This is a genomic window from Pseudofrankia asymbiotica (genome assembly GCF_001983105.1).
Lineage (GTDB): Bacteria > Actinomycetota > Actinomycetes > Frankiales > Frankiaceae > Pseudofrankia > Pseudofrankia asymbiotica.
Window position 1 is genome coordinate 1 of record NZ_MOMC01000015.1, and the last position, 115343, is coordinate 115343.

The following is a 115343-nucleotide window of genomic DNA, read 5'->3' on the forward strand; positions in this document are numbered from 1 at the left end:
CTCGCCGACTTCGCGATCGTCCAGTCCTACCTGTCCACCGCCAGCAAATGGGGCCTCGACACCCTCGACGCCCTCACCCGGCTCTTCACCACCGGCCCCTGGCTACCACCAGCGGCACAACCCGTCTGATGACCAGCACAATCAGCTACGACGCCAGCTGAACAGCTACGGGCGATCAGCTCCCAGCGGGCGTCGGACAGGTCACTGGGGTAGGGCTTGCGGGGGCTGCTCATGTCAGATGCTCCTACCTGCCCGGTGGGCCCTCAACCGCAGGAGCGGACACCGGTCTCCCGGCCGGGAGGGAGTTTCCGGGCCATCGCCGAACCAGACGGGCACCGAGCCGCATATCCACGCTCGATGGATGCTGTGATCGCAGTTTCGGGACGCACAGACATGCCCCTACAGGGCGAAAGGCACAAAAGTCGTCGGCATCAAAGGTGACTTATCGTCACCAAGACTACGTAAACATCCAGTCAGGGGTCGTTCTGCGCAGGTATGGGCTGTCGTGTTCCCAGCCCGCTTCGTCTTCGTCGCCGGCCTGTGCCGGGAACGTGGGCAGGTCCACCGGTCGACCGCTGGATGGGTGCTCGACGAGGGGAGCGAAGTCGTTGATGACCTCGCGGACGTCGGGATCGTCAACGTCGGCGGCCCAGGTCAGCAGCAGGCCCAGCAGCGTCGGCTGGTCGAGATCGGCGAGCAGCTGCGCTCCATACCGATAGCTCGCCCAGTCAGGCTGCGCCGCGCTCTTGAACTGGTGGGACAGCGCGGGCCATAACGCCACTGTCAGCCAGCCCGGGTCGACCCGGCGCGGACCGCGAGGACGAGATCCAGGTTGACGGGCGTCTCGGTCCCGGTCTGGAACACCTGCTCCACCAGCGCCATTGTCAGCTCGACCGGCGCCTCCACCAGTGCCCGCAGCGCGGTCCGTCGCCCCCGGGCGTCCGCCAGCGCATCACRGAGCTGCTCCGAAGCGCCTGCCGCGAACATCCGCATCCGTACGGTGATGTAACGGGACTCGGCCTCGACCAGTTCCTCCCACAGCTCCACATACCGATCATGCCTCGGCACCCACCAACCCAACAGCGACAGTCCTTGTTCCTAGGCCGGMCGCGACCGGATCCTCGACAGGAACAGCACGGATGGATCCCACCGAATCCGTCCGCTAGCATCGCCGTACTCAATCCGACATGCCCTATATTGGGCTGGTTGGCTGGTTCCGGCGGGGGGAGCGCAGACGGCTGTGACCGTTGGTTCGGCGCCAGACGGCACCGTGCCTTCCGGCCCGGGAACGGGCCTCCCAGCCGATCATCTGGACGCCGCGCCGCCAGTCCCTGAACCCGGGCTGGCGGGCGAGCACGACCATCGGACCGGCTCCGCTCCCTCGGGGATCGCCGTCGCCGCGCCACCAGAGGACGACGTCGCCCGCTCTGCGGGCCTCGCCTCCGCCAACGTCAGCCCCTCCGCGGGCCTCGCCGCGGCCCTTTCCGGCCTGGTCGCCCCGGCGGCTCCCGCCGGCGGCCCCGCCGTCTCTCCGGAAGCCGCTTTCTGGCCCCCTCCCAGCGGCGCGCCCTACGGTTCCCCGGCCGCCGCCGTATCCTGGTCCGTCCCGAGCGGCCCGACGGGCGCTATGCCGTGGGCTGTTCCGAGCGGCCCGACGGGCGCTATGCCGTGGGCTGTTCCGAGCGGCCCGACGGGCGCTATGCCGTGGGCTGTTCCGAGCGGCCCGACGGGCGCTATGCCGTGGGCTGTTCCGAGCGGCCCGACGGGCCCCAGCCCCGCGCCGGTGCCTGTGGCCGGCGCCGGGCCGTGGGGCGGCCCGGCGCCGGCCGGCTACAGGCCCGTTGGGGGCGGGGTCGGACGGAGGCGCCGCCGGACCTGGCTGATCCCGGCGGTCCTCGCCACCGTCGTGGTCCTCGTGGCCGCCGGGACGACGGCGTTCATCGTCGGCGACTCGGAGGACTCGTCGGCCGGCCCGCCCGCCGACGCGGCTGGAACCGCCCCCACCGCGCTGCCCGTCTTCCCGTCGCCTACCGGCCTCCGACCGCCCGTCTCCGGGCCCTCCTATGCCGGTGAGGCCGTCGAGATCCTGGACTTCGCGCCCGAGAACCTGGCGGTGAGCAGGGACGGGACGCTGTATGTGTCCAGTAACGATGCCACCGGGGCCACGATCTACGAGATCGGTCGGGACGGCGAAGTCGTCAACCTCGACGTCGGCTATCCGCGCTACGGCGGCCGTCCGGTCATCGGGCAGGTCGACTTCGCCTACACCGGTAACCCTGACTACCCCGAGCTCTACTACCCCGACAGCCACGAGTACCGCATCAATCAAATCGTCTCCAGCGGCGTCGCCACAGTGGCCGGGACCGGTGCCAAGGGATTTTCCGGTGACGGCGGCCCCGCCACCGAGGCGCAGATCGGCTCGGTCGAGGACCTCGCGGTGCTCGCCGATGGCACGATCTACCTCGCGGACTACGAGAACGAGCGCATCCGCAAGGTGACGCCCGACGGCGTCATCTCCACGGTGATCCACGTGCCCGGCGGCGGCCTGAGCACCGTCGAGGTCGGTCCTGACGGCGCCGTCTACTTCACCGATCTCATCAACTGCACGGTCGACCGCCTCGACGCGGGCGGCGGATTCACCATCGTCGCCGGTGGCCGGTGCGACGAGACCGCCGATGGCCGGATGGGTGAGGGCGGCCCGGCGTCGCAGGCGGGCCTGCTCCAGCCCGTCCTCGAGATGGGGCCTGACGGGACGATGTACGTCCTCAGCCCCACCAGAGGAACCGTCCGCCGGATCGGGCCGGACGGGATCATCACGACCGTCGCGGGCACCGGCCAGCCGGGCTCCGGGGGTGACGGTGGCCCGGCGGTGGCCGCGCCCTTGTCGTGGCCCAACGCGGTGGTCGTCGACGCGAGCGGAGCGCTTTACATCGTCGAGATCACGACCCATCGCGTCCGGCGGATCAGCCCCGACGGGATCATCACCACCATCGCCGTCAGAGCGCCGTGAGCCGCCGCGTCCGACCGGCGGGCACGACCGCCCCGATATGCCGTCGCGGGCAGGTGGCCGCGGCGGTATATCGCCCAAGGTCCCGGCTGGCGCGTCAGCAGGCCGAGGCCAGATACCGCGCCATGCCCGCCTGCCGATCAGGGCGTCGACCAGGACTCCGATAGGGATGTGGTGATCAGATGAATCCTCATCGGAAATTTATCGAAGTAGCCCCTCGCTGCGAGGGGTACTTCCTGGATCGATTTTCGCTAGAGCGCATTGACGAAACCGATGCCCTGGAGATGGGGTTTCTCTGGGGGCCCGAGAAGCCAGATATGAAGATTTCATTTCGTGACGTCTACTTCTGCTCGCTTGAGCGGCATCCGGGTTCTGGGCGCCACTAGACCAGGTGACGGCGACGCTGGTGGAGCCGAGCGATTCTCCTTGGCCTGAAGGGCTATCTCTTGATCTGGTCCGATCCTCGTCATTGCCGTCATTGCCGTCATTGGTCTGGTTTCGGGCGGGGGGGGGGGCTGCAAATCAGCGTAGTTGCCGCGATTGCATCTGTATCACTCGAGATCGTATAAATGGTTTGGAAGCTTGAAGTTGGTCCTGTCGCCGGAGTCGTAGGCCGGGAGCGCCGCGCGGGATATGGGGCCGCGCCTCCAGGTTCAAGGAGCGCCCCGCGGGCGGCGCAGTTGCATCGGCTGGGTCGGGATCGGGGGCCGGTCGACGAGTCGAGTTTGATCGAGTGATTCGACGCCGTGGCGGTCCACCGGTCTGGCGCCGTTCAGCCAGCCCACCACCGCGACCAACTCGGAGCTGCAGATCGATGTCAAGGCAGTTGGGATTGACTACGACACCCACCTGATCGCTGCCCAGGCGCGCTGGTACGACCCGACGAGTGGGACGTTCCTGTCCTTCGACGCCTTTCCCTGCCCTAGCACTACAGTCCCGGTGATCTTGGTGCTGTGGTCGGCGGTGCGAGTGGCGTGTGGCTCCGCTGGCCGGTCTCGTCGCCGTGGCGCTGGCGTGCGCTGGGCTGGTGGATTCGTGGGTCTGGACCGCTGGCTGCCACGGCTTGGGCTGTCTGCTCGGCGGCCGGGATCCTGGTGCCCGTTCTCGGACGAGACCGTCCACGCGCCAGGGCCGGGCTGACCAGGGGCGACCGGCGTTCGGCACGGTGATAGTGAGGTGGGSCGCGCACGGGGCCGGAAAATCAGGAGATCGGTTCTGCAGGTGCCGGTATTGTCGTGTTCAGTCGGTGTCGTCAAGTCGCCGGCGTACTCGGTCTGGCGCTTTCGCGTCTGCGTCTGGCTCGTCCCGTGTCGGATCCCATTGTGGAGGTCGTGTTTGCTGCCTGCTGTGACGATTACGCCCGTGYAGTTGCCGGAGGTGTTGTTACGGGTGGCGACGGTGCGGCCGGTGCATGTCTGGGGTGCGCCCGGGATTGGGAAGTCGAGTCTGGTGGAGGAGTTCGCCGCCGCGGTCGGGATGGACTGTGTGACGCTGCTGGGTACGCAGCTGGCGCCGGAGGATCTGATCGGTGTGCCGCGGATCGTGACCCGGGCGGATGGTACGGACCGGTCGCGGTTCGCCCCGCCGGAGATGATCGCCCGCGACAGTGCCTATGTGCTGTTCCTCGACGAGCTCAACGGGTCGAGCACCGAGGTGCAGAAGGCGTTCTACTCTCTGGTCCTCAACCGGCGTCTCGGGGGCTACGAGCTGCCTGCCGGGTCGGTGGTGATCGCGGCGGGGAACCGGGCGACCGACCAGGCGATCGTGCGCCCGATGAGTTCGGCGCTGGCGAACCGGTTCGTGCACGTCCACCTGCGGGCCTCCGCGTCGGACTGGCTGCGCTGGGCGGCCGGCGCCGGCATCCATCCGCACGTGGTCGATTATGTGCGTAACCGGCCGGATCATCTGTGGGTCGCGCCGCCGAAGACCGAGCAGCCGTTCTCCACCCCGCGCTCGTGGCACGCCCTGTCCGATGTGCTGCACGCCTGGGGGTCGCAGATCAGCTACGAACAGGTCGGCATGCTCGCCCATGGCTGTGTGTCGGCCGAGCACGCGGCAGGCTTCCAGGCGTTTGTCCGGATCCGGGAGCATGCCTACGACCTGGAGGCGATCCTTGCCGGCGAGCTGCGCTGGCCGTCTGGCCCCGGCGACGGCGATCTGCTGCATTTCCTGGCGATGAGTCTGCGCGCCCGGCTTATCAAGGAGCTGCCCGCCAGCCGGGTCGGCGCCCCGCCGAGCGCGGTGCGTCTCGCGGTGCGGGCGAAGGCGCTGCTTGTGGAGCTTGCCGAGATCTCCGCCGAAATCGCCCAGCTGGTGCTCGCTGGGGACGCCGACGGCAATCCGGTGCTGCCTGGCTGGTTTCTTACCGAGACGGTTCGTGACCTGCCGCGACTGGTCGCGGCCCGGGCCTTGTGATGGCCCGTGGCGCGGGCCGCCGCGCCGCGGCGGGGGCGGTGACGGGCCGGGACCGGCTGGCCGCGGCCGCCCTCGAGGAGGGGTGGCGCCGCGTCACGCGGCATCCGCTGTTCAGGCCGCTGGCGGTCTCCTCGCCCAGCCGCGCGGATGCCGGGGTGGTGCCGGCGGACGGTTGGGCGGTGGTCTGGTCGAACGGGCAGATCGACGCTCATCCAAGCCGGCTCGCCGACCCGGACGAGTGGGCGTGGGTGTTCGCGCACCTGCTGCTGCATCTGGGCCTCGGCCATGCCGACCCGGCGACGACCGGGGGCAGCTCGACGACCGGGGGTGGCTCGCTGGATGTGGCGCATCTGGCCGCCTGCGACGTCGCGGTCAACCGGTTCCTGGCCACGCTGCGTCTGGGCCGGCGCCCGGCCGGCGTCGAGGGCGCCCCCGCGCCTGGTGACTACCCGTCGGCCGACGAGGCTGCCCTCGCCCGGGAGTGGCGCCGTGCCGGTGTTCCTGAGCGGTGGCGCGGTGAGGGCGTCGCCGGAGGGCAGCCCGACCTGCGCCGGGCGCCACCCGGGCCGGCCTGGTACACCCAGCCTGATTTCGCCCACCGGTTCGCTGCCGGACTGACCGCGGCGGTCGGCGCGGCGATCGACGTCGCCGGCGGGCTGCGGACCAGCCTCGACGCCGACGCCGGCGCGCTGCACCCGTGGGAGGCTGCGCGCCGCTGGTTCGTCTCGTCCTACCCGCTGCTGGGTGCGGTGTTCTCCGCCCTCACTCTGGTCGCCGACGCCGAGCTGGCCTCCGGTTGGGACATCGCCATCGCCGCGGTCTCGGTTGAGGCCGGCGAGGTCTACGTCAACCCGCTCGCCCGGCTGACCGGCGCCGAATGGCGCTTCGTCCTCGCCCACGAGGCGCTGCATGCCGCGCTCGCGCACCCGGCCCGGCTCGGCGGCCGTGACCCCTACCTGTGGAATCTTGCCTGTGACTTCGTCATCAACGGCTGGCTGGTCCAGATGGCCGTCGGTGAACTACCCGACGGCAGCCTTTATGACCCGAAGTTCGCCGGGCACAGCGCGGAGGCGGTCTACGACCGGATCGCCCTCGAAGCCCGCCGCTACCGCAAGCTCGCCACCCTGCGCGGCCACGCCCGCCGCACCTCCAGCGGCATCACCACCACCGCGGCCACAGCCGGCAGACGCGCGGCCGGCCGGGGTGGGCCGATCCGGCCGGCCACGGCCGGCAGCGGCGAGCACGGTATCGGCCAGGACGTGGGCGGTGACCTGGTCGGCCCGGCACCCGGCCGGCCCACGCCGGCGGACAGGGCAATCGACCTCGACGAGCTACTTCGCCGCAGTCTGACCTCCGGCCTCGCCGCCCACCAAGCCGCCGCCCGCGGAACGGTGCCGGCCGGGCTGGTCGCGGAGATCCGCGCGCTCGCGCACCCGCCGATCGGCTGGGACGTGGCGCTGGCCCGCTGGTTCGACGAACACTTCCCCGCCCTCGAGGCGACCCGCTCCTACGCCCGCCCGTCACGCCGCCAGGCCAGCACCCCCGACATCCCTCGCCCCGGACACCGCCACGCGGACGAACTCGTCGTGCGCCGCACCTTCGGCGTCGTGCTCGACACGTCCGGATCGATGAACGCCGAGCTGCTCGGCAAGGCACTCGGCGCCATCGCCTCCTACGCTGCGGCCCGCGACGTCCCCGCCGCCCGCGTCATGTTCTGCGACGCCGCCCCCTACGACGCCGGCTACCTCGCCCCCGACGACATCGCCGGGCGCGTCAAGGTCCGCGGCCGCGGCGGCACCCGCCTCCAGCCCGGCCTCGACGCCCTCGACCGAGCCCTCGACTTCCCCGCCGACGCACCCGTCCTGGTCATCACCGACGGCGGGTGCGACGTGCTACGGATCCGCCGTTCCCACGCCTACCTCATCCCCACCGGCGCACACCTGCCCTTCACCCCACGCGGCCCGGTCTTCCGTATCCGCTAGAGATCTTCAAACCACGATGCCGGCTTGGGAGGTCGAGGACGTGGAGGCGCCTCCTGTCCTGGCAGCGTTCGGCTCAACGGGCCGGATCGGACCCCTCTATCCCGGCGCCCGGCTGCGAGAGGTCGCTGCCGCCTACGGCATGCCGTGGGACATCGGGCGGGTCCACAGACGCCACCGGTGGCCGCACCTGTACTCCTACGGCGATGTCGAGTTCGTCGCGTGCCGCTGCCGGATCATCACCGCCCTGACGGTCCAGATCTGGCGAGAGACCGTGGCACTGTCGGTATCCGCCCAGCCCRCGCAGAGCATCACCCTGCCACCGCGGCCGACGCTCGCCCAGGTAGCCGGCGCACTGGCCGCGGCGGACTGCCAGTGGCAACGGCTCGAATCGTGTGGGGGACAGCATGTGTTGCGCACTGTTCCGCAACGGGTCGACTTCACTTTCGTCACCGACGAAGGAACTGAACCAGTACTCCACGCGGCAAGCACCTGGTCCCACAACCACGACTGCATCCCGGCCACAGTCCTCACCGCGGCCTACCCCGACGACTTCCCAGCCGAGCACATTCACGACCCCACGAATGAAGAGTCACGGAGAGTTACTGTCGTTCGGTCAGGGTGGACCGGTTGGCGCTGCGGCGTCAACAGCCGCAGGGGTTGTTGCGGTCCACCTCTGACGTCTGGTGTCGGTGCGTGACGGCTCGTGCTTGCGCTTCCRCATCCATTTCACACCCAATGTGATCTTGCTGCTAACTGCCGAAAGGCACTGGAGACAGCAACGTCCGGCGACCGCGTCCCGTTACCTGTCGGGCGAGCCGTACCGGAACACCTGCCCTACCAGTGCTCTGTAGCCGGGCGTACCGTCCGATCTTGTCGGTAAACGGTCGTCTGTCGACACCAGCTGGCGACCACCACAGAAACCCCTCGTCGAGGGTCGGCAATCCGCGTCGAAATTCAATGTCGACAAATGTCTTGATCGGCTATTGTCGACGCCRTATTGATCAGCCATGTGGGTCTCGATGGCGGACCGGAACCCCGACCGCTCGTTCCGGGATACCTCAACCCACGCCAAGATCCCCTTAGTCGGGGCGACGTCCCCACGCCGAGATAATCGGTGCGAGGGTGAGATCGAGCTCGCCAGCGCCGACGGCCGCGACGTGCGCGTCGATCTCGGCTTCATCCGTCAGCCGGGCGGCGACCAGCTCGGCGCGGACCTGCCGCATCGTCGCGATCTCCAAGCGGTCGCAGACCGCCCCGCCGACCGGGAAACTGCCCGCCGCCGCGACGTCGACCAAGCCGGCCTCGCGCAACGTCCGAGGCAGCGTACGGCCGTAGCGCAGATCGGCGCCGCGGCGTGTCATCAACTCCCGGAAGGCGCGCCGCAGCCGGTTGGCTCGCCGCTGCGCCGGACCGCTTTCGTCGAGGCACACCAACGGCTGCAGCTCGGTGTCCGCATCCTCCACCACAAGCCAGCCGCCGGGCCGCAGCGCCGCCACCATCGTTGCCAGCGCTCGAGCGCGGTCGGGCACATGGACGAGGACGAGCCGGGCGTGCACCAGGTCAAACGTCCCCGGCGGCGGATCCGCGCCGATGTCGTGCCGGCGTACCTCGTAGATCCCATGCGGGTCCAGCCACACCGGATTGATGTCCGTCGCCAGTACGTATCCGGTCGGTCCGACGGCCGCGGCGAGCGCCTCGGGGATGCTGCGACCTCCGGCCCCCACCTCCCAGCAGCGCCATCCCGGCCCCACCCCCAGGCGGTCGAAGTGCCCGCGCGTCACGCCGTCGAACAGCTCGGCCAGCGCGACGAACCGCTCGCCCGCCTCGGCCTGCGCGTTGTCGAGGAGGTAGCGGTGATCAGGGGCAGACCCCAGCACGCCCGGCGACGAGGCCCCGCCAGGCGAGCCGGCAGCCCCCGCGGGCGGACTCGCGGTGCTCGCCGGACCGGGTTCGGGGTCAAAACCGCGAGCCCGCGGCGAGGAGTTCACGGCCACATCCTCACCTCCTACCGCGCCGCAGGTACCGCGACTGCCGTCGTAGGTGGGATCGGGATCTGGCGCTGATCTTCTTTGTGAACATGAACGCAGGAGGTGAGCGGGTCACGGTCCGTGAGATCAGGCCCGGCCCGCCCGACGTGCACGCGGCCAGCCTGACACTCGATAACGCCCGAGGCTACTCGGAAGCCGAGTCCCTCGCGCACGGGCTCGTGGCGGCCATCCGTGCGCCGTGCACCCTGGCGGACCACGGACATCGCATCGGCGCCAGCGTGGGGCTGGTCCTCGTCAGTCGGGACCGCGGCCCGGATGCCGCCGAAGCCCTGCAACGCGAAGCCGATGTCGCGGACAGTCCCCACGCCTCCGTGACCAGGACGGCATCCGGACCGGGCGAACCGCGTCCCCGCGCCCTCGGCGGACGGTCGCGATCGACGCCGCGTATGCCAGGAACGCCACTTTTATCACACAGAGTCTCCGAGACCGGGATCAATGCTCACAGTGAGTACACCAGCCCGCAGAGTCGTTACCAGAACGATCGGGGACCTTTATCGGTAAGAAACACGAGGTTCCCAACCTGACCTGAGAAGAACTTCTCAGATTGGGAGCTCGGATGAAGCTGGGGGCAACGCGTCGCCGCCGGATGGCCGGCGCGCTACTGGGCGCGATCGGCATGATCGGTGTGATCGCGGGTTGCGGGAGCTCGTCCGGATCGACGACCTCGTCGAGCGCCGGTTCGGGCACGGTCAAGGTCAACATCTTCGAGGTCGCGCAAGCCGACGTCGTCACCACCCTGGAGACGGCGTTCAAGAAGGAGCTCACGGCCAAGCTGGCCGGACGGACGGTCAGCTACAGCGTCAGCAACGCGAACGGCGATCCGTCCCTGATCCAGAGCATCGCCCGCAACCTTTCCCGGTCCAGTTCCTCGCTGATCGCGGTGATCGGCACTCCGGCCGTCATCGCCATGGCGCAGCAGGACAAGACGCATCCGATCATCGCGCTGGCGATGGGGGATCCGGTTGGCGGCAAGGTGGCCGACAGCCTGGACCACCCCGGACGCAATGTCACGGGCACGATCGACTTCGTCGACCCCGCCGAGCTCCTCGGCGAGCTGGCCAAGGTCACCCCGGCGCCCAAGCGGATCGGGACGATCYACGATCCGTCGAACGAGAACAGCCAGGTCTGGGTCGCGCAGCTGCGGACGGCGATCAAGGCGCGGCCCGGTCTCGCACTGGTCGAGGCGACCGTGGCGAGCGCCGGTGACGTGCAGAGCGCCGCCCGCTCCCTGGTCGGCCGGACCGACACGATCCTCGTGGGGCCTGACGCGGCAGTGGCGTCGGGAGTCGCGGCGGTCGGCGCGGTCGCCCTGTCGAACAAGATCCCGCTGTACCTGACGTCGGGAGACGCGACCACAAGCGGGGTGCTGGCCACGCTGGGGCCGAGTTACGCGGACCTGGGTTCGCAGGGCGCCGACGTCGCCGTGAAGGTCCTCGACGGTGCCCAGCCGGCGGCTACCCCGTTCGGCCGGCCGGGTGGGCTCGAGTGGGACGTCAACCGTTCGACGCTCGGCGCGCTCGGGGTCACCGTGCCGTCCGCGGCGATGGGTTAGCCATGCGATTCCTCGTCACCGACACCCTGATCGCCGGTCTGCCGCTGCTGCCGGTCGTCATGGGCATCTACCTCGTCGTCCGCATCCGGCAGGACTTCGACCTCACCGTCGACGGCAGCTTCACTTTGGGCGGCGCGATCACCGCCGTGCTGCTCAATCACGGACTGGGCGTGCCGCTGGCGATGCTCGTGGCCGTGGCCGGGGCCGCCGTCGCGGGGCTCGTCACGACCGGGCTGCACCTGGCGTTTCGCATCCCGGTCATTCTGGCCGGGCTGGTCATGAGCATCGGCATGACGACGCTGAACCTGCGCGTGCTGGGACGGCCGTCGATCAGCCTGGACAGCGGTCGGACCCTGTTCGGTGGGCTGATCGGCCTGGCTCCGGAGGTTCAGGACTGGTTGACGATCGCGATCCTCGCCGCGTTCGCCGCCGTGTTCCTCGCCGTCGTCGGTTACCTGCTGCTCACCGAGGTCGGCCTGGCGTTGCGGGCCACCGGGGTCAATCCCCGGATGGCCCGGGCTCAGGGCGTCGACGACCGGCGTTCGCTGGCGCTGTGCCTGGCACTGGCCAACTCCAGCGCCGGATTGTCGGGCGCGCTGACCGTGCAGTCCCAGGGCTTCTCCGATTCGTCGACCGGCACGGGCACGCTGCTGGCGGGTGTCGGCGCGGTGATGCTCGGTGAGCTGATCGCCCGGCCGGGCGGGGCGTCCCGGGTCGGCCGGGTGATCGCCGCCGTGGTCGCCGGCACGTTGCTGTACCGGTTGATCCTGGTCGGCGCGCTGCGGGCCGGGTTGCAGGCGACCGACCTGTCCGGCATCACCGCGCTCACCCTGGTCGCGGCGGTCGCGCTCAACCGTTACCTGCCCGAGATCGGCCGAGCGCTGGGCCGGGTCGGCGCGGGCGGCCGTTTCGGCAGCCGGGCGGTGGCGCTGGACGGCCCGAGGACCGCCGCCGTGGCGAGTGGCCGGTCGGTGGCCGACGACGGTCCGACTGTCCCCCCTGCCCGCCAGCCCGCCGCCGCCGGGCGGGCCGCGGCCTCGGCGACGATGAAGGAGGCGGGCTGATGCTGCGGCTGGACGGTGTGCGCCTGGTGCACGGCGCGGGCACCCCGACGGAGGTCGTCGCGCTCGACCACGTCGACCTGGAGATCCCGGCTGGTCAGTTCGTCACCGTCGTCGGCAGCAACGGCGCCGGCAAGAGCAGCCTGGTCAACGTGGTGGCCGGGGTCTACCGGCCGACCCGGGGGCGGGTGCTGCTCGGCGGCCGGGACGTGACGCGGCTGGCGGTCCACGCCCGCGCCGGCGCGGTGGCCCGCGTCTTCGACGACCCGCTCGCGGGCACCGCGCCCGATCTCTCCCTGGCCGACAACCTCGCTCTCGCCGCCGCCCGCGGCCGCCGGCGGCGGCTGTCGCCCGCGGTCACCCCAGGCCGGCGCGCCGGCATGCGCGAGGACCTCGCCGTGCTCGGCCTGGGCCTGGAACACCGCCTCGCCGACCCGGTGACGCTGCTGTCCGCGGGGCAGCGGCAGAGCGTGACGATGTTGATGGCCGGCCTGCGGAAACCCAAGCTCCTGCTGCTCGATGAGCACCTCGCGGCGCTGGACCCCAGGACCCGGGCGCGGGTCCTCGACCTCACCCTCCAGATGCACGAACGACTGGGCTGCGCCTCGATGATGATCACGCACAGCATGCGCCACGCGATCGAGGTCGGCGACCGGCTGCTGGTGATGTCGCGCGGCCGGGTCATCTACGACGTGGCCGGGCCCGCGAAGACGGCGCTGACGCCGTCTGACCTGGTCGACATCGTGTCCGGGCTCGGGGACGCACCGTCGGACCGGCAGCTGCTCGCGGGGTGACCGGGCCGACCGACAGACATCGAGCCTTACCGAAGCGGCGGCCGGGACGCAGGCCGTCCGCTCGGCGACGTCCTGATCGCCCGGCACGGCCGCCGATCAGACAGGAGTGGAGTGGAGTGGAGTGACACGTGACAGCCACTGACGCCTCGACCCAGGCCGAGGTCCCGCCGGCGCGGCCCACCCGGCCGCCGGACGCGACGGCCCCGACCGGGACCGACCCGAGCCCGTTCGTCTCCTTCACCTCGGCCGACCGGTTCGCCACGGTCGGGGAGATCTACGAGGAGGCCCGTCGCGCGCTGCCCCCGCAGGTGTGGGACTTCCTCGACGGTGGTTCGGGCGGCGAGCAGACGCTACGGGCGAACCTGTCGTCCTTCGAGCGGTGGTCGGTGCTGCCACGGCTGATGACCGGGGCCGGCGAGCCGGACCTGGCCTGCACCTTCCTCGGCATCGAGCTGTCGATGCCAGTGCTCACCAGCCCGTTCGGCGCCGACCGGCTGATGCACCGGGACGGCCAGCTCGCCGTCGCCCGGGCGAACGCCAAGGCCGGCGTGGCCTCGATCGTGCCGGAGGCCGGGTCGTACTCCTGGGAGGAGGTGGCGACGGCGGCGCCGGGCGCCGCGCGGATGGCCCAGCTGCACCCGATGGGCAACCTGGCGAACTTCGCCGCGATGCTGCGCCGCGCCGCCGCCGCGGGCTTCAGCGCGCTCTGCCTGACCCTGGACTGCCCAACGGCCGGTTGGCGTGAGCGCAACATGCGCAACCGGTTCGACGTGGACGTCGACGTGGTCAGCGGCAACTACCCGCACGCCGGTCCGGCCGACCTGGCCGACACCCTCGGCCAGCTGTTCGTCCGCCGGGAGCCGATCTGGACCTGGGACGAGCTGGCCGCGCGGATGGCGGACTCGCCGCTGCCCTGGATGGCCAAGGGCATCCTCACCGGCGCCGACGCCGAGGCGGCCGTGCGGGCCGGAGCCGCCGCGGTACTGGTCAGCAACCACGGCGGGCGTCAGCTCGACACGGTGCCCGCGGCCCTCGACCAGCTGCCGGAGGTCGTCGCGGCGGTCGGCGGTCGGGTGCCCATCGCGCTGGACTCGGGGATCCGCCGCGGGAGCGACGTCGTCAAGGCACTGGCGCTCGGCGCCGACGTCGTCGTCCTCGGCCGAGCCGCGGCGATGGCGCTCGCGGCCGGCGGCGAGGAAGGCGTCGGCCGGCTGCACGAACTGCTACGCGAGGAGATCTCGACGACCATCAAGCTTCTCGGAGCGAGCGGCGTCGACGAGCTGACCGACACGATGATCAGACCGTCGGCGGTGTCGCGATGGTGATCGGCGCGAGGACCGGATCCGTCGATCGGCCACGCTCGACCAGGACGACCGTGCCGCTGCCGCCCGGGCTGGCCGGCCTGGCCCCGATCAGCGCCGCGGTGCGGGTCGGTGACCTGGTCGTGCTCTCGGGCTGCGTCGCCCTGGACCCGGCGACCGGCCGGCCTCGCGGCAGCACGACGGTGAGCCAGGCGCGCGACATCTTCGGCCAGATCGCCGAGGTCCTGGGCCTGGCGGGCGGCCGCCTCGCCGACGTGGTGCGCTGCGTGTGCTACCTGACCGAGGCCGCCGCCGCGCCGGAGCTCGACGTCGCGTTCCGCGAGGCCTTCCCGGTCGACCCACCGGCCCGGACGACCGTGGTCTGCGGGCTGGTGCGGCCCGGCCTGCTGGTGGAGATCGAGGCGACGGCCGTGCTCGGCTGAGTGCCGGGGCGGCCGGGTAGCCGAGTGCTACTCGGCCGCCCCGGCGGGCCGGCCGAGGGCGCGCAGCACGCTGCCGGTCAGCTCGGCCGCGATGCGCGCGGACGGCCAACCCAGGCTGTCGTGCAGGTCGACGACCACCCGTTCGTCGAACACGGTGACCCAGATGAGCACCCCGTACTCGGCGGGCCCGGGCGGAATGAAACCGGCCTCGGTCAGCGCGGTCAGCAGCGGCGCGAGCGCCCCGAAGAGCCGGCCGATCACCGGGTCGTCCGCGCGCAGCCGCTGCAGGAAACCGCGGGAGGACCGTACGTGTACGACAGCCGGCCCCCAGCTCACGGCCTCGCGGACCCACAGCTCGCACACGGCGACGAAACGGCGCAGCACATCCGGCGCGGCCGGCACCGCCTCCATGTGGCCGACCAGGGTCTCCACGAGCTGCGTGTAATAGGCGTCAAGGGCCGCGTCCACGTCCGGGAAATGCCGATAGGCAGTGGCGGTCGACACACCGGCCTCGGCCGCGAGATCCACGAGACTGAACCGGCCGCCCTGTTTCGCGAGCAATCGCTCGGCCGCATCCAGAAGATCCCGCCGGCTCGCCAGGTAATCCCGCCTGATCCGGCGGCTGCCCGGTTCCTCGCCGCGGATCGAACCGCTCGCCGTAGGCGTGTGAACCACCCTTTCCATCGCCCAGCCTCGCCGAAACGAGGCAGAAATATGCACTAAGTGTAACATGCCGATATGGAACGTTAACATTTCTTCGCTTGACACCCGACGGTGGTCGTCCGCACCATAAATGAAAAGACATTCTCAGTTCGTTGGTCTGATTCTCGTTCGGCCAACGCCGAACCGCGGGCCGCAATAGCGGGCCGCGGTGAACGCTCTGTGGTCGTGCTCGTATTAGCGACGGCCCACCGCTGGTAATCCCCATTCCCCCACCGGCTCCCAGCGAAGGAATTGCTATGTGCGCCTCCCTTTCGCCACAGCCCGCTCCCTCGGCGGCCCCCGCCGCGCCGCCGCCCGCGACCATCGGCCCGGTGGCCGACCTCTTCTCCTCCTACGTGGCCGCCAGCGCGATCTCAGCCGCCGTCGAGCTCGGCCTGTTCGACACGCTCGCCGACGGCGGCACCTGTCGGGCGGACGACCTGCGCCGTGGCGGCGAGCCGGTGTCGCCCTGGGTCGCGCGCGCCCTGCTCAACGCGCTGGCCTGGGCCGGCATCGTCGAGCTGCACACCTCGGACCCAGCCCTGCTGGTCCGGCCCGGTCCGCGCTTCGCCGACGCGTACGAGCTGCGCGGCTACTTCTACTGGCTGGTGCGCGGCAACGGCGAGGTGTTCACCTACGCGGCCGACCTGGCGCCCGACCGGGACGAGGTCACCTACCACCGCGACATGCGCGCGGTGGCCCTCAGCTCCCGGCTCATGGGCAACGGCGAGGTCGAGCCTCTGTTCGACCGCGTCCTGGCCGGCCTCGAGTTCACCCGGGTCGCCGACCTGGGCTGCGGCTCGGGTGGGCGCCTGGTCCGGATCATGAAGCGGAATCCMGGGGTGACCGGGGTGGGCATCGACCTCGCCCCGGCCTCGGTCGAACTGGCGGGGCAGGTCATCGCGGCCGAGGGCCTGGCCGACCGGCTCAGCGTGCGCCAGGGCGACGTCCACCGGCTCACCCCCGCCGACGACCTGTCCGACGTCGACGTCGTCACCTGCGTGTTCATGGGCCACGACTTCTGGCCGCGCGAGTCGTGCGTGCGGGTGCTGACCAACCTGCGGATCGCCTTCCCGAACCTTCGGACGATGCTGCTCTGCGATGTCGTCCGGTCCGAGGACACGCCCGGGCCGGACACGCCCATCTTCCGGCTCGGCTTCGAGGCCGCGCACGCGCTCATGCACACCTACCTGCCGACCGAGGCCGAGTGGGGCGAAGCGTTCGCCGAGGCCGGCTGGACGCCGCGCGCGGCCCACCACACCACCGCCCCGCCCGGCGGCGTCCTGTTCGAGCTGGTCCCGGTCGCGCCGGCACGCGCCGCCTCCGCGGACGTCGCGCGGGCCGCCACCGAGACTCTGTCGGCCGCGCGGTGACCACCATCAGCCGGCCGGCCAGGACGGTCCCGGACGCGGACGCCCTCGCCGAGCTGGCCGCCGGGCTCGCGGGCGTGGTGTCGACCCGGCCGGCCGACCTCGACACCCACGGCCGCGACGAGAACCATCTGGACAGCGTCCCGCCGCGAGCGGTGGTGTTCGCCGAGACCCGTGACGACGTCGTCACCACCATGCGGTGGGCCGGCCGCCACAACGCGGCCCTCATCCCGTTCGGCGCCGGCACGAGCGCCGAGGGCCATGTGGTGCCGCTCGGCGGCGAGGTGAGCCTGGACGTCTCCCGGATGAACCGGCTCGTCGCACTGTGCCCGGAGGACTTCCGCGCGGTCGTGCAGCCGGGCCTGACCAGGAACGGGCTCAACACCCGGGCGAGGGAGTTCGGGCTGACGTTTCCGGTCGACCCGGGCGCGGACGCGAGCCTCGGCGGGATGGCGGCGACCAACGCCAGCGGCACGACCACGATCCGTTACGGTGGCATGCGGGCCAACACCCTGGCCCTGGAGGTCGTGCTGGCCAGCGGTGACGTGCTGCGGCTGGGCCGGCCGGTCCGCAAGTCGAGCAGCGGCTACGACCTGCGCGACCTGTTCATCGGCTCGGCGGGCACCTTGGGCGTCATCACCGAGCTCACCGTCGCGCTGCACCCCGTACCCGAGGAGATCGCGGTGCTGCGGGCGTTCTTCCCCGACGTCGCCGCCGCGGTCGCCGGCGCCTTCGCGGCGGTCGGGACCGGGCTGCCCATCGCCCGCCTCGAGCTGCTCGACGAGATCACCGCCGGCCTGCTCGCCCAGGACGTGCCCGGCCTGGTCCCGGACGCCCCTGCCCTGTTCGTCGAGTTGCACAGCTCCACCGCGGCCGGCCTCGCCACCGAGCTGGACATCGCCCACCGAGCCCTGCTCGAGGCCGGCGCGAGCACGGTGGGCACGGCGACCGCGCAGGCGGAGCGGGAGGCCATCTGGGAAGCACGCCACCGCTTGTTCTGGTCGATCCGCCGGGCCTTCCCCGGCCGGCGATACCTGATCACTGACACGGCTGTGCCGCTGTCGGCGATCGTCGAGCACGCGCAGGTGATCAGCGAACTGCGCGCCGATCTCGGGCTGGACGTGGTCACCACCGGCCACGTCGGCGACGGCAACATCCACACCGTCGTCGCGGTCGCCGAGGGCCAGGACGCCCCGGCCGCGCTGTTCTCGGACGAGTTGGTCCGCCACGCGCTGCGCGTCGGCGGCACCTGCACCGGCGAGCACGGCATCGGCGTGAGCAAGCGCCAGTACCTGGCCGCCGAGCACGGCGACGCGGCCCTGTGGATGGCCCGCGTCAAGGGCCTGTTCGACCCGGGCAACGTGCTCAATCCAGGGAAGGTCGTCGGGCCCGACCTGCTGTCGGACGCGCTGGCGGCCCGCTAGTCGCTCGAAGGCTTCACCCACCAGCCGGGGCCGCTCCCGGCGGCACCGACGGCGTCGACCCGTCCCGCGTGGAGACCTCCAGGAGTCGGCCGTGACCACCACACTCGAACCCGCCCCAGCCGCGTCCGTCGGCTACCTCGGACCGGCGGGTACCTTCACCCACCGCACCGTGCTGGCCGATCCGGCCCTGGCCGCGCTGCGGCACGTCCCCTGCGCCGACCCCGACGAGCTCATGGCACGGCTCAGCGACGGGTCGGTCACCTATGGTGTGCTGGCCTGGGAGAACTCGGTCGCCGGCCTGGTCGGGCCGACGGCCGACCTGCTCGCCGGCCTGGGCACCGGAAAGGCCGTGGACCCGTCCGAACGAAGCCAGGTCCGCCTGCACCGCGACGTCGTCATCCCGGTCCGGTTCCAGCTCGTCGGCCGGCCCGGTGCCAGGCCGGAGGCGCTGCGCACGGTCCGCTCACATCCGCACGCGCTCGACCAGTGCCGTGCCTGGCTGGCTGAGCACGCCCCGCGGTCCAGCCTGGTCCCGGCCCCGTCCACGACGGCCGCGCTCGAGTTCGCCCTGGGCGACCCGACCGGCCGAACCGCCGCGGTCACGCCAAAGGCGGGCCTCGCCGCCCCGCGGCTCAGCGTTCTGGCCGACGACATAGGGGAGACCGCCACAGCGGAGACCCGGTTCGTCGTCCTCGGCCGCGACGAGCCGGCCCGCACCGGACGCGAGCGGACGGTCATCGCCTGCTTCCAGCAGCGCGACCGGCCCGGATCGCTGATGACCGTCCTCGAACCGTTCGCCCGCGCCGGCATCGACCTGCTCCGGATCGAATCCCGGCCGACCCGCGACGGGCTGGGCCGCTCCTACTTCCTCATCGAGTGGCGCGGCCATCCCGACGACCCGCCGCCGCGGGCCGTGCTGCGCGAGCTGGCCGAGCGCGCCGTCCGGGTCCGCGTGCTCGGCACCTTCGACGAGCCCAACCCCAGTCGCCCCACGCCCAGCCGGCCCAGGAAGGCCGGGTGACCAAGGTGGACGCGCCCCGGGCCCATTGGGACCGCTGCGCCTGGGGCGTGCTGCTGATCATCAGCCGCGCTGGTCCGCGGGCACTGCCAGGCCGGCCCGGCCGAGACCGGCAGTCACGAACGACGACGAAGGAGACCCGCCATGCGCTTGACGACCGGCCGAACCTGCTCTCGGGACGTGCCGCGGTGACCGCCGGCGAGCTCGACGCGCGACCGCACCCGACACCGATCCGGTCCCGGCTGACCGGCCTCGACCTGCTCGGCCCCGAGGCCCCGGACATCTCCATGATCGACTCGGTAACTGAGGGTCGCGAGATCATCGACGAGCTCGACGACGTGATCCGCGACGTGATCGTGCTGCGGCGTCGGGTGGCCTGGCGGATACAGAAGCTGCGGATGACCGCCGGCGGAGGGCGGATCGAGATGAGCCGCGAGTACGAGGTCACCCGCAGATTCCTGGACGCGCTCGGCCCAGCCGGCAGCGAGGTCGCGGTGGCGTTGCTTCTGTTGTGCCGAGGACCGGCCCCGTCGGTCGACGTCCGTCCGTCCACCGAACATGACTAGGAGCGACGGTGATCAGATGGCTTGCCACCCGGTCGCACCGTCCGTGCCGCGCTCGCCGCTGGGACGGACGGGATGGACGCGACACCGGGGAGATCGCGCCGGCCCGAACGGTGCCGCGCCGGCCATGGTGGGTTAGCCGGTGAGCCTGCGGACGCCCAGCACAGCGGCGGCGACCGCCGCGGGCGGGAACGCCGGCGCCGACCAGCCCGTGGCTGGACGCTGGAGCCGCCGGGACTGGTCGGTGCTGCTCATCACCTGCGTCGGGCTGTTCGTCACCCAGCTGGATCTGACCGTCGTCAACGTGGCGGTCGGCGCGATCGGTCGCCGGCTGCACGCGTCCACCCGCGCGGTGACCTGGGTGGTCGACGGGTATTTCGTGACGTTCGCCGCGTTCATGATCGGTTTTGGCGACGTCGGCGACCTGTTCGGGCGCAGGCGGGTCTTCCTGGCCGGGCTGGCCGGCTTCGCGGCCGCGTCGACCGGTTGCGCGGTCGCGCCCGGAGTCGGCTGGCTGATCCTGTTCCGCACCTTGCAGGGCGTCGCCGGCGCTGCCATCCTCGTCTCTTCGCTCGCCATCCTCACCGATGCCTTCGACGGGACCGACCGCACCCGCGCGATCGGCGTGTGGTCGGCCGTGGCCGGCATCGCCCTGGTCGTCGGCCCACTCGTCGGTGGTCTGGTCGTGGACGGACTGGGGTGGCGGTGGATCTTCTGGATCAACGTGCCGATCTCGTTCGTGAGCATCGCGGCCGGGCACAGGGTGCTGCGCGAGTCGCGCCGCGGCGGCCACGACCGCCAACTCGACCGCGGCGGCCAGATCCTCGCCGTTCTCATGCTGGGCGCCCTGGCCTGGGGGCTGTCCGAGACAGCCGCGGAGCCTGGGTCGGTCATCGGATGGCTGGCGCTCGGCGCCTCGGTCCTGCTCGCGGCGGGATTCGTCGCGGTGGAGCGCCGGTGCGCGACGCCACTCGTGCCACTGTCGGTGTTCCGTTCGCGAACCTTCCGGGGCGCCAACCTCGCCTCGCTGCTGGTCAACTTCGCGACTCTCGGTCTGCTTTACCTGCTCAGCCTCGATTTCGAGCATGTGGACGGCCGGTCAGCCACCGCTACGGGCGTCCGCATCGCTCCGCTGTTCGCTGCCTACGCCGCCGTCAGCATGCTCGCCGGGCGGATCGCCGACCGGTTCGGCCAGCGTGTCCCGGGGACGCTTGGCGGCTTGGCCGCCGGTGCGGGTGTCGCGCTCGTCGCAGCCGAGCGGGCGTCGGGAGCCGCTGCCGGCGCCGGTCTGGTGCTCGCGGGCGTGGGCATCGGGCTGGCGCTGCCGGCGGTGGTTTCGACCGCGGTCACGGCCGTCCCGGGAGCGCGGGCCGGCCTAGGGTCCGGGCTGAACAACACCGCCCGCCAGATCGGCGGAACCCTCGGCATCGCGCTGCTCGGCGGAGTAGTCGCGGGCGCCGGAAGTGAGCGGGCGGGTATCGGCCGAGCGCTCATCGCCGTCGCGGCCGCCTATACCGTCGCGGCCGCCCTCGCGGCTTCGACCCTGCGGCGCCCGACCCCCGTTCGGGGCGGCCCCGCGCACATCCCGAGCCCCGGTGGTAGCGACGGTCATCACGGAAGGCAGCAGCCATGATCGTACTAGTTCTGTGYCGCGACCGGCCCGGCACCCAGGAACTCCGCCGCGCGATCCGGCCCGCGCACCTCGAGTACATGATGGCCGCCCGGTCGAGGCTGGTCTTCGGTGGCCCGCTGACCGCCGAGGACGGGCTCGCCATCGGTGCGGTGTTCGCCCTGCGAGTGGCGACGACGTCCGAGGCCTCGCGGTTCCTCGCGGGCGAGCCCTACCACCAGGCCGGAGTGTTCGAGTCCGTCGTCGTCCATCCCATGCGACAGATGGTTCCCGAGGACCCACCCGGGCTGCTCGACGCCGAGCTGGACCGGGCTCGGGCGGCGGCAGCCGACGCCACCGTGTCGTCCTAGGCGCCGTCTGGAGCCGAAACCGGCGCTGTTCGTCGCGGCGGCCCACGGAGCGGACGACACCGTTCCGCTCGAGCCTCCTCGGCTATCCGCGAATAGCGCCTTTTCCGCGTTGACTGACACGCCAGCGTCGCCGACGCCGCCGGGTTGGCAGAGCCCATTTCCCTGCCGCGGAAACGCGGCTATAGCGACCTGGAGAAAAGGCCGTGACATCTTCTGTCGGCGTCGGCGAACCGTCCCTGGCGGCTCGGCTCGATCGCCTGCCGGTTGGCAGGATCCACCTCGTCGCGGTCATCTGCGTCGGGCTCGGGTTCTTCTTCGACACCTACGAGGTGTTTCTGGCCGGCACGTTGTCGGTCGTGCTGAAGCAGAGCTTCGGATTCGGAGGGGATTCGCTCAAGCTTCTGCTGGCCAGTGCCTTCGTGGGCCAGTTTGCCGGCGCGCTGGTACTCGGCCGGCTGGCCGACCGCATCGGCCGCCGCAACTCGTTCTTGCTGAACCTGCTCATCTACTCGGTGTTCTCGCTGGTCGGCGGACTGGCGCCGAACGTCGAGGTCCTCGTCGGCGCGCGGTTCCTGGCCGGGATGGGGCTGGGGGCCGAGCTCACGCTCGGCGACTCCTACCTGTCCGATCTGCTGCCACCGCGGGTGCGCGGCCGGCTCATCGCCGCCGCGTACACGATCGGCTTCCTTGGCGTCCCGGCCGCCGGGTTTCTCGGCCGCGGGCTCGTGGGGCGCAGTCCGGTCGGCGTCGACGGATGGCGCTGGATGTTCTTCCTCGGCGCTCTCGGCGCCGTGCTGGTGTGGGCGCTGCGGCGGGTGCTGCCCGAGTCGCCGCGCTGGCTGGAGTCGGTCGGGCGGCATGAGGAGGCCGACCGCATCGTCACCGCGTGGGAGACCGACGCCGTCCGGCGTGGGCACGCCCTTTCCGAACCGGCCCCCGTCCCGGCCCCGACGACGCCTCCCGAGACAGCACCGCGGCGCCCGCCGTTCCGTGTGTTGTTCACCGGGCCGTTCCTGCGGCGCACCGTGATGGCTTGGATCATGAACGTGATGTCGGCGATCGGCTACTACGGATTCGGCACGATCGCGACCCTGGTGCTGGTCGCGAAGGGCTACACGGTGCTTACCTCGCTGAGCTTCCTTGCCCTCACCTATGTTGGCTATCCGCTCGGCTCGCTGCTGTCGCTGCCGGTGATCGAACGCTTCGAGCGTCGCGCCATCGTGGCGGTCTCGGCCAGTGGAATGGCCGTCGCCGGGCTGCTGTTCGGGTTCGCCGGTTCCGGCACCACCGTGGTCCTGTGGGGAACGCTGTTTACGTTGATCAGCAACGTCTACTCCAACGGTTACCACGTCTTCACGGCCGAGCTGTACCCGACCGCGGTGCGTGCCACGGCGGTCGGCGCGGCATACGCGCTGAGCCGGCTCGTCACCGCCGCGCTGCCATTCGTCCTCATCCCCATCCTCGACCACGCCGGGTCGGGAGCCGTGTTCACCGTGGTCGCCGCCGCCCTGGTCATCCTGGCCCTCGACGTCCTCGCGCTCGGGCCACGCACCACGGGACTGCCGGTGGACCAGGCCGCCGCTCTGCCCCAACAGCGGCCAGCGCCAGCACCCACCGCGCGCGAACTGACACCGGCTCTGGAACTGGACCAGCCCGGTGGGCCGCAGCATGCCTGACGGCGCGACCCCGGCGGCCGCGGCCGCCGGGATCGCCGCGGTCGCCGCGGGCGAGCGCGCCCCCCGTTCCGCGGCCGACGCCGCCGTGGCCATCTGCGCTGACCTGCTGCGGATCGACACCTCCAACTACGGCACCGACGATGGCCCGGGCGAGCGCACCGCCGCGGAATACTGCGCGACCGTTCTGGCCGACGCGGGCCTGCCTGTCGAGATCATCGAACCCCGCCCCCGACGCACCACGGTCATGGCGCGTTGGCCCGGACTGGACCGAACACGGCCGCCGCTCCTCATCCACGCCCACACCGACGTCGTCCCGGCGGAACCGGCCATCTGGAGCAGGCACCCGTTCGGCGCCGAGCTGGCGGACGGATGCCTGTGGGGTCGCGGCGCGGTCGACATGAAGTACTTCGTGGCCCAGGTGCTCGCGGTGATCCGGGCCTGGTCAGGCAGCGGGCAGCGGCCGGCCCGTGACGTCGTGCTCGCCTTCGTCGCCGACGAGGAGAACGGCGGCCAACTGGGCGCGCGGTGGCTGGTCGAGCATCGTCGCGACCTACTGGACGACTGCACCGAGGCCATCGGAGAGGTCGGCGGGTACTCGGCGCGGCTGCCCACCGGGCAGCGGCTGTATTTCATCGAGACCGCGCAGAAGGGCGTCCTCTGGTTCGAGGTCACCGCGCGCGGTCCCGCCGGGCACGCATCGATGATCAATGACGGTAACAGCGTGGTGACCCTGGCCGAGGTTGTCGCTCGCATCGGCCGGCACGAGTTCCCGTACCGCCTCACCCCGACCACGCGCGCCCTGCTGCAGACCGTCGCCGACTGCGTCGGCGAACCGTTCGATCCGGTCGACCCAGAAGCGTTGCTGCGCCACCTCGGCCCCGCCGCCCGCATGATCGCCTCGTCACTGCGCGACGTCGCCTCGCCGACCGAGTTGGCCGCGGGCGGAAAGACGAACGTCATACCGCCGCATGCCACGGCGCGGTTTGACTGCCGTTTCCTGCCCGGCTCCGAAGAAGCCTGCGCGGCGCGCATGCGCGAGCTGATCGGGCCGGGCGTCGACCACCAGATCGTCTACCGCGCCATCGCGGTGGAGACCGAATTCAGCGGGCCGGTCAGCGACGCGATCACGCAGGCAGTCATCGCCACCGATCCCGGCGCGATCACCGTTCCCTACCTCCTGCCCGCGGGCAGCGACGCCAAGCACTTCAGCCAGCTCGGCATCAACTGTTTCGGATTCGCTCCACTGCAACTGCCCGACGGTTTCGATTTCCCCGCGGCCTTCCATGGCGTGGACGAGCGTGTGCCGGTCGACGCGATCCGCGCCGGAGTCGCCATCCTGGAACGATTCCTGCAGTTGTGCTGAATCAGGCTCCCGGGAGGAGGACCTCGTGGCGACGTTGTTGCGTCGAAACGGACCGAGGTGTGGCACAGACCGGCGGGTCTGTTGCACGGCCGGGRCCATCTGTTCAAGAACAAGAAAACAAAGATCGAAAATCGACCAGACAAGGATCGCCGAGAAACGTGTTCGACCTTCTGGACGACGAGTGCTGCGGGTTCGGGCGCGCCGCCAGCGGCGGGCGGTCGATTGTGGGTCTGCCATGGTCAGGACCGAGTTGTCGCCCACCGGCGGTGCTTTCGGGGCGTGCGGCGTCGTCCCCGGGTCGGCGCCGGGCGGTCTCGGTAGGCTCGCGCTATGGCCGCCGAACCCGTCGCGGGGACCCGGCCCCGGTGGCCGGCGCTCGCGTCGTGCTCACGTGGTCGGCTCAACGCTGCCACCCTTCGTACGCCGTGGTTCGTGCCGCCAGCGGCGCTGGCTTTGGGTGTGGGGTGTCAGAACAGGGACACCGGCCTTGACCTGGGGTTTTGCGCGGCTGATTCGTAGTCGTTGATCAGGCCGTCGAGTCGGAGTACGAGTAGCTCGATGTCCTTGGACGCGGACGAACGGCCGAGCAGTGTCAGCCTGCCGCAGACCTGGGTGAAGATCAGGTAGAGCAGGCGTACGACCATAGTTGACCATCATGCCGACGGCCGGGTGGCCACGTCGTCCCAGGTCGGAGGCTCTGGCCGACTTTTGGCACCCCACAAGGTCGAAGAACACCGAGGCGGTGCGGTTTAGGCGATGCCGACCGCGATCAGCTGTCGCCAGATCTCGCCCTGGTCGATGACCTCGACCCCGAGCTTCTCGGCTTTGGTGAGTTTGCTGACGCCGACGTCGGCGCCGGTGATGAGCAGGTCGGTGTTCGCCGAGACTGAGGACGCGATGTTCGCGCCGGCCTTCTCGCACAACCGTTGGAAGGTCGGCCGGGGGACCTTCTCTCCGGAGCGTGGGTCGCTGATCGCGCCAGTGACGACGACCGTTTTGCCGGCCAGCGGCGCGTCGGACGTGACGGCCGGCGGGAGGTCCTCGGTGCGCACGTCCAGGGAGACACCACGCTGCCGTAGCCGTTCGAGCTGCGGCCGAAGCCGAGTCAGGTGYACGGTCAGCGAGGCGGCGACCTTTGGCCCGATGTCCTCCACGGCCATGAGTCGTTCCTCGCCGGCGTCGGCGATCTGCTCGAGCGAACCGAATCCCGCGCGGCACAGCCGCGCGGCGGTGCCCTCGGAGGCCATGGGGATCGCGAGCCCTATCAACGCCCGGCGCAGCCCCACCTGGCGGCTGGCGTCGATCGATTCGATCATGCGTGCGGCCGAAACCTCACCGATGCGGTCGAACTCCAGCAACGTCTCCTTGGTCAGGCCGTAGAAGTCCGCCGGATGCTCGAGGATCCCGACCTCGGCAAGCCGCTCGATCCACACCGGACCGACGGCCTCGATGTCCGCTGCCGCCCGCGACGACCAGTGGATCAGCCGCCGCACCGTCTGGGCAGGGCAGGCGATATTGGTGCAGAACAGCTCGCGGCTGTTTCCCTGCTCGGTCACCGGGTGTCCACACGACGGGCACGCGGTGGGCGCCACGATTTCCCGCTCGGCACCTGTGCGTCTGGACGCGTCGAGCACACCCGCGACGAACGGGATCACATCGCCGGCCCGGCGCACCAGCACCGTGTCCCCGATCCTGATGCCGCGTGCGTGGATCACCTCCTGGTTGGCCAGCGTCGCGCGGCTGACTGTCGTTCCGCCCACGAACACCGGCTGCAGATGCGCGATCGGGGCGATCTTGCCCGTCTTGCCGACGTCCCAGACCACATCAGACAGAACCGTCGTCTTCTCCTCCGCGGCGAACTTGAACGCCAACGCGCCACGGGGCGAGTTCGATCGGGTCCCGGCGGCCGCGTAGGCATCCCGGTTGGCCAGCCGCAGCACGGCGCCGTCCAGGTCGTAGTCCAGGCCGTTGCGTCGCTCCTCGATCGCCCCGATCACCGCCCGCGCCGCGTCCGCGTCCGCGCAGTGGCGCATGTCGGCGACGGTGAACCCGAGCGTCCGCAGTCCGTCCTCCAGATCGGTCCCCGCGCCACCGGGGTCGGCTGAGGTGTCCAGATCGAAGGCGAAGAACTGCAAGCGTCGTTCGGCGACTGTGGCGGGATCCTTCGCCCGTAGGGTGCCGGCGGCGGCAGTGCGTGGGTTGATCAGTGGCCGGTCCGGGTGCGCGGTGTTGTAGGCGGCGAACGTGGAGCGCCGCATCACCGCCTCGCCGCGTACCTCGACCCGGCCCCGGGCAGTGATCCGCTCCGCCACCCCGTCGAYCAGCGCCCGCACCAGAACGGTCACGTCATCGCCCGTCGTACCGTCTCCCCGGGTGATCGCCCGCGTCAACCGTCCGTCCTGATAGACCAGTGCCAGCGACAGCCCGTCCAGCTTCGGCATGATCACAACCTGCTGCCCGGGAAAGCGATCGAAGAACGCCGCGACCTGCTCGAGCCGGGTCGCCTTCTCCAGCGACAGCATCGGGCGCGAGTGCCGGATCGGCGCGTGCAGGACCGTCGGCCCGCCCACCTGCTCCAGCKGATTCGGGTCAGGCGTCAACTCCGGGTTCGCGTCGATCAGCCCCCGCAGCTCCTCCTCGATCACGTCGTACTCGGTGTCCGCGACCAACGGCGAGCCCCGGTAGTAGCCGTCACGCAGCGCCACGACCTGGTCGGCGAGTTCCTGGATCCTTTTGCCGGCGTCCACGGCGCAGAACGCTACCGTCGCCCACCGACATATCGTCCGCTCAAGCCGCCAGCCCCGGGGCTCGCGGGCGGATCGAGGAGGCGCTGAGGCATAGGTCGATGCCCTGGTCGACCTCGGTGGTCGAGGCATGATCGAGTGGTGTCTCGCTGCCCCCCTCGTCCGCGGCCCCGGTGTCGGAGTTCGCCGGGTTCCGATTCCCGCCCGAGGTGATCGTTCTTGGAGTGCGCTGGTATCCACGGTTCGCCCTGTCCTACCGGGACGTCGAGGAGCTGCTGGCCGAACGCGGCCTCGACGTCGATCACGTCACGATCTACCGCCGGGTTCGTCAGTTCACGCCGCTGCTGATCGACGCCGCCCGGCCGTGTCGCCACCGGCTCGGTGTCCACGCCCGCCGCGTTGGCGGCCGTGGACACCGAGCCGGCCTGAGCCGGCGGTGTCCTCACAGCCGGGCCGCCTCCGGATCGTTGGCGTCGGCGGCACTCGCTCGGGCCGGTGGGAGGTCGGGTCGGGACGGCGCTGTGGCTGGCGAGTCCAGGCCGAACGAGGCGAGGGCCGCCGCCACGAGTGCTCCGGCCGACACGTACCAGGCGTGTTGGAAGACCGCGTGGCTCGCCGCGCCGGAGGCGCGGCCCAGGATCGCGACCAGGACGCTGATCCCGATGACCGAGCCGAGCTGGGTGGCCATCGTCACGATCGCGCTGCCGGTCGCGGAGTCCTTCGGTGGCAGGCCGACCGTGGCCCGGGTGATCGCGGTCGGCACCGCCAGGCCGTAACCCAGGCCGAGGACCACCCAGGTCGGCAGGAACGCGGCCACGAACCGCGGCTCGTCGGTGACCAGGTGGGTCAGCATGATCGTGCCGATGGCGGCGAGCAGCGCGCCCGCGACCGCGATCCGTCCGGCCCGCAGCCGGGTACGCGCCTGGAGGGTCTCCGCGACGGATCGTGGGAAAGCCGGTGCAGGGTGGCGTTGCGTCGTCCTGGAGCGCCGCCTGAGTTAGCGGACGGCCGCTAGCAGGCGGCTTGCGCCGCGCTGCCAGATGACTCCGACCTCGGCGAAGCCTGCCGCGTGCAGCGCGGCCGTGTGCACGGCGAGCTTCCTGCCGTCTCGTACGGGATGGACCAGCTCGCGCCGCACGCGCTCCGTGTCAGCGGGCGCCAGCGCGGGATGCGCCGACACCGCCTGCCACCACTGGTCCCAGTCCTCTGCCTGGCCGCTGGGGCCGTCGGGGAGGCGCCGGAGCGCCTCACGCTCCTCCAGGGATTGCTCCAGCGACGACAGGACCGGGCTGTCTGCCTCGTCCAGCCGCAGGTGGTCGGCGTCGAGGAGCAGCCCGCCTGGGCGCAGGAGCGCGGCCAGCGCGGCATACAGGTCACGGAGCTCGGCCGAGCCCAGCCAGTGCAGGGCGGTGCTGGACACGACTGCGTCTACTTTCCTGCCGGCCTCGAGGCCGAGGCCGGCAACCCATCCGGGCGTCCGCAGGTCGAGGTCCTCGAAGCGCAGCCCGGCGACGTCGCCGTAGGCGGAACGGCCGAGGGCCAGCGTGACCGGGTCGGCGTCGATCGCGATCACCGTGGCCTGCGGGAGCCGCCGCAGCAGGCGCACCGACAGGGAGCCCGGCCCGGCGCCGAGGTCGAGCACCAGCGGGTCCGGCCGGCCGGCCGATGCGTCCACCGCGTCGATCACCGCGGTGAACCGGTCTTCCCGGTCGGCGAGGTAGGTCTCCTGCTGGCGGTCCCAGCGGGCAACCCAGTCGCGGGCGGTGGTTGGGTCGAGCTCGGTCAGTTCTGACATACAAGCCCCAGGTGACTGGCTATTGTTGGTTCGACAGTGACGACGGTAGGACGAGGGCGGTAACTGGTCAAGTGAACTTCAGCAGTCACACGGATGCGGTCGTCGGGATCGCGGTCGCCCTGGTGAACTTGTTGACCGAGGGAGAGAGACGCGGCAGGGCGTACCTGCCGCCCGCGGGAACCGAGCGAATCGCCCAGCTCAACACCCTGTTCGAGGGCCGTAGCCAGGCCGTGACCACCGAGGCGGAAGCGGACGAGTTCGCCGGTGTCGCGGTCGGTCTGCGCGCGGTCTTCACCGCGATCGCCGCCAGAAACATCGACGCCGCCGCGCGCCAGGTCAACGGCATGCTCAAGGCCACTGGCGCGCACCCGTCGCTGCAACGGCACGACGGGCAGGCATGGCACATCCACTTTCACGCCGCGGACGAGCGGTCCCTGGCCGACAACTGGGCAGCCGGCTACGCCACCGCGCTAGCGATCGTGGTCGGCGGCGAGCACGTCGACCGGCTCGGGGTGTGCACCGCAGCGCACTGCGACCGGGTCTACGTGGATACCTCACGCAACGGCAGCAAGCGGTTCTGCTCGACGGCGTGCCAGAACAGGATCAAGGCCGCTGCCTTCCGCGAGGCCAGGCGGGAGGCTGCGGCCGGCGAGTGAGACCACCGGGCGGGCGATGTCTCGAGCGGCCCCGGCCGGGCTACCCCCACGGTCGGGCTGTCCGCCCGAGCGCCGCGTAACTTCCGTGCACCCGGGGCGCACGCACGGCGACGAAGTCGAGGACATGACGACGCACCATGCCGTCAACACGTGCCACCCGATCATACCTCTGGGACAACTCGACCATGCCTCCGCTACGGTCCAGCAGGATCTGGGCTTCAACATGCGCCGGGTCGGCGGCTCTGCTGCTGCGTTCCTGGAACCGGCGCAGGACATTCTCTTTGCTGTCGAGAAGGGTGATTTCGTGAAATTCGGCACCGGTTTCGCGGGCGAGCTCATCAAGCTGCTCGATGAAGGGCAGCCTACCGACGAATTGCGGGATCACGACATCGTGTCCCGCGTGAGGTGCCCGCCGACGCGGTCAACGTCGCCCTCGACGACCTGGGCATGCACCCCGACCTCGTCATCGCCGGCATCCACGAGGGCCAGTCCCTCGGCCCCGACGTCGACGAGTCCGGCACCGTCGGCGCCGCCCGCGCCGCCGCCCAACGCGGCATCCCCGCCCTCGCCGTCAGCCTCGGCCTCGGCGACACCTACGACTACACCCCCGCCGTCACACTGGTCCAGGACTGGATCACCAAGAACCGTGCCAGCCTGCTCTCCGACACCAAGCCCCGCCAGACCACGGTGTCCAACCTCAACGTCCCCAACTGCTTCGCCGGTGGCAAGGTCCGCGGCCTGCTCGAAGTCGACACCGAACCGCGGATCCCCGACCCAGCCGCCGCACGACAGAACCAGACTGCACCTCCACGAACAAGCCGAGCGACGAGGTCGGCGCGTTCAACGCCGGATACGCCACCCTCACCCGGGCTTGAGCTTGGCCCCCGCGATCGACCACCTGATCAGCCACTACGAGCCATTGTCGAACTGACACCGATGATGACTCGGCTGACGACGCGAACCATCGGAACGAGCAGTCCTGCTCCCGCTCCGACAGGTCCGAGGGATACCGGCGCCGTACGGCCATGACCTGCCTCCGCTATCAAAACACCACCGATTTAAGAGTCACGGACAGTTACTGTCGTTCGGTGTCGGGGCGGACCGGAGGATGCTGCGGTGTCAACAGCCGCAGGGGTCTTCACGGTCCATCCCTGACGCCTGGTGTCGGTACTTGACGGCTCCTGCTCGCGCTTCCGCACCCGTTCCACAGTGCTCTCGCCCGCGCGCTGAGCGGCGCTGGGCACTTCCCGACGTCGGGCGTGCTTCAGCCGATGACCGGTACCGAGCGGCCGTTGTCGACGGTGTAGACGCCGGCCGAGATCGCCCCGAAGGCCGCGGGGCTGATCGTCAGGGCGACGACACCGCCGGGTAGTACACGCGAGGTCTGTTCCTTGACCGTGAACGTTGCCGGGGTCGATCCATTGGGGAAAAGCCGCTTCCCTGTTCCGATGACAACCGGATACTGGAGCAGGCGGTAGACGTCGACCAGCCCGGCCTCGTGCAGCGTCTGGACGAGCCTCCAGCTGCCGTGCACCTGGAGTTCGCCGCCTGGGAGCGCTTTGAGGCGCCGGATCTCGTCGACCACGTCGCCGCGCACGACCGTGGCCAGCGCCCAGCCGGCCTCGTCGTCGCTCAGAGTCGAGCTGACGACGTACTTCGGCAGGGTGTTCAGCTTGGTCGCGATCCGGTCGTCGGGGTCGGTGACCCTGGACCAGTGGTCGCGGAGCATCTCGAAGCTCGTGCGCCCGAAGAGGAACGCACCGGCCTGGTGGAACCAGTCCTCGACGACTTCGCTGGTGTGCGCAGACGCGTGGGGGACGAGCCAGCCGCCGCGGTCGAACCCGCCGGTCCGGTCCTCGTCGGGCGCTCCAGGGCCCTGCATGACRCCGTCGAGACTGACGAAGATGTTGACGCTGAGCAGCACGAGTCGTCCTCCAGGTGGTGCGCACGGGGCTTGCCGGTGCCGGCACCGGGACGCTAGCTGCCGGGGCTGGACGCGGTCTTGTACAGGAACGACATCGGCTCGGGCGTCTCGCCCACCCGCAGCTCGCTCGCGGTGCGCCCGATGTACCGGCGCAGGGCGTGCCCGAGGTGCGCCTGGTCGAAGTAGCCGAGATCGCCGGCGACGGCCCGCCAGTCACGGCCCGCGTGAAGCATCGTGGCGGCGGCGTTCGCACGGTCGATCTGCCGTACCGCGGTTCGCGAGAGCCCGGTGAGGGCGCGGTAGCGACGTTGAAGCGTCCGAGCGGTCGGCGCCTCCTCGCGGGCCTCGCGGTGCTCGTCCCCAAGCCGGGGGCGAGTCAGCAGGCCCGCGTCCCGCAGCCGCGCGACGAACTGCTCGACGTTCTCGTACGTCGGCGTTTCCCAGTCCTCGCCGCCGATGATGATTCTTCCCGAGCCCGTCACAGGTAATGGCTCGTATCCGTCGACGATCAGGGCCGCCGGGTTCGGCCGCAGCACGGTTCCAAGGGCGAAGCGGACTCCGAGGTACTCGGTACCGGGCGGCACCGGCGCGGTCGTCGCCCGCAGCTCCGGTCCGCGCAGTCCCGCGAGAAGCTTCCCGTCCTTGCGTGAGACGATCAGATGCCAGCAGGTGCGCGCCGCGGAGACCATCGTCTCCTCGGCGCCGCCGCTTCTGCCGCGCCAGACGCGGTCGACGAAGGCGCTGTCCGCGCCGCGATGCTCGAACTCCAGTGTCACCGCGCCTGAGCGTAGACCGGCGCCGGTCTACCTGGCACCCGACGCGCCACCGGCCGGGGCCTCGCCGCCATGTCGCTCACGGCGCAGCATGACGGCGGCTGTCTGACCGGCAGCCGACCCTCTCACATCACCGTCCCCAGACCGTTCGGTCCAGAGACGGCGTCAGCCTGCCCGCCGGAACGCGTCTCTCCGTGTCGTGTCGGTGTCCGCCAAGCTCGGTCGCGTCGGGGTGGCGCGCGGCGGCCCGACCGTCCGATCATGTGGAACGCCCTGATGTTCTGACGGCGTCTACGGCGTGACGTCAGGCGTGATGTCAGGCGGGGTGGCGTGTCCTGCGGGCGGAGGGGGCGGGTTTTCCTCGGCGGCCGACGCCGAGTCGCGCACCGGATTCCCGGCTCGGCCGTTCGGCGCGCAGGTTGAGGGGCTGGCCGGCGATGCGGGTGCGGGTCAACGCCTGCTGGGTGTCCTTGGTCAGGTCGGTGGGAAGTTCGACGAGGCTGTAGTCGGCGCGGATGTCGATCCGGCCGAAGTCCGCCCGGTCCAGGCCGCCCTCGTTGGCGAGCGCCCCGACGATCTGGCCCGGGGTGACCCGCTGGCGATGCCCGACCCCGATCCGGTAGGTGGCATAGACCGGCCGCGGCCCGCCCGCGCCGCGGGCGGGCCTCTCGCGGGCAGGCGGGGCGGTGTCCGGCGGGAGGAGGAACTCTCCCTGTTCATGGCGGGTCATCACGGCCAGCGCCGCGGCGATGTCGGCGAGCGGAACGTCGTGCTCGTGGGTGTAGCCAAGGACCAGGTCCCTGAACACGGCGTGGGCTGGCGCGTCGAGCGCGGCGGTGATCGCGTCGTGGAACTTCGCGACCCGCTGGGCGTTCACATCCGCCGCGGTGGGCAGTTCCATCTCGGCGAGCGGCTGGCGGGTCGCCTTCTCGATCGCGGCGAGCAGGCCCTTCTCCCTGGGGGTGACGAGCAGCAGCGCCTCACCGCTGCGCCCGGCGCGGCCGGTACGGCCGATGCGGTGGACGTACGACTCCGGGTCGGTGGGGATGTCGTAGTTGACGACGTGGGTGACCCGTTCGACGTCGAGGCCGCGGGCGGCGACGTCCGTGGCGACGAGCAGGTCGAGAGTGCCGTCGCGGAGCTGGGCGATGAGCTTCTCTCGCTGCGGCTGGCTGAGGTCGCCGTTGATCGCCTCGGTGGCGAATCCGCGGCTGCGCAGCCGCTCGGCGACGTCCTCGGTCGCCGACTTCGTCCGCACGAAAATGATCATCGCTTCGAACGGCTCGACTTCGAGGAACCGGGTGAGCGCGTCCATCTTGCGCGGCCCGGCGACGGTCAGGAACCGCTGCCGGGTATTCGCGGCCGTGACGGTCCGCGCCCTGACGGTGATCTCGACCGGGTCGCGCAGGTACTGCCGGGAGATGCGGCGGATCGGCGCGGGCATCGTCGCTGAGAACAGCGCGACCTGCTTGGCGTCGGGGGTGTCGGCGAGGATCCGGTCGACCTCCTCCTGGAAGCCCATCCGGAGCATCTCGTCGGCCTCATCGAGGACCAGCGTGCGCAGGCCGCCCAGATTGAGCGTCCCGCGTTCCAGGTGGTCGATAACCCGCCCGGGAGTGCCGACGATGACCTGCGCGCCGCGGCGGATCCCGGCGAGCTGGGGAGCGTAGGCCTGCCCTCCGTAGACGGGCAGCACATGCAGGCCGGTGAGGTGCTGGGCATACCGGCCGAACGCCTCGGCGACCTGCAGGACCAGTTCCCGGGTCGGGGCGAGCACAAGCGCCTGGGTGGAGGTGCTGCGCACGTCGATCCTGGACAGGATCGGGAGAGCGAACGCGGCGGTCTTGCCGGTCCCGGTCTGGGCGAGGCCGACGAGGTCGCGGCCCGCGAGCAGGGCGGGGATCGTGCCGACCTGGATCGGCGACGGCACCTCGTAGCCGAGTTCGGTGAGGGCTCGCAGGACCGCGGTGCCAAGCCCGAGGTCTTGGAACGTCTGCTGGTCTTCGGACTCGGTCACACCTGAGAATACGGTTCCCGCGCGGCAGCCCGGTGAGACCGGCGCCCAGGCGGCCGGGCCGGCCCCCGCGCACCACCCAGCCGGTAAGGCACATTTACGGTGGGCGGATGGGTGGCGAGGGCGGACCGCGGCTCGAACTGCTGGCCGACGATGACCGTCCCGGCGGCTGGCTGATGCTGATGGACCAGGTCCGGCAGTCCTACGTCGATCTGCGCGACCCGGCCTACCTGGACTTCGAGTACATCCAGGGCTTCGCCGACGTGGTCGACGCGCTGCCAGCCGGCCCGCTGTCGGTGACGCACATCGGCGGCGGGGCCTGCACCTTCGCGCGGTATGTCGCGCACGTCCGGCCGGGCTCGCCCCAGCTCGTGCTCGAACCGGACGCGGAGGTGACAGCGCTCACGCGGGCGCGGCTGCCGCTTCCGCCAGGGCACCGGATCCGCCTCATCCCGCACGAGGGACGGGCGGCGGTCCGCACGCTACGGGACGGCACGGCCGACGTGGTCGTCGTCGACGCCTTCGCCGACGGGCGGGTGCCGGCGACGCTGACGACCGCGGAGTTCTTCGCCGAGGTGGCGCGTGTGCTGCGCCCGGCCGGGGTCGTGCTGGCGAATCTGCCTGACGGCGGGCGGGGCGGAGGGCGTTACGTCCGGCGGGTGACAGCGGCGGCGAGGACCGTCCTGCCGAAGGCGTTGCTGCGCGCCGATCCGGCGGTGTTCAAGGAACGCCGATTCGGCAACGTCGTGCTGGCCGCGACGCGGGGCGAGCTGCCGGTCGTCCCGGTCGCCCAGGCGGCGGCCAGGGCGCTGCTACCTCAGAAGGTGCTCGCCGGCGATGCCCTCGACCACTTCGTTGGCGGCGCGGCGCCGTTCACCGACGCGGACTGCGCGCTCTCGCCCGCCCCGCCGGACAACCTGTGGCGGGTCGGCTGACGGGCGCCGCGCGCCGTGATCGTCCCGCTACGCAGTCCGGTGACACAAAGGTCATGCCACAGGGTCCGGGCAGTTGGAGAGAACCCTGCCCGCGATCGACGCGGCACGGCTGTCAGGCGGCGTTGCTGTCAGGCGGTGCGGGCGGCGGTGTCGTAGTCGGCGATCCGCAGCGACATCGTCTCGGCGAGCCGGGCCATGGCGCCGTCGATGAGCGTGAGGTCGCGCAGGGCGARCTGGCCGTCGTGGATGGTGCCCGCCTGCCGTTCGCTGCGGCGCTCGGCCCGGTCGAACAGGGCGGACGACCGGGTGTAGGTTCCGTCGCGGCCGTCCCCGAGCAGGGCCGCCACGATGACGTCGAGCGACCCGTGCAGGGTCGCGGCCGCGCCCTTGATCTCGCGCCGGCTGTCGAGGTCGAGCAGGCCGATCTTCTCGACGTCGTRCACCAGGTTGCGGCTGTAGCCACGCGAGGCGGTGACGAGGCGCATCATCTCCCCGACCCGCTCGTCCAGATCGCTGAACAGGGTGCGGCGCAGCGGCTGGGCGGTCGCGACGAGGGTCTGGTAGGCGGCGTCGACGGTGCGGGCGTCGGCCCGCAGCGCCGTGTCGTCGCACGCGGGGTCGCCGACGAGGCGGCCGGTGGCGTGCTCGACAAGGACGCGGACCGCCTGCACATAACCGCGCAGCGCGACCTGCAGGACGTGCTTGGTCCGCAGCGGAAGCACCACCAGCACCGTGACGATGGCGACCCCGGCGCCCAGTGCCGTCTCCTCCAGTCGCAGCCGCAGCAGCGAGTTGGAGAACTCGTCGAGCTGGACGTACAGCTGGGAGACCATCACGGTGATACCGATCACCATGAAGGCGTAGTTGATCCGCATCATGTACAGGCCGAAGAACAGCGAGGCCAGGATGACGGCGATCGAGAGCGCCGCGTCATGACCGACGGCGTTGGCCAGCAGCGAGCCGATCAGAACGCCGACCAGGGTGCCGGTGACGCGGGCCAGCGCCTTGCGGACCTGCTCGCCGGAGGTGTTCGCACCCATGAAGGTGATGAACGCGGCGATCACCGCCCAGTAGAACCGGGGTCCGGACAGCAGGTCGCCCAGCACGATCGCGGCGGAGACCGCCACCCCCATCTGGATCGCCACGCGGACGTGCGGCTTGAGCCGGACGCGGTCGACCGGATGGGCGCCGCTCTCCAGCGAGGCCATGGCGCTGCTGACCGCGGATCCCGGCAGCCAGCCGCCGAACAGCGTCACCGACGGCCGGAACACGGGCGCCTCGTCGTCGCGTGCCGGGGCCGAGCCGAGGGCGAGCCACTGGGTCATCGCCACGGTCAGCGCGATCACCGATCCGGCGAAGCGGTGCACCACGACGACCGCCCGGCGATCCTGGGCGTCAGCCAGAGGGTCGGCCTCGACGGTCCGCAGCCGCTCGATGAGGGCCTGGGCGTGGGCGTTGGCCGCCCCGCGGTCCCGGGTCACAATGCCGTTCAGGGCGGCGCGGACCTCGGCCCGCTGGTCGGCGGGAAGGTCCAGCCGGGTCATCGCCTGGGCGAAGCGGGCCATGTTGGTCAGGGCCAGCTCGACGTCGAACAGCAGCTCGTGCAGCAGCCTGCCGGAGGAGCCGTCGGCCGTCGCGGCCGGGTCGCCCAACTGCGCGTCGATCATCAGGGCGGACTCGTTGAGCCGGACCAGCTGCCGCTGCAGGCGCTGGGCCCGCCGCTCGTCGTGCTCGGGATCGTCGAACAGCTCCAGCGCGAGCTTCGCCACCTTGCGGGCGCGGGCGGCGTAGGAGCGCTGGCTGCGCCGCAGGTCCTTGGCGGGACGCGGGTAGAACAGGGTGAACCGCACGATCAGCGCGACCACCAGGCCCACGCCGATCTCGGCVCTCGCCCAGCCCATGTCCTTCAGCTTGATCGCGTTCCCCATGAAGAAGCCCAGGAAGTCGCCGAGGAAGAGCAGGATGCCAACGAGGAAGCCCCGGGGACCGAAGCGCCGGCAGTAGGTACCGACCGCGAGACTCGCGGCGATCACCACCAGCGAGATCACGCGGTGGTCGGACAGGGAGATGCCGACCACGAGCATCGGGATCAGGGGGACGGGCAGGAGCAGCATGGACACCAGCTGCCCACGCGCCGTCACGTCCATCACACCGAAGGTCGAGATCATGCCGATCATCGCCCCCATGATTATCGCGATGACCAGGTACTGATGGTTGGCGGTCGCGACGACGGCGGCCTTCTCCGCGGACAGCACGGCGCCGTGGGTCTGGATCTGGAGAGCGTGGGTCGTGCGCACGAACAGCCACTCGGCGACCATGATCAGGCCGATCGTGATGATGCTGTGCAGCGCCATCCGGAAGCGGTTGAGACCGGGGTCCGAACCGAGGAAACGGTCGAGCCAGCGTTCGCGCAGCCGCTCGGCCGGGCGGGCCGGAGCGACGGCGGTCGGTACGTCGAGCCGGGCCTCATTGAGGCTCAACACAACCCCCCCACGTGCCGCGGGCCGTCCCGGACCGGAAGCATGCCGGCTCACCGGGGACGGCGTCGGATCATCAGGACCCCGCACAGCGCACACCGTCGCGTGGAGCACGGCATCGATCATGATGATCTCATCCGTGTGCGCGTGGACACGGCCTGGCCGACGGCCCCACAGCGACCCGCACCCCATGAAGGTGTAGCGCGGTATAACCGTACTTTAGTAAGAAAGTTCGGCCCCGGAAGTAGTTTCCGCATGTGAAAGACATGACGGCGAAGGGGGGAATAGGCCGTTCCTCRCGCAATTAGTAGCCGGTCGCCACCACCTGCGTGAGTACCGATGTGAGGGGTGCCACGACGCCGGCAGCCGACAGTCGACTGTGTCGTGCGGCCATGTCCCACCGGGACGCCGATCCGGCACCGGATCCGCCGCGTCGATCGCGCCTGGCATGGCCGCCGTCGAGCCGGCAGCCCGCCACCCGCCGCCGCCGGGACCGGCCCACAACCAGGCCGCGGTTCCCGGCCGTACACAAAGCGGGCGCGACGACGCCTCATTCCAGGATGACCACGGCGTTTCGTCAAGGGCGACGCCCACATTGAGTGCGAAAACACAGGCCTACCGATTCGCGATCGTTATCAAGATCCAGACGCGCCGCGTCCACATCCTCGGCGTGACCGCACATCCGACCGGTGTCTGGGTGACCCAGCAGGCGCGCCAGCTGCTCATGGATCCGACAGCCGGATCGGCGCGTTCCGGTTTCTGATCCGCGACCGAGCCACGAGATACACGCAAGCGTTCGACGACGTCGTCGTCTCCGAAGGCATCCAGGTAGTGCGGACCCCGCCGCGGGCCCCGCGAGCGAACTGCTACGCCGAACGGTTCATCCGCACGGTCTGCCAGGAGTGCACCGACAAGATCCTCCTCCACGGCGAACGCCACACCGCGGCTGTGCTCGACGAGTACATCCGCCACTTCAACCACCACCGGCCCCACCAGGGCCGAGAGCAGCGCCCACCGAACCACGGCCCGGCCACCGTGGCACCCCTCGACGGTCCGATCCACCACCGCAAGGCCCTCGGCAGTGTGATCAACGAGTACCGTCGTGCCGCCTGATCCGACAGCAAAACCGCTGGTCGCGTGCCCGAAACGGAGTTTTGGCACGCGACCGGATATCGGGCACTCCCACGGGCGTCGAGCGGCATGCGGCGGTAGTGACATACCGAAGTCGCGGGTGGATATCCCGATTTTCTTCGTTCGGCTCCGGAGCCACCGGGTGGGCGGGCATTATGCGCTGGGCGGCGGGCGCCCTTACCCGCCATCTCGGCGCATTGTCACTGGCGTGCGCCACGATGATCCAATGGCGCACCAGGTGGAGGAGGCGGGCGATGGCCGAACTCACGGCGGCGCAGCGAGTGCCGTTCAGCTTCGACGACTATGCGACCCCGACCCAGAAGAAAGAGATTGCCAATCTTCTCGCCAACCTGAAGGAACTCGAGGAGATGGCACAGGCGGCACAGGCGGCGCAGGCGAACGCGGAGACGCTTGCCATGATCACCGAGTTGAAGACAAAGGCTTCGGCGATGTTTGGCGACATCTATCAGAACGTGATGGCCCGCTCTGCGGTTGCGGAGCAGGACTTCGCGCGGCGTGACTATCGCACCGCGTTCACCGGCGTGTCGCTTGGCACGGAGGAGGAGCTGCCGGCGTTCGTCAGCATGGCGGCGAGCGACTGGAACCTGTTCGGGACCGTGACCCGGCTCGGCGCCCAGGAGGTGCTCGTCCAGATCACAAAGGACCTCCAGGTGAGCCCGGGCGTCTTCACGATCGAGCTCCGGACGACGCCGACCGAACGGGCCGACGACGACGGCTGGGACAGGCGCGTGCGTGCCCTGCGGGCCGTGATCTCGACGGTCGAGCAGTCGGTGGGGCGCGCGTTGGTGACCCAGGAGGTCGGCGCCTATCAGATCACTATCTTCAACCCAGGACAGGTCGTGCACCGGATCGACGGCGGCGGGTCCGTCCAGGGCACGTCGAAGCATGCCACGGTCGRCATCCCCGCGGTGGAGATCGGCACCGGGGTTACGGCGGCCGACCGCGCCCAGTTCCGGGTCCACCAGTACCTGACCCTGCCGTGGTACGTGGAGAGGTTCACCGGTGACCCCGGCCTGGGCACGCTGGACGAGCGCGAGAAGGTCGGCTACGCGCTCGTGATGTCCGCGGTCCTGAGGCTGGCCCAGGTCTGGACCAAGCACCCCGGGGCGCTGAACCTCCTGGCGGCCAAGACCATGTGGGAGGTCCTGCCCAAGACGGCGCCGGCGCGGATCCTCGCCGCGATGCGGCCGGCCGCGCGCCCGGCGGCCGACGCGGCGATCGGCGGGCGCGCGGTGCCTGCCTGGGCCGGCGACTGGGGCTCCGGGGGCGTGCCGTCTGCCCAGGCCTGGGGCGACGCCCGCGATCACATCCTCGGCGAGAAACCCATGGGCGGCCACGCCCCGGCGGCCTCGACGGTCAACGGCCAGCCCGCGATGGTGTTCGAATACCGGGCCAACCTCCCTGACGCCTTCGCGCACGCCTGGTGGCATCGGGCCTGAAGCGTCCTCCCGTACCGCCGGCGGCCGGATCGTGGCCTGCCCGCCGAGGCGGTCTATGCGTCTGATCGGTCCGCTCGTATCGCCGGTCGGGGCCGGCGGGTCGGGGCCGGCGGGTCGGGGCCGGCGGGTCGGGGACGTCGAGGTCGAGGCCGCGGTGGGGTCGAGCCGTGTTGACGAGGAACGCCGACCAGCGCGGACGCGGCAGCAGCCCAGCCAGGGCGGCCAGCAGCATCCGATCGGACGGGCTCTATCACGGCCGGGCGATCTGACGGCGCAGCATCGCCAGCTGATGACGAAGGACAGCGATCTCGGCCACCTTGCCGCCGCAGCCGCGCCGGGACGCGACCCACTCAAATCCGGGGAGGCGGACTAGTACCGCTGCGCGTACCAGGTCGGTGGCTCGCCGAACATGCTCTTGAAGTCGCGGATGAAGTGGCCCTGGTCGGCGTAGCCGAGGTCCGCCGCCAGCGCGGCCCAGTCGATCGCCCCGCCGGCGGCCATGCGTGCGGTCACCTCGTGCAGGCGGTAGCGGCGGATCACCCACTTGGGCCCGATGCCGACGTACTCCGCGAACAGCCGTTGCAGCCCCCGCGTGCTCAGCCCGAGCTCGTCGGCGAGGCGTTCGACCCTGGTCACGGCCTTGTCCTCGGCGATCAGCTCGACCGCGGCCACCGCCTGGCGCGCCCGGGGGTCGTCGTCCGGCAGGTGTTTCAGCAGGAACRCATTCACGGTCGGCACGTCGAGCGTCGTGGGCAGGTCCGGGCCGAACACCTCGGTCGCCGGGACGACGCGGTCGGTGATCGTCGAGACAGAGGCGCCGAGGAACGGGCGGAAGCAGCCCGACCGGAACGCGACGCCGAAGACGTGATCGCGGCCATCGAGGATCTTGATCCGGTAGCCGCTGCACACGCCGTTGACGTCCGCGCGGCCGCCACCGAACGACAGGTGCACCCTCGGGTACGGCACGATCTTCTGCTGGTAGGGCTCGGTGTAGTCCCAGCGAGCTTCCCAGTAATGCTCCACCCATGGCGCGACCGCCGGCGACGGGCTGTGGAACGCGTGGCGCTGATACCTGGTCCATGCGCTCCGCAGCTCACGAACGTCCCGCCCCACGCGGCAGAGTGTATGTCGCCTTTGTTCAATACCCCTCCGGCCCATGCCGCCTAGCGTCGCCGTCATGTCAAACCTGTCCAACGCGGCCGAGGCCATGGCCGCAATCGCCCGCACCATCACCGACGACCAGCTCGCCAACAAGACTCCGTGCACGGAGTACGACGTGCGGGCACTGGTCAACCACCTCCTGTTCTGGGGCCCGTCGCTCGCCGGCGCCGGCCGCAAGGAGTCCGTTCCGCAGCCGGCGGCCGCCGAGTCCGATGTGGACCTGGCGGCCGGTGACTGGCGCGGCCGCCTGCTCGCCCTGCTGGACGACATCACGTCGTCGTGGGCGCCGCCGAGCGCCTGGGAGGGCGAGACGAGCATGGGCACGCCGCACATGCTGCCCGCGCCCGTCATGGGCGACATGATCGTCGGCGAGCTGGCCGTGCACGGCTGGGACCTGGCGGTCGCGACCGGGCAGCGGCTGGAACTGCCCGCCGACCTGCTGGCGTATCTGCATGACACGGTGTTCGCCGGCGTGGAGCAGGGGCGGGAGATGGGCCTGTACGGACCGGAGGTCGCGGTGCCGGCCGGCGCACCCATCTTGGACCGCATCCTCGGCCTGACCGGCCGTGATCCCGCCTGGGCGTAGTCTCCGACCGATGATGTCGGTCACATCTGGCGCGACTGTCGAAGCGTGGTGCGGTGGCTTTGACGCCCCGGCCGACAGTCACCGAGTAAAGAGACAGGCCACACAGTGCATGATCATGCATTGCGCCTCCCAGACCGACATCGACGCGATGGCCGACAACGAGACCGCGGCCGGCCCGGCGTGGACGTCCGAAGAGTCCCGCGATGGGCGAGTTCATGGGCAGGCGGAGGAGGATGGCAGCGAGACATCACTCGATCATGCCTCGACCAGCGAGATGGACCAGGACATCGGCCGGTGCGACAGCGCCAGCCGCGACGGTGGTGAGGGCGCCAGCCGAACGTTCGCAGGCGTCATGATCGGAGTCGCCGTCGAGGCTGGCAGCCCGGAAACCGATCGATCGTGCCCAGTCCACCGGACATCCGAGGCGAATGTCGCGTTCCCTGACGATGTACGTACCGACGGACATGGTTCTGTGCTTTTGGTGGTGGGAATGACCGTCTCTGACCGACGGTAACGCCAGTTTCCACAAGGTGTGGGTCGGCCGCGGCGATCCAGAGCGGACGAGGGCGGTGGGATCTCGGAGCCTAGACGGCTGGGGGCGGCGGCGTCGGATCGCCGCTGTGGACTCCTGCCTGCCCGGCGGCGAGGGAGGGAGCGTCGAGGCGAGCGGGACGTTCGTCGACGGACTCTTCGCCGTGGACGGCGTGATGGGGCCGCTCATGGCGGCGAAGGACTGGGGTCGCACCCCGMTTGGCCCGGTCCGTGAGTGGAGTCCCAGCCTGTGGACAACCGTCGGTATCTGTCTCGGGTCGCGGTTCCCCATGGTGATCCAGTGGGGCCGGGAGTACATCTACCTGTATAACGACGCTGTGGTGCCCCTGCTGGGACGCAAACATCCGCGCATCCTTGGTCTTCCGTTCGCCGAGGCTTGGCCTGAGATGTGGGAGACATTTCGGTCAATATTTGATCGCGTGATGTCCGGTGAGGGCGCGACATGGTCTGAAAACTGGCCCTTGCTCGTCGATCGCCATGGATACCCGGAGGAATGCTATGTGACCATCTCCTACAGCCCGATACGCGAGGCCTCGGCCGGTGGTGCCGTGGCCGGGGTCCTCGGAACGTTCCTGGAAACGACGTCGAAGATTCTCGCGACGAGGCGTCTTGCCTGCCTCCGCGAGATCGGCTTCTCTGTTTCGAACAAGCGGGGCCGACGGGCGGTCTGCCGCGCCGCGGCCGCCTCGCTCGAGCACTTCCGTAGCGATATTCCCTTCGGGATCATACTTCTCCGCGATGCCGCGGTGCGTTCGCCACTCCACCCGATGGCAGCGTGGGGTCTGACCGATGAGAAGAAGGCCCTCGACCTCCTGGGCGTGCTCGATCCCCGGACGCCTCGCCACCTCGCGGTCGCGCTGTCCTCCGGTCTGACGGAGGTCATCGAACACCTACCGGAGCCATTTCCGATCAGGCTCGACACGTCGACGTCGCCGCCGGGTTCCGCGGTCATCGTGCCACTGGCCTGTGACTCGGAAAGCCAGCCGGTCGGACTCCTGGTAGCCGGCGTCGGCGGCTGTTGCGTTCCCGACCGTGATTACCGTGACTTCGTCGAGCTGGTGGCCAGCCACATCTCGGCGGGCGTGGCCAGGGCGGCCGCGGACGACGCACTGCGGGCCGCCGCGGCCGAGGCACGCTATCGGGCTCGACACGACGAGCTCACTGGCCTGCCGAACCGGACGGTGCTGGTGGAGCGGCTTCGTCGGGCCCTGATGGACGCGGGCCGGCGTCGGGACCGGACGGCCCTGATATTCGTCGATCTGGACGGTTTCAAGTCGATCAACGACGCACTCGGTCATCAGGCTGGCGATGACGTACTTCGCGAGGTGGGAGCGAGGCTCAGGGGGATCGCGTGTTCCGGTGACACGGTGGCCCGCGTCGCCGGGGACGAGTTCGCGATTCTGCGGCCCAGGGTTGTCGCGGCCGCCTCTGTCCGGTYGCTCGCCGACTCGGTGGTCACCGCGGTCGATCTCACCAGAGTCGTAGGTGGGCGGACGATCGCCGTGACCGCGAGCGTGGRCGTTGCCGTGTCGGGCGAGGATCCCGGCGTCGCGGACCAGCTGCTGCATGAGGCGGACAGCGCCATGTACGTCGCGAAGCGCGGCGGCGGGGCCCGCTACACGATCTTTGACGACGCAATGCTGATCTGATGCACCGACGATGTCGGGTCCGTTGAGACGCGCACCTATTTGTGCCCGCCCGCCTCGGGTCATCCTCGAGCGGAGCAGGACCTGACGCGTCGAGTCCGATTGGTCACGGACCTGCCGCTGAACTGGCCCGCCATCGACACTATTTGGGCGCTTATGGCCGCGTCCCTGCCTGTCTGTGTGTGCCTGGTGAGGGGAGTGGTGGCCCGTTGGTTTGCTGGTAGCACGGTAGGTCTGTTCGCGGCGGACGGGGTGAGGAGCCGGGTTTGAGCATGATCGACGTGTCGGGTGGGACGGTCGRCTCGGAGTGGGCGGCTCGGTACCCGGTCCATGCCGGGGGCGTGTTCCGGTTGTACGGGGAGGAGTTTCATCGTGATCCGGCCGCGGTCTATGCGCGGTTGCGGGCTGTGCATGGTCCGGTGGCGCCGGTGCTGGTGGAGGGTGATGTTCCGGTCTGGCTTGTGCTCGACTATCGGGAGTTCGGCCAGGTCCTTGAGAATCCGGCGCACTACACCCGGGACTCGGGTGCCTGGAACAGTTGGGATCTGATCCCGGGGGACTGGCCGCTGATCCCGATGATCACGGCACGTGACACCGCGTGGTTCCTGACCGGGTATGAGYACGACCGCCGTGCGGGGGTGCTGGYCGACGGGCTGGGTGCGGTGGATCCGTTCGAGCTGCGGGGGGCGTGTGAGCGGGTCGCCGACGAGCTGGTCGATGGTTTCGCCGCCCATGGCCGGGCCGATCTGATCGCCCAGTTCGCGGAGCTGCTTCCGCTGCGGGTGGCGACGRCCCTGTTGGGTGTTCCGGCGGGGGACAGCGCGGCGATCGTGGCTGACCTCGCCATCATGGTCAACGGCGGCCAGGACGCGGTGGCGGCGAACGCGCGGCTGCGGGCTGGGTTGCAGGCGCAGGTCACGGCGAGGCGTGAGCGTCAGCGGTTCGATGTGTTGTCGCGGCTGGTCGCGCATCCGGTCGGGCTGGGTGACGCTGAGCTGTTGGAGGAGCTGCAGACGATCTTCGCGATCGTGCATCAGGCGACGTCGGCGTGGATCGGCAACACGTTGCGTCTGGTGCTGGGTGATTCCCGGTTCGCGACGACGATTCTTGGTGGGCGTCGCAGTGTCGGGGACGCGATGGCCGAGGTGCTGTGGGAGGACCCGCCGGGGGCGACGCTCACGGGTCGGTGGACCGTCGGGCCGCGGGTGCTGGGGCGGTATCTTCTCGGGGCTGGGGATCTGTTGCTGTTGAGTATCGCGGCGGCGAACACCGACCCGGCGATCCGTCTGGGTGTCGAGAGCGTTCATGGTAACCAGGCGCATATGGCGTATGGCTGTGGTGAGCATCGGTGTCCGCTGGCGGGCCAGGAGGTCGGCGAGGCGATCGCGGAGACCGCCGTGCAGGTGCTGCTAGACCGGCTACCCGACGTCGAGCTCGCGACGCCGATCGAGCGGCTCGTCTGGCGCCCGTCCCTGTGGCTGCGCAGCCTCACGGACCTCCCGGTCGTGTTCACACCGGCGGGACACTGACCGTCCGCTCCCACCGCCCGGCGATCAGACACCGCCGCCGAGCCCTGAGAAGACATCGCAGCCTGAGCCGACGACCGCCCGGCATCCCGGGAGCCAAAACCTCGGATGACCACTCTTCTGGAGCGGTGCTTCATGGGAGATGGAGGTCGGGCCGCCGGTGGGTTGGCTCATTTTTTGGGCCCCGGCGCCTGATGGTGCTCGGGTCGACTCCGGTTCGTCTGGTCCCGCGCGCTTTCGATGGACGTCGTCTCCTCGGGGGGRGGCCGAGGAGACGACGAGGGGAGCCGGGCTGCCTAGATCGTGGCGAGGAATGCCTTGACCGCGGCGGCGAACGCGTCGGGGGCGCTGGTCGGGATGAGGTGATCGGCCTCCAGCTCGAACGGCGCGGTGCCTGGGCGGCGCTCGACCATCGCTCGGATCTGCTCGGCCGGGATGATGCCCCGGGTGCCGTGGATCAGCAGTGCCGGGCAGTCGGTGGCCGTCCAGTCCGCCCAGTGGTCGCCGTGGACGAGGTCTTCGGAGTCGTACATGTCCTGGGGGTGGAAAGGCAGCCGCCAGGTGCCGTCCGCGTTCTGCCGTAGCCGGTCGGCGAAGTAGGGCGCGGCCGGGCCCAGGCCCGCGAGCAGTGCCTCACGGGTGGGTGCCTGGTAGGGCTGGTTGAGCAGGAAGGCGAAGGGGTTGGGCCCCTCCAGGCCGAGGGACGCGGCGCCCTCGACGTTGACCAGCGCGGTGACGCGCTCGGGGTGGCGGGCGGCGAACTGGTAGGCGTTGATGGCGCCGAGGGAGTGGCCGAGCAGCACGACGCGGTCCAGCCCCAGGTAGTCCAGGAGGGCCTCGATGTCGGCGAGGTAGCCCTCCCGCGAGTAGTCGGCGGCGCGGTCGGACTCCCCGTGGCCGCGCTGGTCCGGGGCTATCAACCGCCAGGCGGGGCCCAGCGCCTGGGCGAGGTGGGCGAAGGATGCGCCCTCGGACAGGTGTCCGTGCAGCGCCACGATCGGGCGGCCGGTCCCGCCGACGTCGAGGTAGGACAGCCGGCGGCCGTCGATGGCGAGTCCGGCGCGGGTCGCGGCGGTGTCCGCGGCGGTGGCGTTCATGGTCGATCTCCCTTGTCGGTGGCGATGGAAGGAGCGTAGCGAAAAATTGGGCATATGCGCGAGACGATCGTCTAGTGCGTAAGACTAAGTCGCTTGCCTTGTATGGGCGCATGATCCTTGAGTAGCCTTCGATCATGGGGAACCGCGAAGATCTGCTGGYCGGAGCCCGCCTCTGTCTGGAGGAGAAGGGCTGGGCGCGCACCACTGTCCGTGACATCGCCGCCGCCTCGGGTGGCGTCAGCATGGCCGCCATCGGCTACCACTTCGGCTCCCGCGAGGCGCTGCTCAACGCTGCGCTCATCGACGCCATCGACGAATGGGGTACCCGCGTCGGCCGCACCCTGGCTGGCTTCGGCACGGAGGGAGCCACACCCGCGGAGCGCTACGAGGCGATGTGGGACCGGATCATCGAGTCCTTCTCCACGCACCGCGCCCTATGGCTTGCCTCGATCGAGGCGCTGACCCAGGCCGAGCACTCCGAGGAGCTGCGCCGCTACCTCGCCGGGGGCCAGGCCCAGGGGCGGCGGGGCCTGGCGGCCGTTCTCGGTGGAGTCGAGGAGGACGCGGTTGGCGACAGCGTGGCGCGCACGCTGGGCGCCGTCCAGATGGCCCTGCTCTCCGGCCTGATGACGCAATGGCTCACCGACCCCGACCAGGCCCCCGCCGGCGCCGACATCGTTGCTGGCCTGCGCGCGTTGGCTCATATCGTCGGAACAGATCAACCCTAGTGATCAGCCAGGTGCCCGGCCCGCGATCTCCCGCTGGCCACAGGCTCCGCCGAAGCGCTGAATTTTATGGAAGCGCGCGCGGTCGTCGTCGCGACCTTGGTTCAGAACGTCCGCCGCGTCCGCTACGAGCTGGCCACCGACGCCGACCCACGGCCGCGGCCGTCGACCGCGTTCACCGACCTCGCCGCGGCGGTCCGATCACCAGGTCGGCGGCGGCTGTGCATGCTCCGGCTCCACACAACGCAACAGGCCCTCAGCGGGAGCTGGCGACGTGGGCGCCACCGTTGCCAGGCCGCTCTGGTAGGCGATGACGACGAGTTGGGCGCGGTCGCGGGCGCCCAGTTTGGCCATGGCGTGGTGGATGTGGGTGCGGGCTGTCAGCGGGCTGATGAGCAGGAGCCGGGCGATCTCGTCGTTGGCCCGGCCCTGCGCGACCAGAGTCGTCACCTCGCGTTCGCGGGCGGTGAGGGTGGTGAGGCGTTCGGGCGACGCGAGCTGGCTACCGGGCTCGGGTGTCGCGAGGAAGCGCGCGACGAGTGCTCGGGTCGCCAGCGGGGAGAGCAGTGCCTCGCCCGAGGCCACGGTTCGGATGCCGGTGAGCAGGTCGGCGGCGCCGATGTCCTTGCCGAGGAAGCCGCTGGCGCCGGCCCGCAACGCCCGGGCGACGTATTCGTCGATCTCGAACGTGGTGAGGATCAGCACGCGGGTCGGGGCCAGCAGCGGGTCGCCGCAGATCGTGGCGGTGGCGGCCAGGCCGTCCGTGCCGGGCATCCGGATGTCCATGACGACGACGTCGGGATGGTGGAGGCGGGTGAGCTCCACCGCCTCGGCCCCGTCGGCGGCCTCGGCGACGACCTCCATGTCGTCGCAGGAGTCGATGAGCAGGTGGAAGGTCGCCCGCAGCAGGGCCTGGTCGTCGGCGAGCAGGACTCGGATGGTCATCGGTCCGGGTGCCCCGTGCCGGCCGCCGGGTGCAACGGCAGCTCCGCCGCGACCTCGAAGCCCCCGTCGGGACGGCGGCCCGCGAGCAGGTGGCCGCCGACCGACAGCGCGCGTTCGTGCAGGCCGACGAGACCGAAGCCGGTGTCTACGGCCTTCTTGGCGGGCTCTGCGACAGGTTCGGGCAAGGGGGACCCCTTTCGCCGATCCGGCTGATGTGGCCCTTCTCTGTGCTGCCTGCTTCCCCTGTCGGTGACGCGGATGGCCAGGCGGTCCGCGGCGTAGGCCAGCCGCACCCGAGCCGAGGGCACGGCGGCGTGTTTGGCCACGTTGGTGAGCGCTTCCTGCACGATCCGGAAAGCCGTGAGATCGATGGTCGGCGACAGGTGTCGCCGGGTGCCGTCGGTGATGATGGTGACCACGAGGCCGGCGGCCGCGAATGACGCGGTCAGCTCCGGCAGCCGCTCGAGCCCGGGTGCGGGTTCGAGCGGGGCGTCCGGCTCGTCCGGCTCCCGTAGCAGTCCGACCGTCGCCTTGAGGTCCCGTAGCGCCGACGAGGTGGTGCGGGTGAGTTCGGCGAGGATTTCCTGCGCCCGGTCAGGATGGGTTCCCATCAGGTGCGCGGCCGTGCCGGCCTGGGCGTTGGCCAGCGCGAGGTGGTGCGCGACGACGTCGTGCAGCTCGCGGGCGATCCGGGTCCGTTCCTCGGTGACGCGGTGGCGAGCGAGCTGCTCCCGGGTGCGCTCGGCGTGCTCGGCACGGGCCCGCTCCACGTCCAGGTAGGCGAGCCGCAGCGCGAACCAGCGACCGAGCGCCACCGGGACCAAGGCCCAGACGACGCAGCTGAGCGCTTCGAGCTCTGGTGGGTACACATGCGGCCCGGCGGGAATCGACACGCTCGCCAAGACCGCGGCAGTCACGCCACCGAAGACCCACGCGGTCTTCGACCGCGTCTGGATGGACAGCCGGTAGAGCGAGGCCATCAGCGGCCCTGACAGCAGGGGAGTGAGCAGGTAGCCGGCTACGGCGACGGCTGACGCGCACCCGGCGGTGAACACGACGGTGATGCGGGGGCGGTTTCGGGACATGACCATCGCGACAGCGGCGACGCACGTCACCAGCGTGGCGGGCCACCACAGGGGATGCCGGTGACCAGGTGTGCCCTGCAGCATCCCCCCGGGCACGGCGGCGACCGCGCACAGCGACGCCGCCGCGACGGTCGCGGCGGTGGGGCGGGCGCGCAGGTATCGCTGCCCTGTGGCGAACATCTGGCCCCCTTCTGCCGACAGTTGCAACCATGCTGTAAGGCGGGCCAAGAGGCCACCCCAACCGTGCCGCTGTCAGCGGACTACTGCGAATGCAGTAGTCCGACCTACCGCACCGGAACGATTGACGCGGAGTCACCGGATCGCCAGGGTTCTCAGGACGACAACAGCCGAGAATCCCGAGATACATCGGGTCCATCCGCCGCGTAATTCTCCGCGGAGGCCGCGGCGACTCGACCGGGTCGCGGCAGAAACAACTCCTCCTCCAGTCACACGATCATCGCCGCGCGGCGATGGAAAGGATTTTCCATGCGGAAACCGGCCGCCGGGTCTCGACAGGTAGAACCTCGAACCAGATTTGGACAGGTGAGGCGCTTATCAACGGGGCTGGCCGTGATGATTTTGGCCACCGTGACAGCGTGCTCGGACTCCGGGTCCACCACCGATACCGCGGCTGGGACGCCGACGGCCGGGACGACGTCAGGGACGCCGGCGCCGCCGAAACCGGAGCCGATCTCGGTGAGCGAGCTCCCGCTCCCTCCGGTCACCCCGAGCGACGCACCGGGATCGTGCACCGTCACGCTCAACCCGCGCGGCACCGGATGCACCGGCCAGAACGTGGGTCTGCAGGCAGGCGGCTTCCTCCCGGACGGTCACACCGTCGTCGCGTTGATCAGCTTTGCCGGCGCCCCGGCCGCTCCGGACCCGGCGAGCATCTACACCGGCAGCCAACTCATCATGGTCAAGACGGACGGCAAGACGTTCCCCGGCGGCGATCCATGGAAATGCATCACCTGTGGCCTCCCGGCGGCGAACGCGGCCAGCCGCAATCCTCAGCTCGACTATCCGCAGCCCTTCGGTGACGGCAAGCGCGTGCTGGCCGGAACCAACATCATCGACTGCGGGTCGCATCTCCTCACCGACACGGGGTGCACACCGGACCAGACCCACATCTACCCGATCCGTTTCAACAACACAGCGGACGGGTCCGGCAAGGGCGGCCTCATCCGCGAACTGCGCATCCACCCGGACGACGTCCATCTCGGCTTCAACAGCGTCAACATCGCCAACGGCACCTACGGCCAGTACGCCTACTTCGGCGCGCTCGCGTTCAACCCGGCTCCCACGACCGGCGTCCCACTCTCACCGCGCTACGACCTCACCGACGTCTCCAGGCTGTTCGACCCGACCGACGTACAGCCGGTCTCGGTGTCGCCCGACCACCCCGACGAACTGGTCTACAACCCCGCCGCCCTCTCGGTCGGCGAGCTGCGCGGTTTCAGCGGTGACGGCAAGGAGGTCGCCTACATCGGCTACCCGGCCGAGTCGTCGAACATCGACGTCTTCGCCGCCGACCTGACCACCGGCAAGATCCGCCGGCTCACCTCGAACCCCGAGTACACCGACCCGATCGACATCTCGCCCGACAACAACTGGACGGTCGCCGAGGACACTCGCGGCACCGACCGGCAGATGTTCCTGGCCGGCATGCGCGGCATTCCTCCGATCACCGACCTGATCACCACGAGCGCCACCTCGTCGACGCGGAACAACGGGCAGCGGCGGTTCTTCCAGCCCTACCTCATCGACCGGTACGGCGACCGCGGCAGCTACCAGGGACAGCGGATCAACGCGGCCGGAGACGGCGGCCCGGGCAGCGTGAACGACCCGAACTGGAACGCCAGGTCCGATCCCAGGTGGTCACCCGACGGCACCAGCATCGTGTACTGGCAGGCGCTCGCCGTCCCACCGGCCTGCGGCGGAACCAACCCGCTGCCCTGTGAGACCTCGACCGAACCCGGCGGCCGCACCGACCGCCTGATGATCGCCCACCTCACCAGCCGCACCCCACTGAACCTTCCCGCCATCGCTCCACTCGCCTCCGACACCGTCCCGTGGGGGACGCCGTACGAACCCGGCAGCCCCGTCCCGGACCGGCCGCACCCCCCGGCGGGCACCTACACCCTGCCCGGGAAGAAGCAGGGCTCCGCGAAGGTCGAGATCACCGAGACGCCCGACCGCGCCAACGTCAGCTCGGTCGCGGTCACCTACACCCACTTCTCCGACGACGGCGAGACCTTCCTCGACGGCACCGAACGCGTCACCTCGACCCGCCCGGCCATCACCACGATCTCCGTCGACTGGTTCTCCGACCTCACCCAGACCGGGGCCACCAACGGCACGAAGAAGACCAGCCCCGACGGATTCCACCTGACCATCGACATCCTGACCAACATCTTCCAGGCGACCGGGACCTTGACCACCACGATCGACGGCCACGCATACACCCAGCCCGCCAACGGAACATAACGACCCTGCGCCCGGCACTCCGCTCACCGGCACTCCGCTCACTGGCACTCCGCTCACTGGCACTCCGCTCACCGGGACTCCGCTCACCGGGACTCGGCTCACCAGGGCGCCGCCCCGTCCCCCTTCAGGAGCGCGGCGGCTTGGCTCGCTGCGCAGGGGCTTGTGAAGGACGGTGCGGTTTCGTCTTCGGGGCTGTGGGGCCGGTGCTTTTGGACTCGCCGACGGCGGAGGTCCGTGGCTTGTCGTCCGGGCTGGGCTCGCTCGATGGTGAGTCGAGTGTGGCTGGCGGCTGCCGGGGTGCCGCCGGTTCGGCGATCGGCTGGGCTGCCGGGCCTGTTCCCGCGGCGCCGGGTGGGGCGGTCGTCGCCGGGGCGAGCGTTGTGGGCTCGGTTGAGGCCGGGGGCCCGGAGGCCGGCAGCGTCGGCCGCTGTGCGTTGGATACCCCGGAGGGGTTCTCGGGCGCCGCGGCGACCAGCGCGGACGCCGTGACGGCGAGGGCGGCGGCCATCCCGGCGGCCGGGAGCAGGACGCGCCGCCTCGGCTTCCGTAGCGCGGTTACCGGTGCATGTTGGGACGCATGCCGACGGCTGGCCCTCGTCCCGGGCAGGTCCGTGGGATCGAAGGCGTCAGTGGGGAGGGAATCGACGGCCTGGTCGTCGCGAGCATCGTCCATGGCGGCGTCGAGAGCGGCGGGAGCGGCCAGGGCCGTGGCGGACCGGGCGATGAAGTCCGTCGTCGGCGCGTCGGCCGGAGGCGCGCCGAGGGCTCGCGCGCGTGGGGCGAGGGCTGCCGGGGATCCCTGGAGCTGTGTCAGGAGCTCCTTCGCGGTGGGGCGACGCTGCGGGTTTTTGTCCAGGGCCGCGACGGCCAGGCCACGCAGGCCGCCGGGGATGGCGCGCAGGTCCGGGATGGTGTTGACGGTCCGGTAGAGCAGCGCCTCGACGGGGCCGTTGCCGAAGGGCGCTCGCCCGGTCGAGGCGAAGACCAACGTGAGCGCCCAGGAGAAGATGTCGGCCTTGGAGCTTGGCCGGCCCCCGTCGACCAGGAGTTCGGGAGCGATGTAGCCGAGGCTTCCCAGCACTATGCCGGACGCGGTCACCGTTTCCGGCAGGCCGGCCACGATGCCGAAGTCGATGATCTTCGGGCCGTCGTCGGCCAGCATGATGTTGCTGGGCTTCAGGTCCCGGTGCACCACTCCTATCTCGTGCACCGCACACAACGCCTCGGCCACGCCGACCGCCAGGGTGCGCAGCCGGTCGCCGGACATCGACCCGTCCGCCAGGACCGAGGCTGTCAGCGTCGGCCCTGGCACGTACTCGGTCGCCAGCCACGGCTGCTCGTCGAGCGGGTCGGCGTCAAGCAGCCTGGCTACCCGCGGACTGTCGATCGCTGCGACGGCGACCACCTCCCGGGCGAACCGCCGCCGCAACGCCTGGCCGCCTCCGTGGTCGTCGCGGAGCATCTTGACCGCGGCCTGCCTGCCCGAGGGGTCCGAACCCAGGTATACCGTGCCCATGCCGCCGCTGCCGAGCCGGGCGCTCAGCCGATAGGGACCGATGGCCGTCGGATCGTTCGCCCGTAGCGCCTTGCGGATCCCGCCATTCGAGGACATCAGCCACCTCGCTCGCAGCGCACTCGATCGTCGCTCCCTCGTGCCTGTCACCAGCGCAAATAGGATGATCTGGGCACGAATACCCGTCGTCTGYCCAGCCAAACGACGGGTCGCGACGCGCGGCCGTCGCGAGAGGCCGTCGGGACCGCGCTGGACGAGAAGCAGGTCGACGATCTCGCCGTGGTCGGCCACGACGATTCCCCCATCGCGACGATGTTCGTACCCGCCCTGTCAACCATCCGGATCGAGACAGCTGCTCTGGGGCGCGGATTCGCCGACTTCGTGCTGCACCTCGTCGATCGTCGGCCGCTACCAACCGGCCTGACCGCACCACGGCCCGTTCTCGTCCACCGCGAGACCAGCTGAGCTATCCGCGTCGGGGCGGCGCGCCGAGCCGGCAGGGCGAGGTTCTCCCTCAAGGCCGATCGCGTGGACGCACTGAGTAACCGAATCGTCGCCCCGCCGGTGGTGGGCAAGGACTACACCGGGGATCTTTGGCGCAGCCACGGGCAGCTCGCCGTCGTACCATTGACCGGGGGCGGTGCCCATGACCAGGGGAAATGGTTCCGCCGGTACCGCGGAGCTGTTCGGCGTCGTCGCGACRGGCCTGATCGTCACCGGTGTGGCCGACGGACTTGTGCGTGAGGTCAACGCCGCGGCCTGCCAGATGCTCGGCCGGGACCGGAGCTCGATCGTCGGTCGGCTCTGGCATCAGTTGGTGGATCCCACGCAGCTCGAGGAACTCGCCGAGGCTGCCCGCAAAGATCCCGCGGACAGTCTGGAGGGCACGCCCAGGATCGTCCGCTACGTGCGTCCCGATGGGACCATCGCGCATGTGCTGGCGTCCGGGCCGATCGTGTCCGTGGACGGCTCCCACTGCTTCGTCGCCCAGCTCCTGGACATCACGCAGTTCGCGTCGACCAACCTGCAGCTGCGGCTCGTGGTCGACCACACCCCGGTTTCGATCTTCCTTCTCGACCATGAAGGCCGAATACTGATCAGTGGCGGCACGGCCAGGCCACCACCGGCGACCGCGTCGCGGCGGGCGGAGATCTCCAGCGTCTACGAGACCTTCGCCGACCAGCCGCCGGTCCCGGCACTGTTTCATCGAGCGCTGCACGGTGAGCACACGCACGACGTGGTCCACGCGCACGGCCGGTGGTATGACGTCCACCTCGCTCCCGTGCCGGGAGCCRCCGGAACAGGTACCGCCGCGTCGAGGCCGGCCGTCGCGGGCATCGTGAACGACGTCACAGAACGTGAACGGACGGCTGCCGCCCTGCAGGTCCGGACCGCGCGCCAGACCGCCCTKGCGGACCTCGCCCAGCACGCCCTGGAGAGCGCTGACGAGGACAAGCTGTACGAACGCGCCGCGCGGGTCCTTTGTGACCAGCTTCCCGCCGACCACGTCATCCTGCGGCGCCTCTACGAGCCCCGGGAGCCGAAGCCACGCGCCGGCACGGTCGACGAAGCCCTCCCACGCGCGTCCGATGGGCTGGAACAGCCTGCCTCCGACGACATGTTCCCCGTCGTACGGATGGCGATCGGCCGGGCCGAGACGCCGGTCGCCACCCTGACCGTCCGTCGCCCCGCTGGTGGCTTCGACCCGGACAGCCTCGCGTTCATCCACGCGGCCGCCGCGTTCGTCGGCGCGGCGGTGATGCGGATCCGCGCCGAGGACGACGCCCGCTACCGTGCCTGGCACGACTCACTCACCGGCCTGGCCAATCGGGCAGCGCTGCTGGACCGGCTGGAACGCGCTCTACACCGCGCCCGCGCCGACCACCGAGCCATCGGTGTCCTGTTTCTCGACCTCGACGAATTCAAGATCGTCAACGACACACTCGGCCACCAGGCCGGGGACGCCCTGCTGCGCACGGTCGCCGACCGGCTGCGTCGGGCGGTCCGACCCGGCGACGTCGTCGGCCGGCTCGCCGGCGACGAGTTCGCCGTGCTGTGCGAGGACACCAACCTGGACAGCCTTCGCGGCATCGCCAACCGCTTGCTCACCGCCCTGGCCGAGCCCGTGCCGCTGCGCCGGACGGTCCAGATCGACGGCAGCGTCGGGATCGCCCTGTCAGGACCAGACCTCGCAGACGCCGAGGACCTCCTCAACGCCGCCGACACCGCGATGTACAAGGCCAAGCACACCGGCCCCGGACGCTGCGCCGTATACAACGGATAGTCCCGCACCACGCACACGATGTCCAGGTCGCCGGTCACGTAGGGAGTGCCCTGGAGACGGGCGTCGACTCCTCCGACGATCGCACAGCGGACTTGGTGCTCGGCGAGCATGCCGAGCATCCCGGAGAGTCGCAGCCGGGGCGCTGGGCGAGGTCTGTCTGTCACTCGGTGATCAGGCGGGCGTTTGCGAAGACCGCGAGTTCGTCCATATCTCTGTGTGAGCCGTGCCCGCGGCGGGCTGACGGACGAGCGGCTGGTCTCTCGCTGTGAAAATGTTGGCGTGCTCGCCCGCTGCGTGCTGCGTATTCTGGTCGAGCGTCGGTGCCCGAGATCTCGATGTCGGTCGGCCTCCGTGGGCGCCGACACGAGGGCTACGAGCGGGAGACGTTCTCCGCCACCTTCCCGGCCATGGTTTCTGTCTCTATGCCAGATTTCTTCTCGGTACCGGGTTCCGTCTCCACACCGGATTCATTTTCGGTGGGCGCGACGTTGTCGAAGCGTCGCAGCATGCGTTCGACGAGTTCGCGTATCTCGGCGTGACCGTCGGTGACGCCAAGCGTCTCCTCCGCGACCAAGGACTGRCTGACTGCGCCCATCAGAAAAATCAACGACCGCGGGGATATCTCGGCCAGATCGGCCTCAGACTGCTCCATGCAGCGTTGAAGCAGGTCGGTCTGCTGCGCCCGGGATCGTTTCAAATAGGCCACGATCTCCTCGCCGATACTCTTGCGGTGGTTGGCCAGCGCCCGGAACTCGGTCAGCAGCGCGGTACGGGCGGGGTCGCTCATCAGTTCCCAGATGGCCAGCAACGGCCGGGGTGAGCCAAGAACGTGTTCCTGTCGTTCGAGGTTGCGCTCGGCGCCGCGCCGGAACAAGGCAACAAAGAGGTCGTCGAGCGTCGGGAAGTAGTAGTGGATCAAGGCGGGTGTGACGCCGGCCCGCTTTGCCACCCTGCGCGAGCTCACGGCGGCGTAGCCCTCCTCGCGCATGATGCGTTCGGTGACGTCGAGCAGGAACGCGCGGGTCGTCGAGCTCTCGGTGCCGGTACGGCGCGAGGTCGTCATGGCTCGATTCTGCTCCTCGGTTCCAGGCCGCCCCCTGTCCGAGCGGCGCGGCGGCCGGCGCCCGAGGGCACCCGGACCACACCCGACGCGACGGCGGCCTGACGCGCGGCCGGCGTCAGGATGCTGCGGAGCGTCAGCCCGACCGCCACGCACCGAGGCGGCCCCGACGCCGGCCCGCTCGTCAACGGCGCCGATGAAGGTGCCGTCGCCCTGCCGTCAGCGTGCCCAGCTAAACGGTAGTTCAGCACGACCTTCCCGTACACCCTGGACAATGTGCTGAACAGGTGATTAGCATCGGCCTCGTGGAGTCGGCCGGGGAAGTTCGGCCCCACCCGAGGCGGCCGGAGGCGGGATCGGTACCGGCCGGTTCCGCGGCGCCGGGGCCGACTTCCTGGTCGTCTGACACACAGGAGGTAAGACGGGCTGTGGGCATGGTAGACGGCTGGCGTTCCGGAAAGGTGCATGTCCTGGAGCGCCTGACGGTCTCTGCGACTCCCGCGCGTCGGCGCGAGTCCCCGGCGGCGCGCCGCGCACTGGACGCGGCCCTGGAGATCATCCAGCAGAAGGGTGCCAGTGACCTCACCGTGCAGGAGGTCCTCGACCGCTCCCACCTGTCGTTGCGGACCTTCTACCTGCGCTTTGCCGGCAAGGACGATCTGCTGCTCATCCTGCTTGAGGAGGCGCTGCGTGAGYCGGCCGAGAGGATCCGCGCGGCCGTCGACGGTGAGTCCGATCCGATGGAGGCGCTCAGGATTGCCGTCCAGACGCTGTTCGCGTGCGCTGCGTCGAGCCTGCCTGATCGGCACCCGCTGTTGATCGACCTCGTACAGCAGACACGGGTGCTGCACCGCGACCGGGTGTGGTCCGCCCATGAGCCGCTGCTCGCGGTCTTCGCCAAGTTGCTGTCAGGGGCACTGGCCGCCGGACAGCTCCGCCTCGACGCCGGACCTCGCGGCACGGCGGCGCTGGTCATCCAGGTTGTCATGTACCTGGCCCAGTCCGCCGCCCTGGGTCAGGACGACGAATCCGGCCAGCCACTGAGCGCGGATGAGGTATGGGATTTCTGCTCGCACGGCTTCGTATTCCGCGCTCCAGCTCCGTGATTCCTATCGCCCTGTCGCTGCTGACTTCACTGCTCGACGACGACGGCCGGCATCGCGCGTGCCCTACGGCGACCCGGTAGCTCCAGGCGACACCCATGTCGCACTCGTCGGCGGGATCGTGCCAGTCCCGGCACAGATGTAGGGCGAGTCGCGCAGCTCCCGCGCAGCTCGCGGAACCTGTCAGACTGGCCGTGTGATGGCATCGTCATCGACATCTGCCCGTCGTAGCGGACGGCCGACGAGCGCGGAGGCTGCGCGGCTCGATGAGGCACTCAAGGAAGCGGCTCTGGGGCTGTTTCTGGAGCGGGGGTACGAGGCCGCCTCCGTCGACGAGATCGCGGCGCTCGCCGGCACGACGAAGCAGTCGCTCTACTCCAGGTTCCGCGGCAAGGAACAGCTCTTCATCACCGTGCTCGGCTGGGCGATGAAGCGGGCCGACTGGCCAAGCCCCGAACCGGCAGAAGCCGATCTTCCCGCAGATCTTGAGGCGGCGCTGCTGGCGGTCGCGGAGTCAGCCGTGCGGCGGGTACTCGATCCCCGCATGGTCGCGCTCACGCGTCTGGCGATCGCGCAGGCGGGCCGGTTCCCCGAGATTGCTCGCGATACGTACTGCATGTGGCCACGGAAGAACGCTGTCTCCGATCTGTTGCGAGAGCATGCCGCCGCCGGGACGATCCTGGTGGACGACGCCGACCTGGYCGCCGAACATTTTCTCGGCATGGTGGCCGTAACCCCGGCGCGAATGGCCTCCTTCGGCGTCCTGCACAGTCCCGAAGAGCAGCGACGTCGCACGCAGGACGCCGTCCGGTTGTTCCTGCGGGCCCTGCGGCCTGGCTGAGCCGGAACGCGGTCGCCGGACGTGGGCGATCTGGTGACACGAGTGACTGCTCACGCGGTCCCGCCCCGCTGTACGACGATCGAGCGTCACGTGCCGGTGTATGGAAGGGATACCTTCGATCTCCGCGTCCCACATCCTGTTCACGCTTGGCTTGGCGCGGCGTGGTCACTCGGCATATGCCGTGCGCCCGGACATCCGGTCGACGATGGTCAGGATGGTGTCGGCGCGAAGCCAGCCGAGGCTGGCGGTGCGCCAACAAGGCCCAAAGCGGCCATGTCGTCCAGGCATTTGTGAAGGAACTCCCGGGTCAGGTGGGGAACCTCCGGGCCGACCGGTAGTTCTTGGACGGCGGCCTGGAACCGTGTTGTGCTGACCACCGGCTCGACCTGCCTGGGGTCGCTCATCGTCCCGAGCACCGTGAGGGACGAGTGCTGCCGCTTCGCCTCCGGCAGTGCCTTGATCTTGGTCTCGAAGCGTTCTATCCAGGTGGCGTAGTCCGGCACCCGCTCGATCGGATAGCCCGCTTCCGCGATCCAGTCGACGAACGTGTCGAGTGAGATCCCATCATCCGAGTGGTGATTCAGGACGTGGTAGTTACGGAAACCGTCGCGCGGCTGAGCGCTGATGCCGACGATGGCCGCGGCGACGAAGTCCACGGGGAGGCCGTCATAGTGAGCCCGGGCCGGCGCGCCCGTGTCGTCGGACGGGTAGAAGGAGGCGGGAGCAAGGCCGGTGAGCACGACGCTGGTGAGCAGGCGAGTGAAGACATCGGGCGCGTTGATCTGGCCGCGGTAGGTTCGGTGCGCGAGCATCATGTCGCCGCGGAAGACGTTCACCGGCAGGCCGGCCGTGTGATGGGCGGAGAGCAGCACCTGCTCCGCGGCCCACTTGCTGGCGCCGTAGCCCATCCGGTAGCGGTCGAGATCGATGTCGCGAAGGAGCGGAGAGTCCTCGTCCAGCGAGGCGCCGCGGTCGAGCAGATAGGTGGTCGCGGCCGAGGAGACGAAGTCGAACCGCTTCTGCCTGTGGGTCAACGCCAGTCGAACGAGCTCGGCGGTGCCGGCGACGTTCGGGCCGAACAGGGCTTCGTAGGGCAGGACATGGTTGACCAACGCGCCCGGGTGGACGATGCGGTCGACCTGGCGCGCGAGCCGGTCGAAGTCGGCGGGGCGCAGCCCGAGGCCAGGTTCCGCCACGTCACCGACGACCACCTCCAACCGGCCTTCGCTCAGAGAGGCGAACCGCTCACGCAGGTCCGGATCCGTGCCGAAGGCGGCCGCCAGGCGACGCTGGGCGGCGGCTTCATCGGTCGCGCGCACGAGGCAGACAAGCTTCCCGCCGGTCGCCTCGATGCGCTCCAGCCATTCGAGACACATGAAACGGCCGAGGAAACCGGTGGCGCCCGTCAGGAGGACGCAGGTCGATGCCACCGGCGGCGGTTCGCTCGGCGCCTGCCTGAGGACATCGGCGTCGAGAAACGCGGAGACGTCCAGATCCGCGGCGCGCAGGAGCCGCGTGCCTTTTCCATGCACGCGTTCGAAGGTCGCCAGGTGCCTGCTGGGCTGATCGAGAGCGGACTCGATCAGCCGTGTCCACGTCTGGGGGTTGCCGGTGGGGCTGAGGATGGCGTTGACCGGTACCTCGACGCCGAAGATGTCCTCGAGCATCGTCGAGAACGCCGCGGCACCGAGCGAGTCTCCGCCGAGGCCGATGAAGCCGAGCGGCGCGGCCGGGTCGATGTCCGCCACGCCCAGCGCGACCTCCAGTGCCCTGATCACCTTTTCCAGGACGCTGGTAGCGCTGTCGAGTTCCTTCAGCGCGGCGATGTCCGCGGTCTGCCTGCGTTCGAGGTCGGCGTAGAGCTGCTCGAGCCGATCACGGTACCTGGCCGCGAGCGCGGGGCGCATCCGTTTGTGGACACTGGAGAGCAGCCCGTTCTCGTGCGTGAACGGCTCACGCTCGACGATGAAGTCGCGCGGTACCTCGAACGATCGGAGGTCCGCCTGGGCGGCGACGTCGCGCAACGCCGAACGGATCAGGTCCCGCACCGACGTCTCGGCGGGATGGTCGCCGAGCCGGTCGCGCACCATGTCCGGGTTGGGAACGACGACGGCGAGCACGTAGGAGCGCGCGGAGTTGCCGTAGACGAAGATCTGGTCTATGAGTTCGCTGCCGTTCTCGAACGTCGTCGCGAGCGCGCCGACGGCCACGAACTCGCTCTGCGAGAGTTTCAGTACGTCGTTGCGCCGACCGATCCACTCGATCTGGTCCGGTCCGCGTTCCTCGACGATGTCACCGGTACACAGGTACCCGTCGGCGTCGAACAGCGCGGCGGTCGCCTCGGGGCGCCTGAAGTAGCCGGGCGTCGCGCGCTCGCTCTTGAGGCAGAGCTCACCGCGCGGGTAGGGCTTGTCCGTCAGGAAGTAGCCGAGCTCGGGAACGTCCCGCAGGCGGTAGTCGGTGACCGGAGGACGTAGGACGCGTCCCATGACGGCGATGGTGCCCGCCTCGGTCGAACCGTAACCGCCGCCCAGCCGTACCTGGAAGCACTCCTCGATGAAGTGCCGGACCAGGGGCGTCACGGGCGCGCCCGCGCCGCCGATCGAGCGCACCCGGTCGCCGAGGAACCGGGTGCGCACGGCCCGCATCGCCTCGGCGCGCGCGGTGGTGGCATCGACGCCGCCGGCCGTACGTCGGACGACCTCTCCGAGGAAATGCTGGTGGATTAGATCGAGGATCCGCGGGAAGGCCGACACCTCGGTCGGACGGGTAAGGCGGATGTCCTCGAAGACGGTGGACAGGTCGCTCCTGGCGGTGATGTTCACCCGGCCACCGCGGGCGAACGCCGAGTAGATCATGTGGCGGCCCGCCATATGGTTCAGCGGAGCCAGGGCGACCCGGATGACGGGCCCAGGTCGCTGACCCGGATCCCACTGCACCGCGGCTGTGCGCTCGGTGATGATGACGCCCTTGGGCGTGCCGGTGCTGCCCGAGGAGTGGATGAGCAGGGCCATCCTGTCCGCGCCAAGGGTGGCCGTCGGCCGTGGTGTCCAGGGCGGCAGTTCCGCGCCGGCGGCGACCAGTTCGTCGAGCGTCACCAGCCGCGCGCACGAGCCGTTCCTCTCGAGCTCGTCCCGGGCGGCCACGAGACGCTCATGATCCTCGTCGACCCGGGCATCGTGACCGAGCGCGATGATCGTGCGTATGGACTCCTGCGAACTGGCGAGAGTCGCCGCCAGCTGAAGATCGGCTATCTCGGCAGCCACCGCGATCGGTGCCGTATTGGCGATGGTTTCCCGTAGATCAGTGGCGGCGAGCGTGACCTGCAGGGGCACGCACACGGCGAGTTGATAGGCCACCGCCAGGTCCACCGTGACGTAGTCCGTGCTGGCGAAACCGAGGACGCACACGAGATCGCCGGGTCCCACGCGGTATCGCGGGTCATGCTCCCAGGCCGCGGCGAGGCACCTGACCCGGCGGTGAAGCTCGCCGTAGGTGATCGAACTGAAACCGGGCTGGTCGACCCTACGCGCCTGTCCCGCCTCGTCCTGGACGATCTCATACTGTCGCTGGCCCAGTGCGGCACGTCCGGCGTAGCCGTCGAGCACCGTCGCGATGATCTGCTGGTAGGACAGGCCCGGATGACGGACCGCGGCGGTGACCACCGGATCTGGACTCAACGCCCGCAGTTCGTCGTCCGCCTCGACCAACTCGKCGAGGCGGTCGGCCGGACGCCGCACATCTGTCAGTGACATGGTCCTCCTCGCTGCGGTTGGACCTGCGGTTGGACCTGCGGTTGGACCTGCGGTTGGACCTGCGGTTGGACCTGCGGTTGGACCTGCGGTTGGACCTTCGGTCTCGACAACTACTGATGTCCCTGGAACAGGTGAGTCTTCTGGGCAGGGTCAGCCGGTCATGCCGGACGTCGCTCCGTCGCCGTTCAGCCGAACCCCGCTGGTGAGGCCATCGCCCTTACCCCGTGGGTGGCGCCAAGGGCGCAACGTCGGCGCGACCACAACAGTGACGGCATGACGAGAGGGTCGGTAGGCCCTGAACGCCCGCCCACGGTGTCAGCCGCGCTACCGCGCCACGGGTCATACCAAGACACATGGAGCGACAAAAGCGAGTCGACTCTTCGACTCGTTGGCGCCCCGTGGCGGCTGGCAGCCGTGCTGCCCTCCGTGATGACGAGTTAATCATACTGATGAGATTGATTCTGGGTCAAGGGCGGACGTAGCCCGTCGACGTGATCTCCTTGGACGAGTCGAGCGTCCCGATCGCTGGCGGCGCTGGCGTCGTCGTCGGCGAGTCCGCGACGATGCCGATCTTCTCGCGCCAGTCCACCTCCGCCGCGACGAGGATCTTCGACCGGCCGGGGCCCTGCGTCRGCACCCGTGGATCGGCCGCGTGCCTGGTCCTGGCTCGTCGAGCGCTGTTCGCGGAGCACTTCTCGTCGAGGGCTGGATCTCCGCCGGCTACCCAGCCCTCGTGCCGATCGACGGCGCTCACCAGTGCTTCGCGGCCTCGCTCCGTCGGTCTGCCGGGCCTAGCGCGTCCCGTCCGTGGCCGCGGGCCGTTTTCCTCTGGACGGCTGTGTCCGTACGGCTACGGTTTGGGCGTGGATCATGCTGCCTGCCTGCTGGAGCAGAACCGCGTTTTCGCCGAACTGCTTGGCGGCGCCGACTGGTCGGTGTCGGTGCCGACCAGCCCGGGATGGACCCTGGCGCAGCTGGTGCGCCATGTCGGACGTGGTGCGCGCTGGGGAGCGACGATGGTGCGAAACCGGGCCGCTGAGGCTGCGGACCCGCGCACGGTCGAGGGCGGCAAGCCACCGGCGGACCGCGACGGCGCGCTCGCCTGGTTCCAGGACAGTCCGCGGATACTGCTCGACGCCGTGGCCATCGACCCCGAGGTGGYGGTGTGGACGGGCGTCGGTTTGCGGCCGGCGCGCTGGTGGGTCCGGCGGCTGCTGCACGAAACGGTGGTTCACCGCGTCGACGCCGCCCTCGCGCTAGGCGCCGAGCATCCGATCGAACCCGCGCTCGCCGCCGACGGAATCTCGGAGTGGCTCGGCCTGCTCACCTCGCGGCCTGGCACCGCGATCCTGGCCGATGGCGCCACCATGCACCTGCGCGCCATCGACGAGGGCCTCGGTACCGCCGGGGGGTGGACGATCCGCGGCGGCATGAACGGGATCGGCTGGGAGCACAGCCGAGGGAGTAGCGACGTTTCCGTGCGGGGTGGCGCCGTGGACCTGTTTCTCGCGCTGCTACGTCGCGGCGATGATCGCCAACTGGTCGTCGCCGGCGAGCGCGACCACTGGACGACCTGGCTCGCGAACACCGCCTTCTGACGAACCGGAACCCCGCACGGGCGCATACCGCGGCAGACATGGGGCGATGACCAAGCCTGGCGCCCGCGACCGTGCCCAGCTCGTGGTCATGGCCTGCCAGCCGGGGCTCATCCAGCCGCACTGACACCCGGTGGCCGCCCGCCGTCGCGATGTCGCTGAAGGTGGTTGTTCCCGCTACGGTGCCCGCCGGGGCGTCAGGAGAGGTCCGCGAGGTCGTGGACGGAGGTCGGCAGGGTCATGCCGGCGGGAACCGATGTGCCCACGTGGCTCAGCACCTGATCCAGCCGGCGGCGCGCGATCCGCCAGCCGCCGTCGTGGAGCACGAGCCGGTCGCGGTAGACGACGGCGGCGTGGTGCATGCGGTCCGGCCTGGCATGGTGGGTCCACCGCACCCACCCGTAGCAGGTGGCCCATATCCCGCCGTCGTCGGACCCCACCAGATGGTTGGTCATCATGTGCAGCGTCCAGGCGCACGTGTCGTGGAACGGGACGAAGAAATCGAGCCAGCTCCCGATTCCCTCGTACGTGCCCGTCGGATATACCGCGACGACATCCGGCGTGAAAATTTTCTTGAACTGTTCCCAGTCGCGCGTGTCAATCGCCCAGGCGTATCCGTTCTGCAGGCGCGTGGCCTCCACGGCAACCTGGTTCAGCTCGATGTSTGTCATCCCCACACTCCTGACCGGGCCGATCTCCGGCCGTCGACCAGTGGTCCCGCAACCGACTGTGTCAATCTCGCCTGAGGGCGGCCATCCTTCGCGCCGAAACCGCGTAGCCTCCCCACACCGCCCGTCACATCTGCCGACCGCAACCGCTGGCGGCGGCCACCGGCCGAGCAGTTCACCCAGGCGTTGYTGGGGAGCAATCCAGTATCTCGTGCGTCGAAGTCCGTGTCCGTTGGCAGGTCGGTGCGGTGGCGCGGTCGGGAGTCTGTCAGCTGGCCAACAGACCGCCGAGCGGTGCGCGCCGGGCGGTGATCTTCCGGTGGTGTATGCGCCAGGTGGAGCCGTCGTGGACGATCGTGTCGTCGTGGACGACGCTGCCGCAGCTGCCGTCGGCCATGATTCCGATGCCCTTCGACCTGGCGTGTACCTGGCCGTCGGCCTGTGGGGTGAGCACGAGGTTGGTGATGTGGTGCCCGACAGGGTTGGAGTCGCCCACGGCGAGTGCCGCTGATCGGATGGCGTCGACTCCGGTCAGCGTGCCGTGCCCGAGGTCGGCGAGGTCGTAGGTGACGTCGGGGGTGAACAGCTCTCCGAGGCGGTCCAGTTCTCCGGCGTCGATGAGATGCCCGTACTGGTGGATCACGTCCGCGATGGCGGTCCGGTCCTCGGCGGTCAAGGTCATGGCTGGCCCTCGCTCTCACCCGACAGATAAACGGGGAACTCCCCACTTGTGGGTGGACGATAATGGGGACATCCCCAGTAGGCAAGGAGCGGCCGTGACGCCAGACGTGCCCCCGCGGGCGTCAGGGACGCGTGTGAGCGGGCGGCGGCTGCGCGCGGACGCGGCGCGCAATGTCGAGCTGCTGGTGAGCGCCGCGCGGGCGCTGTTCGACGAGCGCGGCACCGACGTGCCCCTTGACGAGATCGCCCGCCGTGCCGGCGTCGGCAACGCCACCCTGTATCGCAACTTCCCGACCAGGGGTGACCTGCTCGTCGCCGTCTACTCCGAGGAGGTCGACGCCCTGTGCGAGCGGGGCGCGGCCCTGCTGAAGACGTCCAGTCCGGCGGAGGCGCTGTTCACGTGGCTGGACGTGTTCGTCGTCCACGTCGCGACCAGGCGGCCCCTCGCCCTCGCCGCCATCGCGCACGAGTCCCACGAGCGACACGGCGACCTGGCGGAACGCTGGCACGCCGTGATGAACTCGGCGACCGCGGCTCTTCTCACGCCGGCGCAGGAAGCCGGCGCCGTGCGCCACGACCTCACGGTCACAGATCTGATGGCCCTCACCAACGCCACCGCCCTGGCGGCCGCGAACCCGCGAGACGCCGCCCGGCTCATGCGCCTCGTCCGCGGCGGCCTCGAAACCCGTTAGGCCGCCGTCAGGCGCCTGCGCGGAGGTGGGACACCCCCGAGTCGACGGCTTTGACGGTCAGGTCTCGTGCTGCCACCAGCAGCGGGCGTCGCGCCCGTGCTCGCGCTGGTCGCCGCGGTCGGTTTCGTGGTTTTGCAGGTGCTGGCCACGGGCCTGCACGTCTCGCGCGGCGAGGTGAGCCAGACGGGCCTCAACGCCGTGCTGATCATCCTGGCGGGCGTGGCGGTCTGGCTCGCCACGGCCTTCTGACCCGGCCGATCCGCCTGGCGAGGCCGGTGGCACAGCGACGGTCCCGACGGTCGGGGTCGGCTCCCGAAGGTCGGCCTGCCAGCGGACCGGATGGCGCCGGTCTCTAGCGTCGCCGCGTGTGACCGCTCACGCGGCGGCGACGACCGCGATCTCGAGCAGCCAGGCCGGCTGGGCCAGTGCCGGGACGGTCACCAGCGTGCTGGCGACCCGGCGGCCGCCGAGGAACTCGTCGCGTGCCGCCATGGCCTGCGCCAGCCCCGGCGTCATCGCGGTCGCGACCASGTAGGTGGTGATGCTGACGATGTCCCCGGCCGTCATGTCGGCCTCGGTCAGTATCGCGGCGATGTTGCTCCACACCTGGCTCGCCTGGGCCGGCACCCCGTCCGGTACCGAACCGTCCGGTGCCACCGGCACGGCTCCGGAGGTGTGCAGCCACCGGCTGGCGTTCTCGACCAGGACCGCGTGGGCATAGCGGGCCGCCGGCGGGGCCATGCGGTCGGGGCTGATCGTTCGGTGGGTGACGGCGTCGGACATGCGCAAGACCGTATCGCCCGCCGCGACGGCGCTCGTCGGCAAGCCGCCACCGAATCCCGCTCGGCTGACCCCGGAAGACCTTCCGTCAAGATCACCAGGTTCGCCGGATACAACAGTACCCAGACATGGACCTCCAGGAGGATCGATGCACACGGCTGACATCGAGTACACGTACGAGGATCTGCGTCTGATCGGCGAGCTGTCGGTGGACGACCGCCGGGCCGGCCCACGACCGGCGGTGCTGGTCTGCCACGAGGGGGATGGGCTCAGCGACCACTCCCGGAACAAGGCTCGGCGGCTGGCCGAGCTGGGATATGTGGCCTTCGCGCTGGACTACCACGGCGGCGGGCGCAAACTGGCCCCCGAGGAAGCCGGCGAGCGTTTCGGCAAGCTGTCCGGTGATCCCGCACGGGTACGGGCCCTCGGCCAGGCCGGTCTGGACGTCCTGCTCAGCCACGAGCTGGCCGACCCTGACCGGGTCGCGGCGATCGGCTTCTGCTTCGGGGGCACGCTCGCCCTTGAGCTGGCACGAGGCGGAGCGGACCTCAAGGCCGTCGTCGGCTTCCACTCCGGGCTCTCGACCGCCCGGCCGCAGGACGCGTCGAACATCACCGGCCGGATCCTGGTCTGCATCGGGACCGAAGACCCGATCATCCCGCCCGAACAACGCCTCGCGTTCGAGCAGGAAATGCGGGAAGGCGGGGTCGACTGGCGGATGAATCTCTACGGCGGCGCCGCGCACAGCTTCACCAATCCCGCCGCCGACGGCTCCCAACTTCCAGCTATCAAATACAACCAGCAGGCCGACGAACGGTCCTGGCGGGCCATGACCGACCTGTTCGACGAAGTGTTCGAGAACCGATAGCCCCGGCCTCGAAGGCACCTCGGCGCGGTCAGACAATCACGGTCATGACGCTGCCTGCCGCGGTACGTGACGCCGCGGACGCCTACCTGCTGGCGGTCGATGCGGCGGATCCCGATCTCGTCGAGGGCCTCTACGTGATCGGGTCCGCCGCCCTGGACGATTTCCGCCCCGGGGCAAGCGACATCGATTTCGTCGCCGTCACCGCCGCGCCCCCGACGGACAACCAGGTCACAGCGCTGGGCCGCGTCCACGGACAACTGCCCCGCCGCCCGGTGTTCGACGGGATCTACACCACGTGGCTCGACCTCGCCCGCGATCCCGGACAGGCGTCGCCAGGACCGCACGCCTGCGGCCGACGACTCCATCCGCGCTGCGACCACGGCCGCCATCCGGTCACCTGGCACAGCCTGACCCGCCACGGCGCCGCGATCCGCGGCCCCAAGCCGGCCGAGATCGAAATCGCGACCGACCCCGCGGAACTCGCCCACTGGACGCGCGGCAACCTCGACAGCTACTGGCGGCAATGGTGGCAACGCGGCTCCCGCCTACCCACACCCGCCGGCCTGGCCTGCCTCAACTCATGGGGTTCGGCCTGGTGCGTGCTCGGCGTCAGCCGCCTCCACCACACCCTCACCACCGGAAATATCATCTCGAAGACGGCGGCGGGAGAATACGCCCGGGTCACCTTCGAGCCGCGTTGGCATCGCATCATCGATGAATGCCTGCGCATCCGGCGTGACGATCACCGGCGGTCCCTCTACCGCAACCCGTTCACCCGACGGACCGACGCGCTGGCCTTCACCGACATGGTCATCAAAGACACCGACCGGGACTGAAGGAATCACGCGACGATCCGGGGCGTCGGGCTGAGGTCGGGGATGGAGGTGCTGGACCGTCGAAGACGGCACCACAATGCCCGCGTACTGCGCCAGGCCGGACGGCGCGTTCGCCCCGGTCGGCGTGACCGTAGCGCATGAGACTGGTCGGAGGTGGTCCGCGAGGGCTGTCGCGTTCGGCCGTCGCGGTGGCCCGCGCCGGACCTGGTTACCGCGAGGTGCGTCCCGGCCACGAGCGAGGCGCACGAAACTCGGCTCAGTTGCCTGTGGGCGAGCGACGGAACGGATCCCCTGTAACCCCCCGGCCTATCTGTTGGGGTGAGGCGGTAGACCGGCGACGATGGCGGACTGTGGGGCGGTGGCGACTGGTGGCGGGCGGTCGGGTGTGGGTCCGACGCCGGACCTCGATCGGCGAGGAGGTGGCCGGCGGTACCGGCGGCCCCGCCTCGGGTGCCGGGCATGGCGATGACGCCCATGGAGACGCGGGCATCGGTCCTGGCGGTGGTCGAGCCGGCGCCGAGGTCTCCGGGCGCCCCGATCCGCCGCGGCTGCGAGTGGTGCCCGACGACGTCTATCCCGGCTGGGAGGAGATCTATCGCGACAACGTGGGGCGGGTGTACAAGATCATGTTCGCGAAGGTGGGGAATCGGCCGGACGCGGAGGACCTGACGGCCGAGGTCTTCATGGCGGCGCTGCGCCCCCTTCGCGTGTCGGCCACCGTCGGTGAGGTGCGGGCGTACCTGGTCGCGACCGCGCGCACGGTGCTCGCCGCGCACTGGCGTCGCACCCTGGGCGTCGCCGTCACCACGCTCGACGAGGCGACCGCGCAGACGATGCTCGCCGCCGCCGGCATGCCGGCGCAGGCTGCCGGCCGGGCCGGCCCGGTGGCGGACAGCGTGTCCCGGGCGGAGGCGATCCTCGTCGCCCTGCCCGAGCGGTACGCCGATATCCTGCGGCTTCGCTTCCTGGAGGCCTGCACGTTGCGGGAGGCCGCCGACGAGCTCGGCATCACGGTCGGGAACGCGAAGGTCCTCCAGCACCGCGCGCTGCGCCAGGCTGCCCGGCTCGCCGGCGAGGTGACCGCGTGAACAGCCAGGGACTGCGCCGGTTCGTCGAGGATCTGCTTGGCCACCGTCGGCCCCGGCCGTTCGACGCCACCCCGGAGGACGCCGCCCTGCTGCGGGCGGCGATCACGCTGCGAGCCGCCCGGCCCGGCGGTGACGAACCGAGCGAGGAGTTCGTCGAGCAGCTGCACCGGCGTCTGCTCGAGACCCGCCGCGCCGACGCCGCGGCCAGCCTCGGGCTGGCGGCGGGGACCGACGCGGCCGGGCCGGCCCTGGCCGGCACGGGGTCCGGTGAGCGGGACGTCTCCGGGCGAGTGCCCGCCGGTGGGGCCGCCGGTGCGCGGGCCGGGGGACGGCGGCGCGGGACGCGGCGGCGGTTCGTCCAGGTCACCTCGATCGCGGCCGGATCGGCGGCGATCGGGATCGGAGTGGACCGGGCCGTCGTCGAGGGCTGGCCGGACGGTGGTGACGGGGCCGACCCACCGGTGGCGGGAGCGGATCCTTCGGCCGGATCCGGCGGCGTCCTGGTTCCCGACGCCGGGATCTGGCGGACCGTCGCCACCACCCAGGACCTGCCGGAAGGTGGGGTGCGCGCCTTCGACGCCGGCACCGTGGTCGGGTTCGTGCGGCGGGTGGACGGCCAGGTCCACGGGACGTCGGGCGTGTGCACACACCAGGGCTGTCACCTGGCCCTGGACCCGGCGCAGCGACGACTGAACTGTCCCTGCCACCGGACGACCTTCGCGCTGACCGGTGAGGTCATGCACTCACAGCTGCGGACGCCGCCGCGTACCCTGCCCGGTCTCGCCGTACGCGAGGTCGACGGCGTCGTGCAGGTTCACGTCCCACCGACACCGACGTGACCGTCGCCRGTGGCGGGTCGTGATGGTTCGCCGCCCGCCGCCTGACCACCGCTTCCACAGATGTTTGCGCGATCCCGACCTGATTTCCGGGATGAGACAGCCCTGAGGCCGCCGGCTGGGCTCAGGGCTGTCGGCCGGTCGGCCATTTCCGCGCGAGTACTTCAGCCGGGAACGGTCGGCAAGGGGACTCGGGTGTGGAGGGCGGAGGTTTTCCTGCGCCCGGGTCGGCCGCTTGTCGGCGCGCCCGCCCACGCACGTCCAGCAAAGGACCGGCGCCCAGCGCCGCATTGCTTTCGCTCACCGGTCATGTCACCGGAAGAACAGCCGGGCCGTGTAACCACCCCGGCTATCAGTAATCGCGACGACAGTGGCGGCCCACGAAGCGGAATGGTGGGCCCACGGCACAGGCCCGCGATGGCGGGTCGGAAAAGGGCAGTCCACGATGTGGTGTTCTCCCAGTTTGCGTCTACCAGGGCGGCGGCTGTTCGTGGCCGGCGCTCTGGCGGTGGCGCTCCCCGTTCTCGCGGCCTGCGGCGGTGCCTCGGACGGGGCGCCGCCGCCCCCCGCGGCGGCGTCCACGCCGGCGGCGGCGTCCGAGGCCGGGGCGGGCGGTGGCACGACGCCGATGTCCATGCCGAGTATGTCCGGGATGGCGACGGGTACCGCGCCGGCCGGCAGCCCGGTGTCGGCGACCAGCGTGGCCATCCAGAACTTCGCCTTCTCCCCGGCGACCATCACGGTGAAGGTCGGCACGACGGTCACCTGGACGAACCAGGACTCCGACCCGCACACGGTCACCTCGAAGGACGGTGGGGGCCTGGACTCGCCGACCCTCGACAAGGGGGCGACCTACCAGTACACGTTCACGAAGGCCGGCCAGTACGCCTACCTGTGCACCATCCACCCGTTCATGGTCGGCACCGTGGTCGTGACCCCGTGAGCGCCGGCGTGGAGCGGGACCCCCAGGTGGCCCGGCCGGGTGGCATGACCCGGCGCCAGCTGGCCCGCCACAGCGCGTGGTTCGGCGCGGCGGTGGCCCTCAGCGTCGTCGGCGGCGAGGTGATCAGCTCGATTGCCGGCGGCACCCAGCCGAGCGCCGCGGCGACCGACGACGCCGCCACGCTGCGGTTCGTCCAGGTCAGCGACAGCCATCTGGGATTCACCGGATCGGCGAACCCCGACGTCGTCGGCTCGTTCTCCCGGGCGATCGACCAGGTCAACGCGTTGCCCTACCGGCCGGACTTCGTCATGCACACCGGCGATCTCACCCACCTGTCCACCGCCGCCCAGTTCGACCAGGTCAAGCAGATGCTCGGTGGTGTGCGCGCCGGCGGCGTGCACACGGTGCCGGGGGAGCACGACGCGATCCATGACCACGGCCGGGGCTACCTGTCGACCTTTGGYGCCGGCTCCGCGGGTGATGGCTGGTACAGCTTCGACATCAAGAACGTCCACGTCATCGCGCTGGTCAACACGCTGAGCCTGGAGACGCTCGGCCACCTCGGCCCGGCCCAGCTCGACTTCGTGCGCAAGGACGTCGCCGGCCTGTCCAGCGACACGCCGATCATCGTTTTCAGCCATATCCCCCTGTTTGCCATGTACCCCGCGTGGGGCTGGGGCACCGATGATGCCACGCAGGCCCTGAGCTACCTGCGGAGATTCTCCTCGGTGACCTGCCTCAACGGTCACGTCCACCAGCTGTTCACCAAAACCGAGGGCACCGTGACCTTCCACAGCGCCACGACGACCGCCTACCCCCTGCCCCGACCCGGAGTCGGCCCGGCGCCGACGCCGCAGACGCTGCCGGCCGGCCGGCTTCAGGCCGCGCTCGGCATCCGCGAGGTCAACCACGTCCAGGGTCAGACCACCCTGGCGATCAAGGACAGCGTGCTCGTATGAACACCTCGGAGATCCTCCCGACGCCGCGTGGGCGCAGGTCGGCGGGGCCCGCCCGGGCAAGGCCGGGGCGCGTCGGCTCGGGGGCGGTGAAGGTCGTCGTCGCCGCTCTGCTTGCCTGGAGCGGCTACATCCACTACGACCTGTACGCCGACCACGGCTACCGCTATGTCCACACCATCGGCCCCGGCTTTCTCGTCCAGGCCGCGGGTTCGTTCGCGGTCGCGTTCCTGCTCGTGGTCAGCGTCGCGTTGCCCGGGTCGTTCCTGCTGTCGATCCTGGCCGCGGGCCTGTCCGGCGGCGCGCTGCTCGGCTTCGTACTGTCCCGGACGAGTGGTGTCGCCGGCTTCGAGGAGCACGGGTTCGTGCCCTCACCGGATGCCGCGATCAGCGTGGTCGTCGAGATCGGAGTGCTGGCGGTCCTCGCCGCCGTTCTTTACCACCGACGTGATCATCTCTGGCGTGCTGTCAGGAGGCGTCGTCCGCCTTCACCGAGAAGATCCTGAGTTCCGTCGCGTGAGCGCCCGCTACCGCGGAAGCGGGTGACGGGCCGGCGGCGGGCCGGCAACCTGTTCGGTACGCACGGCGTCGTGCACGGTGATCTCGTCAAGATGGAAGGCGGGCACGTCAGCGGGACTCTCGGCCGAGCAGGAGAGCCGTGCTGGCGTGCCGCTGTCGGCGACGCGGGTCAGCGTGACGGTGACGGAGCCGGGCGCGCGGCCCGCCTCGGCGAGGACCACGCCCCAGGGGTCGACGACCACGCTCGCCCCCGCCATCTCGTGGCCGGCCTGGCTGCCCGCGACGTCGCAGGCGACCAGGTGGATCTGGTTCTCGATCGCCCTGGCCCGCACCAGGACGTCGCACGTCAGTTCAGGGTCCGCTGCCGCGCCGTTTCGGAGCGGGGCGGGCGGCGCCGGCCTGCGCCGGTGTCAGGTCAGGCTGGGGCCTCGGCGTCCTGCGTCGAGGTCGCGAACTCCTCGGGGCCCTTCTGGGCCGCCGGATCCATCCACATGACCTGCCAGCCGTGGCCATCGAGGTCGTAGAAGCTGCGGGAGCACATGAAGCCGTAGTCCTCCAGTCCATCCGCCTCGACGCCGCCCGCGGCCAGCGCGGCCTGCGCGACCGCGTCGACCTCCTCGCGGGACGACACGCTGAAGCAGTAGAGCGCCAGCGTGTGCGTGGCGGGATCGGCCATCGGCAGCTTCGCGAACTGGGCGAACTTCTCGTGGCTGAGCAGCATGACGCTGGCCTGTTCGCCGATCAGCATGCAGGCGGCGGTCTCGTCGGTGAAGTTCGGGTTGAAGCTGAACCCGAGCTTCGCGAAGAACGCCTTGCTGCGCTGCAGGTTCGCTACGGGGATGTTCACGAACAGCGTGCGGCCGGGGTGCGCGGGGGTGGTCACGGTGGGGCCTCCAGGTCGGTGGTGCGACGAGTACGTCCGGGTAGACCAGGCGGGCCGGCGGAACTCATCGGTGAAGCTCGGAGCGTCCGCGCGCCAGAGACCACCGAACGGCCGCGGCGACGAGCCGGCAGGTGGCCGGGTGGGTCGTGGGCCGGGGGGACAAGGGCGTGCGCTGGCCGTTCAGCGGACGGCCCGCTTGGTGGTACCTTTCTGGCGATACCCGCCGTGGCCAATTGTTCCGTTGACAGGCGCCAGGTACTGGGCGAAGCTGACCTAAATCGTGGCCGCCCAGCCGCGGATTTCTCGTCCAGCCGAACGTTCAGTTTCGGAGCTGTTCTCCTGGAAGGCGTGCCAGGTTTCCATGAGTGAACTCGGCACGGCAACTGACCCGGCGGCAGCCACATCGAACCTGGACGACGCCGAGGCGCTCGTCGCGCGGTCTCGGGCGGAACTCGCGCTCGACCCGGACAATCGAATTCTCCGTGACCAGCTGGCGTGGTCATTGTCCGACCGGCTGGCGCCGCTGTATTTCTACGCCGGCCGGCCGGACGACGCGGCGGCGACCGCCCGCGAGGCTATTTCCATCACCTCTGGTCTGATCGACGATCCCGGCGGTATGCCGCCACGGCCGCTCTACGACCGGATTCTCGAGGTGGCGGGTTTCGTACCGGCGGCCGAGTCGATTCCGCCGACCGAGCGGGTGGTCGCCTACTACCGGAGTCTGGCCGCCGCCGACCCAGCCGCCGACGAGCCCTCGCGGCGGCTGGCGGCCGTGCTGTCCCAGCGTCTCGCGCCGCGGCTGTCCTACGCCGGCCGGCCCGCCGACGCCGCGGCCGCCCAGGCCGAGGGCACGGCGATCCTCGAGCGGCTGGACGCCAGGAAGACGACCGCCACGACACTGCGAGATCTCGGCTTCGGCGGCGACGCGAACCGTCGACCGCCCTGACGGCCTACGCCCGCGCCTGGAGCCTGTCCGTTCCGGCGGGCGCGACGCTCGACGAGCTCGTCTCGACCGTGCGAGCCGACCTCTCCGATCGCTTCTGCGCCGTGCCCGACCAGCTCGACGCGGGTGGAATGCTTCGGCCGCTGAGCCTCGGCTCGTCGCTGGCGCGATGGTCGCGCGGTGACCTGACCTACGGCGGGAACCTGACCGGGGCGGCGATTCCAGAGTCAGACGCCTGGAACGTCATCGCGGGCGTCCTCGACGACTGGGCGACGGCGTCGCTGAACTTCTTCTCCTTCCGCCGCACGTCCGGCACCGGCGACCTGACCTTCGTCTTCGGTGACGAGGACGACGATCCGCATCTCACCGGCCCCGGTGGGGTGAAGGCGTTCGCCCTGCCACCCGAGGAAGGCGACGTCGTCTTCGACGTGCACGAGGCGTGGACGGCGCAGTCGCTTCGCGCGGCGGCGCTGCACGAGGTGGGCCATGCCCTCGGCCTCGGCCACTCGCCCGACCCGGCCGAGATCATGTACCCGAAGTACCGCGAGGGCGTCGTCACCATCGACCCGGCCTCGGCCGAGGCGATGCGACTGCTCTACGGCTGGACGCCGCAGCGGTTCGTGCTGGGGACCACCAACGACCGCCCCGCCGTGACCGTCGCCGGGGCACCCACCTTCGTCGGGGAGGCCGAGGCCACGCGCATGGTGGCCGCMTGGCGCGGCGACGGCGACAACCGCTCGCTCTACTGGTCGACCTTCGACAACGGCGAGTGGCAGCCATCGCGGCTCATCGTCGGCGTCGGTTCGACCCACAATCCGTCGCTGACCCGCCGCACGGTCGCCGACGGCGAGTCGATCTACTTCATGGCCTGGAAGGGCGTCGAGGGCGACCAGCGGATCTACTACTCGACGCGGTTCGCCTTCGACGATGGATGGGGACCACAAATAGTCGTCGACGGGCCGGGGACGAGTCGAGGCCCCTCGGTCACCGAGTTCGACGGCCAGATCTGGATGGCCTGGCGCGGGGTGGGGGRCGACCAGCGGATCTTTTTCACGACCTATCACGGTGACTGGGACCCACAGAATGTCGTGCCGGGCGCCTTGTCGTCCGACGGCCCGTACATCCTGGGCTTTGGGAACCGGCTTTACCTGTTCTGGAAGGGCGTCGAGGGCGACTACTGGATCTCGTACTCCTGGCGGGACAGGGACGCGACAGCCTGGAGCCCACCGGTCATGATCCAGGTCTACATGACGGTTGAGGATGACGCACTCGAACTCCGCCCCATCGGATCGAGTCACGGCCCCACCGCCGCCGTCCTCGGTGACCGGATCGCGCTCGGCTGGAAGGGCGTCCCCGGCGACGTCGGGCTGTACGTGTCGTTCTTCTCCGGGGTGTGGAGCGGCCAGCAGAACATCGCCGCGCGCGGCAGCTCACACGCTCCCTCGCTCGTCACCTGGGACAACCACCTGCACATGCTGTGGCGCGGTCACGGTGACGACCCACGCATCTTCTTCTCGACGTGGAAGGCCCTCCCTCCGCCGTCCGCCTGAGCCCGGCACCGTGGGCGGCGGACGGCGGCAGGACGTGCAGGGTGACCGTCATGCCCGTGGGGATGAGGGTTCCGGCGGCGGCCGGCGACTGCCCGTGGCTCCGGGGTGGATCCGGGCTCAGCGGTGGGCGGCGCAGTCGGCGCAGAGGGTTTTGATCCAGGCACGTTGACGGGGTTCGCCTGGATTGCCGCAGGCCTCACAGATTCCAGCTGACTCCTGCTCGGCGGCGTGGATGAGCGCCATCGCCGGGTCATCCTCCGCCTTGTAGCGTGCCGACTCGTCAGGGTCGGGCCAGTCAGTATTTCCCATGTTCAAATGGCGCAGCACGCCGGTGTAGAGCTGGACGCGCAGGGTGCCGTACTTCTCCTTGACCTGCTGGACGCTGTAGGTGGGGCTGACGGTCAGCAGCTGCTCGTGCAGGCGGACCAGGAGCGGATGCCAGCCGGAGCCGACAGAGTCGAGGTGATCGGAGATCTGCTCTGGCACGGCCCTATGATCGACTACATCCAGGTGAGTGTCATCCCCTCGGAGCGGTCCGGCGTATGGATGCCCATCGCCTCTGCCGGACCGAGGCGGGTAGACCCGCCTCGGTCAGTGGGCGGGAGGCAGCTGCTCAGCGTGGGACGACGGCCCGCCCCAGCTCGTCCCAGTTCGCCTTGATCGCGGACACGACCTCCTCGCTGGCGAGCCACTCCGGCGAGCGCAGCAGCTGGGTGGTCTCGCGATAGCGGATGTAGCGGTCCGGGTCCTGCGCCATGTACGCCGCGAGACGGTCGGAGAAGTCCGACGAGCTCGGGTCGACCTGCCGCGGTTCGCCGTCCACGGTGTACTCGACGCCCGGGATGCGATGGTCCAGGGCGTTGGAGGAGTTCCAGCAGTACTTGATCAGCTCGTCGGCCTTGGCGTAGAAGCGCGCGGGCAGCCCGGTCAGGTCGCCCGGGTGCTCGGTCAGGTGCGTGGCCAGCTCGTCGCGCAGGTCGCGCGCCTCCAGGGCCGCGGCGGTCATGCCCTGGCCGTAGACGGGGTTGAACCCCATCCAGGCGTCGCCGATGGCGAGGAAACCCTCCGGCCGCCGGGGCTGGCCGGCGAAGTCCCGCAGCCGGCTGCGGGTGTCACGCCATATCGAGATCGGCTCGGGGAACTCGACCTCCTCCAGCGCCTTGTCGAGCTCGGGTACGCCGATGGAGGAGACGAACGCGCGCAGGTCCTGCTCCTTGCGCGGCGGGTGATCGCCGGCCGAGCCCTGGACGGTGAGGATCCAACGACGCTCACCCTCGACCACCCACATCGCCATCGCGCGTGAGGCCGCCGCGGGGGACAGCGCTCCCTCGCCGAAGGGCGTGACGGCGAGGGCGCGGAATCCGGGGCTCCAGTTCTCCGGCACCCTCAGGAACGTCGAGGAGTAGCCCCAGTGCGCGTTGACGACCTCCTCCGTCGGAGCCAAGTAGCCGAGCTCGGCCAGCCACACGACGGCCCGCGAGGACCGGCCGCTCGCGTCGATGACGAGGTCGGCCGTGAGCTCCCGCCCGTCCAGGAGGCGTACGCCGGTGACCCGGCCGTCCGCCGCGACCAGTCCGATGACCTCGGCCCCGGGCTCGTACCGGACCTCGGGCAGCAGCTGGGCCCTGTCCCGCAGCGCCTTCTCGATCAGTGGCCGGCTGGCCATGAGGAACTCGAGGGTCGACGCGAACCGCGGTGACCAGCCCACCCGGTCGAGCCGCATCACGTCGTAGGCCGAGTCGAGCCGGGCCGCGCCCAACGCGACGGCGTGCTCGGAGAAACCGGGCAGCAGCTCGTCCATGGCCTCGCGGCCGGCGGCGAGGAGCGCGTGGAAGTGGGCGCCCTGCGGTACGCCCTTGCGGAACGCCGCCTCCTCGGGCAGCACGTCCCGGTCGAGGAGCAGCACCTCGTCGAAGTGGGGCGCCACCGCGGCGGCGGCAAGGGTACCGGCGACGCTGCCGCCTATCACGAGGACGCGGCCGAAGGTACCGCTGCCGTCAGTAGTGGTCATCGACGCTCCCGCTATCGAGCAATAATATCGTCAGGAGAATAACAAGCTTGGAGAACAATTAGACGACTGCCGTCGCGACCGGATCAGGCGATGCTGATGCCGGCGTCCACGGTCATCGCCAGCCCGGTCACGTAGCGGGACTCGTCGGAGGCCAGGAACACCACGGCGTGCGAGACGTCGACCGGGTCCACCCACGGCACCGGCATCGCCATCCGGGACAGGGACGCCGCGGCCAGGTCGTCGCGGCCGGGGTTGTCCAGGTCGGGCCGTGCCCGGCGGTACATGAACTCGTTGTGGATCATCGGGGTGTCGAGCCGGCCGAGCTCGGCCATGCCCGCGTCGAGGGCCGCCTCCAACTGGGCGAGGCTGCGCACGTCGGCCCTGCGGGCCACGACCCGCCGGCCGCTCTTCTCGACCAGTCGCGCCGTCTCGGCGAGCTCGGCCTCGGTCCCGCCGGGGTAGGCCATMTCGGGCACGTCGGCGCAGAGGTCGACGGCGATGACGTCCGCGCCCTCCTCGGCCAGCCGGACCGCGTGCGCGCGGCCCTGGCCCCGCGCGGCCCCGGTGATGAACGCGACCTTGCCGCTGACACGTCCCATGTCTGGTTGCTACCTTCCTGTTATTGCTTTGCAATCGTGCAGTTGACACTAGTCGCAATAGTGAGGCCATGGGAGTGCCTCGACAGGAGGGAGTCGCGTGCGCTGGCGGCACTACCGGGGTCACCTGGTCCCGGGGTCCGACGACGTCCCGGCCCTGGCCGCGGTGTCGCGCCGCTACCTGGCCGAGGAGACCGCGGCGCTCGCGGGCGATGGGGGTGGAACGGTGAGCCTGAGCGGTTTCGAGGGCATCACCGCCGTCGTCACCGGAGCCGCGCGCGGGATCGGCCGGGCGCTGGCCACCCGGCTGGCGGCCGCCGGAGCGGCCGTGGTCGCGGTGGACATCCGCGGCAGCGACGTCGAGAGGATGGCCGCGCGGCTGTCCGCCGGCGGCGCCCGCGCGCTGGGCGTCCGCTGCGACGTGAGCTCCCGGGCCGAGGTCGCCGACCTCGGGCGGGCCGTCGCGGCCTGGTCACCTGGCGGAGTTCAGCTGCTCTGCAACAACGCCGGCGTGTTCACACCCCGCCATGCCGTCACCGCGACGCACGAGGACTGGGAGTGGGTGCTCGGGGTCTGCCTGTGGGGCACGATCCACGGGATCGAGGAGTTCCTGCCCGGCATGGTCGCCTCGGGGCGCCCGGGCCACGTCCTGAACACCGCCTCCATGAACGGGTACATCCCCAACCGCAACAGCGCGCTCTACTCGGCGGCCAAGTACGCCGTCGTCGGACTCAGCGAGACGCTRCGGCTCGAGCTCGCTTCGACCCGGGTCGGCGTGACGGTGCTGGCGCCGTCGGCGGTGCACACCGACATCGGTACCTGCGAGGACGTCCGGCCGGCCAGGTTCGCGCGCACCCGGGAGGATCCGCCCGACGACCCGTTCGCCGACCACGGGCTCGCGGCCGCCCGCCAGCCCGGCGAGGTCGCCGCGCTCGCGTTGGAGGGCGTCCTGGCCGGCCGCGAGGTGATCTTCACGGACCCGGTGGTCGGGCCGTTGCTGGACGAGCGGCACGCCCGGGTGCGCGCGGCCGTGCCGACAAGCCCGCCGGGGATCAGCCCGCGCTGACCGGGAGCTGCACCATCAGCGGCTCGAACGGCTCGCCCTCGGCGTACACGTCGTTGAAGATGGCCACGCCCTCGGCGGTGAGCGCGACGTCGTCGCTGCCCCACAGCTCGGTGCCGTCGCGGTCCCCGAGGTGCTGCAGCGTCGCGGTCACCAGCCGCACCCGTGGCGCGTCGTCCCGGGCACCCGGGTCCTCGATGCTGAGCACGGCGGTGCTGCCGTCGATCTCCAGCCACGGGTTCGCGACCCGCACGAAGAGCATCCCGAAGTGGCCGCTGAACCGGACGTCGCCCCGGAACGCCCACACCCGCGGGCCGCCGGAGCTCCCGTCGGTGCTGCGCGCGGCGTCGTGCTGGTAGAACAGGTCACCCGACCCGACCGGTACCGCCCCGTCGCCGACCGACCCCCGGCCGTCCGGCATCCGGCGCACGTAGTCGATGAAGGACCTCTTCAACCCCCACCGCAGGCCATGCACGAGTCCTTTGGGCGCCGCGTCGGGGCTGGGGGTGGTGGCGGGCGGCTCGGTCCCGGCGTCCATGTGCGCTCCTCCAGTAGTGCTCGCCTGTCATGCTGACACAACGGCGCACGACACGGCGAGGGCCGGCGGCAGGGGGGCGGGTCGGCGACATCCTGGATCATCCTGGCCCCCGGCGTGCCGGCCGGTTGGCGAGAGGTGACTCCCGGCGGTCGCTCGTGGGCCTTCGGCGGGGCTCCTCGCGGCTCACGTTGTCGCGTGATCTATTGCACCATCATAAGAGAACAATAGTAGGTAAGGTATCGACCATGCCCGACACGACAGCACGTCCGCTCGAGGGCGTCCTGGTGGTGGGCCTGGAGCAGGCCGTGGCCGCGCCGTTCGCCACCCGGCAGCTGGCGGACCTCGGCGCCCGGGTGATCAAGATCGAGCGGCCCGGGGCCGGTGACTTCGCCCGCGGCTACGACCGCGCCGTGCACGGGCTGTCGAGCTACTTCGTCTGGCTCAACCGGGGCAAGGAGTCCGTCACGCTGGACGTCAAGGCGCCCGAAGGGCGGGAGGTGCTCGGCGACCTCCTCGCCAGGGCCGACGTCTTCGTGCACAACCTCGGTCCCGGCGCCGTGGACCGGCTCGGGTTCGGCGTCGACGCACTGGCCGAGCTCAACCCGCGGCTGGTCGGTTGCGCGATCAACGGCTACGGCAGCTCCGGTTCGTGGTCGCGACGCAAGGCATACGACCTGCTGATGCAGTGCCAGACCGGCCTGGTCTCGATCACCGGCAGCCCCCAGGCGGGCGCCCGGGTCGGGATCTCGGTGGCCGACATCGCGGCCGGGATGTACGCCTTCTCCGGTGTCCTCGCGGCCCTGCTCTCCCGGGCGACCACGGGCGTGGCCCGGCCGGTCGAGGTGTCGCTGTTCGACGCGCTGGCCGAGTGGATGAGCCAGCCGGCCTACTACACCGAGTTCACCGGTGCCCAGCCGCCGCGCCTGGGCACCCACCACGCCACCATCGCGCCGTACGGCGCCTATGCCGCCGCCGACGGCGGCGAGGTCCTGTTCTCGATCCAGAACGACGTCGAGTGGCGGGCCTTCTGCGCCGAGTTCCTCGAGAACGCGGCGCTMGCCGATGACCCACGGTTCCGTACCGGGACCGACCGCGTCGCCCATCGCGGCGAGCTCGACGAGCACGTCGCGGCGGCGTTCGCCCGGCGCACCGGCGCGGAGGCGGTCGAGCTGCTCGACCGGCTGCGCATCGCGAACGCACCCCTCAACCAGGTCGCCGACTTCCTCGACCACCCGGTGCTGCGCGAACGCGACCGCTGGCGCGAGGTACGGGCTCCCGGCGGCCCGTTCCGCGCGTTGTTGCCACCGATCGGCCTGGCCGGCACCGTGCCGGTGATGGGCGACGTACCGGACCTGGGCCAGCACACCGACGCGCTGCTCGCCGAGCTCGGCCTCGGCGTCGACGCGATCGCGCGGCTGCACGACGCCGGCGTCGTCTGACCGACCCGTCCGAAGAGGAGACGCAATGGGGCACCTGGGAGCTCTTGACGAGGACGAACACGCGATCATCACCACCGTCGCGGAGTTCGTCGACAAGCAGGTCAAGCCGGTGGTCCAGCGGTTGGAACACGGGAACGTCTACCCCGAGGCACTCATCGAACAGATGAAGGAGCTGGGCATCTACGGCCTCGCGGTCCCCGAGGAGTACGGCGGCGTCGCGGTCAGCATGCAGTGCTACGTCCTCGTCACCGAGGAGCTCGCCCGCGGCTGGATGAGCCTGGCCGGCGCGATGGGCGGCCACACCGTCGTCGTGAAGCTGATCAGCACGTTCGGTACCCAGGACCAGAAGGACGCCTGGCTGCCCCGGCTGGCCACCGGCGAGGTGCGCGCCACGATGGCGCTCACAGAGCCCCAGGGCGGCTCGGACCTGCAAGCCCTGCGCACCACGGCCAGGGAGGTCGACGGGGAGTACCGCGTCAGCGGCGCCAAGACCTGGATCAGCAACGCCCGCAGGGCCGGGCTGACCGCCCTGCTGTGCAAGACCGACCCGGCGGCGCGGCCGGCCTCGCGCGGGATGTCGGTGCTGCTCGTCGAGCCCGGCGACGGGATGACCGTGTCGCGTGACCTGCCCAAGCTCGGCTACAAGGGCGTGGAGAGCTGCGAGGTCACCTTCGACGACTACCGCGCCCCCCTGAGCAGTGTGCTGGGCGGGGAACCGGGCCGGGGGTTCGGGCAGATGATGAAGGGGCTCGAGACCGGCCGCCTGCAGGTCGCCGCCCGGGCCCTCGGTGTCGGGCGAGCGGCGTACGAGGACGCGCTCGCCTACGCGCAGACCCGTGAGTCGTTCGGCAAGCCGATCTGGAAGCACCAGTCGGTCGGCAACCTGCTCGCCGACATGGCCACCAGTCTCGAGGCGGCGCGCCAGCTGACGCTGTACGCCGCCCGGGAGTTCGACGCCGGCCGGCGGGTCGACATGGAAGCCGGCATGGCCAAGCTCTTCGCGTCCGAGGCGGCGATGAAGATCGCGCTGGACGCGGTGCGGGTGCACGGCGGCTACGGCTACTCGACCGAGTACGACGTCGAGCGCTACTTCCGCGACGCGCCTCTGATGATCGTCGGCGAGGGAACGAACGAGATCCAGCGCAACGTCATCGTCAGCCAGCTCGTCTCGCGGGCCCAGAAGGGCTGAGCGGTGACTTTTCCGCCAGCCGAGCGGCCGCACGCCGGCACCGGCGGCGCCGCCGGCATCGTCGTGGTCGGCGCGGGACTGGCCGGCCTGCGCACCGCCGAGGGGCTGCGCCGGCACGGCTGGGAAGGGCTCGTCACTGTCGTCGGCGACGAGGCGCACATGCCGTACACGCGTCCGCCGCTGTCGAAGAAGCTGCTCCTCGAGGGCGGCGACCACGCGAGCGTCGAGCTGCGCCGCCGCGCCTGCGAGCACCCGACCGAGTGGCGGCTGGGGCGCCGGGCGGTGGCCGCGGACCTCGACCGTGGCACGGTGACCCTCGACGACGGGACCGAGCTGGCCTACGAAGGACTGGTCGCCGCGACCGGCGTCCGCCCACGGCGGCTGCCGGACTCCGTCGGCGGGCCGCGGACCGTGCTGCGCACCCTCGACGACGCGCTCGCGCTGGGCGAACGACTGACACCCGGTGCCCGGGTGGTCGTGATCGGCGCCGGGTTCATCGGCTGCGAGGTGGCCGCCACCGCGCTGTCCCGGGGCTGCCAGGTCTGCGTCGTGGCCATCGACGACGTGCCGATGCGGGTGCCGCTGGGGCCGATGGTCGGAGCGGAGCTGCGCCGCCGGCACGCCGACGCCGGAGTCTTCTTCCATCTCGGCCTCGGCGTCGACGCGGTCGACGGGAGTGGCGTCGTCCTCTCCGACGGCACCAGGCTCGACGCCGATGTGGTGGTGGAGGCGATCGGCTCGCGGCCGGCGACCGACTGGCTCGAGGGCAACGGCCTGGACCTCGCGGACGGCGTGGCCTGTGACGGGTTCCTGCGGCTCGGCGGCCGGCCGCGCACGGTCGGCGTGGGCGACGTGGCGCGCTTCCCCAACGCGCTCTACGACGGGGCCCCTCGGCGCGTCGAGCACTGGCAGGTCGCCGTCGACACCGGCATGTACGCCGCGGCCACCCTGGTCGCGGACCTCACCGGCACGCCGCCGGAGCAGCCGTTCCGCACCGTCCCGACGTTCTGGTCCGACCAGGCCGCGGTGAGCCTGCGCGCGCTCGGCCAGCCTGGCCTCGGGACCGAGGTGGAGGTGCTGGAGGGTGACCTCGCCGGCGACGCGGCGATCGGCTACCGCCGCGACGGCACGCTCGTCGGCGTGCTGTTGCTGGGCATGCCCAGGCGGATGGGGGTCTACCTGCGGCGGCTCACCACGGAGCTGGAGGCCGCGCGCGCCTGAGCGGAAAGCCGACGAGCGGGGTCCCGCGCACCGGTGCGCGGGACCCCGCTCGTCGAGCGGTTCGTCGACACTCGGCGGCGTGTTGGTCGCCGCGTGCCGACGCCGTGGTCAGAACTCGATGACGCCGCGGATGTTCTTGCCGGCGTGCATGTCGGCGTACCCCTCGTTGATCTGGTCCAGGGTGTAGGTCTGGGTGATCAGCTCGTCGAGCTTGAGGTGGCCCTGCCGGTACAGGTCGAGCAGCCGCGGGATGTCGCGGTGCACCTGGACGCCGCCGTACACGTTGCCGCGCAGGGTCTTCTGCGCCAGCGTGAACAGCGCGAGGTTCATGTCGACGGTGGTGGAGGCGAACGGCGAGACCGAGGTGACCACCGTCGTGCCCGCCGGGCCGGTGAGGTCGATGATCTCGCCCAGCTTGCTGGCGTCGCCCACGCCCACCGACAGGATCGCCGCGTCGGCCATCCGCCCGCCGGTGTTCTCGGCGAGCAGCGCGCTGGCCTCCGCGACCGAGCCGACCGCGTGCGTGGCGCCGAACTCGAGCGCCTTCTGACGCTTCAGCTCGACGGTGTCCACAGCAATGATCATGTTCGCGCCGGCGTTCCTGGCCCCCTGGACCGAGTTGATGCCGACGCCGCCGCTGCCGATGACCACCACGTTGTCGCCGGGCTCGATCTCGGCGAGGTAGACCGCCGCGCCCCACCCGGTGGTGACGGCGCAGCCGAGCAGCGAGGCGACGTTGAAGGGGATGTCCTTCCCCATCTTCACCATGCAGCGCTCGGAGACGACGGTGACATCGGCGAAGGTGCCCAGGTCACCGGTCGCCGCGATGTCCTGCCCGCGGGCCCGGAACGACTTGCTGGCGCCGTACTCCTGGAGGGAGGCGTTGAGGCAGAGGTTGGACCGGCCGCGCGCGCAGTTGCGGCAGTGGCCGCACGGTGGCTGGAAGATCAGGACCACATGGTCACCCGGCACGACCCGGGTGACACCCGGGCCGATCGCCTCGACGACGCCGGCGCCCTCATGACCGCCGACGAGGGGGAGCGGGGTCGGCATGTCGCCGGTGACCGYGTGGTCGTCGGAGTGACACAGGCCGGTGGCGTGGATCCGGACCCGTACCTGACCGGGGCCCGGGTCCGCCAGCTCGACGTCCTCGACGCTCCATTTCTCGCCCGTGGCCCACAGGATTGCCGCTCTTGTACTCATGTCTGCCTCCCGCCGGCCCGCGGAGACGGGCCGTGCCGTCGCTATGTCGATCGAAGAAGGGAAAGATGCCTGGAGCTCCGCCAGAGCTCCGCCAGGGCGCCGCCGTGGCGATGCCGGGGCAGGGGAGAAAAGGGCTGGAGGAAGGGCTCAGGACGAGTCACGACGAGAACGAGAGCCCGCGGTAGTCGTCATCGGTGGCGGCCCTGACCCGCTCGCGGTACTGGGGCAGGCCGCCGGCGTACAGCAGGTAGGCGCGCTTGCGGCCGGGCACGTTGGACCCGAACGCCCACGACTCCGCCGTCTCCATCAGGGTGCCGACGATCCCTCCGTTCACGTGGTCGATCCACGCGTCCTCGGCGGCGGCGGTCGGCTCGACGGTGGTCTCGCCGCGCTCCCGCATCCGGGCGATGGTCGTGGCGACCCAGTCGGCCTGGAAGTCGGTGGCGCGGGGGATGTTGCCGGTGGTGCTCTGCGGCCCGCCGACCAGGAAGAGGTTGGGGAAGCCGGCGACGGTGAGGCCGAGGTAGGTCCGCGGTCCCGCCTCCCAGTGGTCGCGCAGGCTCAGCCCGTCCCGGCCGCGGATGTCGACGCGGTTGTAGGAGCCGACCACCGCCTCGAAGCCGGTCGCGAAGACGATCACATCCAGGTCGTAGTGGCCGCGGACGGTCTCGATGCCGGTCTCGGTGAACCGGATGATGGGCTCGTCGCCGGTGGAGACCAGCGACACGTGCGGCTCGTTGAAGACCTCGTAGTAGCCGTTCTCGAGCGGCGGGCGCTTCTGCCCGAAGCCGTGGTCCTTGGGAATGAGCCGCTCGGCGAGCTCGGGGTCGTTCACGCGGGCCCGGATCCGCTCGGCGATGTAGGCGGTGGCGTTGTCGTTGGCGCGCTTGTCCAGGGCGACGTCGCGGAAGTTGGCCAACGCCATGATCAGACCGGGGGAGTCGTAGAGCCGGTCGAAGTGACGACGCCGTTCCTCGGGATCCATGTCCAGGGAGGACTCCGACATCGGCCGGTGCATGGAACCGGACGGTGAGAGCTGTGTCGTCTCCCAGATCTCGTCGATGCGGCCGCGGATGTCGGCCATGCGCTCGGGGCTGATGGCGAAGTTGTTGATCGGCGTGCACCAGTTGGGGCTGCGCTGGAAGACCACCAGCTTCTCGGCGTCCCGCGCGACGAAAGGGATGATCTGTACGCCGCTCGAGCCGGTGCCGATGACGGCCACCTTCTTGCCGGTGAAGTCGATGCCCTCGGCCGGCCACAGCCCGGTGTGCGCTCGCTCGCCGCGGTAGTCGTCCAGGCCTGGGGCGCTGGGGAAAGCCGGCGCCGAGAGGATCCCCAGCGCCGTGACCAGGTGGCGCGGCCGCCAGACGCGCCCGCTCTGGGTCGTGACCGTCCAGCGTGCGTCGTCGGCGTCCCATTCCGCTGACGTGACCCGCTGTTCGAGGTTGATCAGCCGGCGGAGGTCGAACTTGTCCACCGCGTAGTTGAGGTAGCGCTCGGTCTCGGGCTGGCCGGCGTACTCCTCGCTCCAGTCCCATTCGTCGATGAGCTCGCGCGAGAAGAAGTAGCCGTAGGCGTAGCTCTCGGAGTCGAACCGGGCGCCCGGGTAGCGGTTCCAGTACCACACGCCGCCCACGCCGCTGCCGGCCTCGACCATCTGGGCGTCAAGGCCCCGCTCGCGCAGCGTGTAGAGCTGGTAGATACCGGAGACGCCGGCTCCGACGACCAGGGCGTCGAGCGTGGTGACGGCGGGCTGCGACTCCGGCACGGAGCTCCTCCTGGGTTCGAGCGGGCGGCACCGATGGTGCAGTGGTGTGACAAATAATGATGTTACAAGCAATTACTAATAATGTTAGCACCATGACAAGCGCCTGGCCGGCGTGAGCCGGGCCACCCGGGGCAGTGGCCCGGCTCACGTCCGTCGGCCGTGCGCGCCGGGTCAGGCGAGTTCGCGCGGACCGGGCTCGAAGCGCAGGTGGACGTCCTCGACGCCCCAGGCCAGCCCCAGGTGCTCACGCGGCGCGGGCGCATCGGGGTCGAGCTCGAAGCGCGGGATGCGGCGGTGCAGCTCCTCGAAGGCGATCCTGAGTTCGAGGCGGGCCAGGTGCAGGCCGACGCAGCGGTGCGGGCCGACGCCGAACGCCAGGTGTGGCTTCGGCGTCCGGTCGAAGATGACCTCGTCGGGGTTGGGGTAGTACTTCGGGTCGCGGTTGGCGGCGGCCAGCGGGGCGTGGATCCGGTCCCCGCGCGGGATGTCGACACCCTGGAAGCGGACCGCGTCGTCGACGACGGTGCGGGTCGGCACCGGCGGCGTCGCCCAGCGCAGCAGCTCCTCGATCGCCGGCTCGAGCGTCTCCGGCGTCTCGAACATGCGGTCCCACTGCTCGGGGTGGTGGGCGAAGTAGACCGCCGTCTGTGAGAGCACGCTCTGCACCGTGTCGAGCCCGGCGGTCATCATCAGCACGAAGAAGTCGAACAGCTTGTTGTCGTCCATCTTCCTGCCGTCGAACTCCGCGTCGAGCATCACCGAGGTGACGTCATCCCTGCGCGGGGCGGCCCGCCACTCGGGGATCTTCTCGAGCATGTAGGCGCTGAACTCCACGTGCGCCCTGCCGCGAGCCTGGGCGTTCTCCTCCATCGTGCCGCCCGGGACGCCGTGCAGGAGGATCGACGTCCAGCGGTTCATCCTCTCGAGGTCCGCCAGCGGCCAGCCCATGATCGCCAACACGGTGGCGCCCGGGAACGGCAGGGCGAAACCCTCGACGAAGTCGCACCGCCCGGCCTCGATGAAACCGTCGATGAACCGGTTGGCCTGTTCGCGCAGGTGGTCCTCGAGCAGCCCGACCTTCTTGGGCGCGAACTGCGGGTCGAGGTAGCGGCGGTACTGCCGGTGCTCGGCACCGTCGATCTCGATCGGGATCATCGCCGCGCGGGAGCCCACGGCGTTGGCGCCGTCGGGCTCGTTGGGGAAGCTCACGACGCCGCGGTTGTTCAGGCGCAGCAGGTCCGACACGTCGTCGTACCCGGTGACCACCCAGCAGCCGTTGCCGCGGCCGGACCAGCTCAACGGCAGCTGCGCGCGCCGCCGCGCGAGCCCGTCGAGCTGGGCCTGGATCGGCAGGTCGGCGTACGGGTCGTAGTCGCGGCGCAGCCGGGCCTTGGTCTCCTCGATGGTCTCCTCAGTCGGCACGTCCACCGGCCGGGCGCTCATGACAGCTCCCTCGGGCCGGGCGTGAAGCGCAGGTGCACGTCGTTCACGCCCCAGGCGAGCCCGAGGTGCTCGTGGGGGGCGGGCATCTCGGGGTCGAGCTCGAAGCGCGGGATGCGGCGGTGCAGCTCCTCGAAGGCGATCCTGAGTTCGAGGCGGGCCAGGTGCAGGCCGACGCAGCGGTGCGGGCCGACGCCGAAGGCGAGGTGTGGCTTCGGCGCGCGGTCGAAGATGACCTCGTCGGGGTTGGGGTAGTACTTCGGGTCGCGGTTGGCCGAGCCGAGGGGGGCGTGCACGCGCTCTCCCCGGGGGATCCTGACGCCGCGGATCTCAAGGACGTCGTCGGTGACCGTGCGCGTCGGCACCGGCGGAGTGGCCCAGCGCAGCAGCTCCTCCACGGCGGTGGAGATCCGGTCGGGATCCTCGAACATCCGATCCCACTGGTCGGGCCGTCCCGCGAAGTAGCGCGCGCAGCGGGCCAGGACGCTCTGCACCGYGTCGAGCCCGGCCATCATCATCAGCACGGAGAAGTCGAAGAGCTGGTCGTCGGTCAGCCGCTGGCCACCGATCTGGGCGTCGAGCATCACCGACATCACGTCGTCCGTCCGCGCGGCGGCGCGCCACTCGGGGATCTTCCGCGCCATGTAGGCGGCGAACTCCTGCTGGGCCTGGCCGCGTGCCGCGTTGTTCTCGTCCTCCGTGCCTCCGGGGACGCCGTGCAGCAGGACGTCGGCCCAGCCGTTCATCATCTCGAGGTCCTCGCCCGGCCACCCCATGATCGCCAGGACGGTCGCCCCCGGGAACGGCAGCGCGAACTTCCTGACGAAGTCCACCTTTCCGTCMTCGATGAACTGGTCGATGAGCCGGTTGCACTGCTCCCGCAGGTGGTCCTCGAGCCCGGCGACCTTCTTCGGCGCGAACTGCGGGTCCAGCACCTGGCGCACCTGCCGGTGCTCCGGCCCGTCGAGTTCGATGGGGATCTGCTGTGCCCGCRCACCCGCGAGGTTGAGCCCGTCGGGCTCGTTGGGAAAGCTCACCACGCCGCGGTTGTTGCGGCGCAGGAGATCGGACACGTCGTCGTAGTCGGTCAGCACCCAGCAGCCGTTGCCACGTGCGGAGTAGCTGACCGGCTTGTCCGCGCGACGGTTGGCGAGCTCGGCCAGCTGCTCGTCGATGGACCGGTCGGCGTACGGGTCGTAGTCGCGGCGGTAGCGGGCACGCAGGTCGTCGAGAGAGAGATCGGCCATCAGGTTCCCAATCGTGTTACACGTATGATCCACGCCGGACTGTAACCTAATTGAAGCAAGGTATGCGGTCCGGCAAAGGAAGCGGCGGGCGGGGTCCCAGGGCAGGCCTGACGCGGGTCGGTCAGTCGCGACCGAGCACGCCGAGGACACGCTCCGTAAGGAGCCAGGCCACCGCGTCGGTGCCGGCCAGCGAGCCGAGCAGCTCCCGCAGTGCCGGTGCGGCCGGATGACCCAGGACGTGCGCGACCAGGCCGGCCGCGTCGTCGAGGAGGTCGTTGAAGGCCAGCCACGCGTCGTCGTCGGCGCACAACGCGGCGCTGGGGGTCGGCACGATCGCGGCGACCCGGGTCAGCAGGTCGGCGGTCTGGACGAGCACCCGCCCCAAATGCGGGTCGTCGCGACCGGAGGTCGTGGGCTTGGGGTGCGGTAACCGCGTGTCGGCCGGGTGGCGAGGGGCGCGCGCRCAGGGCCGAGACCGCTCCACGCGCCACGCGCGGTGTCCGTGCCTGATGTCCAGTTCGGCGCGACAGGTCATCCGCGGCTCCCCACGTCGTCGGGTCGGTGTGACCGTCAGTGTTTGGAGTGGGGCGCCACAGCGCATGCGTAGAATTGCTGACATCGACTACGCATGTGACCTCGGTCACCGGCTGTGCGGCTCGGACGTCGCGATCGGGATCACTCAGTGGTTCTGGTGCGGTCGTGCAGTGGTCCACCGGCCACGTACGAGCGCCGAAGCGGAAACGGGGCGCAGACGATGGTGCGCGGCGAGTTCGGCGGGAAGGATCTCTTACCCGCCGAGGTGACCAGCCTGGTCGGGCGCAGGGCTGAGACCGCCGAGGTGAAACAGCTGCTCACGCGGTCGCGCCTGGTCACCCTCACCGGCCCGGGCGGGGTGGGCAAGACCCGGCTGGCGCTGCACGTCGCCCGGACCCTGCGAGCCGCCTTTCCCGACGGGGCCTGCATGGTGCCGCTGGCCGAGCTCTCCCAGCCGGACCTGCTCGCCTCCACGGTGCTCACGCGCGTCGACCCGAGCCTGAGCTCGGCCGGCGACGTCGACGAGCTGGCCGCCCGCATAGGCACCGCCCGGGCGCTGCTTGTCCTGGACAACTGCGAACACCTCGCCGAGGCGGCGGCGCTCCTCGTGACCGACCTGCTGAGCAGGTGCCAGCACCTGTGCGTGCTCGCCACCAGCCGCGAGGCGCTGCGCATCGACGGCGAGGCCCTCTACCGGGTTCCGCCGCTGGCGCTGCCGGCCGCCGGCAGGCCCATCCCGCCCGGCGCGGCGGCTGGCTACGACGGGGTGGCGCTGTTCCTGGAACGCGCGGGAGCGCTCAACGCCGAGGTCGCCGCCGGCCGCGTCGACGAGGCGACGGTGGTCGAGCTCTGCCGGCGGCTGGACGGGCTTCCCCTRGCGATCGAGCTCGCCGCGGCCGGKAGCCGGTGGCAGTCGGTCGAGTCCATGCTCGCCCAGCCCGTCCCGGACCCGCCCGCGCTGCGTTCGGCGCCGCGCCGGCACGCGTCCGTACGCGCCAGCCTGGACTACAGCCACGATCTCTGCTCGCCGGCCGCGCGCACGCTCTGGGCACGGTTCTCGGTCTTCCGCGGCGGGGCGACGCTGGACGCGGTACGGGCGGTGTGCGCCGGCCCGGGGCTCGCCGCCGAGGCCGTCGCCCCGGCCCTGTTCGAGCTGGTCGAGAAGTCCGTGGTCGTCCTCGACGGCTCGCGGTACACGATGCTGGAGACGATCCGRCAGTACGGTGCCACGCACCTGCGGGAGGCGGGCGAGGCCGGCGGGGGCCTGGTCGGCACGGGTGAGGTCGGCACGGTGCGGCGCGCTCACCTCGACCACCTGGCCGACCTGGCCGAGCAGGTGCGCCTGGGCTGGTTCGGGCCACATCAGCGTGACCTGCACACCCGGGTGCTCGCGGACCAGGCGAACATCCGGGCAGYCCTGGAGCTCTCGCTCACGGCTCGGGAGACCGCCCGCGTCGGCCTACGCATGGTCGCGGACCTGTTCACCTTCTGGATCGGTTCCGGCTTCCCCGGCGAGGGGCGTCGCTGGCTGGGCCAGCTGCTGGCCGTCGACGACGCGCCCACCCTCGAGCGTGCGCGGGCGCTCTGGACAGATGGCTTCCTCTCCGCCGTCGACGGCGACATCTCGGCCGCGCGAGAGCTGCTCGCCGAGTGCCAGAGCGTCGCCGCGGGGCTCGGGGACGCCGCCAGCGGCGCGCACGCGCTGTGGACCACCGGCGTCGCCGATCTGTTCGAGGGGCGCGTGGACGCCGCGATCGAGCGGCTCGAGGCCGGCATCGCGCGGGAGCGAGGCCTGGACGGCAGCGCGCCGTACCTCGCGGACGCGCTGATCAACCTCGGGCTGGCCTACTGCTACCGCGGCGACCTGGGCCCGGCCCGCGACGTCCTGGCGGAGGCCAGCGCGCTCTGCGCCGCCCACGACGAGGAACTGCTGCTGTCATGGGCCCTGGCGGTGCGCGCGCTGGAGGCACTGCTCTCCGGCCGCCCGGAGGAGGCGACGTGGCTTGCCCGGGACAGTCTCCGGCGCAAGCGCGAGCTCGCCAACCTGCAGGGCGTGGTCTGGGCGGTCGAGCTGCTGGCCTGGGCGGCGGTCGAGACCGGCGACGACCGCCACGGGGTGCTCCTGCTGGAGGCCGCGCAGGCCCGCGCCGAGGACTTCGGACCCGCGTACCACGGGTTCCCCGGGATGCGCGCCTGGCACGAGCAGTACGCGGCGCGGGCGCATGCCCGGCTCGGCGCGGACCACCCGGCGGTGGCCGCGCGCGGCCGGGAGCTCTCGATGGCGGAGCTCGTCGTCACGGCCCTGGGCGCGGCCGACGGCGCGGGCGCCCCGGGAACCGGAGTCCTCGCCCCTGACTCCGCGCTGCACGGACTGCCGCTGACCTCCCGGGAACGCCAGATCGCGGAGCTGGTGGCGGCCGGGAAGACCAACCGGGAGATAGCCGCGGACCTGGTGATCGCGCGGCGCACCGTGGACACGCATGTGCAGCGGATCCTCACGAAGTTGGACTTCACCTCGCGAACCCAGGTCGTCGCCCTCGTGGCCGGTGGCGCTCGGGGCGCCCGCTGACCGGACGTCGCGTCCGCGCTCTCCCGCCCGGCTCGGCCCGGCCCGGGCCGAGCCGGGCGGGAGAGCCGGGCCGGGCCGGGCCGGGGCGCGGCCGGGTGGATGTGCGGCGCCTCGGCCCGGGCGGCGGCGCGCCGCCACGGGTGCCGCCACGTCCGCGAGGTGTCCGGCGGCCGCCGGACACAGCCCGTGATCGATCGTTGAAACACCATAGTAACCTGACAGTCGGTTTCCTCTGTGGTGTGCGCCACCGCCCCCGACTGGGGTTTCCTGCATAGAACTCCGCCGCTGAGCGATGAGTTCTTAATGATGTTCGAGTCAGCTACAAGTTGTGTTTTAGTTCTGGGCGACCTAGGCTGAGCACATCATGAGTGCAGCAGCGACTCCTCCCAGCGTCTCGCCGTCCACGCCCCTTGCCGGCCTGCGGGTGCTCGATCTGTGCCGTGTCGTCTCCGGTCCCTTCGGCTCCCTCCTGCTGGCTGATCTGGGAGCCGAGGTGATCCGCGTCGAGTCCCTGCCGGGCGAGGAACGGCGACGCGAGGTCGACCCGACCCGGCTCAGCGAGGACGAGGCGTTCAACTGGGGGATGAGCCGCAACAAGCACTCGGTGAGCCTGAACCTCAAGGCCGACGAGGGACGCGGCCTGTTCCACCGCCTGGTAGCGGAGGCGGACATCGTCGTCGACAACTTCCGGCCCAGGGTCACCGCGCGGCTGGGGATCGACAGGGCGTCGCTGGCACTGCACAACCCGGCGATCATCACGTGCTCGCTGACGGGCTTCGGCGGGGACGGGCCGTGGTCGACCATGCCGGCGTACGACCCGATCGTGCAGGCAATGTCCGGCACGATGAACTTCACCCGGCTCGCCCMGGACCTGCCACCGGTGCGCTGGGGGATCCCGATCGGCGACCTCTTCGCCGGCATCGTCAGCGCGATCGGCGTGGCCGCGGCGGTGATCCACCGCGACCGGACCGGCGCGGGGCAGCACGTCGACGTCTCCATGCTCGACGTGATGCTGGCGCTCAACAGCTACCGGGTCCCGCAGGCCCTGACCTTCGGCCAGGAGCCGCTGCCGTCGCCGTTCGAGGGTGGCCAGGGCACCGTGCCCTTCGGCAACTTCGAGTGCAGCGAGGGCTGGATCGCCACCTGCGTCAGCCAGCGCATGTGGCCGGCGGCCGCTCGGGTCATGGAGCGGCCGGACCTGCTGACCGACGAGCGGTTCAGCACCGGCCCGGCCCGGCACGCGCACCGTGAGGAGCTCGTCGAGCTGCTTCAGGGCGTCTTCAGGACCCGCACCGCGGACTGGTGGCAGGAGCACCTGATGGCGGCCGGTGTTGTCTGCGGCAAGGTCACCCGGGTCGCCGACGTGTTCAGGCACCCCCAGGTGCTGGCGCGCGGGATGGCGGTCGGCATCAGCGACGAGTTCGGCCGCACGGCGACGGTCGCGGGGGACGCCCTCAAGTTCAGCGACCCCTCGACCTGGCGCGCCCCTCGGCAGACCGGCGCGGACACCGCGATGGTGCTCGGGACCCTGCTCGGGCTCGAGGTCGGCGAGCTGGACCGGCTCGCGACCGCCGGAGTGATCCACTGCGGCGACGACCGGGGGAGCGTTCCCCTGGCCGACCGCTGGGCGCCGAACACCGACCTGGACGTCGCCCGCCAGGTCGGTCGCGCTCTGGAGGGTACGACCGTTCTGGAGATGAACGGCGACGAACCGAGCAAGGCCTTCGCGGCCCAGCTGTTGGCCGACCTGGGAGCGGATGTCATCCGCGTCGAACGGCCCTTCGGCCAGGTCGTCGAGCCGTACCCGGACGAGAGCCGGGAGGCTTCCTTCCGGGCCGGCCTGAACCGCGGCAAGCGCAGCGTGATCGCCGACCTCGCGACCGACGAGGGGCGCGCGTTCCTGCTCGGGCTGGCCAGCCGGGCCGACGTGATGCTCGACAACTACCGGCCAGGGGTGCTGCGACGGCTCGGGCTCGACTTCGAGTCCCTGCGCCTCAAGAACGACCAGCTGATCCAGACGTCGATCACCGGCTTCGGCCACACCGGCCCGTGGAGCTCCTTTCCCGCCTTCGACAACGCGATCCAGGCGCTCGGCGGCGGCATGAGCATCACTGTCGACCACACCCGACCGGAGGTGCCGATCCGCTGGGGCAACCCGATCGGTGGCCTGACCGGCGCGATGTTCGCCGCGCTCGGCACCCTGGGAGCTCTCCGGCTGCGGGCGCTGCGTGGTCACGGACAGCACCTGGACATCAGCCTTCTCGACGCGCAGGTCGCGCTGCTCTGCTACCGGGCACCGCAGGCGGTGACCGTGGGCAAGGAGTTCCACCCAGAGCCGCGCCGCGGCGGCACCGGCTCGCTTCCGTTCGGGGTCTTCCGCACCGCCGACGACCGGTGGTTCACGATCTGCATCACCCAGCAGTTCTGGGCGAGGTTCTGCCGGGCCGCCGACCACCCCGAGTGGATCGACGACCCCCGGTTCGCCACCGAGCCGCTGCGCCGCGAGAACGAGGGCGCCCTCTACGCCCTCGTCGAGCCGAGCTTTCTCACGCGCACCGCGGCCGAGTGGGAGGCGCTCTACTTCTCCCTCAAGCTCCCCGGCGCGATGATCCTCTCCGTCAGCGAGGCCTTCTCGCACCCGCAGGCGCTGGCTCGCGGTATGCGGATCCGCCTGGCCGACCATGACGTGGCGAGCGGCATCGAGGTGGCGAACGCCGCGATCAAGTTCGGTGCCGCCCCCGTACTGGCGCCGGCCAGCGCGCCGATCCCCGGCGGCGACACGGCACTCGTGGCCGCCGAGTTCGGCCTGGAGGCGCCCGACGTGGACGTGCGGGCGCCGTCGCGGCGGTGGCGTGACACCGCCCGGGAGCGCGACGCGAAGGTGTGACCCGCCGGATGCTCCGGCATCGTCGTCGAACGATGCTCGGGGAGCCGGCGTCGCCCTCGTCTTCGTCCTGGAGCCACCGCACCGCACGGTCGTTTGTGGCTGGCCTATCAGGGCCAGCGGTCTCGTCGAGCCCTGAGCGTGGAAGTGGGCCGCCGACGATGCCGTAGTACCCGCCGGGCCGGTGGGCCGGTGGGTCGGTGGGCCGGTGGGTCGGCGGGCCGGTGGGTTACCGCCGTGGGGCGGGGCCCGGTCCGGGTGGCGTGAGCTCAGGCCCAGACGGCGGTGAGGCCGGCGCCGTGTTCGGCCACGGCGGCGCACAGGAGCTGGGCGCAGAGCGGTTCGCCGTCGTGGGCGAGCAGCACCGCCAGCGTCAGGAGCGACTCGGCGTCCAGGTGGCCCGTCTCAGGGGCGAGCGCGAGCGAGGCCGCCGGCGGCGTCGTCAGGGCCTCGTGGCTCAGCAGCCGCTGAAGGCGCTGGGCGGTGGAGAGGACCAGCTCCTCCCAGGCCAGGTAGCCGTAGGAGTCGTGAGCCGCGGGTGGCTCGGGTAACAGGCCGGCGGCACGTCGGGCCACCGTCATCATGCGCTCGTCGGCCACGTCGCCCCCCAGATGTAGGTGTAACGGCCGTCACGGACAGTACGACGAGCAAAATGGCACGTCAAGACGTCAAGTGATGCCATTGACAAGTGGAGCATGACAGCGCAGCCTGGTAGCAGCCGTAGCTAAGGAGCCGAGCACCGATGATCAGTGCCGCAGGAGGTCCCGCGACGCCCCCGGGCGCCGTCGCGGCGTCCGGGGCTGACCACCTGGCCCGGCACCTGCGCGCGGCGGAGCTGATCCGGACCGTGGACCCGGAGTTCGCCGCCGCCGCGGAGTCGCTGGTCGCGCACCCCCACCGTCACGGCGTCCTGGCTCCTTCTGTGCGCGCGCTCGTCGTGCTCGCGGCGGAGTCGGTGATTCCCGAGGCGGACGAGCCCAGGATCGAAGCGGCGATCGACGCCGCGCTCGAGGACGGCGCCACCTGGGACGAGGTGCTGTGCACCCTCGAGATCGCCTGCTCGATCGGTCTGCACAGCGTCTCCGTCGGCCTCCCTCTCCTGCTGGCGGAGATGGAACGGGCCGGCCTCCCGTTGCCCGAGGAGACCTCGCGGCAGCGCGAGCTCCAGCACGCGCTGGAGACCGGCGGCCCACGGCCACGCCCGCTGAACCCGATCTACGCCGGCATTCTCCGGATGGATCCCGAGTACTTCGCGGCTCGGGTGCGCTTCATCGACCTGCCGTGGGAGCGCGAAGGCGTGCTCGATCCGCGGGTCAAGCACCTTCTGTCCATCGCGATCGACGCGGTCAGCCCGCAGCACTACGTGGACGGGCTGCGCAAGCACCTGCGGGAGGCGCTGGCCGCCGGYGTGCGGCCGGAGGCCGTGCTCGAGGTGCTCCAGTTGGCCTCGGTCACGGGTATGCGCACGCTCGACGTGGGACTGGCGGTGCTCGCCCGTAGGCAGTGAGACTCCGAGGGCCTCGTGCCCCGCGTCCGGGAACAGGACGCCGCGCCGCCGAGAACAGGACACCGCCGTCCGGTTCTCTTATCGACGTGCTATCTTGCTGTAGTCGGGTTCAGCGAAGCGCCGTCGATCGGCGACCAGCGCCCTCAGGCTGGTAGCACTGGAGGTCAGATGTCCCGGGACCACACCGCCCGTACCCGTATCCGCCAGTTCCTGGCCACGTCGGGGCCGGTGGTCGACCCGTCCGGATACGCCACGGGGGTGCTGAAGGACGCCGTTGGCTACTCCGGCAGCTCGGTCGCCTTCATCCAGCTGATCGCGACCATGGACCGCGACGGGGAGCTCGAGCGTGAGATCCGGGGCAAGCGCACCTATCGGATCGAGGGGATCGGCGAGCCTCCGGCCGCGTCCGTCGGCGCGGTGACGCCCGCCGGCAAGGCTGAGGCGGTTGTCACCGTGGCGGCCCCGGGTCAGCCCGTCATCGAGATCGACTACACGCTCCTGGCTCAGGCGCTGGTGCGTGAGCTTCTTACGAGCACCGCGGCCGCGAGGATGGCCTCCGAGCAGGCGACGGCCGTCGACGAGGACCGCCTGGCGGCCGAGCGCGACGAGTACGCCCGTCGTCTCGAGCTCGCCCGCAGCCAGCTCGACGAGTTGCTGGGACAGCCGATCGGCACGGCGGTCCGCRGCGCGGACAAGGTCGCCGGCCCCAGGGCCAGCTGACCGCTCGGCGGCCCCGGGCGAGGGCGCCGTCCGCGCCAAAGGCCGGCCAGAAATGCAGGAACATCAATCTGAATTAATTGCAACATCATGACAACACAAGTGTAAAAAGCTAGTGTTGTCTGCGTGCCCAACGCCCGCGCCGAGCAGGCGCGCCCCGCGGCTCCGGACCCGCGCCGGCTCCAGGAGCTCATCGACCGACAGGACATCCTCGACTGCGTCCATCGGTACACCCGAGGCGTCGACCGCCTCGACGAGGAGCTGCTCCGGTCGGCGTACCACCCGGACGCCATCGACGACCACGGCATCTTCCACGGGCCCGTCGACGAGTTCATCGCCTGGGCGTTCGCGGGGCACCGGGCCAACCATCGTGCCGAGCAGCACTACGTCACCAACCACACCTGCGAGATCGACGGCGACGTCGCACACACGGAGACCTACTTCGTGATGGTGGGCCAGAACGTCACCGGTACGCCTGTGACGCTTCATGGCGGCCGCTACGTCGACCAGTTCGAGCGGCGTGACGGCGAATGGCGCATCCTGCACCGGGTCTCGTTGGTGGAATGGGTCGTCGGAACCACGGACGCGGACCTCCCCCCGGTCGACCGCAGGCCGAACGGCACCGTCGCCCGCGACCGCGACGACGTCTCCTACAGACGTCCGCTGTTTGCCCTGCCTCGGCCTCCCCGGCTGGCTGGCGGGGCACGTTCCGCCAGCCAGCCGGGGTGAGGTACGCGAACGGGGCATCTCGGGTCAGTGAAGCCGGGTGCCACAACGAACGCTGGGGGAGAGCGGGATAAACGAGCTGCCGTCCAGGCTGACACGGACGAACTCGTAGCAGGCGCTCAGCTGTCCTTTGTTTTTCGCAAGATCGATTTTTACGGGCAGAAGCCCGTCGGCGTCGTAGTCGTGAATGCCGCGCAGGGCACTGATGAAAGACTCCCTGCTTGGGCATTCTCCAGCCGCCTCGAGACCACGCAGGAAGAGGTCGGCCGCGAGCCACCCGTATATCACGCTCTGCTGGGCGGATGGCTGGGTCTCCGGCGCGTACTTCGCCATCGACGAGCGAAGCAGCTGATGGACCGGCAGGTTCAGCTCGAAGGGCGCGAAGTCCAGGTAGATCACCGACCCCGCGAGCTGCGGGCCGAGTTCCTGCAGCAGGCGCGAGTCATACCCGCTGGGGAGCAGCACGACCTTCGGCGCGAGCCCGGCGGCGTGGACGGCCGGGAGGAGCTGCGCGGCCACATCCGGCGTCACGGACCCGGCAATCGTGTCCACGCCCGCGTTCTTCATTTCCTCCGCGAGCCGGCCGAAGCTGGTGGCGCCGGCCGTGCTCGAGGTGTAGACGACCTGGACACCGGCCGACGCGAGGCTCGCCGTCAGCTGCCTTTGATACTGCAAGGAGGCCTCGTTCATGGACAGCCCGATCAGTGCGGCGCGGGTGCCGCCCTGGGACTTGACGAATTCGCCCCAGGTGCTGGTCGCAGGTCCGTCCGACAGGTAGTAGGTCCAGCTGAACATGTTCTCGTGACTGTTCCAGGACGAGTCGAATCCGATGCCGATAACCGGGATGTCGCGTTCGGCGGTGTAGTCGGCCGAACCCAACGCGACGATCGAGCCCTGCATGATTCCGAAGGAGGTGTTCTTCGTCTCGATCAGGTGCTCCACGGCCTTCTGGTTCAGGGCCGGATCGGACCTCGCGTCCTCCCAGTCGTAGACGACCGCACGTCCGTTGACGCCCCCCGCCTGGTTCGCCACGCCCAGTCGGGCGTCGACCCCCGAACGGAACGCCCCGAAGGTCGCCGCGCCGGGCCCGGTGTCATCGATCGCCGCGCCGAGCTGGATCTGTGTCGGGCTGACCCCGGGGGTCGTGCAACTTCCTGGTCTGGAGTTACCGGACTCCTCACTGGCGACGCTGCACGCGGCCAGCAACCCCGCCATACCACCGGCCGCTACCATGATCGGAAAGGAGCGCGAGCGGCGGGGCCGACGTAAGAGAGACATAAAGGTTCCGTTCTTTGAATCTCAGTGATGGAAAAAACTCAACCGCGGATGCGGGTGCCCGGCGTGAAGGTCACCGGCATGGCGGCCGGCCCGAGCACGGAGGGCGCGATCGGAGACTGGCGGTACCGCCAGGGCGCGGCGGGACGCACGTCCGGAAGCCGCCGCAGGATGGCGCGGAACATGAGGCTGAGCTCGAGGCGCGCCAGGTGTGCGCCGAGACAGAAGTGGCGGCCCGCGCCGAAGGCCAGATGCGGATTCGGCGACCGCGTGATGTCGAAGGTCTCCGGACGCTCGAACACCTCCGGGTCACGGTTCGCCGCCACGTAGTAGGAGACGACCTTCTGGCCCCTGGCGATCTCCCGGCCGCCGATCGAGGTGTCCCTGGTGGCCGTCCGGCGCTGGTAGACGATCGGGGTCGTCCAGCGCAGGATCTCCTCGACGGCGCCCCGCAGGAGATCGGGGTCGTCGGCCAGCCTCCGGCGCTGGTCGGGATTCTCGAAGAGCGCCGCCATGCCGCCGCCCACCGCGTTGCGGGTGGTGTCGCTGCCAGCCGTGACCAGCAGCAGGAAGTCCATCGAGAACTGGGTCCGGTCCATCGGGACGCCCATGACGTCCGCGAAGGCGATACGGCTGAGCATGTCGTCGCCGGGCGAGGCGCGACGCTGCTCCCAGGCCCCGGCCGCGTGCCGGAACATGGTCCGCGTGGCGATCAGCCCGGGCCCGCTCTCCTTGCTGCCGCCGCGGGTGAGCACGTCCGCGGCCTCGCACAGCTCGACCRCCTCCGCGCGGCGCAGGCCAAGCAGGTCGGCGGTCACGTAGGAGGYGAGCTTCCCCCCGAGGTCGGCGACCACATCGCACTCACCCCGCTCGATCACGTCGTCGATGATGTCGTCGACGAGATGTTCGAGCCGGTCGTGCATGCCGCGGACCGGAATCGGGTTGAGCTCGTCGCGCAGGGTCCCGCGGTGCGCGGTGTGGTGCGGCGGGTCCGACATGAGCAGGTGCTTCGCCGGTCCGGTGCCGGACATGGACACGGTGTCGACGATGACGGTCGACGGCTCGGAGGAGAACGTGGCCGAGTCGCTCTCGACCGCCCTGACGTCACGATGGCGCGTCAGCACCCAGAAGCCCGGGCCGCCGTCAGGCTCCTCGTGCCAGTGGACGGGGTCGTTCTCGCGTAACCAGCGCAGCCGGTCGTACGGCACGCCCTCGCGGTACATCGTCGGATCGAGAAGATCTGGCGCGGCCTTCATGTACTTCTCCCTCTTGTGGACGGCGGGCGCGTGATGGGGATGACGGAGGCGCGTCGCGCTGTCGGCGACACCAGCGGAGTCGCCGCATCCCGCCCGGCCCMAGCTCGGGAGTCACCGGCCCATGGCCGACATCGGAAGGCACCTGCGTGTCCGCGATCTTCGTAAGCATTGCGGCACACTATAGTCATGCAGTGGTCACGGTATGGTGTCGCGGGTAGCCTCGCCGTTGACTACGGGAAGAGCGAGAAGGTTTGACCATCAATACGCGCGTGGTGCCCGCCGCGCGGCCCGACGCCGCGCCGCCGGCAGACGACTTCGGATCGAGACGGGGCCGGTCCCGGAACCGGGCGACGGCGAGCTCCTGCCGAGGACGATCTACCTGTCGCTCGATCCGTACCTCGGGGCCGGATCGGCGTGGGCCTGACCAGCGGGCCGCCACCGCGCATGATCTTTGTGTTGGCCGCGACGGCGGCCCCGCTTCGCGCGAAGCGGGGCCGTGGGTCGCCAGCACCATCAAGTTGTGTTCAAATTATGTCTGGCGTAGGCTGAACTCGACTTGGTTGAGCATCCTCAGGGCGACCGGCCCACCGTTCGGCTCGTTGGCAGGCCCGCGCCGGCGGCCGACGGGGCGAACCGCCCAGATGGCTGAAAGGCGACCGGAATGACCCGTCCCGCTCCGATCTTCCTGCCCGATCCGGCTCCTCGGGATCGGATCTACCCGGTCGTCTCGGTGGACGACCATCTGCACGAGCCTCCCGACACGTTCGAGGGCCGCTTACCCAGGAATCTCCAGGACCGGGCGCCCAGGCGGTACGAGGACGAGAACGGCACCGAGTGGTGGTCCTACGAGGGGAGCCTGCTCGCCGGCAGCGGCCTGGAGGATGTCGTCGGGCGGGACTCCACGACGTGGACCCGGGCGCCCGTGCGGGACGACGAGATGCGCCGGGGTTCGTGGGACATCGACGCGCGGGTCGCCGACATGGACCTCGACGGCGTCTATGCGCACATCTGCTTCCCGTCCGGCGCCTTCGGCTTCGCCGGCCGGGTGCTGTCGCTCAGCAAGGACCAGGAACTGGGGCTGGCCTGCGTCCGGGCGTACAACGACTGGCACCTCKAATACCKGGCCGGTACGCATCCGGGCCGGATCATTCCGATGCAGATGATCTGGATGATGGATCCGCTGGTCGCCGCGAACGACATTCGCAGGAACGCCGAGCGCGGCTACACGGCGGCGACCCTGCCGGACCTGCCTCAGCATCTCGGCCTGCCCCGCATCGGCGACCCGTACTGGTATCCCGTGCTGGAGGCCCTGGAGGAGACCCAGACGGTGGCCTGCGTCCACCTGGGGGCCGCGGGCTGGGTACTCGACCCGCTGCCGAACCGTCCGCGTTCGCACGATCCGAAGCTCGACTACACGCTCGCGGCGCTGTTCCCGGCGTCGTCGATGGTGACTGGCATCGAATGGACGTTTTCCGGTGTGCCAGCCAGGTTCCCGGATCTGAAGGTCGCGCTGTCCGAAGGCGGCATCGGTTGGGTGCCGATGGCGGTGGACCGGCTCGACTACATGATGGAGCACTCCGGTGCCTCGTTGCACTCGCAGTGGGGATACGAACTGTCRCCGAGCGAGACGCTGCTGCGCCACTTCTACTTCTGCATGATCGACAACCCGTCAAACCTCGGTGCCTACACCATGATCGGCAGCGATCACATCATGGTGGAGACCGACTATCCCCACTCGGACTCGACCTGGCCCGACACGCAGAAGCTGCTGGAGAACCGTTTCCACGACCTGCCGGTCGAGGACGCGCTGAACATGACCTACCGGACGGCCGAGAAGGTCTTCCGTCACCCGGTGCCCGATTCCTGGCTCGCCACCACCGCGATCCACGGCTGAGCGGTCAGGTCACCGGAGATGGCCAGGCCACCGGAGATGGATGAGGCGGGTAGCGATGAGTGAGAGTGACTACGACCTGGTCGTGCGGTCGGGCACCGTGGTGGACGGGAGCGGCGGCGAGCCCTTCCTCGGCGACGTCGCCGTCCGCGACGGCCTCGTGGTCGAGGTCGGCGGGGTGACGGGGCGCGGCACCCGGGAGATCGACGCCGAGGGGGCGATCGTCGCCCCGGGGTTCGTCGACATCCACACGCACTACGACGGCCAGGCGGTGTGGGACAGCACGCTGCAGCCGTCCTCGTGGCATGGCGTCACCACGGTCGTCGGCGGGAACTGCGGCGTGGGCTTCGCGCCGGTGCGGCCACAGGACCACGAGCAGCTCATCGAGCTGATGGAAGGCGTCGAGGACATCCCGGGCACGGCCCTGCACGAGGGGCTCAGGTGGGGCTGGACCTCGTTCGGGGAGTACCTGGACGTCCTGTCCCGCCGCCCGCGTGATCTCGACTTCGCCACCCAGGTCCCGCACGCCCCGATGCGTATCTACGCGATGGGCAAGCGGGCCGTCGCCCGGGAACCGGCGACCCGGGACGAGATCGCTCAGATGGCCCTGCTGGCCAGGGAGTCGATCGAGGCCGGGGCGCTCGGGTTCACCACCTCCCGGACGCTCGCGCACAAGACGAAGGCCGGCGAGGTCACGCCGACCTACGGCAGCGCGGACGAGGAGCTGATCGAGATCGCTCGCGCCGTCGGCGAGACAGGCACGGGCGTGCTTCAGCTGATCACCGAATTCCCGGACGTGGCCGAGGAGTTCTCGCTGATGCGCACGATGGCCAGCGTGTCCGGCCGGCCGTTGTCGGTCTCGCTGCTGCAGATCCGCGAGACACCGCGGCGCTATCGGGAGGTGCTCGACGCGATCACGGCGGCCAACGCCGACGGCCTCCAGATCACCGCGCAGGTCGGCTCCCGCGGCATGGGCCTGCTGCTCGGCCTCCAGTGCGCTCTTCACCCGTTCACGACGAACGCGGTGTGGCGTTCGATCTCTCACCTGCCGGTGGCCGAGCAGGCCGCGCGGATGCGGGACCCGGCCATGCGCGGGGCGATTCTCGACGCGCAGACCGACGAGAAGGACCTGCGTATCCCAGGCGCCGTTCGCACCGATCGCTACGACGCGATGCACGAGCTCGAGGAGTTCCCGGACTACGAGCCGAGCCGGGAGGCGTCCATACTCTCCCGGGCGCGCAGGGCGGGCCGCACGCCCGAGGACGTCGTCTATGACGTCCTGGTCAGGGACGAGGGGCGCGGCATGATCTACCAGCCGTTCTCCAACTACGCCGACGGKAATCTGGACGCCGTTCGGGAGATGCTGACGCACCCGTACACGCTGCCGGGCCTGGGTGACGGCGGTGCGCACGTGGGCTCGATCTGCGACAGCAGCTTCCCGAGCACGCTGCTGCAGCACTGGGTCGGTCAGCGCCCCGCCGGCCGGCTTGACCTGTCGTTCGTCGTGCGGCGCCAGGCCCGCGACACCGCTCGGGCCGTCGGGTTGCTGGATCGTGGTGAGCTCAGGCCCGGGTTCAAGGCCGACCTGAACGTGATCGACCTGGACCGGATGCGGGTTCACCGCCCAGAGGTGGTCTATGACCTGCCGGGAGGAGGTCGCCGGCTGCTGCAGCGGGTCGACGGCTACCGGCACACGGTGGTCAGCGGCGTCGAGACCTACCACGACGGCGAGCCGACCGGTGCCCTGCCCGGCCGGGTCGTCCGCGGGGCCCAGCCGGCGCCGGCGCGCGGCGGCGCCTGATGCCGGCGTTCGACCTCGTCATCAGGTCCGGAACCGTCGTCGACGGCACCGGGAACGCGGCGCGGGTCGCGGACGTCGCCGTGCGGGACGGCGTGGTCGTCGACGTCGGGCGCGTCGAGGGGCGCGGCGCCCGGGAGATCGACGCGGACGGCGCCGTCGTCGCGCCGGGCTTCGTGGACGTCCACACGCACTACGACGGCCAGGCGGTCTGGGACGGCCGGATGCAGCCCTCGTCGTGGCACGGCGTGACCACGGTGGTGATGGGTAACTGTGGGGTMGGTTTCGCGCCCGTCGCGCCCGAGAACCGGCAGATGCTCATCGAGCTCATGGAAGGCGTCGAGGACATTCCCGGCACCGCCCTGCACGAGGGCCTGAACTGGGAGTGGGAGACGTTCGAGGAATACCTCAGGACTCTCGAACGCCGGCCACGTGACCTGGACGTCGCGGCGCAGGTGCCGCACGCGGCGCTGCGTTTCGCGGCGATGGGGGAACGGGCGGCCGCCAGGCAGGCGGCGACCGGGGACGAGGTCGCCGTGATGGCGCGGCTCGCCGCCGAGGCGATCCGCTCCGGCGCGCTCGGCTTCACCACGTCGCGCACGATCAATCACAAGTCCGTGGCCGGCACGCTGACCCCGGTCTACGGCTCGCAGGGCGACGAGCTCACCGCCATCGCGGCCGCGGTGGGACGAACCGGGACCGGCGTCCTGCAACTGATCACGGACTTCGACGACGTCGATGAGGACTTCGCGCTGATGCGGCGGATGGTCGCCGCCTCGGGGCGTCCGCTGACGGTCTCTCTCGTGCAGTTCGGCAGCCGGCCGCGGCTGTACAGCGTCGTCCTGGAGCACCTCGCCAGGGCGAACGAGGACGGTTACGCGATCAGGGCGCAGGTGGCCGCCAGAAGCATGGGCATGCTGCTGGGGCTTCAGTGCACCCTGCACCCGTTCGTGACCAACCGCGTGTGGAGGTCGATCTCGCACCTCCCGGTGGCGGAGCAGGCCGCGCGGATGGCGGATCCAGGGCTGAAGGCCGAGATCCTTCGCGCTCAGACGGATGAGAAGCTCCAGAATGTTCCYGGCGGGCTGCGCATCGACCGTTACGACATCATGTACGAGTTCGACGAGGTTCCCGACTACGAACCCGCGCGCGAGGACTCGATCGCCGCGCGCGCCGCTCGCGCGGGACGGACGCCCGAGGACCTGTCCTACGATCTCCTGATCAAGGACAGTGGCCGGAGCATGATCTTCCAGCCATTCACCAACTACGCGGACGGCAATCTCGACGCGGTACGCGAGATGCTGGCGCACGACCACACGCTCCCGGGGCTCAGCGACGGCGGCGCGCACGTCGCGTCCATCTGTGACGGCAGCTTTCCCACGACCCTGCTGCAGCTCTGGACGCGGGACCGTGACCGTGACCGGCTCGATCTTCCGTTCGTGATCCGCAGGCAGTGCCGCGAGACCGCCGTCGCGGTCGGCCTCGAGGACCGTGGTCTGCTCGCGTCCGGCTACAAGGCCGACATCAACATCATCGACATGGACAACCTGCGGCTGCTGAACCCGACGGTGCGCTACGACCTGCCCGCGGGTGGGCGCCGGCTGCTGCAACGCGCGGAGGGCTACCTGCACACGTTCGTCAGCGGCGTCGAGACGTACACGGACGGCGAGGAGACGGGTGAGCTGCCCGGCCGGCTGGTACGGGGAGCCCAACGGCGGAGGGAAGGCGGCTAGCACCGCTTCAGACAAGGTTCGCCCGGGTTCGCGGCCGAGGACGGTCGAGAAGTCCTCGGGGCAGCACCACCACGAGTCGCTGACGCTCTTCGCGCTCGTCCGCGTGCCACACAGGCCGGCGGTAGACCTCGACCTTTTGGGATCTGTTACTGGGTCCGATGTGGCGCATGCTGGTGATACCTACTATGGAGTTGTAGGTCCCGGACCGGACAGGGGGAACGGGCGATGGGAGACGCGGGCTTTCGGAGGCGCCGGCGACGTCGGCACAACCAAAATGGTGCTCCCGCCCGGACGGCCCAAACCCGCCCGAGCGCGACTGGCGTGAGTGAGCGGGTGTTTCGCCGGATAGCGGTCGGTTCCACCTCCGCGTTGGTGGTCGTGTTGGTGTTCGTGCTGGTGGTGGATCAGGAAGTCGCGGTCGCGGCGGAGTTGGCCTCGAATGGGGCAACGTCCACCGTGGCTGCGGTGGCGTGCGTGGTTGGGGGACTGCGCAGTCGGGGCGCGGAACGTCGGTGGCGATGGCTGATCGGGTCCGGAACGATCCTGGCGGCGGTCGGCGCGGTGGCGACCGTGCGAGTGGCAGCCGCGTCCGGGGCCAATGTGATGGCACTGAACCTGTCCGATCTTGGCTATCTGGCCCCCTATCTGCTGGTGCTCGCGGGGCTGCTGGCGATGCCATCGGATCCCCTCGACCGAGGCCTCGATGAGTATCAGGAACGAGTGACTGATCAGAGCGACGGTCGACCGAGGGCGCCGGGCCGCAGATGGCTGACTGTGACGGTGCTTGACAGCCTGCTGGTGGTTGGCTCGCTGGCGCTGCTTGTCTGGGTGCTGATATTGAATGATCTCGTGYGCGCGGGCGGGAACAACCTGGAATCAGTGCTGACGATCTCGTCGTACTCATTGGCCGCTTTTATGCTGATTGTGGTGGTTGCGCTGGTCGGCACTTTTCGACGGCCACGGTGCTGGCGCGCGTTTGGACTGCTTGGAGCAGGCACGGTCCTGATCGCGCTGGTGACGGGAACCTATGTGGTTGGCACTGTCCGTCGATGGACCGTGGTACCGCCGCCGATCTCAGTCGTGTTTTCTGTCGGCATGCTGCTGATTGCGTTGGCGGCAGTGGTTCCGGCGCGGCCGACCGCCGCCCGCGGGGCTGTGGTCGGGACGCCCGCCGCCCATGAGGAGGCCGGACACGGAGTCGGGCGCCCGAACAGACTGCAAGTGATGCACCTGATGCTGCCGTATGTGCCGGTGGGTGCGGTGGGTCTGCTCGTGCTGGTTCAGCTGGTTCTGTGGGTACAGATCGACCGGGCGGAGACGTTCGCCCTGGTCGGGCTGCTGGCCTTGGCGTTGCTGCGGCAGCTGATGACGCTGTGGGACAACCAGAACCTCTTGGCCAGCTATCGAGGCAGTCAGTGCCAGCTGCGTTATCAGGCGTTCCATGACCCCCTCACCGGGCTGGCGAACCGGGCGCTGTTCGGCGACAAGCTGCGGCACGCGCTCGAGCGGCGGACCCGCGAGCGCGCGGACCGGTCGCTGACTGTGCTGTTCTGCGATCTGGACGGCTTCAAGAACGTCAATGACGTGCTCGGCCACGCCGCCGGCGATGAGCTACTGCGGATCACCGCGGCCCGCCTCCGCTCTTCGGTCCGCTCGGTCGACACCGTCGCCCGGCTCGGGGGTGACGAGTTCGCGATTCTGATCGAGGACTCGGACGAGGACCTACGCCAGATAGGTCATCGAATCGCCAAAGCGGTCGAGGCGCCCTGCCAGCTGGCCGGAAGGCCGTACACGGTGCGGGGCAGCGTCGGACTGGCCGCGGTTGACCCAGGCGTACCGGCGAGGCCGGAGACGCTGCTGCACCAGGCGGATTTGGCCATGTACGCGGCAAAGCGGGCACGCGGCAAAGTGACCATCTACCAATCCACGTTGTCTGGACCAGGAACCCGGCCGACGCGGAATCTGGCACGACGCGTGGCCTGAAGATCGGCCGCATCCGGGTGCCCTGCCGGGCGCCTGGGTCCGGACCGGCCGCCCTGGAGGACTCCCTGCGCCATGCGCGGAGCGGGAAGGCTAGGGACACCTGGTTCAGGCGCGGCCACGGAAGAAGGCCCGGAGGTCGTCGACCAGGAGGCCCGGCTCCTCGGCCGCGGCGAAGTGGCCTCCGCGCGGCATGAGGTTCCAGTGCTCGATCGCGAAATGGTCGTTCGCGATCCGCTCGGTGGTCGGGTAGAGCTCCTTCGGGAACACCGCCACGCCGGTCGGCACCTCGACGCGGCCGGACCCGGCCGGCCGCGTCGAGGTGCCGGCGAAGTAACGCGCCATCTCGTAGTAGAGCCGCGCGGACGAGCCCGCGGTAGCGGTGACCCAGTAGGTCATGACGGTCGCGAGGATCTCGTCCCTGCTCAGGACGGATTCGAGGTCACCGTCACAGTCGGTCCAGCTCCGCAGCTTCTCGACGATCCACGCGGCCTGCCCGGCGGGCGAGTCGGTGAGTCCGTACGACAGCGTCTGCGGCCGGGTCGACTGGATCGCGACGTAGCCGAGCTCGTCGCCGCGGCGGCGGTCGTTGGCCGCGACCATCGCCTCCTCCTCCGGGGTGAGCACGCCGTCAAGCGGTCGCAGGCCGCTCTGCAGGAGGGTGAGGTGCAGCCCGATGAGCAGGCCGGGTGACCGGCGAGCGAGTTCGGTGTTGATGGGCGAGCCCATGTCGGTGCCGAACGCCGCGAAGCGGTCGTAGCCGAGGCCGTCCATCAGCTCGCCGAACGCGGCCGCGATACGGCCGGGATGCCAGCCGCGGCCGGCGGTCGGCCCGCTCCACCCGTAGCCGGGAATGGACGGGGCCACGACGTGGAACGCGTCCGTCTCGTCGCCGCCGTGCGCGACCGGATCGGTGAGCGGCCCGAGCGTCCTGAGGAACTCCAGCGGAGTGCTGGGCCAGCCGTGCACCATGAGAAGCGGCCGCGCCTTCGGATATGGCGAGCGGGCGTGGATGAAGTGGACGCGCTGGCCGTCGATCTCGGTGGTGAACTGCGGCCACGCGTTGATCCGGGTCTCGACCGCGCGCCAGTCGAACTCGTCGGCCCAGTAGGCGCAGAGCTCACGCAGATACGTGCCGTCGGTGCCGTAGTCCCAGCCGCTGCCGGGGATCTGGTCGGGCCACCGGGTCCGCCGCAGACGCCAGCGCAGGTCGTCGATCACCGCGTCGTCGACGTGGACCTCAAAAGGGGTGAACTCCATCGGGCTCCTCGCGAGGAAGCGAAGGCGGCCGCGCCTACGCCAGCATGTCGTGGATCTCTCGTTCCGCGAGCGCTCGGGCCTCGGTCGCGTCGAGGGCCACGCCGCCGGTCTTGATCACCCGGCTCACCCCGCGCCGGGCGTCGTCGCGGTAGCGGGCCTCGATCACGTCGAACTCGAGGTTCTTGACGTAGATCCGGAGCCGGTCGCGCAGGGCGCCGTCGGTGTGCGCCGCCTCGACCACCTCGGGCAGCAGGCTGGTGGAGACCAGCAGCGCGTGCGCGACCTTCCGGGCGCGCTCGTCACGCAGGCCCAGCAGGATCTCCTGCTGGGAGGAGCGGATGATGTGGTCCTTCCACCAGTCGAAGTCGCGCTCGGAGTCGATCGCGCTCAGCTCGATGTTCTGCAGCAGGAGGGTGCGGGTGAGCCCCTCGACGGAGTACTTCACGTAGCGGCGCCGGTCGTTCCCGGACAGGGAGCCGGCGTACGCGCGCAGCCCACGACGGGCGTCGGTGGCCGAGAAGCAGTAGCGCCGGATGCCGTGGATCTCGGGGTCGAGCAGCCCGTACTCGTAGTTGACGATGCGGAAGGGGTTGGCTCCGCTCTCCAGCTGGGCCGGCCACGCGTCCAGGGCCGCTTCGGGGGAGAAGGCCCACGCCTGCGGCGGGCGTGCGGTGCCGGCCATCAGGTCGCGCAGGATCGGCCCGCCGTACAGGCGCTGGGGGAGGAGCGGTCCCGGGCCACGGGAGTAGGCGATGCTCACCCCGGTGGCCTGAGCCCTGCGCAGGAAACGGTTGTGGTCGAGGTATGTCAGCGACGCCGTGAAACGGGTGAGCGGGGAGGGACGCAGCTCGCTCAGGTGGAACACCGCGTCCAGGAGCCGCTCGACCCAGTCCTCGTTCCACACCTCGCGCGCGGCCGCGCGGATCGCGCGGCCGACGTCGGCGTTCCCGCCGGTGTACTGCGCGCCGACGGTCGCGCCGCCGAACAGGGCGAGCAGGGCGACGGCCGGCGAGTCGAAGCCGGCGTTCCCCCGGGCCGAGCGCACCAGGACGCCGAGCGAGTCGACCAGGCCGCCGAACGGGGTGCTGGTGTCGACCGTGATCGACGGCTCGAGCTCGGAGAGCAGCCGCAGCCCGTCGGGGGTGAACTCACGCCGCTGGTCGCCCAGCCCCATCGATGACATGACGAACTCGCCCAGTACCCGGATCTGCTCGGGGCTGTGGCTGTCGTAGCTGTCGTCCTCGAGCGCGTGCCGGACCTCGCGGGCGACGGGGGCGGTGGAGCCGCGCTCGATGAGCAGGAGGAAGTCCAGCAGCTCGCGGCGGCGGCTGCTCGAGAACGGCACGTCCCGCGAGCGGCGGTTGGCGGCGATGGCGATCTCCGCCAGCGAGACCCTCGGGCCGTACCGGCTGCTGGATCCGGTGCCGGCGTACGAGCGCACGACGCCGTTGCGCACCCACTGGTTGACCGCCTGCCGGCTGACGCCGACCGTGCGTGAGGCCTCCGCCTGGGTCACGAGGTCGAAGGGCAGCTCCTCGGAGACGGTCTTGGTGCGCAGCCGCTCCGCGGCCCGCTCCAGGGCGCGAACCAGCTCCGGGACCGGTACGGCCCCGCTCTCCCCGAGAGTGAGGGCGAGTCGCTCGAGCGCGATCGAGATCGACTCGTCACGAGATCTCTCCATGGGCCACGATCCTATTGACGTTCGGTGCTCGGTCCGCTCCGGCGATTGTTATGTTGTAATTGTATTACAGCCTTGTGGTGACGGTCGTCGCGTTCGTGGCCGCCTCCGGCCGACGCTCGGTGGCGGGGCCCGTCGCGACCGCCCTGGCGACCACCATCGAGGTGGGCGTGGTCACTCTGCTGCTCGCGGCGCTCGACGTCGCGCCGGCAGCGGCCCGGCCTCCTCGTCTGGGCGTTGGTCCGCGGCCACGGCGGCTGGACGGTTGTAATTATGTTTGGAATAATGTTCCTATGTTTTCGGACCGTGATTCCGCCCGCGCCGACGTCTTCGTCGGCGGCCGCTGGCGCGCTGGCTCGGCCGGTGAGTTCGACGTCCTCGACCCGGCGACCGGCGCCGTGGTCTCCCGGGTGTCCGACGGCTCGGAGGCGGACGGCACCGCCGCGGTCGACGCCGCGGCCGCCGCGTTCCCGCGCTGGGCGGCGACGGCACCGCGGGAACGCTCGGAGCTGTTGCGCCGCACCTTCGAGCTCATGCTGCGCGACCGCGAGCGGCTCGCCGCGTTGATCAGCGCCGAGAACGGCAAGGCGCTCGCCGACGCGCGGGCCGAGATCACCTACGCGGCGGAGTTCTTCCGCTGGTTCTCCGAGGAGGCGGTGCGCACGGCGGGTGGCTTCGGGGCCGGCCCGGCGGGCGGCACCCGGACCGTGGTCACGCACAAGCCCGTGGGTGTGGCCGCCCTGGTGACGCCGTGGAACTTCCCGGCCGCGATGGCGACCCGCAAGCTCGCGCCGGCGCTGGCCGCCGGCTGCACCACGGTGCTCAAGCCGGCGTCGGAGACGCCGCTGACCACGCTGGCGCTGACCCGCCTGCTGGTCGAGGCGGGGCTGCCGGCCGGCGTCGTGAACGTGGTCCCGACCAAGCGTTCCGGCCCGCTGGTGTCGGCCTGGCTGGCCGACCCGCGGGTTCGCAAGATCTCGTTCACCGGCTCCACCGAGGTGGGCCGGGTGCTGCTGCGGCAGGCCGCGGACCGGGTCGTCAACGCCTCGATGGAGCTGGGCGGCAACGCGCCGTTCGTGATCACGGCCGACGCCGACCTGGACCTCGCCGTCGAGGCCGCGATGGTGGCCAAGTTCCGCGGTGGCGGCCAGGCCTGCACCGCGGCGAACCGGTTCTACGTGCACGCCGCCGTGGCCGCCGACTTCGCCGACCGGTTCGGCGCCGCCGTCGAGAAGCTCACCGTCGGCCCGGCCGCGGACGGGCATGACATCGGCCCACTGATCTCGGCCCGCGCCGTCACGGAGGTCGGTGCCCTGGTCGACCAGGCGATCTCCCGCGGGGCCGTCGTCAGCCACCAGGCCCCGGTTCCCGAGGCCGGCGGGTTCTACTACCCGCCGACCGTGCTGGTCGACGTCCCCGCCGACGCCGACGTCGTTCGCAACGAGATCTTCGGCCCGGTCGCCCCGCTGGTGACCTGGACCGACGAGGAGACCCTGCTGCGGATGGTCAACGACACCGAGATGGGGCTCGCCGCCTACGTCGTCGCCGGCGACCTCGGCCGTGCGCTGCGGCTCGCCGAGCGGATCGACGCCGGCATGGTCGGCATCAACCGCGGGCTCGTGTCCGACCCGTCCGCGCCGTTCGGCGGCATGAAGCAGAGCGGCCTGGGCCGCGAGGGCGCCCGGGCCGGTCTCGAGGAGTTCCTCGAGACCCAGTACTTCACCGTCGACTGGCGCGACTGAGCGGCGGCACGGACGGACCCCGACCGGGGACGGAGCGGTACCAGCACCAGCACCACCAGGGACCAGGACAGGAGCGGGATGACCGACCAACTGCGGGACCGGCTCGACATCGAGAAGGCGATGCGCCACTACGCCGTCGGCCTGGACGAGCGCAGGTGGGAGGAGTGGGACCTCGCGTTCACGCCCGACGGGATCATCGACTTCACCCCGATGGGTGGCAGGCGCGAGACCCGTGACCAGATGCGCGGGCGGCTCAGCAAGCCCGATCCGGCCTGGTTGTTCGCCCAGCACCCGCTCTACAACACGATCATCACGCTCGACGGGGACACCGCCACGGCGTTCTCGCACTTCCAGATGGAGACCGGCCGCCGGGGTGACCGGGAGGGCCAGGTCGTGCGGGTGTCCGGCGGCGGGTCCTACGAGGACACCCTGGCCCGCACTCCCGACGGGTGGCGGATCACCGAGCGTCGCGTGTTCCTGAAGTGGAAGCGGACCTACACGGTCGACGACGAGGTCAGCCGCGGCTGACCGCGAGGGCGGCGAGGCGGCGCGCCGGCCAGGCCAGGCGGCGCGCCCGCCGGTGTCACCGCCCCGCGGGCGCGGACGCGGGGGCGCGCCGCCTGGCCGCGTACGGCCACGCGTCCGTCAGGAGTCCGCGTCCGTCAGGAGTCCGCGTCCGTCAGGATCAGCGAGGCCGCGTGCCAGGCCAGCGCCTGGGTCGGCGCGGACGTGTTGCCCGAGGGCTGGCGCGGGAAGACGGACGCGTCCACGATCCGCAGCCCGGTCGTCCCGCGCACGCGCAGCCGCTCGTCGACCACGTCGTCGTCGCCAGGTCCCATGGCGCAGCTGCCGAGCGGGTGGTAGCCCGACGCGCCCTGGAACAGCCCCACCCGCTCGAAGTCCGCCTCGGTACGGACGTCCGGGCCGGGGATCCGCTCGTCGGTGACGAGGTCGGCGACCGGGCCGGAGCCGAAGATCTCGCGCACCCGTGGGCCGACCTTGGACAGGATCCGCCGGTCCGCCTCGGTGTCGAGGAAGTTGGGCTGGATCGCGACGGGATCCTCGGGGTCCGGGCCGGTGATGTGGATGTGGCCCCGGCTCGTCGGGCGCAGCGGGTAGGCCGCCAGCATCATCCCGGGCTCGTCGTCGACCGCGAGCCTGTCGTTGTGCATCGTCTTCCCCTTCATCGAGATGGGGTTGAAGAAGCCGCACGTGTCGGGTCGGTCGGAGCTCTCGTCGGCCCTGAAGTAGACCAGGCAGGTCGCC

General features: G+C 70.5%; 101 protein-coding genes and 1 pseudogene (1 of these 102 running past the window's edge). 60 read left to right on the plus strand and 42 right to left on the minus strand.

Annotated features, from left to right (window positions below; all coding sequences use genetic code 11):
* Nucleotides 1–457: 457 nt before the first annotated feature.
* Both BL253_RS07940 and BL253_RS07945 read right to left on the minus strand, forming a co-directional pair.
* Nucleotides 458–781, minus strand: coding sequence for a hypothetical protein (locus BL253_RS07940; RefSeq protein ID WP_076815033.1), 324 nt, complete (start codon nucleotides 779–781; stop codon nucleotides 458–460).
* A 2-nt stretch (nucleotides 782–783) separates the two neighbouring features.
* Nucleotides 784–1068 carry a hypothetical protein gene (locus tag BL253_RS07945; protein WP_131831458.1) on the minus strand — a complete coding sequence of 95 codons (285 nt, stop codon included), beginning with the start codon at nucleotides 1066–1068 and terminating at the stop codon, nucleotides 784–786.
* An 847-nt stretch (nucleotides 1069–1915) separates the two neighbouring features.
* Here BL253_RS07945 and BL253_RS07950 point away from each other — a divergent pair.
* The 3 genes from BL253_RS07950 (at nucleotide 1916) to BL253_RS07960 (ending at nucleotide 7404) form a co-directional block, all read left to right on the plus strand.
* Nucleotides 1916–3010 (plus strand): NHL domain-containing protein, encoded by a 1095-nt coding sequence (locus BL253_RS07950; RefSeq protein WP_131831459.1) that lies wholly within the window; start codon nucleotides 1916–1918, stop codon nucleotides 3008–3010.
* Nucleotides 3011–4369: 1359 nt separating this feature from the next.
* Entirely contained in the window at nucleotides 4370–5422 is a 1053-nt protein-coding gene (locus BL253_RS07955; protein WP_198946209.1) for an AAA family ATPase, read from the plus strand.
* 38 nt (nucleotides 5423–5460) lie between these two features.
* Entirely contained in the window at nucleotides 5461–7404 is a 1944-nt protein-coding gene (locus tag BL253_RS07960; protein ID WP_131831460.1) for a vWA domain-containing protein, read from the plus strand.
* Between the two features lie 1079 nt (nucleotides 7405–8483).
* Here the strand turns inward: BL253_RS07960 and BL253_RS07965 are convergent.
* The gene (locus BL253_RS07965) at nucleotides 8484–9392 is read right to left on the minus strand and encodes a methyltransferase domain-containing protein (RefSeq protein WP_241834613.1); all 909 of its coding nucleotides are present in this window, start codon (nucleotides 9390–9392) and stop codon (nucleotides 8484–8486) included.
* Between the two features lie 616 nt (nucleotides 9393–10008).
* On the opposite strand from BL253_RS07965, the gene BL253_RS07975 reads away from it, so the two are divergent.
* The 5 genes from BL253_RS07975 (at nucleotide 10009) to BL253_RS07995 (ending at nucleotide 14603) form a co-directional block, all read left to right on the plus strand.
* Nucleotides 10009–11004, plus strand: a complete 996-nt coding sequence (locus BL253_RS07975) for an ABC transporter substrate-binding protein (protein ID WP_076815046.1) — start codon at nucleotides 10009–10011, stop codon at nucleotides 11002–11004.
* A gap of 2 nt (nucleotides 11005–11006) precedes the next feature.
* Nucleotides 11007–12068, plus strand: coding sequence for an ABC transporter permease (locus tag BL253_RS07980; RefSeq protein WP_076815048.1), 1062 nt, complete (start codon nucleotides 11007–11009; stop codon nucleotides 12066–12068).
* The gene (locus BL253_RS07985; RefSeq protein ID WP_076815051.1) at nucleotides 12068–12859 is read left to right on the plus strand and encodes an ABC transporter ATP-binding protein; all 792 of its coding nucleotides are present in this window, start codon (nucleotides 12068–12070) and stop codon (nucleotides 12857–12859) included. Before BL253_RS07980 ends, BL253_RS07985 begins: the two co-directional genes overlap by 1 nt.
* Nucleotides 12860–12987: 128 nt before the next feature.
* Nucleotides 12988–14184 (plus strand): alpha-hydroxy acid oxidase, encoded by a 1197-nt coding sequence (locus BL253_RS07990; protein ID WP_076815053.1) that lies wholly within the window; start codon nucleotides 12988–12990, stop codon nucleotides 14182–14184.
* Nucleotides 14185–14234: 50 nt separating this feature from the next.
* Nucleotides 14235–14603, plus strand: a complete 369-nt coding sequence (locus BL253_RS07995; RefSeq protein ID WP_241834614.1) for a RidA family protein — start codon at nucleotides 14235–14237, stop codon at nucleotides 14601–14603.
* 27 nt (nucleotides 14604–14630) lie between these two features.
* Here the strand turns inward: BL253_RS07995 and BL253_RS08000 are convergent, their stop codons facing one another.
* A complete protein-coding gene (locus tag BL253_RS08000) occupies nucleotides 14631–15371 on the minus strand; it encodes a TetR/AcrR family transcriptional regulator (RefSeq protein ID WP_241834615.1) in 741 nt (246 codons plus the stop codon).
* Between the two features lie 191 nt (nucleotides 15372–15562).
* On the opposite strand from BL253_RS08000, the gene BL253_RS08005 reads away from it, so the two are divergent.
* The 8 genes from BL253_RS08005 to BL253_RS08040 all read left to right on the plus strand — a co-directional run bounded on the left by BL253_RS08005 (nucleotide 15563) and on the right by BL253_RS08040 (nucleotide 24699).
* The gene (locus tag BL253_RS08005) at nucleotides 15563–16678 is read left to right on the plus strand and encodes an SAM-dependent methyltransferase (protein ID WP_076815060.1); all 1116 of its coding nucleotides are present in this window, start codon (nucleotides 15563–15565) and stop codon (nucleotides 16676–16678) included.
* Nucleotides 16675–18099: an FAD-binding oxidoreductase gene (locus BL253_RS08010; RefSeq protein WP_081438099.1), complete on the plus strand. Its 1425-nt coding sequence runs from the start codon at nucleotides 16675–16677 to the stop codon at nucleotides 18097–18099. Before BL253_RS08005 ends, BL253_RS08010 begins: the two co-directional genes overlap by 4 nt.
* Nucleotides 18100–18190: 91 nt before the next feature.
* Nucleotides 18191–19120, plus strand: coding sequence for a prephenate dehydratase (locus tag BL253_RS08015; RefSeq protein WP_076815062.1), 930 nt, complete (start codon nucleotides 18191–18193; stop codon nucleotides 19118–19120).
* Entirely contained in the window at nucleotides 19117–19683 is a 567-nt protein-coding gene (locus BL253_RS08020; protein ID WP_241834616.1) for a chorismate mutase, read from the plus strand. The genes BL253_RS08015 and BL253_RS08020 overlap by 4 nt, the downstream gene beginning before the upstream one ends.
* Before the next feature lie 139 nt (nucleotides 19684–19822).
* Complete coding sequence (locus BL253_RS08025) at nucleotides 19823–21313, plus strand: MFS transporter (protein WP_076815065.1); 1491 nt, start codon at nucleotides 19823–19825, stop codon at nucleotides 21311–21313.
* Entirely contained in the window at nucleotides 21310–21660 is a 351-nt protein-coding gene (locus BL253_RS08030; protein ID WP_071048400.1) for a YciI family protein, read from the plus strand. The genes BL253_RS08025 and BL253_RS08030 overlap by 4 nt, the downstream gene beginning before the upstream one ends.
* 203 nt (nucleotides 21661–21863) lie before the next feature.
* Nucleotides 21864–23336 carry an MFS transporter gene (locus BL253_RS08035; protein WP_076815067.1) on the plus strand — a complete coding sequence of 491 codons (1473 nt, stop codon included), beginning with the start codon at nucleotides 21864–21866 and terminating at the stop codon, nucleotides 23334–23336.
* On the plus strand, nucleotides 23329–24699 hold the full coding sequence (locus tag BL253_RS08040) for a M20/M25/M40 family metallo-hydrolase (RefSeq protein WP_198946210.1): 1371 nt from the start codon (nucleotides 23329–23331) through the stop codon (nucleotides 24697–24699). Before BL253_RS08035 ends, BL253_RS08040 begins: the two co-directional genes overlap by 8 nt.
* A gap of 467 nt (nucleotides 24700–25166) precedes the next feature.
* On the opposite strand, the gene BL253_RS43530 is transcribed toward BL253_RS08040, so the two are convergent.
* Complete coding sequence (locus BL253_RS43530) at nucleotides 25167–25343, minus strand: hypothetical protein (RefSeq protein ID WP_241834617.1); 177 nt, start codon at nucleotides 25341–25343, stop codon at nucleotides 25167–25169.
* A 105-nt stretch (nucleotides 25344–25448) separates the two neighbouring features.
* Nucleotides 25449–27446 (minus strand): NAD-dependent DNA ligase LigA, encoded by a 1998-nt coding sequence (gene ligA / locus BL253_RS08045; RefSeq protein WP_076815069.1) that lies wholly within the window; start codon nucleotides 27444–27446, stop codon nucleotides 25449–25451.
* A gap of 170 nt (nucleotides 27447–27616) precedes the next feature.
* Between ligA and BL253_RS08050 the strand changes: the two are divergent.
* Nucleotides 27617–27820 (plus strand): annotated as a pseudogene (locus BL253_RS08050) (IS6 family transposase); the annotation flags it as partial.
* Between the two features lie 65 nt (nucleotides 27821–27885).
* On the opposite strand, the gene BL253_RS08055 reads toward BL253_RS08050, so the two are convergent.
* Nucleotides 27886–28353: an MFS transporter gene (locus BL253_RS08055; RefSeq protein WP_338013700.1), complete on the minus strand. Its 468-nt coding sequence runs from the start codon at nucleotides 28351–28353 to the stop codon at nucleotides 27886–27888.
* 87 nt (nucleotides 28354–28440) lie between these two features.
* Complete coding sequence (locus BL253_RS08060; RefSeq protein ID WP_076815072.1) at nucleotides 28441–29238, minus strand: class I SAM-dependent methyltransferase; 798 nt, start codon at nucleotides 29236–29238, stop codon at nucleotides 28441–28443.
* 122 nt (nucleotides 29239–29360) lie between these two features.
* Between BL253_RS08060 and BL253_RS08065 the strand changes: the two genes are divergently transcribed.
* A complete protein-coding gene (locus BL253_RS08065) occupies nucleotides 29361–29894 on the plus strand; it encodes a CGNR zinc finger domain-containing protein (RefSeq protein WP_198946211.1) in 534 nt (177 codons plus the stop codon).
* Between the two features lie 40 nt (nucleotides 29895–29934).
* Here the strand turns inward: BL253_RS08065 and BL253_RS08070 are convergent, their stop codons facing one another.
* Nucleotides 29935–30279 carry a hypothetical protein gene (locus BL253_RS08070; RefSeq protein ID WP_076815076.1) on the minus strand — a complete coding sequence of 115 codons (345 nt, stop codon included), beginning with the start codon at nucleotides 30277–30279 and terminating at the stop codon, nucleotides 29935–29937.
* A 20-nt stretch (nucleotides 30280–30299) separates the two neighbouring features.
* Between BL253_RS08070 and BL253_RS08075 the strand changes: the two genes are divergently transcribed.
* Nucleotides 30300–30923, plus strand: coding sequence for a 5'/3'-nucleotidase SurE (locus tag BL253_RS08075; protein WP_076815078.1), 624 nt, complete (start codon nucleotides 30300–30302; stop codon nucleotides 30921–30923).
* Nucleotides 30924–31158: 235 nt separating this feature from the next.
* On the opposite strand, the gene BL253_RS08080 is transcribed toward BL253_RS08075, so the two are convergent.
* From BL253_RS08080 to BL253_RS08090, 3 genes are all read right to left on the minus strand, one after another.
* On the minus strand, nucleotides 31159–31818 hold the full coding sequence (locus BL253_RS08080; protein WP_076815080.1) for a dihydrofolate reductase family protein: 660 nt from the start codon (nucleotides 31816–31818) through the stop codon (nucleotides 31159–31161).
* Nucleotides 31819–31871: 53 nt separating this feature from the next.
* Complete coding sequence (locus tag BL253_RS08085; RefSeq protein WP_076815082.1) at nucleotides 31872–32594, minus strand: helix-turn-helix domain-containing protein; 723 nt, start codon at nucleotides 32592–32594, stop codon at nucleotides 31872–31874.
* A 313-nt stretch (nucleotides 32595–32907) separates the two neighbouring features.
* The gene (locus BL253_RS08090; protein ID WP_076815084.1) at nucleotides 32908–34608 is read right to left on the minus strand and encodes a DEAD/DEAH box helicase; all 1701 of its coding nucleotides are present in this window, start codon (nucleotides 34606–34608) and stop codon (nucleotides 32908–32910) included.
* 107 nt (nucleotides 34609–34715) lie between these two features.
* On the opposite strand from BL253_RS08090, the gene BL253_RS08095 reads away from it, so the two are divergent.
* Nucleotides 34716–35540, plus strand: coding sequence for a spermidine synthase (locus tag BL253_RS08095; protein WP_076815086.1), 825 nt, complete (start codon nucleotides 34716–34718; stop codon nucleotides 35538–35540).
* Between the two features lie 128 nt (nucleotides 35541–35668).
* On the opposite strand, the gene BL253_RS08100 is transcribed toward BL253_RS08095, so the two are convergent.
* Nucleotides 35669–38020, minus strand: coding sequence for an FUSC family protein (locus tag BL253_RS08100; protein WP_158230338.1), 2352 nt, complete (start codon nucleotides 38018–38020; stop codon nucleotides 35669–35671).
* Between the two features lie 445 nt (nucleotides 38021–38465).
* Between BL253_RS08100 and BL253_RS41790 the strand changes: the two genes are divergently transcribed.
* The 3 genes from BL253_RS41790 (at nucleotide 38466) to BL253_RS08110 (ending at nucleotide 40608) form a co-directional block, all read left to right on the plus strand.
* Complete coding sequence (locus BL253_RS41790) at nucleotides 38466–38780, plus strand: hypothetical protein (protein ID WP_131831462.1); 315 nt, start codon at nucleotides 38466–38468, stop codon at nucleotides 38778–38780.
* A 68-nt stretch (nucleotides 38781–38848) separates the two neighbouring features.
* On the plus strand, nucleotides 38849–39130 hold the full coding sequence (locus BL253_RS08105) for a transposase (RefSeq protein WP_241834619.1): 282 nt from the start codon (nucleotides 38849–38851) through the stop codon (nucleotides 39128–39130).
* 173 nt (nucleotides 39131–39303) lie between these two features.
* Nucleotides 39304–40608, plus strand: a complete 1305-nt coding sequence (locus BL253_RS08110) for a hypothetical protein (RefSeq protein WP_131831463.1) — start codon at nucleotides 39304–39306, stop codon at nucleotides 40606–40608.
* A 369-nt stretch (nucleotides 40609–40977) separates the two neighbouring features.
* Here the strand turns inward: BL253_RS08110 and BL253_RS08120 are convergent, their stop codons facing one another.
* On the minus strand, nucleotides 40978–41838 hold the full coding sequence (locus BL253_RS08120; RefSeq protein ID WP_338013697.1) for a helix-turn-helix domain-containing protein: 861 nt from the start codon (nucleotides 41836–41838) through the stop codon (nucleotides 40978–40980).
* On the opposite strand from BL253_RS08120, the gene BL253_RS08125 reads away from it, so the two are divergent.
* From BL253_RS08125 to BL253_RS08140, 4 genes are all read left to right on the plus strand, one after another.
* Complete coding sequence (locus tag BL253_RS08125) at nucleotides 41786–42355, plus strand: TIGR03086 family metal-binding protein (protein WP_076815096.1); 570 nt, start codon at nucleotides 41786–41788, stop codon at nucleotides 42353–42355. The genes BL253_RS08120 and BL253_RS08125 overlap by 53 nt on opposite strands.
* Before the next feature lie 109 nt (nucleotides 42356–42464).
* Nucleotides 42465–42869, plus strand: coding sequence for a hypothetical protein (locus tag BL253_RS08130; RefSeq protein WP_076815099.1), 405 nt, complete (start codon nucleotides 42465–42467; stop codon nucleotides 42867–42869).
* Nucleotides 42870–42975: 106 nt separating this feature from the next.
* Nucleotides 42976–44556, plus strand: coding sequence for a diguanylate cyclase domain-containing protein (locus BL253_RS08135; RefSeq protein ID WP_081438101.1), 1581 nt, complete (start codon nucleotides 42976–42978; stop codon nucleotides 44554–44556).
* 269 nt (nucleotides 44557–44825) lie between these two features.
* Nucleotides 44826–46082: a cytochrome P450 family protein gene (locus tag BL253_RS08140; protein WP_096335943.1), complete on the plus strand. Its 1257-nt coding sequence runs from the start codon at nucleotides 44826–44828 to the stop codon at nucleotides 46080–46082.
* 293 nt (nucleotides 46083–46375) lie between these two features.
* Here the strand turns inward: BL253_RS08140 and BL253_RS08145 are convergent, their stop codons facing one another.
* The gene (locus tag BL253_RS08145) at nucleotides 46376–47176 is read right to left on the minus strand and encodes an alpha/beta fold hydrolase (RefSeq protein ID WP_076815101.1); all 801 of its coding nucleotides are present in this window, start codon (nucleotides 47174–47176) and stop codon (nucleotides 46376–46378) included.
* A 134-nt stretch (nucleotides 47177–47310) separates the two neighbouring features.
* Between BL253_RS08145 and BL253_RS08150 the strand changes: the two genes are divergently transcribed.
* A complete protein-coding gene (locus tag BL253_RS08150; RefSeq protein WP_076815103.1) occupies nucleotides 47311–47904 on the plus strand; it encodes a TetR/AcrR family transcriptional regulator in 594 nt (197 codons plus the stop codon).
* A 198-nt stretch (nucleotides 47905–48102) separates the two neighbouring features.
* Here the strand turns inward: BL253_RS08150 and BL253_RS08155 are convergent, their stop codons facing one another.
* The 3 genes from BL253_RS08155 to BL253_RS43540 form a co-directional block, all read right to left on the minus strand.
* A complete protein-coding gene (locus tag BL253_RS08155; protein ID WP_081438103.1) occupies nucleotides 48103–48846 on the minus strand; it encodes a response regulator transcription factor in 744 nt (247 codons plus the stop codon).
* A complete protein-coding gene (locus BL253_RS08160; RefSeq protein ID WP_076815105.1) occupies nucleotides 48843–50111 on the minus strand; it encodes a sensor histidine kinase in 1269 nt (422 codons plus the stop codon). Before BL253_RS08160 ends, BL253_RS08155 begins: the two co-directional genes overlap by 4 nt.
* A gap of 266 nt (nucleotides 50112–50377) precedes the next feature.
* Nucleotides 50378–50689 carry a hypothetical protein gene (locus BL253_RS43540; protein ID WP_241834620.1) on the minus strand — a complete coding sequence of 104 codons (312 nt, stop codon included), beginning with the start codon at nucleotides 50687–50689 and terminating at the stop codon, nucleotides 50378–50380.
* 37 nt (nucleotides 50690–50726) lie between these two features.
* On the opposite strand from BL253_RS43540, the gene BL253_RS08165 reads away from it, so the two are divergent.
* Nucleotides 50727–52418 (plus strand): TolB family protein, encoded by a 1692-nt coding sequence (locus BL253_RS08165; RefSeq protein WP_241834621.1) that lies wholly within the window; start codon nucleotides 50727–50729, stop codon nucleotides 52416–52418.
* A 124-nt stretch (nucleotides 52419–52542) separates the two neighbouring features.
* Here BL253_RS08165 and BL253_RS08170 read toward each other — a convergent pair whose 3' ends face one another.
* Nucleotides 52543–54030, minus strand: a complete 1488-nt coding sequence (locus tag BL253_RS08170; protein WP_076815110.1) for a serine/threonine-protein kinase — start codon at nucleotides 54028–54030, stop codon at nucleotides 52543–52545.
* A gap of 180 nt (nucleotides 54031–54210) precedes the next feature.
* Between BL253_RS08170 and BL253_RS08175 the strand changes: the two genes are divergently transcribed.
* The gene (locus BL253_RS08175) at nucleotides 54211–54396 is read left to right on the plus strand and encodes a substrate-binding domain-containing protein (RefSeq protein ID WP_338013698.1); all 186 of its coding nucleotides are present in this window, start codon (nucleotides 54211–54213) and stop codon (nucleotides 54394–54396) included.
* A gap of 181 nt (nucleotides 54397–54577) precedes the next feature.
* Nucleotides 54578–56215, plus strand: a complete 1638-nt coding sequence (locus tag BL253_RS08180) for a sensor domain-containing protein (protein ID WP_076815113.1) — start codon at nucleotides 54578–54580, stop codon at nucleotides 56213–56215.
* 370 nt (nucleotides 56216–56585) lie between these two features.
* Here BL253_RS08180 and BL253_RS08185 read toward each other — a convergent pair whose 3' ends face one another.
* Nucleotides 56586–57278 carry a TetR/AcrR family transcriptional regulator gene (locus tag BL253_RS08185; RefSeq protein ID WP_081438105.1) on the minus strand — a complete coding sequence of 231 codons (693 nt, stop codon included), beginning with the start codon at nucleotides 57276–57278 and terminating at the stop codon, nucleotides 56586–56588.
* Between the two features lie 431 nt (nucleotides 57279–57709).
* Here BL253_RS08185 and BL253_RS08190 point away from each other — a divergent pair, with 431 nt between their 5' ends.
* Both BL253_RS08190 and BL253_RS08195 read left to right on the plus strand, forming a co-directional pair.
* On the plus strand, nucleotides 57710–58381 hold the full coding sequence (locus BL253_RS08190; protein ID WP_076815367.1) for a TetR/AcrR family transcriptional regulator: 672 nt from the start codon (nucleotides 57710–57712) through the stop codon (nucleotides 58379–58381).
* A 196-nt stretch (nucleotides 58382–58577) separates the two neighbouring features.
* On the plus strand, nucleotides 58578–59219 hold the full coding sequence (locus BL253_RS08195) for a TetR/AcrR family transcriptional regulator (protein WP_076815369.1): 642 nt from the start codon (nucleotides 58578–58580) through the stop codon (nucleotides 59217–59219).
* A gap of 209 nt (nucleotides 59220–59428) precedes the next feature.
* Here the strand turns inward: BL253_RS08195 and car are convergent, their stop codons facing one another.
* Nucleotides 59429–62974, minus strand: coding sequence for a carboxylic acid reductase (gene car / locus BL253_RS08200; protein WP_076815115.1), 3546 nt, complete (start codon nucleotides 62972–62974; stop codon nucleotides 59429–59431).
* 466 nt (nucleotides 62975–63440) lie between these two features.
* Entirely contained in the window at nucleotides 63441–63728 is a 288-nt protein-coding gene (locus tag BL253_RS41795; protein ID WP_131831464.1) for a hypothetical protein, read from the minus strand.
* A 109-nt stretch (nucleotides 63729–63837) separates the two neighbouring features.
* Here BL253_RS41795 and BL253_RS08205 point away from each other — a divergent pair, with 109 nt between their 5' ends.
* Nucleotides 63838–64572: a maleylpyruvate isomerase family mycothiol-dependent enzyme gene (locus BL253_RS08205; RefSeq protein ID WP_076815118.1), complete on the plus strand. Its 735-nt coding sequence runs from the start codon at nucleotides 63838–63840 to the stop codon at nucleotides 64570–64572.
* Nucleotides 64573–64766: 194 nt separating this feature from the next.
* On the opposite strand, the gene BL253_RS08210 is transcribed toward BL253_RS08205, so the two are convergent.
* Nucleotides 64767–65240, minus strand: a complete 474-nt coding sequence (locus tag BL253_RS08210; protein WP_076815120.1) for a nuclear transport factor 2 family protein — start codon at nucleotides 65238–65240, stop codon at nucleotides 64767–64769.
* Nucleotides 65241–65505: 265 nt separating this feature from the next.
* On the minus strand, nucleotides 65506–65919 hold the full coding sequence (locus tag BL253_RS08215) for a nuclear transport factor 2 family protein (protein ID WP_076815122.1): 414 nt from the start codon (nucleotides 65917–65919) through the stop codon (nucleotides 65506–65508).
* A 94-nt stretch (nucleotides 65920–66013) separates the two neighbouring features.
* On the opposite strand from BL253_RS08215, the gene BL253_RS08220 reads away from it, so the two are divergent.
* Nucleotides 66014–66610 carry a TetR/AcrR family transcriptional regulator gene (locus BL253_RS08220; RefSeq protein WP_076815124.1) on the plus strand — a complete coding sequence of 199 codons (597 nt, stop codon included), beginning with the start codon at nucleotides 66014–66016 and terminating at the stop codon, nucleotides 66608–66610.
* 66 nt (nucleotides 66611–66676) lie between these two features.
* Nucleotides 66677–66859 carry a DoxX family protein gene (locus BL253_RS08225; protein WP_081438106.1) on the plus strand — a complete coding sequence of 61 codons (183 nt, stop codon included), beginning with the start codon at nucleotides 66677–66679 and terminating at the stop codon, nucleotides 66857–66859.
* A 126-nt stretch (nucleotides 66860–66985) separates the two neighbouring features.
* On the opposite strand, the gene BL253_RS08230 is transcribed toward BL253_RS08225, so the two are convergent.
* Nucleotides 66986–67393, minus strand: coding sequence for a RidA family protein (locus tag BL253_RS08230; RefSeq protein ID WP_076815126.1), 408 nt, complete (start codon nucleotides 67391–67393; stop codon nucleotides 66986–66988).
* 145 nt (nucleotides 67394–67538) lie between these two features.
* Between BL253_RS08230 and BL253_RS08235 the strand changes: the two genes are divergently transcribed.
* The 7 genes from BL253_RS08235 (at nucleotide 67539) to BL253_RS08270 (ending at nucleotide 73423) form a co-directional block, all read left to right on the plus strand.
* The gene (locus BL253_RS08235; protein ID WP_076815128.1) at nucleotides 67539–68258 is read left to right on the plus strand and encodes a dienelactone hydrolase family protein; all 720 of its coding nucleotides are present in this window, start codon (nucleotides 67539–67541) and stop codon (nucleotides 68256–68258) included.
* 44 nt (nucleotides 68259–68302) lie between these two features.
* A complete protein-coding gene (locus BL253_RS08240; RefSeq protein ID WP_076815131.1) occupies nucleotides 68303–69094 on the plus strand; it encodes a nucleotidyltransferase domain-containing protein in 792 nt (263 codons plus the stop codon).
* 368 nt (nucleotides 69095–69462) lie between these two features.
* Entirely contained in the window at nucleotides 69463–70182 is a 720-nt protein-coding gene (locus BL253_RS08250) for an RNA polymerase sigma factor (RefSeq protein ID WP_241834622.1), read from the plus strand.
* Nucleotides 70179–71021 carry a Rieske (2Fe-2S) protein gene (locus BL253_RS08255; RefSeq protein ID WP_076815135.1) on the plus strand — a complete coding sequence of 281 codons (843 nt, stop codon included), beginning with the start codon at nucleotides 70179–70181 and terminating at the stop codon, nucleotides 71019–71021. The genes BL253_RS08250 and BL253_RS08255 overlap by 4 nt, the downstream gene beginning before the upstream one ends.
* 487 nt (nucleotides 71022–71508) lie before the next feature.
* The gene (locus BL253_RS08260) at nucleotides 71509–71961 is read left to right on the plus strand and encodes a cupredoxin domain-containing protein (RefSeq protein WP_241834623.1); all 453 of its coding nucleotides are present in this window, start codon (nucleotides 71509–71511) and stop codon (nucleotides 71959–71961) included.
* Nucleotides 71958–72920, plus strand: a complete 963-nt coding sequence (locus BL253_RS08265; protein ID WP_241834624.1) for a metallophosphoesterase family protein — start codon at nucleotides 71958–71960, stop codon at nucleotides 72918–72920. Before BL253_RS08260 ends, BL253_RS08265 begins: the two co-directional genes overlap by 4 nt.
* Entirely contained in the window at nucleotides 72917–73423 is a 507-nt protein-coding gene (locus BL253_RS08270; protein WP_241834625.1) for a hypothetical protein, read from the plus strand. The genes BL253_RS08265 and BL253_RS08270 overlap by 4 nt, the downstream gene beginning before the upstream one ends.
* 21 nt (nucleotides 73424–73444) lie before the next feature.
* On the opposite strand, the gene BL253_RS41015 is transcribed toward BL253_RS08270, so the two are convergent.
* Together BL253_RS41015 and BL253_RS08280 are read right to left on the minus strand one after the other, a co-directional pair.
* Entirely contained in the window at nucleotides 73445–73768 is a 324-nt protein-coding gene (locus BL253_RS41015; protein WP_241834626.1) for a nitrilase-related carbon-nitrogen hydrolase, read from the minus strand.
* Nucleotides 73769–73851: 83 nt separating this feature from the next.
* The gene (locus BL253_RS08280) at nucleotides 73852–74319 is read right to left on the minus strand and encodes a VOC family protein (protein WP_076815137.1); all 468 of its coding nucleotides are present in this window, start codon (nucleotides 74317–74319) and stop codon (nucleotides 73852–73854) included.
* Nucleotides 74320–74680: 361 nt separating this feature from the next.
* On the opposite strand from BL253_RS08280, the gene BL253_RS08285 reads away from it, so the two are divergent.
* Nucleotides 74681–75265, plus strand: a complete 585-nt coding sequence (locus BL253_RS08285; RefSeq protein WP_076815139.1) for a hypothetical protein — start codon at nucleotides 74681–74683, stop codon at nucleotides 75263–75265.
* A gap of 68 nt (nucleotides 75266–75333) precedes the next feature.
* Entirely contained in the window at nucleotides 75334–76812 is a 1479-nt protein-coding gene (locus BL253_RS08290; RefSeq protein WP_076815141.1) for a matrixin family metalloprotease, read from the plus strand.
* A 117-nt stretch (nucleotides 76813–76929) separates the two neighbouring features.
* Here the strand turns inward: BL253_RS08290 and BL253_RS08295 are convergent, their stop codons facing one another.
* The 3 genes from BL253_RS08295 to BL253_RS08305 form a co-directional block, all read right to left on the minus strand.
* On the minus strand, nucleotides 76930–77298 hold the full coding sequence (locus tag BL253_RS08295; protein WP_076815143.1) for a TraR/DksA C4-type zinc finger protein: 369 nt from the start codon (nucleotides 77296–77298) through the stop codon (nucleotides 76930–76932).
* A 127-nt stretch (nucleotides 77299–77425) separates the two neighbouring features.
* Entirely contained in the window at nucleotides 77426–78823 is a 1398-nt protein-coding gene (locus BL253_RS08300) for an FAD-dependent oxidoreductase (RefSeq protein ID WP_076815145.1), read from the minus strand.
* Between the two features lie 83 nt (nucleotides 78824–78906).
* Entirely contained in the window at nucleotides 78907–79422 is a 516-nt protein-coding gene (locus BL253_RS08305) for an SDR family oxidoreductase (RefSeq protein ID WP_076815147.1), read from the minus strand.
* A 97-nt stretch (nucleotides 79423–79519) separates the two neighbouring features.
* Here BL253_RS08305 and BL253_RS08310 point away from each other — a divergent pair, with 97 nt between their 5' ends.
* The gene (locus tag BL253_RS08310; RefSeq protein WP_081438108.1) at nucleotides 79520–80485 is read left to right on the plus strand and encodes an SDR family NAD(P)-dependent oxidoreductase; all 966 of its coding nucleotides are present in this window, start codon (nucleotides 79520–79522) and stop codon (nucleotides 80483–80485) included.
* On the opposite strand, the gene BL253_RS08315 is transcribed toward BL253_RS08310, so the two are convergent.
* Complete coding sequence (locus BL253_RS08315; protein ID WP_076815149.1) at nucleotides 80472–81020, minus strand: HtaA domain-containing protein; 549 nt, start codon at nucleotides 81018–81020, stop codon at nucleotides 80472–80474. The genes BL253_RS08310 and BL253_RS08315 overlap by 14 nt on opposite strands.
* A 245-nt stretch (nucleotides 81021–81265) precedes the next feature.
* Here BL253_RS08315 and BL253_RS08320 point away from each other — a divergent pair, with 245 nt between their 5' ends.
* From BL253_RS08320 to BL253_RS08330, 3 genes are read left to right on the plus strand one after another with little or no spacing between them, the layout of a single operon-like run.
* On the plus strand, nucleotides 81266–82459 hold the full coding sequence (locus BL253_RS08320; RefSeq protein ID WP_076815151.1) for a CaiB/BaiF CoA transferase family protein: 1194 nt from the start codon (nucleotides 81266–81268) through the stop codon (nucleotides 82457–82459).
* 25 nt (nucleotides 82460–82484) lie between these two features.
* A complete protein-coding gene (locus tag BL253_RS08325) occupies nucleotides 82485–83648 on the plus strand; it encodes an acyl-CoA dehydrogenase family protein (RefSeq protein ID WP_076815153.1) in 1164 nt (387 codons plus the stop codon).
* 3 nt (nucleotides 83649–83651) lie between these two features.
* On the plus strand, nucleotides 83652–84869 hold the full coding sequence (locus BL253_RS08330) for an NAD(P)/FAD-dependent oxidoreductase (protein WP_081438109.1): 1218 nt from the start codon (nucleotides 83652–83654) through the stop codon (nucleotides 84867–84869).
* Nucleotides 84870–84977: 108 nt separating this feature from the next.
* Here BL253_RS08330 and BL253_RS08335 read toward each other — a convergent pair whose 3' ends face one another.
* The 5 genes from BL253_RS08335 to BL253_RS08355 form a co-directional block, all read right to left on the minus strand.
* The gene (locus BL253_RS08335) at nucleotides 84978–86072 is read right to left on the minus strand and encodes an NDMA-dependent alcohol dehydrogenase (RefSeq protein ID WP_076815155.1); all 1095 of its coding nucleotides are present in this window, start codon (nucleotides 86070–86072) and stop codon (nucleotides 84978–84980) included.
* A gap of 157 nt (nucleotides 86073–86229) precedes the next feature.
* Complete coding sequence (locus tag BL253_RS08340; RefSeq protein ID WP_076815157.1) at nucleotides 86230–87840, minus strand: flavin-containing monooxygenase; 1611 nt, start codon at nucleotides 87838–87840, stop codon at nucleotides 86230–86232.
* A 171-nt stretch (nucleotides 87841–88011) separates the two neighbouring features.
* Nucleotides 88012–89283: a cytochrome P450 gene (locus BL253_RS08345; RefSeq protein WP_081438111.1), complete on the minus strand. Its 1272-nt coding sequence runs from the start codon at nucleotides 89281–89283 to the stop codon at nucleotides 88012–88014.
* Nucleotides 89280–90527: a cytochrome P450 gene (locus BL253_RS08350; protein ID WP_076815163.1), complete on the minus strand. Its 1248-nt coding sequence runs from the start codon at nucleotides 90525–90527 to the stop codon at nucleotides 89280–89282. The genes BL253_RS08345 and BL253_RS08350 overlap by 4 nt, the downstream gene beginning before the upstream one ends.
* 121 nt (nucleotides 90528–90648) lie before the next feature.
* The gene (locus BL253_RS08355; protein ID WP_131831465.1) at nucleotides 90649–90912 is read right to left on the minus strand and encodes a hypothetical protein; all 264 of its coding nucleotides are present in this window, start codon (nucleotides 90910–90912) and stop codon (nucleotides 90649–90651) included.
* Between the two features lie 369 nt (nucleotides 90913–91281).
* On the opposite strand from BL253_RS08355, the gene BL253_RS43545 reads away from it, so the two are divergent.
* Nucleotides 91282–93630, plus strand: a complete 2349-nt coding sequence (locus tag BL253_RS43545) for a LuxR C-terminal-related transcriptional regulator (protein WP_076815167.1) — start codon at nucleotides 91282–91284, stop codon at nucleotides 93628–93630.
* Between the two features lie 364 nt (nucleotides 93631–93994).
* A complete protein-coding gene (locus BL253_RS08365; RefSeq protein WP_076815169.1) occupies nucleotides 93995–96517 on the plus strand; it encodes a CaiB/BaiF CoA transferase family protein in 2523 nt (840 codons plus the stop codon).
* 266 nt (nucleotides 96518–96783) lie between these two features.
* Here BL253_RS08365 and BL253_RS08370 read toward each other — a convergent pair whose 3' ends face one another.
* Nucleotides 96784–97095 (minus strand): hypothetical protein, encoded by a 312-nt coding sequence (locus BL253_RS08370; RefSeq protein WP_131831466.1) that lies wholly within the window; start codon nucleotides 97093–97095, stop codon nucleotides 96784–96786.
* A 161-nt stretch (nucleotides 97096–97256) separates the two neighbouring features.
* Here BL253_RS08370 and BL253_RS08375 point away from each other — a divergent pair, with 161 nt between their 5' ends.
* The 3 genes from BL253_RS08375 (at nucleotide 97257) to BL253_RS08385 (ending at nucleotide 99467) form a co-directional block, all read left to right on the plus strand.
* Complete coding sequence (locus BL253_RS08375; protein WP_076815174.1) at nucleotides 97257–98021, plus strand: carboxymuconolactone decarboxylase family protein; 765 nt, start codon at nucleotides 97257–97259, stop codon at nucleotides 98019–98021.
* 168 nt (nucleotides 98022–98189) lie between these two features.
* Complete coding sequence (locus tag BL253_RS08380; protein WP_076815176.1) at nucleotides 98190–98741, plus strand: hypothetical protein; 552 nt, start codon at nucleotides 98190–98192, stop codon at nucleotides 98739–98741.
* 123 nt (nucleotides 98742–98864) lie between these two features.
* A complete protein-coding gene (locus tag BL253_RS08385; RefSeq protein WP_076815178.1) occupies nucleotides 98865–99467 on the plus strand; it encodes a nuclear transport factor 2 family protein in 603 nt (200 codons plus the stop codon).
* A gap of 24 nt (nucleotides 99468–99491) precedes the next feature.
* Here BL253_RS08385 and BL253_RS08390 read toward each other — a convergent pair whose 3' ends face one another.
* Together BL253_RS08390 and BL253_RS08395 are read right to left on the minus strand one after the other, a co-directional pair.
* On the minus strand, nucleotides 99492–100679 hold the full coding sequence (locus BL253_RS08390) for an ABC transporter substrate-binding protein (RefSeq protein WP_241834627.1): 1188 nt from the start codon (nucleotides 100677–100679) through the stop codon (nucleotides 99492–99494).
* 101 nt (nucleotides 100680–100780) lie between these two features.
* Nucleotides 100781–101995, minus strand: coding sequence for a cytochrome P450 (locus BL253_RS08395; protein ID WP_076815182.1), 1215 nt, complete (start codon nucleotides 101993–101995; stop codon nucleotides 100781–100783).
* 661 nt (nucleotides 101996–102656) lie between these two features.
* On the opposite strand from BL253_RS08395, the gene BL253_RS08400 reads away from it, so the two are divergent.
* The 4 genes from BL253_RS08400 (at nucleotide 102657) to BL253_RS08415 (ending at nucleotide 109400) form a co-directional block, all read left to right on the plus strand.
* Nucleotides 102657–103889, plus strand: a complete 1233-nt coding sequence (locus tag BL253_RS08400; protein ID WP_076815184.1) for an amidohydrolase family protein — start codon at nucleotides 102657–102659, stop codon at nucleotides 103887–103889.
* 55 nt (nucleotides 103890–103944) lie between these two features.
* On the plus strand, nucleotides 103945–105687 hold the full coding sequence (locus tag BL253_RS08405; RefSeq protein ID WP_076815186.1) for an N-acyl-D-amino-acid deacylase family protein: 1743 nt from the start codon (nucleotides 103945–103947) through the stop codon (nucleotides 105685–105687).
* Nucleotides 105687–107417, plus strand: a complete 1731-nt coding sequence (locus BL253_RS08410; protein WP_076815188.1) for an N-acyl-D-amino-acid deacylase family protein — start codon at nucleotides 105687–105689, stop codon at nucleotides 107415–107417. Before BL253_RS08405 ends, BL253_RS08410 begins: the two co-directional genes overlap by 1 nt.
* A gap of 321 nt (nucleotides 107418–107738) precedes the next feature.
* Nucleotides 107739–109400, plus strand: coding sequence for a GGDEF domain-containing protein (locus BL253_RS08415; protein ID WP_241834628.1), 1662 nt, complete (start codon nucleotides 107739–107741; stop codon nucleotides 109398–109400).
* Between the two features lie 105 nt (nucleotides 109401–109505).
* On the opposite strand, the gene BL253_RS08420 is transcribed toward BL253_RS08415, so the two are convergent.
* Both BL253_RS08420 and BL253_RS08425 read right to left on the minus strand, forming a co-directional pair.
* Nucleotides 109506–110657 (minus strand): epoxide hydrolase family protein, encoded by a 1152-nt coding sequence (locus tag BL253_RS08420; protein ID WP_076815192.1) that lies wholly within the window; start codon nucleotides 110655–110657, stop codon nucleotides 109506–109508.
* A 34-nt stretch (nucleotides 110658–110691) separates the two neighbouring features.
* Nucleotides 110692–112338 carry a hypothetical protein gene (locus BL253_RS08425; protein ID WP_076815194.1) on the minus strand — a complete coding sequence of 549 codons (1647 nt, stop codon included), beginning with the start codon at nucleotides 112336–112338 and terminating at the stop codon, nucleotides 110692–110694.
* 290 nt (nucleotides 112339–112628) lie between these two features.
* On the opposite strand from BL253_RS08425, the gene BL253_RS08430 reads away from it, so the two are divergent.
* Together BL253_RS08430 and BL253_RS08435 are read left to right on the plus strand one after the other, a co-directional pair.
* Nucleotides 112629–114077 carry an NAD-dependent succinate-semialdehyde dehydrogenase gene (locus BL253_RS08430; RefSeq protein ID WP_076815196.1) on the plus strand — a complete coding sequence of 483 codons (1449 nt, stop codon included), beginning with the start codon at nucleotides 112629–112631 and terminating at the stop codon, nucleotides 114075–114077.
* A gap of 78 nt (nucleotides 114078–114155) precedes the next feature.
* Nucleotides 114156–114605 carry a nuclear transport factor 2 family protein gene (locus tag BL253_RS08435; RefSeq protein ID WP_076815198.1) on the plus strand — a complete coding sequence of 150 codons (450 nt, stop codon included), beginning with the start codon at nucleotides 114156–114158 and terminating at the stop codon, nucleotides 114603–114605.
* Nucleotides 114606–114739: 134 nt separating this feature from the next.
* On the opposite strand, the gene BL253_RS08440 is transcribed toward BL253_RS08435, so the two are convergent.
* A protein-coding gene (locus BL253_RS08440) for a GMC family oxidoreductase (protein WP_076815200.1) crosses the window boundary here: on the minus strand, nucleotides 114740–115343 show its end. 1010 nt of this gene lie beyond the right edge of the window; only the last 604 of its 1614 coding nucleotides appear in the window; the start codon falls outside the window, past its right edge; its stop codon occupies nucleotides 114740–114742.

Bases quoted from the DNA above. Each gene is read 5' to 3' on its own strand.
- BL253_RS08270 (WP_241834625.1), top strand. From the start codon at position 72,917: ATGAACACCTCGGAGATCCTCCCGACGCCGCGTGGGCGCAGGTCGGCG.
- BL253_RS08420 (WP_076815192.1), bottom strand. From the start codon at position 110,657: ATGGAGTTCACCCCTTTTGAGGTCCACGTCGACGACGCGGTGATCGAC.
- BL253_RS08060 (WP_076815072.1), bottom strand. From the start codon at position 29,238: ATGTCAGAACTGACCGAGCTCGACCCAACCACCGCCCGCGACTGGGTT.
- BL253_RS08345 (WP_081438111.1), bottom strand. From the start codon at position 89,283: ATGAGCGCCCGGCCGGTGGACGTGCCGACTGAGGAGACCATCGAGGAG.
- BL253_RS08160 (WP_076815105.1), bottom strand. From the start codon at position 50,111: ATGTTCGCCACAGGGCAGCGATACCTGCGCGCCCGCCCCACCGCCGCG.
- BL253_RS08130 (WP_076815099.1), top strand. From the start codon at position 42,465: ATGATCATGCATTGCGCCTCCCAGACCGACATCGACGCGATGGCCGAC.
- BL253_RS08300 (WP_076815145.1), bottom strand. From the start codon at position 78,823: ATGACCACTACTGACGGCAGCGGTACCTTCGGCCGCGTCCTCGTGATA.
- BL253_RS08125 (WP_076815096.1), top strand. From the start codon at position 41,786: ATGTCAAACCTGTCCAACGCGGCCGAGGCCATGGCCGCAATCGCCCGC.
- BL253_RS08435 (WP_076815198.1), top strand. From the start codon at position 114,156: ATGACCGACCAACTGCGGGACCGGCTCGACATCGAGAAGGCGATGCGC.
- BL253_RS08240 (WP_076815131.1), top strand. From the start codon at position 68,303: ATGACGCTGCCTGCCGCGGTACGTGACGCCGCGGACGCCTACCTGCTG.
- BL253_RS08040 (WP_198946210.1), top strand. From the start codon at position 23,329: ATGCCTGACGGCGCGACCCCGGCGGCCGCGGCCGCCGGGATCGCCGCG.
- BL253_RS08285 (WP_076815139.1), top strand. From the start codon at position 74,681: ATGAGTGAACTCGGCACGGCAACTGACCCGGCGGCAGCCACATCGAAC.
- BL253_RS07985 (WP_076815051.1), top strand. From the start codon at position 12,068: ATGCTGCGGCTGGACGGTGTGCGCCTGGTGCACGGCGCGGGCACCCCG.
- BL253_RS08215 (WP_076815122.1), bottom strand. From the start codon at position 65,919: ATGACCTTGACCGCCGAGGACCGGACCGCCATCGCGGACGTGATCCAC.
- BL253_RS41790 (WP_131831462.1), top strand. From the start codon at position 38,466: ATGGCCGCCGTCGAGCCGGCAGCCCGCCACCCGCCGCCGCCGGGACCG.
- BL253_RS43530 (WP_241834617.1), bottom strand. From the start codon at position 25,343: ATGGTCGTACGCCTGCTCTACCTGATCTTCACCCAGGTCTGCGGCAGG.
- BL253_RS08425 (WP_076815194.1), bottom strand. From the start codon at position 112,338: ATGGAGAGATCTCGTGACGAGTCGATCTCGATCGCGCTCGAGCGACTC.
- BL253_RS08170 (WP_076815110.1), bottom strand. From the start codon at position 54,030: ATGTCCTCGAATGGCGGGATCCGCAAGGCGCTACGGGCGAACGATCCG.
- BL253_RS08325 (WP_076815153.1), top strand. From the start codon at position 82,485: ATGGGGCACCTGGGAGCTCTTGACGAGGACGAACACGCGATCATCACC.
- BL253_RS07980 (WP_076815048.1), top strand. From the start codon at position 11,007: ATGCGATTCCTCGTCACCGACACCCTGATCGCCGGTCTGCCGCTGCTG.
- BL253_RS08145 (WP_076815101.1), bottom strand. From the start codon at position 47,176: ATGAACGCCACCGCCGCGGACACCGCCGCGACCCGCGCCGGACTCGCC.
- BL253_RS08390 (WP_241834627.1), bottom strand. From the start codon at position 100,679: ATGGCGGGGTTGCTGGCCGCGTGCAGCGTCGCCAGTGAGGAGTCCGGT.
- BL253_RS08430 (WP_076815196.1), top strand. From the start codon at position 112,629: ATGTTTTCGGACCGTGATTCCGCCCGCGCCGACGTCTTCGTCGGCGGC.
- BL253_RS08315 (WP_076815149.1), bottom strand. From the start codon at position 81,020: ATGGACGCCGGGACCGAGCCGCCCGCCACCACCCCCAGCCCCGACGCG.
- BL253_RS08095 (WP_076815086.1), top strand. From the start codon at position 34,716: ATGGGTGGCGAGGGCGGACCGCGGCTCGAACTGCTGGCCGACGATGAC.
- BL253_RS08155 (WP_081438103.1), bottom strand. From the start codon at position 48,846: ATGACCATCCGAGTCCTGCTCGCCGACGACCAGGCCCTGCTGCGGGCG.
- BL253_RS08235 (WP_076815128.1), top strand. From the start codon at position 67,539: ATGCACACGGCTGACATCGAGTACACGTACGAGGATCTGCGTCTGATC.
- BL253_RS08370 (WP_131831466.1), bottom strand. From the start codon at position 97,095: ATGACGGTGGCCCGACGTGCCGCCGGCCTGTTACCCGAGCCACCCGCG.